General features: G+C 59.4%; 99 protein-coding genes and 1 tRNA gene (2 of these 100 running past the window's edge). 64 read left to right on the plus strand and 36 right to left on the minus strand.

Annotated elements, in window-relative coordinates; translation table 11 throughout:
* The 4 genes from bioC to Q0Y02_RS14010 all read left to right on the plus strand — a co-directional run.
* A protein-coding gene (gene bioC, locus Q0Y02_RS13995) for a malonyl-ACP O-methyltransferase BioC (RefSeq protein WP_297769729.1) crosses the window boundary here: on the plus strand, positions 1–482 show its 3' portion. It extends 340 nt beyond the left edge of the window; 482 of the gene's 822 nt are visible here — the last part of the coding sequence; the start codon falls outside the window, past its left edge; its stop codon occupies positions 480–482.
* Positions 483–638: 156 nt separating this feature from the next.
* A complete protein-coding gene (gene bioD / locus Q0Y02_RS14000) occupies positions 639–1,283 on the plus strand; it encodes a dethiobiotin synthase (protein WP_297769731.1) in 645 nt (214 codons plus the stop codon).
* Positions 1,284–1,476: 193 nt separating this feature from the next.
* Positions 1,477–3,201 (plus strand): alkaline phosphatase D family protein, encoded by a 1,725-nt coding sequence (locus Q0Y02_RS14005; protein WP_297769733.1) that lies wholly within the window; start codon positions 1,477–1,479, stop codon positions 3,199–3,201.
* Positions 3,198–5,309 carry a metallophosphoesterase gene (locus Q0Y02_RS14010; protein ID WP_297769735.1) on the plus strand — a complete coding sequence of 704 codons (2,112 nt, stop codon included), beginning with the start codon at positions 3,198–3,200 and terminating at the stop codon, positions 5,307–5,309. The genes Q0Y02_RS14005 and Q0Y02_RS14010 overlap by 4 nt, the downstream gene beginning before the upstream one ends.
* 187 nt (positions 5,310–5,496) lie before the next feature.
* Here Q0Y02_RS14010 and Q0Y02_RS14015 read toward each other — a convergent pair whose 3' ends face one another.
* The 5 genes from Q0Y02_RS14015 to rsgA form a co-directional block, all read right to left on the minus strand.
* Positions 5,497–6,579, minus strand: coding sequence for a glycosyltransferase family 9 protein (locus tag Q0Y02_RS14015; protein WP_297769737.1), 1,083 nt, complete (start codon positions 6,577–6,579; stop codon positions 5,497–5,499).
* A 364-nt stretch (positions 6,580–6,943) separates the two neighbouring features.
* A complete protein-coding gene (locus tag Q0Y02_RS14020; protein ID WP_297769739.1) occupies positions 6,944–8,089 on the minus strand; it encodes an alpha/beta fold hydrolase in 1,146 nt (381 codons plus the stop codon).
* A gap of 210 nt (positions 8,090–8,299) precedes the next feature.
* Positions 8,300–9,178, minus strand: a complete 879-nt coding sequence (asd, locus tag Q0Y02_RS14025) for an archaetidylserine decarboxylase (RefSeq protein ID WP_297769742.1) — start codon at positions 9,176–9,178, stop codon at positions 8,300–8,302.
* A 19-nt stretch (positions 9,179–9,197) separates the two neighbouring features.
* Entirely contained in the window at positions 9,198–10,013 is an 816-nt protein-coding gene (locus tag Q0Y02_RS14030; RefSeq protein ID WP_297769746.1) for a rhodanese-like domain-containing protein, read from the minus strand.
* Between the two features lie 103 nt (positions 10,014–10,116).
* Positions 10,117–11,148: a small ribosomal subunit biogenesis GTPase RsgA gene (gene rsgA / locus Q0Y02_RS14035; protein WP_297769749.1), complete on the minus strand. Its 1,032-nt coding sequence runs from the start codon at positions 11,146–11,148 to the stop codon at positions 10,117–10,119.
* A 67-nt stretch (positions 11,149–11,215) separates the two neighbouring features.
* Between rsgA and orn the strand changes: the two genes are divergently transcribed.
* Entirely contained in the window at positions 11,216–11,761 is a 546-nt protein-coding gene (gene orn, locus Q0Y02_RS14040) for an oligoribonuclease (RefSeq protein WP_297769752.1), read from the plus strand.
* 175 nt (positions 11,762–11,936) lie between these two features.
* On the opposite strand, the gene queG is transcribed toward orn, so the two are convergent.
* Positions 11,937–12,986 (minus strand): tRNA epoxyqueuosine(34) reductase QueG, encoded by a 1,050-nt coding sequence (queG, locus tag Q0Y02_RS14045; RefSeq protein ID WP_297769755.1) that lies wholly within the window; start codon positions 12,984–12,986, stop codon positions 11,937–11,939.
* Between the two features lie 45 nt (positions 12,987–13,031).
* On the opposite strand from queG, the gene Q0Y02_RS14050 reads away from it, so the two are divergent.
* The 23 genes from Q0Y02_RS14050 (at position 13,032) to tatC (ending at position 49,039) form a co-directional block, all read left to right on the plus strand.
* The gene (locus tag Q0Y02_RS14050; RefSeq protein WP_297769758.1) at positions 13,032–14,543 is read left to right on the plus strand and encodes an NAD(P)H-hydrate dehydratase; all 1,512 of its coding nucleotides are present in this window, start codon (positions 13,032–13,034) and stop codon (positions 14,541–14,543) included.
* Positions 14,544–14,554: 11 nt separating this feature from the next.
* A complete protein-coding gene (gene tsaE / locus Q0Y02_RS14055; RefSeq protein ID WP_297769761.1) occupies positions 14,555–14,989 on the plus strand; it encodes a tRNA (adenosine(37)-N6)-threonylcarbamoyltransferase complex ATPase subunit type 1 TsaE in 435 nt (144 codons plus the stop codon).
* Complete coding sequence (locus Q0Y02_RS14060; protein ID WP_297769764.1) at positions 14,976–16,328, plus strand: N-acetylmuramoyl-L-alanine amidase; 1,353 nt, start codon at positions 14,976–14,978, stop codon at positions 16,326–16,328. The genes tsaE and Q0Y02_RS14060 overlap by 14 nt, the downstream gene beginning before the upstream one ends.
* A 186-nt stretch (positions 16,329–16,514) precedes the next feature.
* Entirely contained in the window at positions 16,515–18,341 is a 1,827-nt protein-coding gene (gene mutL, locus Q0Y02_RS14065) for a DNA mismatch repair endonuclease MutL (RefSeq protein WP_297769766.1), read from the plus strand.
* Between the two features lie 42 nt (positions 18,342–18,383).
* Positions 18,384–19,358: a tRNA (adenosine(37)-N6)-dimethylallyltransferase MiaA gene (gene miaA / locus Q0Y02_RS14070; RefSeq protein ID WP_297770812.1), complete on the plus strand. Its 975-nt coding sequence runs from the start codon at positions 18,384–18,386 to the stop codon at positions 19,356–19,358.
* 252 nt (positions 19,359–19,610) lie between these two features.
* Complete coding sequence (gene hfq, locus Q0Y02_RS14075; RefSeq protein WP_035245043.1) at positions 19,611–19,901, plus strand: RNA chaperone Hfq; 291 nt, start codon at positions 19,611–19,613, stop codon at positions 19,899–19,901.
* Positions 19,902–20,054: 153 nt separating this feature from the next.
* Complete coding sequence (gene hflX / locus Q0Y02_RS14080; protein WP_277673097.1) at positions 20,055–21,428, plus strand: ribosome rescue GTPase HflX; 1,374 nt, start codon at positions 20,055–20,057, stop codon at positions 21,426–21,428.
* Between the two features lie 38 nt (positions 21,429–21,466).
* Positions 21,467–22,636 carry an FtsH protease activity modulator HflK gene (hflK, locus tag Q0Y02_RS14085; RefSeq protein WP_297769773.1) on the plus strand — a complete coding sequence of 390 codons (1,170 nt, stop codon included), beginning with the start codon at positions 21,467–21,469 and terminating at the stop codon, positions 22,634–22,636.
* A complete protein-coding gene (hflC, locus tag Q0Y02_RS14090) occupies positions 22,636–23,694 on the plus strand; it encodes a protease modulator HflC (protein WP_297769776.1) in 1,059 nt (352 codons plus the stop codon). Before hflK ends, hflC begins: the two co-directional genes overlap by 1 nt.
* Before the next feature lie 325 nt (positions 23,695–24,019).
* Complete coding sequence (locus Q0Y02_RS14095) at positions 24,020–24,490, plus strand: hypothetical protein (protein ID WP_297769779.1); 471 nt, start codon at positions 24,020–24,022, stop codon at positions 24,488–24,490.
* 163 nt (positions 24,491–24,653) lie between these two features.
* Positions 24,654–27,599 carry a hypothetical protein gene (locus Q0Y02_RS14100; RefSeq protein ID WP_297769782.1) on the plus strand — a complete coding sequence of 982 codons (2,946 nt, stop codon included), beginning with the start codon at positions 24,654–24,656 and terminating at the stop codon, positions 27,597–27,599.
* A 107-nt stretch (positions 27,600–27,706) separates the two neighbouring features.
* The gene (locus Q0Y02_RS14105) at positions 27,707–33,982 is read left to right on the plus strand and encodes a hypothetical protein (protein WP_297769784.1); all 6,276 of its coding nucleotides are present in this window, start codon (positions 27,707–27,709) and stop codon (positions 33,980–33,982) included.
* Positions 33,979–34,563 carry an OmpA family protein gene (locus tag Q0Y02_RS14110; protein ID WP_297769787.1) on the plus strand — a complete coding sequence of 195 codons (585 nt, stop codon included), beginning with the start codon at positions 33,979–33,981 and terminating at the stop codon, positions 34,561–34,563. Before Q0Y02_RS14105 ends, Q0Y02_RS14110 begins: the two co-directional genes overlap by 4 nt.
* Before the next feature lie 4 nt (positions 34,564–34,567).
* A complete protein-coding gene (locus tag Q0Y02_RS14115) occupies positions 34,568–37,435 on the plus strand; it encodes a hypothetical protein (protein ID WP_297769790.1) in 2,868 nt (955 codons plus the stop codon).
* Between the two features lie 843 nt (positions 37,436–38,278).
* A complete protein-coding gene (locus Q0Y02_RS14120) occupies positions 38,279–38,488 on the plus strand; it encodes a hypothetical protein (RefSeq protein WP_297770845.1) in 210 nt (69 codons plus the stop codon).
* Positions 38,434–42,249, plus strand: a complete 3,816-nt coding sequence (locus Q0Y02_RS14125; protein ID WP_366516932.1) for a CshA/CshB family fibrillar adhesin-related protein — start codon at positions 38,434–38,436, stop codon at positions 42,247–42,249. The genes Q0Y02_RS14120 and Q0Y02_RS14125 overlap by 55 nt, the downstream gene beginning before the upstream one ends.
* A gap of 140 nt (positions 42,250–42,389) precedes the next feature.
* Complete coding sequence (locus Q0Y02_RS14130; protein WP_035245026.1) at positions 42,390–42,581, plus strand: DUF2065 domain-containing protein; 192 nt, start codon at positions 42,390–42,392, stop codon at positions 42,579–42,581.
* A 3-nt stretch (positions 42,582–42,584) separates the two neighbouring features.
* Positions 42,585–43,760 carry an ATP phosphoribosyltransferase regulatory subunit gene (locus Q0Y02_RS14135; RefSeq protein ID WP_300468644.1) on the plus strand — a complete coding sequence of 392 codons (1,176 nt, stop codon included), beginning with the start codon at positions 42,585–42,587 and terminating at the stop codon, positions 43,758–43,760.
* 146 nt (positions 43,761–43,906) lie between these two features.
* Entirely contained in the window at positions 43,907–45,199 is a 1,293-nt protein-coding gene (locus tag Q0Y02_RS14140; RefSeq protein WP_035245022.1) for an adenylosuccinate synthase, read from the plus strand.
* A gap of 262 nt (positions 45,200–45,461) precedes the next feature.
* Positions 45,462–47,615, plus strand: coding sequence for a PhoX family phosphatase (locus Q0Y02_RS14145; RefSeq protein WP_297769796.1), 2,154 nt, complete (start codon positions 45,462–45,464; stop codon positions 47,613–47,615).
* 172 nt (positions 47,616–47,787) lie between these two features.
* Complete coding sequence (locus Q0Y02_RS14150) at positions 47,788–48,015, plus strand: Sec-independent protein translocase subunit TatA (protein ID WP_035245020.1); 228 nt, start codon at positions 47,788–47,790, stop codon at positions 48,013–48,015.
* A 5-nt stretch (positions 48,016–48,020) separates the two neighbouring features.
* The gene (gene tatB / locus Q0Y02_RS14155; RefSeq protein WP_272961569.1) at positions 48,021–48,308 is read left to right on the plus strand and encodes a Sec-independent protein translocase protein TatB; all 288 of its coding nucleotides are present in this window, start codon (positions 48,021–48,023) and stop codon (positions 48,306–48,308) included.
* The gene (tatC, locus tag Q0Y02_RS14160) at positions 48,305–49,039 is read left to right on the plus strand and encodes a twin-arginine translocase subunit TatC (protein WP_297769802.1); all 735 of its coding nucleotides are present in this window, start codon (positions 48,305–48,307) and stop codon (positions 49,037–49,039) included. Before tatB ends, tatC begins: the two co-directional genes overlap by 4 nt.
* A gap of 72 nt (positions 49,040–49,111) precedes the next feature.
* Here tatC and Q0Y02_RS14165 read toward each other — a convergent pair whose 3' ends face one another.
* Together Q0Y02_RS14165 and Q0Y02_RS14170 are read right to left on the minus strand one after the other, a co-directional pair.
* Positions 49,112–49,339 carry a hypothetical protein gene (locus Q0Y02_RS14165; protein WP_035245017.1) on the minus strand — a complete coding sequence of 76 codons (228 nt, stop codon included), beginning with the start codon at positions 49,337–49,339 and terminating at the stop codon, positions 49,112–49,114.
* Positions 49,340–49,422: 83 nt separating this feature from the next.
* A tRNA-Leu gene (locus Q0Y02_RS14170) sits at positions 49,423–49,509 on the minus strand.
* Between the two features lie 130 nt (positions 49,510–49,639).
* Here Q0Y02_RS14170 and rnr point away from each other — a divergent pair.
* Both rnr and rlmB read left to right on the plus strand, forming a co-directional pair.
* Positions 49,640–52,057 (plus strand): ribonuclease R, encoded by a 2,418-nt coding sequence (gene rnr / locus Q0Y02_RS14175; protein WP_297769806.1) that lies wholly within the window; start codon positions 49,640–49,642, stop codon positions 52,055–52,057.
* 132 nt (positions 52,058–52,189) lie between these two features.
* Positions 52,190–52,957 (plus strand): 23S rRNA (guanosine(2251)-2'-O)-methyltransferase RlmB, encoded by a 768-nt coding sequence (rlmB, locus tag Q0Y02_RS14180; protein ID WP_297769809.1) that lies wholly within the window; start codon positions 52,190–52,192, stop codon positions 52,955–52,957.
* A gap of 147 nt (positions 52,958–53,104) precedes the next feature.
* On the opposite strand, the gene Q0Y02_RS14185 is transcribed toward rlmB, so the two are convergent.
* Both Q0Y02_RS14185 and Q0Y02_RS14190 read right to left on the minus strand, forming a co-directional pair.
* On the minus strand, positions 53,105–53,698 hold the full coding sequence (locus Q0Y02_RS14185; protein WP_297769812.1) for a hypothetical protein: 594 nt from the start codon (positions 53,696–53,698) through the stop codon (positions 53,105–53,107).
* A gap of 37 nt (positions 53,699–53,735) precedes the next feature.
* Positions 53,736–54,470 carry a hypothetical protein gene (locus Q0Y02_RS14190; RefSeq protein ID WP_297769815.1) on the minus strand — a complete coding sequence of 245 codons (735 nt, stop codon included), beginning with the start codon at positions 54,468–54,470 and terminating at the stop codon, positions 53,736–53,738.
* 287 nt (positions 54,471–54,757) lie between these two features.
* Here Q0Y02_RS14190 and rpsF point away from each other — a divergent pair, with 287 nt between their 5' ends.
* The 7 genes from rpsF (at position 54,758) to radA (ending at position 60,537) form a co-directional block, all read left to right on the plus strand.
* Entirely contained in the window at positions 54,758–55,099 is a 342-nt protein-coding gene (gene rpsF, locus Q0Y02_RS14195; RefSeq protein WP_035245010.1) for a 30S ribosomal protein S6, read from the plus strand.
* Between the two features lie 2 nt (positions 55,100–55,101).
* Positions 55,102–55,416 carry a primosomal replication protein N gene (gene priB / locus Q0Y02_RS14200; protein WP_297769819.1) on the plus strand — a complete coding sequence of 105 codons (315 nt, stop codon included), beginning with the start codon at positions 55,102–55,104 and terminating at the stop codon, positions 55,414–55,416.
* 15 nt (positions 55,417–55,431) lie between these two features.
* The gene (gene rpsR / locus Q0Y02_RS14205) at positions 55,432–55,662 is read left to right on the plus strand and encodes a 30S ribosomal protein S18 (RefSeq protein ID WP_035245006.1); all 231 of its coding nucleotides are present in this window, start codon (positions 55,432–55,434) and stop codon (positions 55,660–55,662) included.
* Positions 55,663–55,677: 15 nt separating this feature from the next.
* Entirely contained in the window at positions 55,678–56,130 is a 453-nt protein-coding gene (gene rplI / locus Q0Y02_RS14210) for a 50S ribosomal protein L9 (protein WP_297769824.1), read from the plus strand.
* Positions 56,131–56,391: 261 nt separating this feature from the next.
* Entirely contained in the window at positions 56,392–57,786 is a 1,395-nt protein-coding gene (gene dnaB, locus Q0Y02_RS14215; RefSeq protein WP_035245003.1) for a replicative DNA helicase, read from the plus strand.
* A gap of 90 nt (positions 57,787–57,876) precedes the next feature.
* Positions 57,877–58,938 (plus strand): alanine racemase, encoded by a 1,062-nt coding sequence (alr, locus tag Q0Y02_RS14220; RefSeq protein WP_297769829.1) that lies wholly within the window; start codon positions 57,877–57,879, stop codon positions 58,936–58,938.
* A gap of 231 nt (positions 58,939–59,169) precedes the next feature.
* Complete coding sequence (radA, locus tag Q0Y02_RS14225) at positions 59,170–60,537, plus strand: DNA repair protein RadA (RefSeq protein ID WP_297769832.1); 1,368 nt, start codon at positions 59,170–59,172, stop codon at positions 60,535–60,537.
* A 143-nt stretch (positions 60,538–60,680) separates the two neighbouring features.
* Here the strand turns inward: radA and Q0Y02_RS14230 are convergent, their stop codons facing one another.
* From Q0Y02_RS14230 to Q0Y02_RS14245, 4 genes are all read right to left on the minus strand, one after another.
* Complete coding sequence (locus Q0Y02_RS14230) at positions 60,681–61,121, minus strand: hypothetical protein (protein WP_297769835.1); 441 nt, start codon at positions 61,119–61,121, stop codon at positions 60,681–60,683.
* A 3-nt stretch (positions 61,122–61,124) separates the two neighbouring features.
* On the minus strand, positions 61,125–61,919 hold the full coding sequence (locus Q0Y02_RS14235) for a DUF547 domain-containing protein (RefSeq protein WP_297769838.1): 795 nt from the start codon (positions 61,917–61,919) through the stop codon (positions 61,125–61,127).
* Between the two features lie 76 nt (positions 61,920–61,995).
* On the minus strand, positions 61,996–64,140 hold the full coding sequence (locus Q0Y02_RS14240) for an FAD-dependent oxidoreductase (protein ID WP_297769841.1): 2,145 nt from the start codon (positions 64,138–64,140) through the stop codon (positions 61,996–61,998).
* Positions 64,141–64,297: 157 nt separating this feature from the next.
* Complete coding sequence (locus Q0Y02_RS14245) at positions 64,298–65,341, minus strand: methyltransferase domain-containing protein (RefSeq protein ID WP_297769844.1); 1,044 nt, start codon at positions 65,339–65,341, stop codon at positions 64,298–64,300.
* Between the two features lie 176 nt (positions 65,342–65,517).
* Here Q0Y02_RS14245 and Q0Y02_RS14250 point away from each other — a divergent pair, with 176 nt between their 5' ends.
* The 5 genes from Q0Y02_RS14250 to Q0Y02_RS14270 all read left to right on the plus strand — a co-directional run bounded on the left by Q0Y02_RS14250 (position 65,518) and on the right by Q0Y02_RS14270 (position 69,280).
* Positions 65,518–66,321, plus strand: coding sequence for a phosphate ABC transporter substrate-binding protein (locus Q0Y02_RS14250; RefSeq protein WP_297769847.1), 804 nt, complete (start codon positions 65,518–65,520; stop codon positions 66,319–66,321).
* Complete coding sequence (gene pstC / locus Q0Y02_RS14255) at positions 66,290–67,150, plus strand: phosphate ABC transporter permease subunit PstC (protein WP_297769850.1); 861 nt, start codon at positions 66,290–66,292, stop codon at positions 67,148–67,150. The genes Q0Y02_RS14250 and pstC overlap by 32 nt, the downstream gene beginning before the upstream one ends.
* Positions 67,137–67,967, plus strand: coding sequence for a phosphate ABC transporter permease PstA (gene pstA / locus Q0Y02_RS14260; RefSeq protein WP_297769853.1), 831 nt, complete (start codon positions 67,137–67,139; stop codon positions 67,965–67,967). Before pstC ends, pstA begins: the two co-directional genes overlap by 14 nt.
* The gene (locus Q0Y02_RS14265) at positions 67,967–68,731 is read left to right on the plus strand and encodes a phosphate ABC transporter ATP-binding protein (RefSeq protein WP_297770818.1); all 765 of its coding nucleotides are present in this window, start codon (positions 67,967–67,969) and stop codon (positions 68,729–68,731) included. The genes pstA and Q0Y02_RS14265 overlap by 1 nt, the downstream gene beginning before the upstream one ends.
* Before the next feature lie 123 nt (positions 68,732–68,854).
* On the plus strand, positions 68,855–69,280 hold the full coding sequence (locus tag Q0Y02_RS14270) for a hypothetical protein (protein WP_297769857.1): 426 nt from the start codon (positions 68,855–68,857) through the stop codon (positions 69,278–69,280).
* Positions 69,281–69,314: 34 nt separating this feature from the next.
* Here Q0Y02_RS14270 and Q0Y02_RS14275 read toward each other — a convergent pair whose 3' ends face one another.
* From Q0Y02_RS14275 to Q0Y02_RS14295, 5 genes are all read right to left on the minus strand, one after another.
* On the minus strand, positions 69,315–69,557 hold the full coding sequence (locus Q0Y02_RS14275; RefSeq protein ID WP_297769860.1) for a zf-HC2 domain-containing protein: 243 nt from the start codon (positions 69,555–69,557) through the stop codon (positions 69,315–69,317).
* A complete protein-coding gene (locus Q0Y02_RS14280; protein ID WP_297769863.1) occupies positions 69,551–70,162 on the minus strand; it encodes a sigma-70 family RNA polymerase sigma factor in 612 nt (203 codons plus the stop codon). Before Q0Y02_RS14280 ends, Q0Y02_RS14275 begins: the two co-directional genes overlap by 7 nt.
* A 16-nt stretch (positions 70,163–70,178) precedes the next feature.
* Positions 70,179–70,532 (minus strand): PilZ domain-containing protein, encoded by a 354-nt coding sequence (locus tag Q0Y02_RS14285; protein ID WP_297769866.1) that lies wholly within the window; start codon positions 70,530–70,532, stop codon positions 70,179–70,181.
* A gap of 66 nt (positions 70,533–70,598) precedes the next feature.
* The gene (ettA, locus tag Q0Y02_RS14290; protein ID WP_035244986.1) at positions 70,599–72,266 is read right to left on the minus strand and encodes an energy-dependent translational throttle protein EttA; all 1,668 of its coding nucleotides are present in this window, start codon (positions 72,264–72,266) and stop codon (positions 70,599–70,601) included.
* A 136-nt stretch (positions 72,267–72,402) separates the two neighbouring features.
* Complete coding sequence (locus tag Q0Y02_RS14295; RefSeq protein ID WP_297769870.1) at positions 72,403–73,569, minus strand: helix-turn-helix transcriptional regulator; 1,167 nt, start codon at positions 73,567–73,569, stop codon at positions 72,403–72,405.
* Positions 73,570–73,863: 294 nt separating this feature from the next.
* Between Q0Y02_RS14295 and glyA the strand changes: the two genes are divergently transcribed.
* The 3 genes from glyA to nrdR are packed head-to-tail and all read left to right on the plus strand — an operon-like array spanning position 73,864 to position 76,065.
* Positions 73,864–75,120, plus strand: coding sequence for a serine hydroxymethyltransferase (gene glyA, locus Q0Y02_RS14300; RefSeq protein ID WP_297769873.1), 1,257 nt, complete (start codon positions 73,864–73,866; stop codon positions 75,118–75,120).
* 59 nt (positions 75,121–75,179) lie between these two features.
* Positions 75,180–75,536: a four helix bundle protein gene (locus tag Q0Y02_RS14305; RefSeq protein ID WP_297769876.1), complete on the plus strand. Its 357-nt coding sequence runs from the start codon at positions 75,180–75,182 to the stop codon at positions 75,534–75,536.
* A 58-nt stretch (positions 75,537–75,594) separates the two neighbouring features.
* Positions 75,595–76,065: a transcriptional regulator NrdR gene (gene nrdR, locus Q0Y02_RS14310; RefSeq protein WP_035244983.1), complete on the plus strand. Its 471-nt coding sequence runs from the start codon at positions 75,595–75,597 to the stop codon at positions 76,063–76,065.
* 79 nt (positions 76,066–76,144) lie between these two features.
* Here nrdR and Q0Y02_RS14315 read toward each other — a convergent pair whose 3' ends face one another.
* Together Q0Y02_RS14315 and Q0Y02_RS14320 are read right to left on the minus strand one after the other, a co-directional pair.
* Positions 76,145–77,080, minus strand: coding sequence for a sodium-dependent bicarbonate transport family permease (locus Q0Y02_RS14315; protein ID WP_297769879.1), 936 nt, complete (start codon positions 77,078–77,080; stop codon positions 76,145–76,147).
* Positions 77,070–77,276, minus strand: coding sequence for a hypothetical protein (locus Q0Y02_RS14320; protein WP_297769882.1), 207 nt, complete (start codon positions 77,274–77,276; stop codon positions 77,070–77,072). The genes Q0Y02_RS14315 and Q0Y02_RS14320 overlap by 11 nt, the downstream gene beginning before the upstream one ends.
* A 95-nt stretch (positions 77,277–77,371) precedes the next feature.
* On the opposite strand from Q0Y02_RS14320, the gene Q0Y02_RS14325 reads away from it, so the two are divergent.
* The 9 genes from Q0Y02_RS14325 to Q0Y02_RS14365 all read left to right on the plus strand — a co-directional run bounded on the left by Q0Y02_RS14325 (position 77,372) and on the right by Q0Y02_RS14365 (position 85,558).
* Positions 77,372–78,340, plus strand: a complete 969-nt coding sequence (locus Q0Y02_RS14325) for a LysR family transcriptional regulator (RefSeq protein WP_297769884.1) — start codon at positions 77,372–77,374, stop codon at positions 78,338–78,340.
* A 10-nt stretch (positions 78,341–78,350) separates the two neighbouring features.
* Complete coding sequence (ribD, locus tag Q0Y02_RS14330) at positions 78,351–79,481, plus strand: bifunctional diaminohydroxyphosphoribosylaminopyrimidine deaminase/5-amino-6-(5-phosphoribosylamino)uracil reductase RibD (RefSeq protein ID WP_297769887.1); 1,131 nt, start codon at positions 78,351–78,353, stop codon at positions 79,479–79,481.
* 65 nt (positions 79,482–79,546) lie between these two features.
* Positions 79,547–80,212 (plus strand): riboflavin synthase, encoded by a 666-nt coding sequence (locus Q0Y02_RS14335; RefSeq protein WP_297769890.1) that lies wholly within the window; start codon positions 79,547–79,549, stop codon positions 80,210–80,212.
* A gap of 215 nt (positions 80,213–80,427) precedes the next feature.
* Positions 80,428–81,537 carry a bifunctional 3,4-dihydroxy-2-butanone-4-phosphate synthase/GTP cyclohydrolase II gene (ribBA, locus tag Q0Y02_RS14340; RefSeq protein ID WP_297769893.1) on the plus strand — a complete coding sequence of 370 codons (1,110 nt, stop codon included), beginning with the start codon at positions 80,428–80,430 and terminating at the stop codon, positions 81,535–81,537.
* A 79-nt stretch (positions 81,538–81,616) separates the two neighbouring features.
* Positions 81,617–82,087 (plus strand): 6,7-dimethyl-8-ribityllumazine synthase, encoded by a 471-nt coding sequence (gene ribE / locus Q0Y02_RS14345; protein WP_290539409.1) that lies wholly within the window; start codon positions 81,617–81,619, stop codon positions 82,085–82,087.
* A gap of 60 nt (positions 82,088–82,147) precedes the next feature.
* Positions 82,148–82,600 carry a transcription antitermination factor NusB gene (gene nusB, locus Q0Y02_RS14350; protein ID WP_035244976.1) on the plus strand — a complete coding sequence of 151 codons (453 nt, stop codon included), beginning with the start codon at positions 82,148–82,150 and terminating at the stop codon, positions 82,598–82,600.
* Between the two features lie 40 nt (positions 82,601–82,640).
* Positions 82,641–83,594, plus strand: a complete 954-nt coding sequence (thiL, locus tag Q0Y02_RS14355; protein WP_297769901.1) for a thiamine-phosphate kinase — start codon at positions 82,641–82,643, stop codon at positions 83,592–83,594.
* Positions 83,595–83,664: 70 nt separating this feature from the next.
* The gene (locus tag Q0Y02_RS14360; protein WP_297769904.1) at positions 83,665–84,150 is read left to right on the plus strand and encodes a phosphatidylglycerophosphatase A; all 486 of its coding nucleotides are present in this window, start codon (positions 83,665–83,667) and stop codon (positions 84,148–84,150) included.
* A 187-nt stretch (positions 84,151–84,337) separates the two neighbouring features.
* The gene (locus Q0Y02_RS14365) at positions 84,338–85,558 is read left to right on the plus strand and encodes a diguanylate cyclase (RefSeq protein ID WP_297769907.1); all 1,221 of its coding nucleotides are present in this window, start codon (positions 84,338–84,340) and stop codon (positions 85,556–85,558) included.
* Between the two features lie 97 nt (positions 85,559–85,655).
* On the opposite strand, the gene dxs is transcribed toward Q0Y02_RS14365, so the two are convergent.
* The 8 genes from dxs to dctP form a co-directional block, all read right to left on the minus strand.
* Positions 85,656–87,572 (minus strand): 1-deoxy-D-xylulose-5-phosphate synthase, encoded by a 1,917-nt coding sequence (gene dxs, locus Q0Y02_RS14370; RefSeq protein ID WP_297769911.1) that lies wholly within the window; start codon positions 87,570–87,572, stop codon positions 85,656–85,658.
* 66 nt (positions 87,573–87,638) lie between these two features.
* On the minus strand, positions 87,639–88,535 hold the full coding sequence (locus Q0Y02_RS14375; RefSeq protein WP_297769914.1) for a polyprenyl synthetase family protein: 897 nt from the start codon (positions 88,533–88,535) through the stop codon (positions 87,639–87,641).
* The gene (locus tag Q0Y02_RS14380) at positions 88,525–88,767 is read right to left on the minus strand and encodes an exodeoxyribonuclease VII small subunit (RefSeq protein ID WP_035244971.1); all 243 of its coding nucleotides are present in this window, start codon (positions 88,765–88,767) and stop codon (positions 88,525–88,527) included. The genes Q0Y02_RS14375 and Q0Y02_RS14380 overlap by 11 nt, the downstream gene beginning before the upstream one ends.
* A 493-nt stretch (positions 88,768–89,260) precedes the next feature.
* A complete protein-coding gene (locus Q0Y02_RS14385) occupies positions 89,261–90,328 on the minus strand; it encodes a porin (RefSeq protein ID WP_297769920.1) in 1,068 nt (355 codons plus the stop codon).
* Between the two features lie 28 nt (positions 90,329–90,356).
* Positions 90,357–90,797: a universal stress protein gene (locus tag Q0Y02_RS14390; RefSeq protein ID WP_297769922.1), complete on the minus strand. Its 441-nt coding sequence runs from the start codon at positions 90,795–90,797 to the stop codon at positions 90,357–90,359.
* A 36-nt stretch (positions 90,798–90,833) separates the two neighbouring features.
* Positions 90,834–92,117 carry a TRAP transporter large permease gene (locus Q0Y02_RS14395; protein ID WP_297770821.1) on the minus strand — a complete coding sequence of 428 codons (1,284 nt, stop codon included), beginning with the start codon at positions 92,115–92,117 and terminating at the stop codon, positions 90,834–90,836.
* A 6-nt stretch (positions 92,118–92,123) separates the two neighbouring features.
* Positions 92,124–92,699 carry a TRAP transporter small permease gene (locus tag Q0Y02_RS14400; RefSeq protein WP_297769925.1) on the minus strand — a complete coding sequence of 192 codons (576 nt, stop codon included), beginning with the start codon at positions 92,697–92,699 and terminating at the stop codon, positions 92,124–92,126.
* A 181-nt stretch (positions 92,700–92,880) separates the two neighbouring features.
* Entirely contained in the window at positions 92,881–93,891 is a 1,011-nt protein-coding gene (gene dctP / locus Q0Y02_RS14405; RefSeq protein ID WP_297770824.1) for a TRAP transporter substrate-binding protein DctP, read from the minus strand.
* A gap of 325 nt (positions 93,892–94,216) precedes the next feature.
* Here dctP and Q0Y02_RS14410 point away from each other — a divergent pair, with 325 nt between their 5' ends.
* Positions 94,217–95,170 (plus strand): tRNA-dihydrouridine synthase, encoded by a 954-nt coding sequence (locus Q0Y02_RS14410; protein ID WP_366516927.1) that lies wholly within the window; start codon positions 94,217–94,219, stop codon positions 95,168–95,170.
* On the opposite strand, the gene Q0Y02_RS14415 is transcribed toward Q0Y02_RS14410, so the two are convergent.
* Positions 95,118–96,140, minus strand: coding sequence for an MBL fold metallo-hydrolase (locus Q0Y02_RS14415; protein WP_297769928.1), 1,023 nt, complete (start codon positions 96,138–96,140; stop codon positions 95,118–95,120). The genes Q0Y02_RS14410 and Q0Y02_RS14415 overlap by 53 nt on opposite strands.
* Before the next feature lie 295 nt (positions 96,141–96,435).
* Between Q0Y02_RS14415 and Q0Y02_RS14420 the strand changes: the two genes are divergently transcribed.
* The 6 genes from Q0Y02_RS14420 to Q0Y02_RS14445 all read left to right on the plus strand — a co-directional run bounded on the left by Q0Y02_RS14420 (position 96,436) and on the right by Q0Y02_RS14445 (position 105,013).
* Entirely contained in the window at positions 96,436–96,693 is a 258-nt protein-coding gene (locus Q0Y02_RS14420; protein WP_297769931.1) for a DUF4212 domain-containing protein, read from the plus strand.
* A gap of 13 nt (positions 96,694–96,706) precedes the next feature.
* The gene (locus tag Q0Y02_RS14425; RefSeq protein ID WP_297769934.1) at positions 96,707–98,503 is read left to right on the plus strand and encodes a sodium:solute symporter family protein; all 1,797 of its coding nucleotides are present in this window, start codon (positions 96,707–96,709) and stop codon (positions 98,501–98,503) included.
* 191 nt (positions 98,504–98,694) lie between these two features.
* Positions 98,695–100,506, plus strand: a complete 1,812-nt coding sequence (locus Q0Y02_RS14430; protein ID WP_297769936.1) for a DUF294 nucleotidyltransferase-like domain-containing protein — start codon at positions 98,695–98,697, stop codon at positions 100,504–100,506.
* Positions 100,507–100,536: 30 nt separating this feature from the next.
* A complete protein-coding gene (locus Q0Y02_RS14435; RefSeq protein ID WP_297769939.1) occupies positions 100,537–101,148 on the plus strand; it encodes a 3'-5' exonuclease in 612 nt (203 codons plus the stop codon).
* A gap of 144 nt (positions 101,149–101,292) precedes the next feature.
* Positions 101,293–101,508 carry a hypothetical protein gene (locus Q0Y02_RS14440; protein ID WP_297769942.1) on the plus strand — a complete coding sequence of 72 codons (216 nt, stop codon included), beginning with the start codon at positions 101,293–101,295 and terminating at the stop codon, positions 101,506–101,508.
* 37 nt (positions 101,509–101,545) lie between these two features.
* Complete coding sequence (locus tag Q0Y02_RS14445) at positions 101,546–105,013, plus strand: hybrid sensor histidine kinase/response regulator (protein ID WP_297769945.1); 3,468 nt, start codon at positions 101,546–101,548, stop codon at positions 105,011–105,013.
* 140 nt (positions 105,014–105,153) lie between these two features.
* On the opposite strand, the gene Q0Y02_RS14450 is transcribed toward Q0Y02_RS14445, so the two are convergent.
* Together Q0Y02_RS14450 and acs are read right to left on the minus strand one after the other, a co-directional pair.
* Entirely contained in the window at positions 105,154–105,810 is a 657-nt protein-coding gene (locus Q0Y02_RS14450; protein WP_297769947.1) for a response regulator transcription factor, read from the minus strand.
* Between the two features lie 184 nt (positions 105,811–105,994).
* Positions 105,995–107,944, minus strand: a complete 1,950-nt coding sequence (gene acs, locus Q0Y02_RS14455; RefSeq protein WP_297769949.1) for an acetate--CoA ligase — start codon at positions 107,942–107,944, stop codon at positions 105,995–105,997.
* Positions 107,945–108,372: 428 nt separating this feature from the next.
* Between acs and Q0Y02_RS14460 the strand changes: the two genes are divergently transcribed.
* Complete coding sequence (locus Q0Y02_RS14460) at positions 108,373–109,566, plus strand: DcaP family trimeric outer membrane transporter (RefSeq protein WP_297769952.1); 1,194 nt, start codon at positions 108,373–108,375, stop codon at positions 109,564–109,566.
* A gap of 143 nt (positions 109,567–109,709) precedes the next feature.
* Here Q0Y02_RS14460 and Q0Y02_RS14465 read toward each other — a convergent pair whose 3' ends face one another.
* The 4 genes from Q0Y02_RS14465 to Q0Y02_RS14480 all read right to left on the minus strand — a co-directional run bounded on the left by Q0Y02_RS14465 (position 109,710) and on the right by Q0Y02_RS14480 (position 112,618).
* Positions 109,710–110,105, minus strand: a complete 396-nt coding sequence (locus tag Q0Y02_RS14465; RefSeq protein ID WP_297769955.1) for an ectoine synthase — start codon at positions 110,103–110,105, stop codon at positions 109,710–109,712.
* A gap of 68 nt (positions 110,106–110,173) precedes the next feature.
* Entirely contained in the window at positions 110,174–111,478 is a 1,305-nt protein-coding gene (ectB, locus tag Q0Y02_RS14470) for a diaminobutyrate--2-oxoglutarate transaminase (RefSeq protein ID WP_297769958.1), read from the minus strand.
* Between the two features lie 50 nt (positions 111,479–111,528).
* The gene (ectA, locus tag Q0Y02_RS14475) at positions 111,529–112,071 is read right to left on the minus strand and encodes a diaminobutyrate acetyltransferase (protein WP_290510498.1); all 543 of its coding nucleotides are present in this window, start codon (positions 112,069–112,071) and stop codon (positions 111,529–111,531) included.
* A 4-nt stretch (positions 112,072–112,075) separates the two neighbouring features.
* Positions 112,076–112,618, minus strand: a complete 543-nt coding sequence (locus Q0Y02_RS14480) for a MarR family transcriptional regulator (RefSeq protein WP_297769963.1) — start codon at positions 112,616–112,618, stop codon at positions 112,076–112,078.
* Positions 112,619–113,337: 719 nt separating this feature from the next.
* Here Q0Y02_RS14480 and Q0Y02_RS14485 point away from each other — a divergent pair.
* Positions 113,338–114,231: a hypothetical protein gene (locus Q0Y02_RS14485; protein ID WP_297769966.1), complete on the plus strand. Its 894-nt coding sequence runs from the start codon at positions 113,338–113,340 to the stop codon at positions 114,229–114,231.
* A 174-nt stretch (positions 114,232–114,405) separates the two neighbouring features.
* Positions 114,406–115,343, plus strand: partial view of a GTP cyclohydrolase FolE2 gene (gene folE2 / locus Q0Y02_RS14490; protein ID WP_232221982.1) — the 5' portion only. 22 nt of this gene lie beyond the right edge of the window; only the first 938 of its 960 coding nucleotides appear in the window; it begins with the start codon at positions 114,406–114,408; its stop codon lies off the right edge, out of view.

The raw sequence follows: 115,343 nt of genomic DNA on the forward strand, positions 1-115,343 counted from the left end.
CGGAATCCCTGCCGCTGCAGGCGTCGTCCCAGGGGCTGGTGTTTTCCTGTTTTGCCTTGCAGTGGTGCCACCCGGTCAGGGTTATGGCGGAGGTGTGCCGGGTGTTGGCCCCGGGAGGGCGGTTGTTGCTGGCGGTCCCCCTGGCTGGTTCTCTGCAGGAATTGAATCAGAGCTGGCAGGGAGTCAATCATCGTCCCCATGTGAATCCCTTGCCGTCGTTGAAGGACTGGCAGGGCGCGGCTTTGCAGGCTGGGTTTGCCGATGCGCAATGCCAGCAACAGGTGATGGTGGAATACTACGATTCGGTCAAACAGATTGCTCGCCGCCTCAAGGCTACCGGCGCGGATCACGTGAATGGCGCCAGCGGCCTCACCGGCAAGAATGCCTGGCAGGCGATGGTGGCAGAATACGAAACCAGGCGTACCAGGCAGGGGCTGCCGTTGACCTGGAATGTGTTGTTCCTGGAAGCGGAAAAGCTTTGAGCTACGCTGATTGGATTAAGAAAAACTTGGACGTTCGCGGGGGTTCTGAAGTTTCTACGAAGCCGCTTGTAGGAGTTCCTCTTGAGGGACGAACCGTGCGAAGCACGGAATCGACCGAAGGGCGATCAAAGCGATAAGCTCAACCCAAGGATAGCTATGGAAAACCAAAAACCACCCCTTCCCGCCCTCAAAGGCATCTTCTTCGTCACCGGCACGGACACCGAAGTCGGTAAGACCTGGGTGAGCTGTCGTCTGCTGGAGCGTGCCCGCGAAGCCGGCTTGAGTTGCTACGGTCTCAAGCCGGTAGCTGCCGGGTGTGAGGAAACCGCAGAGGGCTGGCGCAATGATGATGCCCTGCAGTTGATGGCGGCCAGCTCGGTGACACTGCCCTACGAGTTGGTTAATCCGGTGGCGTTGAAAGCGCCGGTTGCGCCGCATATTGCTGCCCGGCAGGAGGGAAAGGCCATCACTCTGTCACGGTTGGTGGGTTATGTGCGCGGCGCCCTGAGTGCTCATAAAGCAGACCTGATTCTGATTGAAGGCGCGGGCGGCTGGCGGGTGCCTCTCAATGACCGGGAAATGCTATCCGGCCTGGCCAGTGCCCTGGAGCTACCGGTTATTCAGGTAGTGGGGATGAAACTGGGCTGTATCAATCATGCACTGTTGACCGCGGAAGCGATTGAAAAGGATGGGCTCCAGTATGCGGGCACCATGGCCAACTGCTTCGGTGAGATGGACGTGCAGGAGGAGAATCTGCTTACCCTTCGACAGCATCTGCCCGGCGCATTTGCGCTGGTGTAGCGCGTTTTTCCCGGCCATCGTCATAGATTTTTCAGCCGTTATTCATGCCTCTGTCACCTTTAACTGGGCGGTTACAGGGGGCTACATAGTACTACAGTGCAACTACCCAAGGCCCACTGTCCCGATGCAATTTCCTGCCTAATCTTGAGTCGTCAGCGCGTGAAGCGATGGCGTTCAATCAGGGGGAAATTCCATGGATCACAAACGACGTCGCCTGGTGCAGGCGCTGGGTGCGGGCAGTACGCTCGCATTAGCGGGTTGCGGGGGTGGCAGCAGTTCGCCAACGACATCGGTTAATACACCGACACCGAATCAGCCCGAGATTCCGGATCAGCCTGATGCATTGCCCTCTGCGTCTTTTCTGCATGGGGTGGCATCCGGTGACCCACTGTCCGACCGGGTTATTCTGTGGACGCGGGTAACGCCAGACCTTGGCAACGGTGAGGATGTGGCGGTGGCGGTTACCGTGGCCAGTGATCCGGCCATGCAGCAGATCGTGGCTACTTATGCGGCTACGGCCACGGCAGCAGCAGACTACTGCGTGAAGGTGGATGCCTCGGGCCTGCAGGCAGACCGCTGGTACTACTATCAGTTTGCGGTGGCGAACAAGACCTCTGCGGTGGGTCGTACCCGGACCTTTCCGGCCTCTGATCGTTTTATCGACCGCGCCCGTTTCGCGGTGGTGTCCTGTTCCAATTATCCCAATGGATTTTTCTCGGTGTACCGGGCGGTGGCCAATCACTCGGACCTGGATTTTGTCCTCCACCTTGGGGATTACATCTACGAATATGGCGCGGGAGAATATGGGGATTTTCCCGACCGTGACCCGCTGCCGGCCCATGAAATGGTGTCGCTGAGCGATTACCGCCAACGCCATGCCCAGTACAAGACCGATCAGGATCTGCAGGCGATTCATCAGCAATTCCCCATGATCGCTGTCTGGGATGATCACGAATCTACCAACGACAGCTACCGCGACGGTGCCGAGAATCACCAGCCGCTCACTGAAGGCGACTGGGAAACCCGCAAACAGATTGCCCAGCAGGCCTACTTCGAATGGCTGCCCATTCGCCCTCGCGAACCGGGTAATAACAGTGTGATCTATCGCCGTTTCCAGTTCGGCGATCTGCTGGATCTGACCATGCTGGACACGCGTCTGGAAGGCCGTGACGAGCAACTGACGATTCCCGCTGACCCGGCCCGCAACGATGAAGACCGCCACCTGATCAGTGCCGAGCAGATGGACTTTCTGCTCGACAGTCTCAGCGCCTCCACCAGTCAGTGGCGTTTCATCGGCCAGCAGGTCATGTTTGCCCAGCTCAACATTGCCGAGTTGCCGACCCTGGATGAGCGCAGCGCACAACTGCGCGGCAATCTGTCCGCCATCAACATGGATCAATGGGATGGCTATGCGGCAGACCGACTGAAAATTCTCAACCATATCGACGACAACAACATCGATAATGTGGTGATTCTCACCGGGGATATTCATACCTCCTGGGCCAGTGAAATCTATCGCAACCCGGGCTCATTACTCGGTGATCTGTTCGACAAGCCGCTGGCAGCAGAGCTGGTCACCCCGGCGGTGACCAGCCCGGGATTCCCGGACGGGGCGGCAGAAGTGGCCGGCGCGCTGATTCCAGTGGTTAACCCGCATATCCGTTATGTGGAAGCCAAATCCCGCGGTTTCATTCTGGTGGACGTGGATCGCCAGCGTACCCAGGGCGAGTTCTACTACGCGCAGAGCATCGAATCCTTCGATCAGCGTGGCCAGATCGATACCAGCAAGACCAAGGTGGTGGCGGTGAAAAGCGGTGACAGTCGCATTGTCGAAGACCTGCCCCCGTCTCGGCCGCGTTCCCTGCGCACCGCGGTTTTCCATCCTCCTGTACCGAATTCCGATGAGGTGATGTCATGACTTTTCCCTGGAAACTGTTGCCCCTGGTGGCGGCATTGACGCTGACAGCCTGTGGCGGCGGGGGCTCTTCCGGTTCCGGCCCGGCGAACAGCGATGACGCTGGCGGTAACAGCGAAACTCCCAACAACCCATCCGAGCCGGGGGATGGAGAAGGCGGTGATGAGGGCGGTGAAGGGCCGGTGGCCAGCAACCCGCCAGCGGCACTGCGTTTTATTGTGATCGGTGATTCCGGTAGTGGCTCTGCCGGTCAGTATGCGGTGGGTGAAGCCATCGCCGAAGTCTGCCAACGCAAAGATGAGTTTGTGGACGACATGGCGTTTCCGGGCTGTGACCTGGTTGTCGGCTTGGGTGACAACATCTACGAGTCCGGTGTCACCAGTGTGGACGACCCCCAATTCGCAGAAAAATTTGAGAAGCCTTTCGAGCCGGTGCAGCTGCCTTTCTATATGGTCCTGGGTAACCACGACAATACGGCCTATGTGGGCGGCGACGGCGCGGGAAATTCACGTGGTGAGTTTCAGGTAGATTACACCTACTTCGACGGCAAACTGTCCAACCGTTGGAATATGCCGGACCGTTATTTCCTGCATAGTGCTGGCACCACCCATACCAATCCCCGCTCGCTGGTGGATTTCGTGGCACTGGATTCCAACCCCATTGCCGGTGGTTTCGGTGATCCGGATATTGCCTATGCCTACCACACCTATGGCATCGACCAGCGCAACTGGACGGTGAACACTCTGGCCGGCTCCAATGCCGTGTTCAAGATCGCCATGGCCCACCATCCCTATTTGTCTAATGGTACTCATGGCAACGCCGGCAACTATGATGGTGTGCCCAGTGAGATTCTGCCGGTGCTGGCCGGGGAGCGCTGGAAGGCGTTTATGGAAGAAGCAGTCTGTGATCAGACCGACTTTTTCTTTGCTGGTCACGACCATGATCTGCAGGTTCTTGAAGCGGTGCCGGAGTGCGGCCGTACCGAGTTCGTGGTCAGTGGCGCCGCCGGCAAGACCCGGTCCATTGATGATCCGCAACGCAATGCGGCGCGTTTCCAGCAAGGCGATGTCTATGGTTTCTTCTGGATGAAGGCCACTGAAGCCGACCCGGTTACCCTGGCGCCGGCCACCCTCTGCCTGGATGCCTATGTGGTAGAGCCGGAGGCAGAAGGACTGGGCGTGATCAGCAACGGCGAGCTGACCCCGGCCTATACCCACTGTTATGACAAGCAGCCCATGACGGGGTTGGTGCCGGGCAATGATTTTTCCGGTCTGCCCCTGGGTGACGGCGCCTTGCCGCTGCCATTGCCGGACGGCTTTGATGCGGATTTTACTGGTCCGCTGAAAGAGCTGCGTGAAACCCTGGTGTCCGGTTTTACCCAGGCCGGTGCCAATTTGCCCGACGATCAGCGTCAGGTGTTCGACCAGATGATTGCCGGGACCGATATCCTGTTCAATGCCATGGATGCGGCCACCGCTGCGATCCTGCAAGGCGACAGTAGTGGAATCACCCAGTCCGTTCAGGCGGTGCTGGCGGCGTCGGAGCAATTGCAGGCCATCGATACCAGCGGTCTGCCGGCACCCTTTGATCAACTGGGCGGTGCGTTCGATGCCCTGGCCGCCGGTTTTGGTGGCGGTGGTGGTGATGCGGGTGAAGGCGGCACGGTGGAAGACATTGCCTTTATCGCCGGCCCGCTGGTGGCATTGTCCCGCAACCTGAACAATATTCTTGATGGCATTGAAGAGCAGGTGCCGAGCGACGTGCCAGTGTTTGCCGGGCTGACCTCGGTGCTCTCTACCGTTTCTCTGGGTCTGGCGAATACCCTGGAGCAACTGGTCCTGCTGGATACCAGTGCCACCGGTGAGCAACTGGTGGGCACGGTACAGCAGACCCTGGAGAATCTGGTCAACGACGTGCTCTGGCTCAACCAGATTCCCGGCGCGGAGGATTATGCGACCTTGCCGGGCGATGCGCTGTCTTCAGGGCTGCTGATCGTGGTGCGGGAAGTGACCGAACAACTGGATGAGCGACTGCTCAGCCCCCTGGCACCGCTGCTGGATCTGTTGTCGCCGATCACCGGGTTGCTGGCCGGATTGTTTGATGGCTTCTGATGGCCAATAGAAAAGACAATCTCCCCTGTCTCTAGACCGTGAGGTGGAAACACCTCGCGGTTTTTTTCAGGGTGAAAAAGGCCGTTGGAGCTTTGCTTGCAAAGCGAAGGGTCGAAAATACTCAGGAAGTCCACTGGAATATCCGCCTTGCGAGCAAGGCTACAACGGTGATTCGGGACGGGCCGTATCAGGAAATGCGCAACGTCTTCACCGGGCCCGGGTGGGCGACAGGTATCACTCCCAGTTCTTCCAGGGTATTGACCACCCGGTCCACCGTAATGCGTTGCAGGCAGGGGTAGCTGTCCAGGGCGCAACTGCTGCGTTCGCAATCCCGATGGCAATGCTGCCAGCGCAATACCTGTGCATGGGGGGAGAGTGGGTGCCAGAGGGTGTCATCGGTGGGCCCGAACAGGGCCACGGCAGGCAGTCCGCAAGCTGCGGCCAGATGCATGGGGCCGCTGTCGTTGCCGACAAAGCCGCGGCTGCGTTTCAGCAAGGCGATCAGCCCGGCGAGGCTGAGCTGATCGCACAGGTCGATAACCGGGTCGCAGAGAAAGCTCTGGATACGGGCAATCTGCTGGCGATCTTTCTGGCCAGCGCCAATCAGCAGTGGGGTAAGCCCGGCTCGGCGCAGCTGTTGGCAAAGCGCAGCAAATTGCTCTGCGTGCCAGATTTTGTATGTCTTGGTGGCGCCGGCATGAATGGCCACCAGACCATCCGTTGAGTCGATCTCTGTCAGGGTAGCGTCCACTTCTTTCATGCCATCGGCGCTGGCATTCAGGGGCAGATAACGTGCCGGTGAGTTGGCGGCAGGTTGGCTCAGGCTGGCATAGGCTTGCCAGCGATGGCCAGACCAGTCCGCTTGCGGTTGTCGGGTGTAGAACCACTGGCCATGGCGGCGACGCGGACCGATGCGCTCGGCGGCACCACTTAATCGCACCAGCGTGGCAGACTTCTGCTCCCCCTCGATATCCACCGCCACGTCCGCGTTGAAGCGACGCATGGCCATGACCAGCTGCAGGTAACGATGCACTCGCTGAAACAGCGGCGCCTGCCGAGACAGGGCCTGCTCCGGGTAATACAGCAGACGAGTCTCACCGGGCAGGCTCTGCTCCACCAGCGATTGATAGCGCTGACTCACCACCAGCAACGCGTATGGCTGTGCGGCCAGCATGGCGCGCAGATGGGGCAGGGCTATCAGCAGATTGCCCATGTGGCTGCAGGGAAACAGAATCAACAGGCGGGACATGACAGGCAGACGGTTATCCATAACATGGCATAACAGCCTAGGGGGGTTGGGTGTCGGTTACATGACAACAGGCAGCTACGAGCTACGTTCGATGGGATAGGGAAAGGTTGGACAGTTCCCGGTGTCTCTTCATTTCTACGAAGCCGCTGTAGGAGCTATGCTTGCATGGCGAACCGAGCGTAGCGAGGCGGCAGAGTTCAATCCAGCCGCCATTCTTTTCTGAAACCTGTCGAGCTCCGAGATTCCTGATCGCCCTCCGGTCGATTTCCGCGCAAGCGCGGTTCGCCATGCAAGCATAGCTCCTACAAAAAATGGGGGCACGGCACAATTCGGTTGCACGACCACGCCCGCCTAGGAGCTCGTAGCTAGCTGCTCGCAGCTGCTTTCAATCCCGCTCAATTAACCAGTCGGCGATCCTGCCCCAGCTCTGCTTCTGTGCTGCGGCGCTGCCAAGGATGCCCATGTGGCCCCCTTCAATGGTGATGAAGGTTTTGTCCTTGCTGCGGATCAGCGGCTCCATGGCCTGGCTGCATTCCGGTGTGACGATGGGGTCGCTGGCGCCGGTAACGTTGAGCACATTGGCGGTAACCTGGTTCAGGTGGCCTTCGGTGCCTTCCATGGGGAGCTGGCCGTGGGCCACCACATTGTCGGTCCACAGGTAGCGGATGATGTCCTGAATCACACCGCCCGGGTACGCCACCATGTCGTCCAGGAAAGCACCGTTGGTGGCGTGGGCTGAGACGAAATCCCGGTCGTGCAGGTTCTTCACCAGATTCCAGTAGCCCTGCAGGCTGCCCACCGGATTGGTGAGCTTGAACGCCAGGCTGTTCATCCAGCCCGGGGAGCGCAGTAGCCCTGCCGGTACATCATGGATGCGCAGGCCGGTGCTGCGGCGTATCCATTTGGCACGGCGGCTGAAGCGGCGGTACTGGGCACCCAGGGCGCCGTTGCGGTGATAGTCCGTGGGCGCGCCTACCAACACCAGGTTCTTGATATCCGGGTCCTGGCCCAGTGCGCTGTAGCACAGGCTGAACAGGCCGCCGAAGCTCCAGCCGTGCAGGCTGAGCTGCTGTTTGCCGCTGTGCCGGCGTACCTGCACCAGCAGCTTGGGCAGGTAGTCGGAAAAGTAGCTGCTCAGGTTCAGGTGGTTGTGATACTTGCCGGGCCGGCCCCAATCCACCATGTACAGTTCGAAGCCGCGGGCGCGCAGGTAGCGCACCAGGCTGCGCTGGGGGAACAGGTCATAGATCAGCATGTTCACTGCCAGCGGGGCCACCAATACCAGTGGTGTGCGCTGGGTGTCCCGGCTCACGGACATCACCGTGCCATCGGTAAGCGGGATGGCGTTTTCCTGCAGCGGTGGGTAGTAGCGCAGCTTCACCAGGCCATCGTCGAACAGGGTCTCGTAGGGGGTCTGTTCTGCCTGGCTCAGGGCGTCCGCCTGGAACAGCCGGGCGCGGCCGTTATCCAGGCGTTGTCGCCAGGGGCGGGTGGTGTTGTGGAGAGCCTGTTGCAGGGTGTCAGTGATCATGGTTCCACCGGCGATGAATTCATTGGGCGGCCATTGTAGGGAAGATGCGCCAATCTGCAGTTGCTTTGCGGACCGCTCCTGATGTCAGGCGGGACACCCGCTCAATCCGGGTCATTGAATGATCGGAGGATATGGGGTAGACGAGAAAGGAAAGAATGTTTCGGTTTCAGAGAGGGGAACGGGCCGATGGAACCGGCCCGTTGTCCGTAATCAGGCTTGGCTGCCTTCGCTGTACTGTCCCAGCTTGCCTTTCACCCGCACCAGGCTGCCGGCTTTCAGATCGGCTTCGAAATTCGCTTTGCCTTCCGGGAACAACAGCACCACGGTGGAGCCGAGCAGGAAACGGCCCAGTTCGTCGCCTTTTTCCAGAGTAATGGGGGCGGTGCGCAGGTAGTCGGTGGTCACCACCTGTTTCGGCAGGGGGGTCACCTGACCGCTGAACACGGTTTCGATGCCCGCCACAATCATGGCGCCTACCAGAATCACCGCTGCCGGGCCGCGCTCGGTGTCAAAGATGCACACCAGTCGCTCGTTACGGGCAAACAGGTTGGGCACGCCGTTGGCGGTGGCCTCGTTCACCGAAAACAGGTCGCCGGGCACGTAGCGGGTTTCGCGCAGGGTGCCGGTCACCGGCATATGCACGCGGTGATAGTCCCGGGGTGACAGATAGATAGTGGCGAACTGGCCATTGGTGAATTCGCTGGCCAGGGCGCTGTCGCCGCCGAGCAGGTCGTACAGGGAGTAGTCGTGGCCCTTGGCCTGGAACACCTGATTGGCGCGAATGGCGCCGAGCTGGCTCACCGCGCCGTCCGCCGGACAGGCGATGTCGGCGGCGTCAGACGCTTCCAGCGGGCGAGCGTCCGGCTTCAGCGCCCGGGTAAAGAAGGCGTTGAAGGTTTCGAACTGGTCCGGGTCTTCAATCTGGGCTTCGGACAGATCAATGCCAAAGCGTTTCATGAAGAGGTTGATGAAGGTGGTTTTGATCCATGGCACTTCGCTACGCGCCAGCATGCCCACCAGCCGGGATAAGGCGTGCTGGGGAATCAGGTATTGCAGGGTAACGAAGAGCTTGTCGCGCCAGTTGTTCAAGGGATGTCCTTAACGTGGGTTATTCGGATTTTTCCGCCGGGGTGTCGGGGTGGTTGCCCCATTCTGCCCAGGAGCCGGCGTAGCCACGGAGTCTGGGGTAGCCCAGGATCTTGCCCACCAGCCAGGAAAAACTGGAACGATGGTGGGTCTGGCAATGGCAGATCACTTCCTTGTCAGGCGTGATACCGCGAGCTTCCAGCTCCGCACGAATGTCGTCCAGGGGACGCAAGCGCAGGTTGTTCTGCTTGTCCATGGGGTCGGTCCACTCGTAGTGGACGGCGCCGGGAATATGGCCGGGCTTCTGGGCAAAGGCGCGCACGCCGGAATACTCTTCTTCCGAGCGGGAATCCCAGATGGCCACCGCCGGATCCTGATAATGGGCCAGCAGGTAATCCAGGTTCACCTCGGTGAGCGGATCATGTTCGCCCACTTCGTAGTCGCTGGGGGTCGGTTCCGTGGATTCGCTGCTGGTGGGATGCCCCTCTGCCAGCCAGGCATGAATGCCGCCGTTCAGATAGCTGTAGTGCTTGTGGCCAATGGCATCCAGCGTCCACAACAGCCGCCCGGCCCAGCCACCGCCTTCGTCGTCATAGGCGATCACATGGGTGTCCGGGGTCAGCCCCAACCCGGAAAACAGGTCGCCGAGGGTGTCGTCATCCGGCAGCATGCCCGGTGCCGGCTGGGCGCCAGTCTGCAGCCGCTTGAAATCCAGATGAATGGCCCCGGGCACATGGGCCTGGACATAGATGGTGGGCTTGCTCAGATCAATGATGAGCAGCTTGTCATCGCCCAGGTGCTTGGCGAGGTCGGCAGGTTCGAGCAGCAGAGGAAGCATGGGATCAGTGAACAGTTAATAGTGAATAGTGAACAGCGAAAAAAGACATATCGCTGTCAGCGTTGGGGGCATTGTCCCTTATTAGCTGTTCACTGTTAACTGTTCACTGATATCTCTCGCGCCCGTCCTCATCCAGGGTGTCGGCGATCTGGTAGAAGTTGGCCAGCCGTTCTTCGCTGATTTCGCCACTGTCTGCCGCCATGATGAGGGCGCAGCCGGGTTCGTTGCGGTGGGAGCAATTGCGGAATTTGCAGTGGCCGGCCAGGTCGGACAATTCCCGGTAACCGTGCAGCAGCTCATCTTCGCTGATATGCCAGAGGCCGAACTCGCGGATACCGGGGGAGTCGATCAGCTCGCCACCGGTGGGCAGGTGAAACAGCCGGGCGGTGACCGTGGTGTGCTGGCCCAGGCCGGAGCTGGCGGACAGGTCGCCCACTTGCAGGTCGGCCTCTGGCAGCACCGCATTGACCAAGGAGGATTTACCCACTCCGGATTGCCCCACGAACACGCTGGTCTTGCCAATCAGGGCCTCCTGTAACGGCGCCAGGCCCTGGCTGTCATGGGCGCTGACTTCCAGCACCGGATAACCGAGCCGTTGGTAAAGCGCCTTCATGTCGTCAATAAAGGGGCGCAATTCCTCATCGATCAGGTCAGCCTTGTTGAGCACCAGGGTGGCGGGAATATCAGAGAGTTCTGCCGCCACCAGATAACGGTCCAGCAGGGCGCTGGAAGGCGTCGGCAAGGGCGCAAACACCACCAGCATCTGCTCCACATTGGCGGCCACTGGCTTCAGGTTGCCGTACATGTCCGGACGTTTCAGTACCGTCTGCCGTGGTTCGATGGCCACCACCACGCCCAGGCCCTCGCTTTTGGCTGGCTGCCAGATGACCCGGTCGCCCACCACCAGTTGCTCCAGGGTGGCGCGGAAGTGACAGCGCATGGATTCGCCATCGGCGCTTTCCACGCCCACCTGCTGGCCGAAGTGGGCGGTGATGGTGCCGGTCTGCTCGTCGCCGAGGTCGTTGGCCACCAGGGTCTCCAGCTCCGCGTTGCGGCGCTGTGCCCGGTCGCGTTTTTCCGCCTGGATTTTTTCAATACGCCACTGTTGGCGTCGGTTGAGCTTGCGTTTGGCCACGAGGTATTCCGGTTGATTGGTGGCTGCATGCTACCATGTCGGCATAAAGCCATGATACGGAATGCCCATGACTGACAAGCGCAACAATCTGATCTGGATCGATCTGGAAATGACCGGCCTGAGCCCGGAGAACGACCGCATCATCGAAATCGCCACCATTGTCACCGATGCCCAGTTGAACCCGATTGCCGAAGGACCGGTGCTGGCGGTGCATCAGAGTGATGCCCTGCTGGACGGCATGGACGAGTGGAACACCGAACACCACAACAACTCCGGCCTGGTGGCGCGGGTGAAGGAAAGCCGCATCAGCGAGATGCAGGCCCAGGCTCAGACCCTGGATTTCCTCAAGGAGCATGTGGAGGCGGGCATGTCACCCATGTGCGGCAACAGCATCTGCCAGGATCGCCGTTTTCTGGCCAACTATATGCCCGAGCTGGAAGCCTTCTTTCATTACCGCAACCTGGATGTGTCGACCTTGAAAGAACTGGCGCGTCGCTGGAAGCCGGAGATCTTGCCGGGCTTCAAGAAGGACAACAAGCATCTGGCCCTGGACGACATCCGCGAATCCATCGCCGAGCTGCAGTATTACCGCGAGCATTTTATTGATTGCTGATGCTGGCACGCAAAACTGTTGGCGCCATCAGTGGTAGAGAGGGCTTCCCTGTTGCCGTAGGAGCGGCGCTTGAGCCGCGAAGAGTCCCGGGAAAGACTAACCAGGATCCTCGCTACGCTCGATTCGCGGCTCATACCCACAGGGCACAGAGAGCGCTGCTCCTACGGAGGGGATATTATGTTTGGGTGTGTCGCTCCAGCGCCCAGCGCACATGCTCTTGCACTGTCTCGTCCGGAAAGTCCCGCCTGTCTCTTAGCGCCTGCACAATCTCTTCTGACCCCGGCGCATTACCCAGCGCCACGGCAATATTTCTCAGCCACTTTCGATACCCGGCCCGGCGAATGGCGCTGCCGGCGGTGCGTTCCAGAAACTCTTCCTCGCTCCAGGAAAATAGCGTCACCAGATCGCTGTCGCCCAGCCCGTGGCGGGGATGAAAATCCCCTTCGCCGGTGTGTTGGGCAAAGCGGTTCCATGGGCACATGAGCTGGCAGTCGTCGCAGCCGAAAATGCGGTTGCCGATGCCTTCGCGCAGGTCTTCGGGGATGCTGCCTTCATGCTCGATGGTCAGGTAGGAAATACAGCGCCGGGCATCCAGCTCATAGGGGGCGACGATGGCGTCGGTGGGGCAGACGGTGATGCAGGCCCGGCACTTGCCGCAATGGTCCTCACCGGGCTGGTCCACCGGCAGCGCAATATCTGTATAGATTTCGCCTAGAAAGAACCAGCTTCCCGCTTCCCGGTTCAGCACCAGAGTGTGTTTGCCCTGCCAGCCCAGCCCGGCTTTGGCGGCCAGGGGCTTTTCCATCACCGGAGCACTGTCCACAAAGGCCCGGGCCAACTCACTGTCGGCCACTTCCTCGCGAATACGCGCGGCCAGGATGGCCAGGCGCTTGCGGATCAGTTTGTGATAGTCGCGGCCCAGGGCGTAGCGGGACACATAGGCCTTGTCTTTCTGTTGCAGTATCTTCACCGGTTGCGTATCCGGCGGCAGATAATCCATCCGCGCTGAGATCACCCGCAGGGTGCCCGGTTCCAGTTCTTCTGGCCGGTAGCGTTTGTTGCCGTGGGCGGCCATCCATTTCATCTGGCCCTGGTAGCCTTTTTCCAGCCAGGTTTTCAGGTCTGCCTCGGCGGCGCGCAGATCCGTATCGGCAATGCCTATCTGCTGGAAGCCGAGCTCGCGCCCCCAGAGCTGGATCTTTTCTTTCAGTGCCTGCAGGTCCATGGTTTGAAGGGATATAATGCCGGGAAATGAACGATGAAGGGTAACATGACGACACTGTCGAAGGCTCTCTATACCGCCGCCCAGACCCGCGAACTGGACCGACTGGCGATTGCCGCCGGCACCCCGGGTGCCGAACTGATGGCCCGTGCCGGGCAGGCGGCTTTCGATACGTTGTGTGAGCGTTGGCCCGAAGCCCGGCAGATCGCCGTGCTGTGTGGCGGTGGCAATAACGGTGGCGATGGTTATGTGGTCGCGCGGCTGGCCCATGCTGCCGGGCTGGCACCACAGATCCATTTCACCACGCCACCGGAAACGCTCAAGGGTGACGCCCTGACCATGGCCGAACGCTGCCGGGATGCCGGCATCCCCATGACGCCACTGACGCTGGATCGTCTTCCCGAGGGGATGGACCTGCTGGTCGATGGCCTGCTGGGTACCGGCCTCAGTGGTGCGCTACGTGATGAAATGGCGGCCTTGCTGACCGCCCTGAATGCCTTGCCGGTGCCGCGCCTGGCGCTGGATATTCCCTCCGGCCTGGGGGCCGATACCGGCATGCCGCTGGGGGCGGTGCTGGCGGCGGATCTGACCTGTACCTTTATTGGTATCAAGCGTGGCCTGCTGACCGGGCAGGGGCCGGTGTATAGCGGTGAACTGTGCTTTTTTGATCTGCAGGTTGACCGGGACGTGTATTCCCAAGTGCCAGCGGATTGCCGGGTGCCGGTGCCCGCCAACCTGCATGCCTTGCTGCCGCCGAGACGGATTGATGGTCACAAGGGCAACTACGGCCATGTGGTGGTCATCGGCGGAGACCATGGTTTTGCCGGTGCGCCAGTGATGAGCGCCCAGGCCGCCGCCCGCTGCGGGGCGGGCAAGGTCAGCCTGATTACCCGCCCGGAGCATGTGGCAGTGGCGCTCACACGGCAGCCGGAAATCATGGTTCGCGGAGTGGACAATGCCAGCGACGCGGCGTCCTTGCTGGCGGCGGCCAGTGTTATCGCCATTGGCCCTGGCCTGGGGCGCGATGACTGGGGGCGTGCCTTGTTGGCCCTGGCGCTGGAAAGCGGCAAGCCGTTGGTGGTGGATGCAGATGCCCTGACCCTGATGGCCGACGATGATGGCATTGGCCAGGGCGATTGGGTGCTGACCCCCCATCCGGGAGAGGCGGGTCGGCTGCTCGGCGTACCTGCAGCGGATATTCAACAGGATCGCTTTTCGGCCCTGGAAAGCCTGGCCACCCGCTACGGCGGCACGGTGTTGCTGAAAGGCCTGGGAACCTTGATTCAGGGCGAAGATGTGCAGGGTGAGAGAGGCCGCGCCCTGATCTGTGACGGCAACCCGGGAATGGCCTCCGGGGGCATGGGTGATGTGCTCACCGGCGTGATTGCCGCCTTACGCGCCCAGGGCCTGACGGGCTATGATGCGGCCCGGTTGGGGGCCATGATTCACGCCCGCGCCGCCGACGCCTGTGCGGCCCGGTGTGGTTCACGGGGCATGCTGGCCACGGACCTGTTGCCGTATTTGCGTGCCGAGCTGAATGAAAACTGTCTGGCTGAATAACGAGAGCATAGATGACTGTTGAGCATGTGGACCTGCCCGATGAAGCCGCCACCCTGGCGTTGGGAGGCCGTCTGGCCCGCCGTCTGAACGGTGGTGGCTGCGTTTATCTGGAAGGGGACCTGGGCGCCGGCAAGACCACACTGGTGCGCGGTATGCTGCGAGGCCTGGGCCACGAGGGGGCGGTAAAGAGCCCGACTTATACAATTGTGGAACCCTACGAGCTTGGCGGCGTCCATATCTATCACTTCGACCTGTATCGTCTTGGCGACCCGGAAGAACTGGAGTTGATAGGCGTACGGGATTATTTCTCCTCCGACAGCTTGTGTTTGCTGGAGTGGCCGGAGCGGGGCGCCGGGGTGGTGCCTTCACCGGATTTGACCATTACACTGGCCGTCAACGGCCGTGGACGAAAGGCGACCCTGGATTGGGCCTATGACGCATCGTGACAATAAGAAAAACCTTACCGCAGTGTTTGTGCTTCTGCTCAGTGGCGTCTGGGCCAGCCTGGGGTTTGCCCAGACGAGCATTGATTCGGTGCGTCTGCACCGGGCCCCGGATCACACTCGCATAGTGTTTGATCTGCCCTCACCGGTGGATCACAAACTCGACAAACTGGCCAACCCGGATCGCATCGTGCTGGATCTGCTGGATGCCAGCCTGGGTTTCGACGTCAACACCCTGGATTACGCCAGCAGCCCCATTGCCAATATTCGTGTGGGCAAGCATAGCGACAAGACCCGTGTGGTCTTCGACATGAAAAACGGTGTGCGCACCCGTACCAATCTGCTCAAACCGATCGAGCCCCATGGCTGGCGTCTGGTGGTGGATCTGTTTGACAGCGAATTGCAAAGTGCTGCCAAAACCAGTCCGGAACCGGTGAAGGAAAAGGAGGCACCCAGCGAGCCTCGATTGATGGTGGTGGCCATCGATGCCGGCCATGGTGGTGAAGATCCGGGGGCTCGCGGGCCTAGCGGTGTTTACGAGAAGACCCTGGTGCTGCAGATCGCCAAGAAGGTGGAAAAGCAGGTCAATGATCAGGCCGGCATGCGGGCGGTGATGGTCCGTGACGGGGATTACTATGTGCCTCTCGCCGAGCGTCGCCGCATCGCCCGTGAGGATCACGGGGCCGATGTGTTTATTTCCATCCACGCGGACGCCTTCACCGATGCCCGCGCCAACGGTGCTTCCGTGTTTGCCCTGTCCAGTAGTGGCGCCACCAGCGCCCGGGCGCGCTATCTTGCCAAGATTGCCAACGAATCCGACCGGGTGGCCGGGGTCTACGAAGAGGAAAAGGACGACAGCTCCTTGCTCAGCGTGCTGGCGGACCTGCGCATGAATGGTTCCATGGCCGGCAGCCTTTACCTGGGCCGGCAGGTGCTGGGAGAAATGGGTAAGGTGACCAAGCTGCACGGTAACCGGGACCGGGTGGAACAGGCCGGGTTTGCGGTTCTCAAGGAGCCGGAAATGGTCTCGATCCTGGTGGAGACCGGTTTTATTTCCAATCCGACGGAAGAGCGCAATCTGCGCTCCTCTGCGCACCAGAGCAAGCTGGCCCGCTCTATCGTCAACGGGGTGGATGCCTATTTCCGCAATCACCCGGCACCGCATAGCTGGTATGCAGCCCAGCGCCGTGAGCACGGCGAGCAGTATCGTATCCAGCCCGGTGATACACTCTCGGAAATTGCCCGTCAGTACAGCGTCTCCGAACAGGCGATCCGCAGCGCCAATGCGTTGAATGGAGATCGAATCGTGGTCGGCCAGGTGCTGAAAATCCCCGGTTCGTGAAGGCCTTCGGTGCGAACGATGTGTGAGAGCGATTATTGGACACGCGTTGCGAGTGACGAGTAGCGCGTGTCGAAAAGCGACGCCGCTTTGGCGTTCGTTCCTCGTTACTCGGTCTCGCCACCGGGCTGTCTGACCGCTTCGACATTACCCGTAATCTTTACCTGAATTCCATCAACAGAGACGCCCGTGACAAAGATCCAGCTGCTTGATTCCCGCCTTGCCAACCAGATCGCCGCCGGTGAGGTGGTGGAGCGCCCCGCCTCGGTATTGAAAGAGCTGCTGGAAAACGCGCTGGATGCCGGCTCGGAATCCATCAGCGTGGATGTGGAGCAGGGTGGGGTGAAGCTGGTGCGAGTGCGCGATAACGGTAGTGGGATTGGTCGCGATGACCTGCCCCTGGCCCTGTCCCGTCATGCCACCAGCAAGATCCGGGGCCTCGATGATCTGGAAGCCATCGGCACCCTGGGGTTTCGGGGCGAGGCCCTGGCCGCGATCAGCTCGGTATCGCGGCTGACCCTGGCCAGTAACGTGGAGGGCGAAGCGGAAGGCTGGCAGGTGCAGGTGGAAGGGCGCGACATGGCTCCCTCGGTCACCCCGGCGGGACACCCGCGCGGCACCACCGTGACCATGCGCGACCTGTTCTTCAATACCCCGGCCCGGCGCCGTTTCCTGCGTACCGAAAAGACCGAATTCAACCACCTGGAAGAAGTGTTCCGGCGTATCGCGCTCAGTGAGTTCAACACCGCTTTCCGTCTGACCCACAACCAGAAGGTGATCCACCAGTTGCCCGCCGGGCTGGATGACACCCTGCGCGCGGCGCGGGTGGCCAAGCTGTGTGGCAAGGGCTTCATGGAGCAGGCGATCCCGGTGGATGTGGAGCGCGATGGTATCCGTCTGCACGGCTGGATGGGGCTGCCCACGTTTTCCCGCTCCCAGGCGGACCTTCAATACTTTTATGTGAATGGCCGGGTGATTCGCGACAAGGTGGTCAGCCACGCAGTCCGTCAGGCCTATGCGGATGTGCTCTATCACGGTCGCCACCCTGCCTATGTGCTGTTCCTTGAGCTGGACCCGGCCCAGGTAGACGTGAATGTGCATCCTACCAAGCATGAGGTGCGCTTCCGCGAACAACGCATGGTGCACGGCTTCCTTTATAGCTCCTTGCACCGGGCTATCGCCGAAGTGCGCCCGGGCCAGTCACTGGCCGCCAGCGTGGTGGACGAGGGAGAGTCGGTGATGCCGGCCATGGAGCCCAGCCAGGCCAGCATGTCCCTGTCTGCCCCGGCGGGGCGTCCGTCCTATTCGCCGCCGGCCGGCAGTGGATTCAGTTATGGCCAAGGCCTGCGGCAGGCGGATGCCTACGGTGCGCTGGTCCGTTCCCAGGTGGCTGAAAACCCGGGTATGCCGCCGGCGTCCGATCAGGAAACCGTGCCGCCGCTGGGTTATGCGGTAGCGCAGTTGCACGGCATCTTTATTCTTGCTGAAAACCAGCAGGGGCTGGTGGTAGTGGACATGCATGCCGCCCACGAGCGGATTACCTACGAGCGGCTGAAACAGAGCTGGTCCGAGGACAAGGTACGCAGCCAGCCGTTGCTGGTGCCGGTGTCGCTGGCGGTATCCTCCCGGGAAGCGGATTTTGCCGAGCAGCAACCGGAGGTGTTTTCCCGGCTGGGCTTTATGGTGGAGCGTGCCGGGCCGGAGACCCTGGTGGTCCGCGAAGTGCCGGCGATGCTGCGCGATAGTGACAGCGAGGCCATGGTTCGCGATGTATTGTCTGACCTGCTGGCCCAGGGCAGCAGCGAACGGATCGAACAGAAGCTGGATGAGTTGCTCTCCAGCATGGCCTGCCACGGCAGCGTGCGGGCCAATCGCCGGCTGACCCTCCCGGAAATGAATGCCCTGCTGCGCGACATGGAGGCTACCGAGCGTTCCGGTCAGTGCAACCATGGCCGCCCCACCTGGACCCAGATGAGCCTGAAGGATCTGGACCGGTTGTTCATGCGGGGGCAGTAGGTGGACGCCGGACGCCTGAAACCTGACGCTGGGGCAGAGCGTATGCTGCCGGTGCTGCTCCTCATGGGGCCTACCTGCTCCGGCAAGACGGCGCTGGCCATTGAGGCGGCACAGGCGTTGCCCATCGACATCATCAATGTGGATTCAGCGCTGGTCTATCGCGGGCTGGATATCGGTGCGGCCCGGCCCAGTGACGAAGAGCTGGCAGCGGCACCGCACCGGCTGTTGGGTTTTCGCGACCTGGATGCCCCTTACTCGGCGGCGGATTTCCGCGCCGATGCCCTGCGCGAAATCGAACAGATCCATGCCAATGGCAAACTGCCCCTGCTGGTCGGTGGCACCATCCTCTATTTCAAGGCACTGGTGGAGGGGCTGGCGCCTCTGCCGGAAGCGGACCCGGCGGTGCGTGCCGATATTGCCGCCCTGGCCGAACATGAAGGCTGGCCGGCGGTGCATGCGGCACTGGCCCAGGTGGACCCGGTCAGCGCCGAGCGACTCAACCCCACGGATCGCCAGCGCCTGCAGCGGGCGCTGGAGGTATATCGGATAACCGGTCGGCCCCTGTCCGCTTTTCATGCGGATCATCATACAACTGTCACACAGAACCGCGATGGTCTGAGTGAGTTCAGTGACTTGCCCTGGCCGGTTTACAGTGCGGCCCTGTTGCCCCCGGATCGTGCCTGGTTACATCGCATGATCGAGCAGCGTTTCCGGCAGATGCTCGAGCAGGGGTTGGTAGAAGAGGTGCAGGCGCTGCGACAGCTGCCCGGAATCCACCGGGATCTGCCGGCCATGAAAGCGGTGGGTTATCGGCAGGTGTGGGACTATCTGGACGGTCAGTACGACTACGACAGCATGGTGGAGCGAGGCATTATCGCCACCCGGCAACTGGCCAAACGACAGTTCACCTGGCTGCGCAAATGGCCGTATCTGGACGGCTTCGACAGTAACGATGCGTCACAGCGGCAGGCGCTAGTCGAGCAGCTTGCGAAGATCTGTAAATCTGTGTTTAGTTAGCCCTGTTGTTGGACTTTTTGGTTTATAATTCGCCAATCATCGATTTTTAGCCATTTTGCGGCGACTTGAGAAGCACGGCGCAAATGTGTTGTGTCGGCACCTGGAACCAATTTGCCGGGTTGTTGACAAAAATTTGCCCGATAGCGCATCGGGCGAAGGCAGTGACCGTATGGGACGGTTTCACTGTGTTACAGCGCTGATTGCCCGAAGTGTTGGGCACTACTTTTTACTGTTATTTCAAGGAGACTTGCCATGTCAAAGGGGCACTCGCTACAAGACCCTTTTCTCAACGCGCTTCGTAAAGAGCGTATTCCGGTTTCTATCTTTCTGGTAAACGGAATAAAGCTCCAGGGGCAGATTGAGTCTTTTGACCAATATGTCGTGCTGCTGAAAAATGCAGTCAGTCAGATGGTTTACAAACACGCGATTTCCACCGTCGTGCCTGCCCGCAACCCCCGTGGCGGCGGTAACCCGGCCATGACTACCACCGGTACAGGCGGCACCGCCGTTCCTGCTGCCGATGAGGGCTTCGGCAACCAGTAACGCTGCCGCAGATCCTGCAAAGAGCCACCTTCGGGTGGCTCTTTGCGTTGTGGCCGCGTTAACGCCTCCGATCGGTACTTTTCATGCCGGTTTCCCTGTCTTCTTCCTCTGACTGGTTTAAACTGGCGGTCTCATCCCCCATATCAGGCCTCTATGGACCTATTTGACCGTACAGAGCAGACCAGAACCGGCGCCGGTGAGCGCGCTATTCTGGTGCACCTGGATTTGCCCGATGCCATGGGACGCGAAGATCTGGATGAGTTTTATCATCTGGTCACTTCCAGTGGCGTGGAGCCGGCGGCGGAGTTGACCGGCAAGCGTGATCGGCCCGATCCTGCCCTGTTTATCGGCTCCGGCAAGACAGAAGAGCTGGCAGCGCTGGTGGCGGAAATCAACGCGGATGTGGTGCTGTTCAATCATGCTCTGAGCCCGGGCCAGGAACGCAACCTGGAGCGAGTGGTGAAATGCCGGGTACTGGATCGTACCGGCCTGATTCTGGATATCTTCGCCCAGCGTGCCCGCACCCATGAAGGTCGCCTGCAAGTAGAGCTGGCTCAGTTACGGCATCTGTCTTCCCGGCTGGTCAGAGGCTGGACTCACCTGGAACGGCAGAAGGGCGGTATCGGTCTGCGCGGTCCCGGGGAAACCCAGCTGGAAACCGATCGTCGCCTGCTGCGTGATCGTATTCGTGGCATTGAGTCGCGTCTGGGGAAGGTGCGCAAGCAGCGCGCTCAGGGGCGTCGGGCTCGCCAGCGTTCCGAAACGCCGCTAATTTCCCTGGTGGGCTACACCAACGCGGGGAAATCGACTCTCTTCAATGCCATCACCACCGGTGATGTCTATGTGGCGGATCAGCTGTTTGCCACTCTGGATCCGACCCTGCGCAAGGTAAAGGTGCCGGGCGTGGGGCCGGCGATTCTGGCGGATACGGTGGGCTTTATTCGCCATTTGCCCCACCGGCTGGTGCAGGCGTTTCGCGCCACCCTGGAAGAGACCGTTAACGCCACCTTGCTGCTGCACGTGACAGACTGCAGCGCAGAAGAGCGTGACAGTAATGTGGCGGCAGTGAATGAGGTGCTGGAAGAAATCGGTGGCGACAAGCTGCCGGTTCTGCACGTTTACAACAAGGTCGACAACCTAGGCCAGTCGCCGAAAATTGACCGGGATGAGCATGGCCATCCCTGGCGGGTGTGGATTTCCGCGCAGACCGGTGATGGCTTTGATCTGCTGTTCCAGGCCATTGCCGAACGACTGGCCGCAGGTTGGGTGGATTGCTGGGTGCGTTTGCCCGCGTCCGCCGGCCGCCTGCGCGCCCGCCTGCACGAGGCCGGTGAGGTGCTGGAAGAGCAGGCAGCGCTGGATGGCAGCATGCTCCTGCGCATCAATGTGAACCGGGTACATTTTGAGCGGCTCTTGCGTGAGCAGGGGCTGACAGAGGAAGAACTGGTGGTGCCGGCTCCTGCGGTTGCAGGGGATGACGGCCCTTCCTACAATTCACAACGCTCGCACGATGCGAGCCATCAATAATCCGGTGGGCTCAGCGCCCTGACCGATTGGAGACCTACATGGCGTGGAATGAACCCGGCGGCAACAAGCCGAAGGATCCTTGGGGTGGAGGCGGTGACCAGGGGCCGCCGGATCTGGATGAAGCCCTGAAGAATCTGAAAGAAAAAATTAACAGCGTATTCGGTGGCAAGGGCGGCAAGTCCGGCGGTAGCTCCGGCAGTGGGGGCGGTTCCCCCTGGCCGGTATTGATTATCGCTGCCGTAATCGGCGTGGTGGTCTACGCCCTGGTCGGCTTTTTCCAGGTGGATCAGCGCGAACGCGCCGTGGTGCTGCGTTTTGGTGAATACAACCGCACCGTGGATCCCGGTCTTCGCTGGCGTGCGCCGATCATCGAGCAATTCCAGAAGGTCGACGTGGAGCAAAATCGCCGCTACGACATTACTGAGGCGATGCTCACCCGCGACACCAATATTGTCAGCGTGACCTTGCAGGTGCAGTACCAGGTGCTGGATCCGATTCCCTTCCTGTTGAAGGTGGCCCGTCCGGAAACCATTCTGGAGCACGCCACCAGCTCGGCCCTGCGCCATGTGGTGGGTTCCGCGACCATGGATGATGTGCTCAAGGACAACCGGGAAGCGATCCGGGTGAAGGTTCGTGAGCGTCTGGATGAGTACCTGAACCGTTACGATACCGGCCTGGTATTGAAGCAGGTGGTACTGGATCAGACCCAGGCACCGGATGCGGTGCGTGATGCCTTTGACGATGTGTCCAGGGCCAAGGAAGACGAAGATCGCTTCAAGAAGGAAGCGGAAGCCTATCGTAACTCGGTCATCCCCCAGGCCCGGGGTGAGGGCAAGCGCCTGGAAGAAGAGGCGGAAGCCTACCGGAACCGTCTGATCGACAGCGCCAAGGGTGATGCAGAGCGATTTACCGATCTGCTGAAAGAATACCGCAAGGCGCCGGAAGTGACCCGTGAGCGTCTCTACCTGGAAACCATGACCGATGTGTACAGCGCTACCAGCAAGGTGCTGGTGGATGTGGATAAGGGCAACAGCCTGATTTATCTGCCACTGGAACAGCTGGTCAAGGGTGGCGCCAGCAAGGCCAGGGCACCGCAGCAAAACGGTGCCAGCCCGAGCAGCACGTCATCGGCCGGTGCGGATGACGGCGGCAGTGGTCGCGAGGCGTCTCGCAGCCTCTACAGCACACCAAACCGGGAGTTGCGCTAATGAATAATCGTGGATGGTTGGCGCTGCTGGCGTTGGGGGTTCTGGCGCTGCTGGCGCTGGATTCCTTCTTTATTGTGAACCAGACCGAAAAGGCAGTACTCAAGCAGTTCAGCCGAATTGACAAGTCCGATATCGAACCGGGTATCTACTTCAAGTGGCCTATGGTCGAAGAAGTGGTCCGCGTGGACGGTCGTGCCCTGGTGTACGACGTGGCTACCCAGTCTTTCCTGACCGCAGAGAAGAAGCTGCTCAATGTGGATGCCTTTGTGGTCTGGCGGATCAATAATGTGCAGCGTTACATCGTCAGTGTGGGCGGTGGCTCTTCCAATGCTCAGGTAATGGAAGGCCGCGCTCGGCAGTTGCTGGACCCACGGGTCAATGAAGCCCTGCGTAACGAGTTTGCCTCACGCACGGTGTTCCAGGTGGTTGCTGGTGAAAGCAACGTGGAAAAACTGGAAGGCGACAAGGCACTGCTGCGCGACCCGGTCACCGGTGAGGTGACCGAGGTACCGAAGGATCAGCTGGACGAATCCATCATCCGGGAAGCAGAGGGCGAACCGCTGATCAGCGACGCTGCTGACGGAAAAATGGCCAGCGACCAGCGCGAAGCACTGATGGATCAGGTTCGTGCAGAAGTGAATAAATCCACCATGGAGGATCTGGGTATTGAAGTGGTCGATATCCGGGTGAAACAGGTGGATTGGCCAGACCAGGTACGTGGCCGGGTGTTCGACCGTATGCGTGCCGAGCGTCAGCGTGATGCAGCGGCTCACCGTTCCCAGGGTCGCGAGGAAGCGGAGAAAATCCGTGCTGGTGCAGACCGCAAGCGCAGTGAAATCCTGGCTGAGGCCTACCGCAAGGCCCAGGCCACCCGTGGTGAGGGTGACGCCCTGGCGGCGGCCACCTATGCCGAGGCCTATAATCAGGACAAGGAGTTCTTCCGCTTCTACCGCAGCCTCCAGGCTTACAAGGAGAGCTTCAAGGACAAGGAAGATGTGCTGATTCTGGAGCCGGATGGCGAGTTCTTCCGCTATCTGAAGGGGTCAAAAGGGCAGTAGTCGTCCTTACTCCTCCGTACCCCCATAAAAAAACCCGCTTCGGCGGGTTTTTTTATGGGGGTACGGCTTTTGTATTACTGCGGATGTCATTGTTTTTGCTTGTTTTTTCTTGATTTGGGTCAAAATGTAAGGCGATTTATATTGCCTTTTTACAAAGTTCACATGAAAACAACACAGAAAAAGTGCAAAATTCGAACCGCGTCACACTTTGCATGTTTTTTTTTACGAAAAACAACTATTGGCAATAGTAAATCCGGCAGGATGCCTGCGAGCTGGTGTTGGGACCAGAAGGAAAAGCCTGCCAAGAACCTTAGGGGATCACGAGATGAACCGCATTATTCTTGGGGCTTTGCTGTTCTGGACGACGACCTTGTGGGCAGAGAGCCCTCTGTCCAGCAAGATGGAAACCTATCTGGTTGCTGAAAAAAATGGCCAGGAGGTAATGACTGTCACCGACGAGGCCTCTCCCGGTGATGTTATCGAATATCGACTGATTTACACCAACAAAGCCGAACAACCGCTTTCCGGCCTGGAAATTACTGGGCCGATCCCCGCCAATACCGCCTATCTCAAGGATTCCGCCGCTACCGATGTGGACGCCGCATTTATGGTCAGCATCGACGATGGCAGCAGCTTTGAGGCAGAACCGGTAACCCGAACACTCACTGGCCCTGACGGCCAGACACAGAACGTCATTGTCCCTCCGAGCGATTACACCCAGCTGCGCTGGGTTCCGGAAAACGGAATCCAGCCGGGCCAGGCACTGGAATACCGGTACCGGGTAAAGGTGCAGTAGCCGGAGGAACATGATCAGGGCCCTCCCGGGCCCGGGAAGTCTTGTGCGAGCGACTTGTATGTCGCACTGGGGGAGTGGCTCACACCGTGTGTGGAGGGTCGCTCTGGCAAGGCTTTCAGATCAGAAGTAGTCCGAACTTAAACTCCAATTAAAGGAAACAGCCATGAAACTCGCCTTTCAAAGGGGCCTGTTGCCTGCGCGTGTGTCTGCCTCGGTGATGGGGTTGGGGTTGGTGCTTGCCGCCGGGCAAACACTGGCTCTGACACCTGCCGGGACCGACATTAACAACCGGGCGACGGTGACCTACGAGGACGCCAACGGCAACAGCTATTCGGCGCAGTCCAATGAATCCACCGTTACCGTGGCGGAGGTTTACGCGGCCACCCTGGAGAACGATGGCAGCAAATCCGGTGCGCCCGGTGAAACTGTCTACTTCACCCATACCCTGACCAACACCGGTAACGCGGATGACAGCTTCAGCGTTGACGGTCTGGCCGGTCTGGATGCTGCCACCGGCGCCTCTACCTACACCGTTTACCTGGATGCCAACGGCAACGGCGTGCCCGATGCCGGTGAGTCTGCGGTTACCAACATCAACCTGAACGCTGGCCAGCAGGCTGAGCTGATCGTTGCCGTACCAGTGCCAGCAGGTGCCGGTGCCGGCGATACCATCGAGTCCACCCTGTTGGTGGAATCTGTCGGTGGTGGTGCAGGTACCGTTGAGGATATCGGTGCCAACGGCGACGCCGGTACCTATGACGCTGACGGTGATAGCACCCCGGACGGTAACGACACCAACAACAATGTGGTGACGGTAACCACCGATGCGGTACTGCAGCTCAGTAAGACCGCGGTGCCGAACTTCACCGACAACACCATTACCTATACGTTGGAAGTGAAGAACAACGGTGGCCGGGCGGCGGAAGATGTGGACATCTTCGACCCGATTCCTGCCAATGCCACCTTCGCGGAAATCGTTTCCGTAAACGGTCTGCTCGCCTCCAGCAGTGACCAGTGGCTGGACAGCACCGGTGCACTGCAGTCCCTGCCCCATTCTTATGCGGGCATTGCCGATCTGGCTGACGTGACCGAACCGGCGGGTGTGGACCTGGACGGTAACGGTACCACCGGTGAAACCCTGAAAGGTATCAACTTCCGTGATGCCATCATGGGCGTTAACACCACCGTGACCGTGGTCTATAAGGTCGATTTTGATGGCACCCTGGCCTCTGGCACCCAGATCCGCAACACCTTTGCGGCAGAAGGGGATCTGGATGGCGACGGCAATGCGGATGACCCGTCCACATCCAACACCACCACCACCACTATCCAGCAGACCTATGCCGTGGACGCAACCGATACCGGCGATGCGGCCGATGCCGATGCGACGCTGAACGACGTTGCGCTGCAGGATGAAGCCAACTCCGGCGCTGTGGTGGCGTTTGCCAATATCGTTGCCAACAATGGTAACGGCAGTGACGTGTTTGACCTGACCATCAATAACAATGCCGGTGCGACTTACGGCGGCGCGGGCACAGTCCCGGCTGGTGCCCAGGCTTTCCCGGCGGGCACGCTGTTCACCTTCTGGAACGCGACCAACAATACCCAGCTGACGGACACCAACGGTAATGGTGTGCCGGATACTGGCGCCATTGCGGCGGGTGCGGATCGTCGCATCACCGTCCGTGCGCAGCTGCCTGCTGGTGTCAGCGGCACGGGGCCCTTTGTCGCGACCATGGTTGCCACCTCTTTCGGCGACAACAGCGTCAACGATGACAAGCTGGAAGTGCTGGATGAAATCGTTGCCCCGGCAGTGGATTTGGCTAACAGCCATTCTGCAGATCTGACTGATGCGGGTACCGACGCGGATCCCTTTAATGCGGCAGCCCCGACCACTACGACGGAAGTCGCTGTTGGTGGCATTGCTACCTTCCCGTTGTTTGTGGCCAACAACTCCGGTAATGCCCAATCTTTCACCTTGGGCGCGAACCTGCCTGCTGGCTGGGCGGTGACCTTCCGTGAGGTGGGCGTGGATACCAACGCTGACGGTACCGCTGACAACACCAGCAATGCCGGTAACGTGGTAACCGCTACTCCGAACCTGCCTGCAGGGGCGGTGTACCAGTACCAAGCCGAAGTGCAGGTGTCATCCATCGTGGCTCAGGCTGCGGCAGATTTCACTGGCGCAGGTGCTGTGGATACCAACGATGGTGACGGCGATTACCCGATTCGCTTCACTGTGGTGTCAGCCTCTGACGGCACTATCAGCGACCAGAAACTGGATGCGGTGGATGTGATTGCCAACCGCAACATCACCGTGTCTCCGGATGGCGCCAACCAGGTGCAGCCAGGCGGTAACGTGGATTACACCCATGTGATTGCCAACGGCGGTAACACCACCGAAGCGGTGGAAATCTCCGGGGCGAACTCCCTGGCCGCAGATGGCTGGAACAACAACACTCAGCTGTTCATTGATACCACCGGTAATGGTACCCCGGATTCCTGGGTGCAGTTGGATAACCTGCCCACCGCCAACGATTTGGCAGTGCGTACCCCCAACGGCAACACCATTCTTGTGGATATCGACAATGCCGGTGCCAATCCGTTGATCACTCTGGAGCCGGGCCAGCGTCTGGATGTTCGCGTCACAGTATTCGCGCCGTCCAATGCGCCTGCCGGCACCGTGGACAGCTACACCCTGACCGCCAGTAACGCCAATGTGTCCGATACCGCCACCGACACCACAGAAGTGGTGGTGGGCCAGGTGCGTCTGGACAAGCAGGCAGCCGTCGATACCGCCTGTGATTGTGCCGGTGGAACCTGGCCTGCTGGTGGCTTTGAGCCCGTGCAATCCACCCAGGTTGAACCTGGCCAGTGTGTCGTGTGGCAGCTGACCGCCACCAACGAAGGTGCAACCACTGCAGAAAATGTGGTGATCACTGATGAGACCACCGAGTTCACCACCTTCCAGGCGGCGGACGATGCGGTGCGTGCCTCTGACAGCGCCACCACCGCCAATACCGGCACCCTGCCGGTGGTGGAGTGGGAAATTGGCCAGCTGGTGTCGGGTGACAGTGCCCGTACCCAGTTCTGTGTCGAAGTGAACTAACGCTCCCCCAGGCATTGCCCTCCCCTTAGGGGGAGGGCTTTTCCAGGGCCGGTGCGCCGGGTCTGGAAAAGCCCCTGAGGCATATAACAACGGGTACTGAACGCTTAATGAAACTGCTTGCCGTCCTTCGCATTGCTGTTGTCAGCATGCTGGTCTTGACCAGCGTGCTGCTGCATGCTGCCACGGCGCCAGGCACAGCCTTGTTGAATCAGGCAGAAATGCGCTATTTCGATCCGCTGACAGGGCGGGTAGTGGTGGTGCGCTCCAATATTTCCCGGGTCATGGTCGGGGAAAGTCCCGCCTTTGAGCTGGATGAGGACAAGACTCGCCAGGCCTCTGCGGGCCAATCCGTCAGTATCGAACATACGCTCACCAATACCGGAAATGTGACCGACAGCTACACCCTGAACCTGGCTAATCTGGGGGGCGACGCGGGTGATCTGCAGGGGCTGTCGGTCTACCGCGACATCAATGGCAACGGGGTTGCCGATCCGGGCGAACCGGCGATCACCGGGATTGCTTCCTTGCCGGCGGGACAGACCGTTAACCTGGTGATCAGTGGCACGGTGCCGGCATCCTTGCAGACCGGTGATGAAATCCGCTTGTCATTACAGGGTCAGTCGCAGCTGGATGGTACGTTGGTTGATACGGCGCTGGACCGGATCGTGATCGGTGATGGCGCAGCCCTCGTGCTCAGCAAGTCTTCCAGCCAGAGCTGTGATGTGCCGCAGCAGGAAGGCGCGATACTGGATTATCAGGTGTCGGTCACCAATGTGGGCAACACCGCGCCGGTAGAAAGAATGCTGCAGGTGTCGGGCCAACAGGAGCAGGGTGTACTGATCGAAGACTCGCTGCCGGGTAACGTCAGCCTGATGCCTGCGGCGATCAGCAATATCGCCCCACTTCAGGCACAAGCTCTGGTGCACTTTGCCGGTGATGGGCCGGATGTCTGGCAGCGCTATGCCGACTGGGATGGCAATGGCACGGTTGACCGCCTGGGTCTGCTTATCCCGGCGGATCAGATTCGTAATAACCAGAGTGGCGGCTTCGCCTTTCAGGTGCAGATCAACAGCGGGCTGACCCAGGGCACCATGCTGTTCAACCGCGCCTTTGTGGATCTGCAGGGCGACGGTCTGGCTGATGTGGAAAGTAACCGGGTCTGCCATCGCATTGCCGCCACCCTGTCGCCGGGCATTACTTTCCAGCGCCCTTCGAATGCGGTCTTCCAGCAGAACCGTGCACCTGTCCACAGTGAGGACAGTGATTTTGTTGATGCGGCCATTTATCCCCTGTTGCCGGAGGAAAGCCAGCGCATTCTGCTTGATGGCGTCTACCTGCGGCTCACCGCTTCCCAGCTGAACCAGGTATTGGCCGACCAGGATTTTGTGCAGACCACACCGGGTGGGGCGCGGCTGCTGGAAGTCTCGCTAACGTCCCGGTTGACGGGGGATACCTTGCTCATGGCGGTCAAGGAGACCGGGGTTAATACCGGGGTATTCCGCAGTGTGTACCCGTTCTCTCTCAACGAGACGCGCTCCGGGGGCGGTGGTCTGTGCCCGGCAACGGCCAATGCGAATAATCTGGATCAATACTCTGGCAGCACGACTCTCAATGAGGTGTTGGGTCTGGGGTGTGTACTGCAGACCGGCCCGGAAGATCGTATTACCGCTACATTCACTGTGCCGACCTTCGGTCCGGATGGCAGTGTCGTGAATGTGCAGACGGTTACCGCCCTGGCCGCGGTGGACCCGGCCGGGACGGTCTTCGACTCCAGTAATGGACGCCCGCTCCCTGAGGCGGTCGTCACCCTTTTTCAGTCCCGTCAGCCTTTGGCTGGCACGGGGGCCGCCAGCTGTGCTGCCTTGTCGGAAAGTGCCTACGAGCGTGCGCTGCATCCTTTCACCGGTGACGTATTGCCCAGGGAAAACACCAACACCGCCGCTGCAGATAATACCCAGCAGCCTGGACGGTATCAGTTCCCGCTGGCCACGCCGGGGCACTGCTATTATCTGGATGTGGTTCCCCCCGAGGGTTACACCTTTCCCTCCACTGTTTCACTGGATGCGGCAAAAACCTTTTTCGCCAATATCTCGGAAAGTTCCTACGGTCTGGGTGGCTATGACGCAGCCGCAGCGCCGGTGGGTCGGGCGGCTGCACGCATGGCCAGCGTGAATAACCAGGGCGCGTTTCTGCTGGGGCTGGCCGATGTGTTTGTGGATATCCCGCTGGACCCGTCCGCTGCGACTACTGCGGGGGTTCTGGTGCTGGACAAACAGGTAGAAGTGGAGCGTGCAGCGGTGGGAGATGTGCTGGCCTACCGTATTGATCTCACCAGTAACCATGATGCGGAGCTGTTTGCTGGCCGTATTGTTGACCGGCTTCCCTATGGGTTCCGTTATATCGAAGACAGTGCCTGGCTGGAAATCAACGATCAGCGCATCGAGATTCCCGCGCCTGCCAACAACGGCGGTAACCAGCTGACCTTCCTGATCCAGCAACAGACCGCCAGCGGGCCTCAGCCGTTGCCCTTGCAGCCGGGCAGTACCGTCACGCTGCACTACGGGTTGCGCCTGTCGGCCGGCGCCGTGGACAGTGACGGCATCAACCGTGCTACGGCTCAGGCCAACACCGCTTCCGGGTTCACTTACTTCTCCAATCAGGGCGAAGCGAAAGTCCAGGTGCGTAACGAAGGTGTGCTCTCGGACCGGGCCATGGTATTCGGCAAGGTCTACGTGGATAACGATTGTAATAATCTGCAGAACGACGGCGAGTTCCCGGTGGGTGGTGTGAAGCTGTATCTGTCCGATGGCTCCTGGGTGATCACCGATGAAAATGGGCAATACAGTCTTTATGGTCTGCGCCCGGGGCTGCACACCATCAAGGTAGATCCGCTGACGTTGCCGCAAGGGCTGAAGCTCAAGCCCATTGATAACCGCCACGCCGCCGATCCGCAAAGCCGCTTCCTGGATCTGCGCCCGGGGGAATACCACCGGGCGGACTTCGCAGCCATGTGCCCGCCAGTGGATCAGCGTGATGCCATCGTCGAAAACCTGAAGGCCCGCAATGCATCGCTCTCCGGTGACTGGATGCTGGATGAGGCAGCCCGCTTTGATCCGTTGCGCCAGAGCAATGTGAATAACCGCTTACGCCAGGCCGATGGCGGCGGCGATCTGGGCAGCGGTGTGTACACTCAGACCGGTGATGCGAACCTGGCGGAAGTCTGGGATCAGGTCAGCCGCAGTCAGCCGGCAACCGGCCTGGAGAAAAATATGGCGGTGGAGGCTGACGCCCGGATGGGCGACACCAAGGACATGGCGGCACAAGTGACGCGCGAGCAGGGCGTCGCCGGTACCTGGCTATGGCCGCAGGACGGTATCAGCCGGGATGGTCGTTTGCAGGTAGTGGTGCGCGCCGGTGTGGAGCCGGAGCTGTATGTGAATGGCAAGAAGGTACCGCGCAGCCAGTTGGGCGAGCAGGTGCTTAACCGCCGTGAAAAGGTTCAGGTGCTGAGTTGGTACGGTGTGGAAATGGAAGAGGGGGACAACCAGGTTGAAGTAAAAGCCCTGGATCCTTTTGGCAACAAGCGAGTGCTTGCCAGCACCGAGATTCTGCGCCCGGAAGCCCCACGTAGCCTGGAGCTGGAACCAGCGGAAAATACCCTGGCGGCAGATGGCGGTCGTTCCACTCTGCCGATCAAGGTGCGTATGCTCGATGCCCGTGGTAATCCGGCGCGGGGCACCTATTTTGTCACCCTGGAGCATGACAAGGGCGATTGGCTGGAAGAGGATCTGCAGCCGGATAACCCGGGTCACCAGATGCGAGTCAGCGATGGCGAAGGCATGATCCACCTGCGCAGTACTGAATACACCGGACCGATCCGGTTGCGAGCCCTGGTGGAAGACTTTGTCGCCACGGCGCGAGTCGAGCAGGTAGCGCCCATGCGGCCTCTGGTTGCCACCGGTTATGTGCAGTTGCGTCAGGGCTTTGGTGGCAATCTGCGTGATAACGGTAATGCGCCCACGGAGATTGGCGATTCACTGCCCGAAGAAGAACTGGATGCCAACGGTGCCGTTTTCCTCAAAGGGGCGGTGCGCGGTGGTGCTCACCTGACGCTGGCCTACGATACGGATAATGATCTGGATGATGATGAAGAGATCCGCCGCGACCTGAACCCGTCAGATTCCTATCCCATTGCCGGTGATGCTTCGGTGCGTGGTTATGATGCGCGCAGCCGCAGCAAGCTGTACGCCAAGCTGGAAAAAGATCGCAGCAGTCTGCTATGGGGCGACTACCTGACCGACCCTAATTACGACTTCCAGGATCTTGGTCGGGTGCAGCGTACCCTCACCGGCCTTAACGCCATTTACGAAAATGACCGGGCCCGCTTCCAGGTGTTCGGCGCCCGGCCGGAATATGAACAAGTCAGCGAGGAAATTCCCGGTAACGGTACCGCCTTGCTGTTCACCCTGGCCAATCGTCCGGCTCGCGACAGCGAAACCCTGGAGTTGATTGTCCGCGATCGAGGCAATCCGGGGCTGGTGATTTCCACTCAGCCACTGACCCGTTACGTGGATTACTCGGTGAATTACTTCACTGGCGATATCCGTTTTCATGACGTCATTCCCACCGTGGATGAAAACCTGAATCCGGTATTCATCCGTGCCAGCTATAACGTGGAAGCCTCTGATGCCGAGGAGTACAACGTACTGGGCGCCCGCTTCCGCTACCAACTCAGTGACAAACTGACTGTCAGCGCCAGCCGCACCCGCGACGAGCATGAAAGCGAAGGCTTCGACCTGAGTAGCGTGGCCGCGGAGTACGCCCTCACCGATCAGAACAGTATTTATGCGTCGTCAGCCACCATGGAAAACAATGATGACGATAGCGAAGGTGGGGCGATCAGCCTGGGCAGCCAATGGCGCTGGCAGGATGGCTCCAGCACCGATCTTCGCTGGGCCCGGGCGGAAGAGGGTTTCCGTAATCCGGCGGCTGGCATTGCTGAATCCCGCGAAGAAATGCGTCTGGATCATGAGCAGGTGCTGTCGCGCAGTCTGTCCGCCCAGGTGGAAGCGGTGCATTCCCAGTCCCTGGAAAACGACGACGCGCAAAGTAGCCTGGGTCTGATCGGCAAGAAACAGATCGGTGCCACCCAGTTACGTGCCGGGGCCCGGGGCATCGAGCAGAAAGATGACCAAGGGGAAGACCGCTTCGCAACCTGGGTTCTGGGTGCCAGCCAGGGGACGCGCCTGTTCGGCAAGCCGTTGACCGTGGGCTCGGAATACGAGCAGGCCTTCAATGACCGTGATCGTCGCCGTATTGCCGCCGATGCGGATCTGGGGATTACCGACAAGACCAGCCTCTACAGCCGCTATGAGCTGATCAACAGTCTCAGTGGAGTCAACCTGCTGAACAACGACGTGGAGACCCGCCAGTTTACCTTCGGCGTACGCTCCGCGCTCAGTCGTAGCACCGATGTATTTTCCGAGTACCGCCTGCGCGGTGCGCAGGACGGTCGTGATGTTGCAGCAGCCAACGGGGTACGTTCGCACTTCGAAATCGAACCGGGCCTGACTTTCAGCCCGTCGGCGGAATGGATTGAAACCCTGGAAGGTAATACCAGTCAGGATTCCACTGCCCTGTCGCTGGCGGCAGAAGACAAACGTAACCCTAATCGCCGCACTCTGGGCCGGGTGGAAACCCGCTTCGGCGATGAGCGCACCTACTACGGCTTCAGTGCTGCCAACATCTGGCGCGTCAATCTGGACTGGTCTGCCGTAGTGCGTGACGACCTGCGGCTACAATACTTCGATGGCCAGCCCAAGCAGGGCGACAATATTGTCACCCTGGGCATGGCTCGCCGCCCGCGTCTGGATAATCGCCACCACATGCTGTTCATGTACAAATGGAAAACCCAGTGGGGCGGCGAAGCCGCCAGTGATCGGCGCGTACACATTGTCTCCAACCACCATAATTTCCAGCCCCATGACGACTGGATTTTCTCCGGCCGGATTGGTGCAAAGTGGCAGCAGACCGAGCTGGGCAATCTGGATGTGGATACCGATGCCTATGTGGCCGATGGTCGTATTATCTGGGACATTTCCCGCCGTTTTGATCTGGATCTGCATGGCGGCGCGTTGACCACTGAAGGAGTCAGCGAACGCCGCTACAGCTTTGGCGTTGGCGTCAATGCCCTGGTGCGCCGCAATCTGCGTATGGGCGTTGGCTACAATTTTTCCGGTTTCCGCGATGATGACCTGGATCCGGAAGGCTATAACGTGGAAGGCCTGTATATCGGCCTGGAATACAAGTTTGATGAAGATGATCTGGGTTGGCTGGGCAGCAAGGCTGCCGGGCAGCGCAGTTATATGGGAGACGCGCGATGAACCGTTTGGTCATGGCGGCATACATGATGCTGGCGGCAGGTTTGTCTGGCTGTGTCAGTACCGAGGCACTGTATGCCGAGTACGAAGAAGTGTGTCCGGTAAAAGCCACCGTGACTGACACCGGCATGGTGATGGTCACGGCGCTGGCGTCCCAATCGAAAGGTCAGCTCTGGGAGCCGGCGGTGTATTTCGGTTTTGATGAGTACGGTTTGATTGAGGATGAAGTGACGCGTCTCGACCGCAATCTTGTCATTTTAAAGCAGTATCCGGCGTTGCAAATCAGCATCCAGGCCTTTACCGATCAGCTGGGCGGCAAGGCCTATAACCGCGCACTGGCCGAGAAGCGTATGGATCAGGTCAGCGATTACCTGCAGGAAAATGGCCTGGATTCCTCGCGGATCAAAAAGGCACCGCTAGGTAAGGAACTGCCGATCCTGCCCAGCGACAGCGAGCAGGATCGCATCGTCAATCGGCGGGTCGAGTTGATGCCACTGGATGCGCAAGGTCGTCCGCTGGTATTGCGGGTTGATTTCCAGGGCAGCGGCGGCGACAGCTTCGTGGCACCCGAGCCGGTGAGGTAACGGGATGAAAGTGACGCGCAAGTCTCTGGGTATAGTATTGCTGCTGTTGACTGCCGTGGCAGTCAAGGCGGCGGCACCGACGGCGGGAACGGTCATCAAGAATCAGGCATCGGCCAGTTACCGGGCCTGTCTGGATGATGACTGTTCTGTGCTGGCCGAGACCCAGCGTGTCACCTCCAACCTGGTGGAAACCCTGATACAGGCTGTGCCCGGCATCGAACTGGTCAGCGCGCAAAGCAAGCCGTCGCTGCCGGGGGGCGTGGTGTATTTCCCTCACACCCTGACCAATACCGGTAATGGCCGGGATCGCTACCAGCTCTGCCTGGACAGCATTGATGCGGATGTCGCTGCCTGGTCTGTATTCCCGGATGCCAATGGCGATGGTCAAGCGGACAGCGGCGCCCCCCTGTTTACCCATACTGATCCCGATGGCTGCTGGGATTCCCCGACCCCGGACTTGTTGGCCGGTGACAGCTTTGCGCTGGTCATCGAAGCCGAGGTGAGCGGCGTGGCCATTAGCGGGCAGTCCCTGTCGCTGGACGTCACCGCTACCAGCAACACCAATGCCGCCCTGACGGCAGCCAATACCGACACCATCAACCTGATCGAGGGGCCGGTGCTGGAAGTGGTCAAATCCCTCAGTGTTCGCCAGGGTCGCTCGCCCTCAGGGCCGGTTACGGTGACCTTGGCCTATCGCAATCCGTCCGATCAGGTTGCCACCCAGGTGGAAATCGAAGATCTGCTGCCGCAGATTTCCGTGGACGGTGTAAATGCGGGAATGACCTATGTGCCGGGTTCGGCACGCTGGACTGTTAGCGGCGCCACCGTGCTGACCGATGACGGTGACGATGGCAGCCAGGGTAGTGCCCCGGACCTGATCGATTACTGTGCCTACGATACCGGTGCGGCAAACAGCGACTGCCATGACCGGGTTCGTGCTGTCATTGCCCAGCTGCCACCGGGAGCGGTGGGTTCCCTGGCCTTTGACGTCAATATTGATGCAGGGCTGGCCGCCGGCGACCGGGTGCGTAACCTGGCAACGCTGAATTATCAGAATGGCGACGGCAGCAATTCCTTTGGGCCCTTTGATAGCAACACCGTGGATTACCGGATTATCGAGCGAGCTCTGCTGCCCGCCGTGGTGGCCAACAACAGCGAATCCGATAGCCTGACCGGCGAGGATGATAGTAGCAACACCGGTAACCGGGTGGAGTTGGCCAGCCTGGGGCAGGGTGGAGTGGCATCGTTCAGCAACGTGATCTGGAACCGGGGCGATGGCGAAGACACTTTCGATGTTCTGGTGGACCCGGCGGAGGATCGACTTGGCGCGCCTCTGGCTGCCCCTTTCCCGACGGGAACCGTGTTCCAGTTGTACAAAAGCGACGGTGGTACGCCATTGGTGGATACCGATGGCAATGGTGTCGCTGATACCGGGCCGATCCCGCTGCCGGATGCCGGCGGCCAGTGCCCGCCCCGCTTCGTGACCGACAGCATTAACTTGGCCTGTGGGGTACGCGTGGTAATGCAGGCCACCCTGCCTCCGGATGCCCTGGGCGGTCCCTTTGAAGTCACCAAAATAGCGCGTTCTGTCACCGACCCTCAGGTCACTAACGCGGTCAGCGATATCCTCCTCAGCATTCTCGCCAACAGCGTGGATCTGACCAATGATGTGCCGGTGAATGGCAGTGCCCCCGGTGAAGGAGCGGGCCCGGAGGCGGCGCCGGTTCAGACAGTTAATGTGGCCCCGGGGGAACAGGCCATTCTGCAGCTGGTGGTTAATAACACCGGCGCGCGGCAGGACTCTTATGTCCTGGCGGTCAGCGACATGGATTTTGCCCCCGGGCAGTTACCCGCAGGTTGGCAGGTGAGTTTTTATCGCGACGGTGGCAACGGCGATTGCAGCTCACTGGGCGCGGTGCTTAACAACACCGGGCTGATCCCTGCCAGCGACAATCGTCGGATCTGTGCCCGGGTAACCGCACCGGCAAACGCACAGGGCGGCGATACCCTAAATCTGTATTTCCGTGCCTTGTCGCCGACCAGCGGCGCCAGCGATATCAAGCTGGATGCGGTGGCAGTGGTGGCTGGCCCCGCCCTGGCCCTGACCCCGGATCAGGTGGGGCAGGTAGAGCCGGGTAGCTCGGTGGTCTATACCCATCAACTGGCCAACACCGGCAATGTGCCGCTCAGCAATGTGCTGCTTTCGGCCGCTCCGGATGCGGCGTCCGACAATGGCTGGTCCGTGGTGCTCTATGAAGACTCTAATGGCGATGGGGTCTGGGGCCCGACAGATACGGTAATCGGAGATGGCGTGGCACTGCAGACGGCTGGCGCCGATGGCGTTCTGGATGTGGGTGAAAGCCTGGCTATTTTTTCCAAGGTGTTTGCTCCGGCCTCCGTGGCCTTCGGCATCACCAATGTGAAAACGCTCACCGCTAACGCTGAGGGCGCCAGCCAGAGTGTTAGCGATTCCGCAACGGATACCACTACAACCAACAACACCGACGTGGCCATCACCAAGGAGCAAGCCCTGGATGCGGATTGCGATGGTATTCCCGATGGCCCGGGCGCATGCAGCGGCGACAACTGTTTTGTCTTCACTCGCTTCGAAGTGACTCCCGGCGAGCAGTGCGTCATTTATCGTCTGACCGCCACCAACACCGGCGCGGAGCCTATGTATCAGGTCATCATCAACGATCGTACCCAGCCATTCACCAGCATGTTGGCAGCAGCAACCAGCTGTGAAGCCCCGGCGGGTGTTTGCAGCGTGGTGGAACCAGCGGATGCAGCCACTGGCGATGTGTCTGCCGAGATTGGGTTGCTGGGTCCCGGCGAAGCCGCCATGCTGATTTTCGGCTTACGGGTGGAATGAAAATGGCTCACAGAAACCCTTCTTACAACAATCCTTTTTTAGCGGGTATGCCGTGCGGGGTGTTTTTTGTCCTGTTGATATCGCTTTTTTTAAGTCAACAGGCATGGGGCGTCAGTGTTCCTCTGAGTGGAACGAGAAGTGTTACATCTGGCCAGGATTGTGGAGTGGCCAGCTACCGGTTTGGTACCAATACCACGTATGAAGGGCAGCCCCTGGATCTGCTTGTCGACGTCTTGAGCGAAGATAATGAGCATTCGCCAGGAGGGGGGCGACCAAGTTGCGTCGGTGTCGGCAATCAAGTTCTGGAAGTGTATATCAACGATCAGGATGTTGCAGACAATGCGGCCCATGTAGATATGCGCTTAACACTGGTGCGGGCAGGAACCTCAACCCCTGTAGAAGTTGATCGCTTGATCGTCACCGGGTTCGATCTGGATTCATCTTCAGGCACTTCCACAGATGACCTGTACTTCAATACCGGTCCTGCTACTCAATCCTACGTATCAGAAAATTCGCAGACATCTGTTCTTTCCGGCTCGTATTTTGGCGGCAACTACAATACTCGCATTCAAGGAAGAACTTCTGGTAACTGTACGGATGATAGCAATTCGGTCGACCCGGAATGCCGCGCCAGTGTGGTTTTTGTAGGAACATCAACAGCCGACATTCGTATTCAAAACGATAACGCCTATGGCAACAATTCAGGTCTGGGGTCGTATAGAGGGTACTTTATTTCCTTCAGGGTCGATGATTTTGAGGATCTTATCGAAAGCAATACGGATTATGGTGATACCCCGGCTGCGTATCCATCATCGCGCCAATCAATTTCCAGCCGGTTAGGGCTTGGCAGAGGCCTGGTGCCAGACAGCGATGGTGCGCAGCAACAAAGCGCTGATGCGCGGGGTGATGACACTGATGGTGCTGGTGGGGCGGTTGTCAATTTTGATGATGAAGATGGCATTTCCGTTGCTGGCAATGTTCTGGATGGTCGGGTTTTTGTGCCTGATGAAGATGTTGATATTGACGTTTCCACTTACGGAAGTGGCTATTTAAATGCCTGGTTCGACTGGAATCGTGATGGTGACTTCTCCGATCCCGGGGAGCGGGCAGTAAGCAATGTTTATATTGAAAATAATGGTGAGACGATCAGCGGTGCAGGCTCCAGTAACTTTGTTACGGAAACGGCTATTCCGGTATCGGTTCCGTCGGCTATTTCGGATGGAAACAGTTATGCCAGGTTCAAGTTCACACAATCGCCGGATCCAGGGGTTGGTAACAGCCCAGATGATGGTGAGGTAGAAGATTACGCGATAACGTTGAGCTCTCTGTTCTGTGATCTTCCTGTGTCTACCAGTATGCAGTTAAGTGGCTCTGCAACCAGGGATAATGGCACGGGGGAAATCACGTTAACGCAAGATTTGGGCAATCAGGCGGGCTCGGCGTGGTCTAATGAACGCATCAGTTTGCTTTCAGCGTTTACTGTTGAGTTTTCCGTCTATCTGGGTACCAAGAATGCTGCAGGGGCTGATGGTATAGCGTTTGCGTTTCAGAATGATCCTGCGGGGAATAGTGCTACGGGTGTGTTTGGTGGCGCGTTGGGCGTGGGCGGGCTCAATCCTGCTGTTGCCGTTGAGTTTGATACCTATGATAACGGCAGCGGTTACGGCGATATTGCTAACGATCATACTGCTATTTATAACCCCGAAAATTATGCGAATTCATCCGGTGGTGGTGCTGCCAGTCTTTATAGTTCCGTGGAAGATCTTGGGAATATAGAGGACGGTAACTGGCATACCGTTCAGTTGAACTGGGATCCGGCTAGTGATCAGCTGCAGTATTTTTTTGATGGCAATCTGACGTCCACGGTGAATGTGGACTTTGTTAACACGGTTTTTTCCGGTGATCCCAACGTATATTTTGGATTCACCGCATCCACGGGTGGCTCTTCAAACTTGCAGAAAATCTGTGTCACCAGTGCGCCGCCACAGGTGCTGGTAGATTATGGTGATGCCCCAATCAGTTTTGGTGAGCCATCACATATCCTCGGCTCAAATCTGCAACTGGGTGATGAGGTGTCACCGGATGCCCTGAGCTATGACGATGAGGATGCTGCCGCTGACAGTTTCGATGATGGTGTGATCTTTCCTGGAGCGCTGCCCAATCTGACTCCCATCGAAGTCTCGGTTTCCGGTGATGATGGTTACCTGCAGGCCTGGGTTGACTGGAATGGCGACGGTGTTTTCGACGACCCACAAGAGCGTATCGCCACTGACCTCCAGGATGAGGATGGCGACGGCATTATCCTGGTGACAGCGGCACCCAGTGGCACCGTCGTAGAGGGTGACACCTATGCCCGCTTCCGTTGGTCGTCCGTGCAGGAGCTGGATGCAACGGAAGGTGCACCGGATGGTGAGGTTGAGGACTATTTGATTACCTCTCGCTCTGTTTCCCTCTGTGAGGCGGGCTCGTCCGCTTCCGGTGGAGGGATCGCTTCTGGTGGCAATGGCCCTTTCCGGGACGCAATCTACTGGCTGGACTGGAACTGTCTGGGGAAAAGCGTTTTCCAGACCTCGGATGTGATCCTGAAAAGCTGGGTGTACGGTCCCGTTGAAATTCGCGCCACCGTATCGGATATCACGTCGCCGATTGAGCCTTATGTGACGGGTAGCTGGACGGGTGATCTCCTTGATGACCTTTATGTAGGGGTGAATCCCATCGGGTTGGGGAATGTTGACAATACCAATCCTTCATTCCGGATCGATTGGGAGGTTTTTCTTCAAGGTGATCCGATATCCGCTGAGATTATCATCGCTGATGCGGAAGATACGGATAATGGTGAATCCATTATCTCGGAAACCAATGGCGGTCCATGGGAGCTATTTGCCGTCGCCCCGGGGACCAACGATCTGCAAATGCGTTTTGAAAATGGTGGCGAGAGGATGCTGTTGTCCAGTTTGCCTGGCAATGGCGTGGGCAGCTTCCTGGCAATGACCCAGGGCGTTATGACCACCCGGCATACCATCAATACCGGTGGCGGCCAGGCATTGGCGTTCGGCGTCTTTATTCAGAAAGATCACGGTGATATTGCTGGTGGCTATCCGGAAAGTGGTGGCCATTTCGCCTCTCGGGTAGCTCAGGGCGGCGGCAAGCCGACAGCGGATACCGATATCAATAATATTTCTCTGGCAACCCTGGCCGCTCCTGAACCTTATCTGGGCGTGATTCCGCCAGGCCCGGAAGAGGCGGATCAGAATTCAGCCAACGCCGATGCGGACGGTGCGGAAGAAGAGGGGGTTGTCTTCTCCTCATTAGTGCCGGGTAGTAATGCGACTCTGGACATTATCGTTACCGAGACCTCAGCGGGGCAGGGTTACCTGCAAGGCTGGATCGACTGGAACCGGGACAGCGATCTGAATGATGCTGGTGAGCAGGTGGCACTGAACGTGCGGGATAATGGCCCGGAAGATACCAACCCGGCGGCGGGTGAGATCCGGCTGAATGTGTTTGTCCCTCCGGGAGCCTTTGTAGGCGATACCTATGCCCGCTTCCGTTTCGCCAATGCCCCGGACGTGCCTGCGGGTGGCTTGCTGGTCATGGGCGGTGAAGTGGAGGACTACAAGGTGACGGTGGCCCCGGCGGCTACCGCCGGGCCATTGTCCGGCTGGGTATTTGAAGACAACGGCGTTGGGGCAACGGCCCACGATGGCCAGAAAGGGCCGGATGAGCCGGGGTTGGCGAATGTGCCGGTAACCCTGTACCACGACGTGGACAATAATGGGCAATGTTCTGCCAGCGACCCGGTGCTGGCGGAAGCCACCACGGATGGGGATGGTGCCTGGCAGCTGGTAGCGGCTCTGGCGGATGTGGGCAAGAGCGCCTGTCTGGTGGTGGCTACTCCAAATGGTTTGCTGTCGGTCTCCGAGAATAGCGGCAGCGCCGGTGCCGGTATCAATACCGGTGCCGCCAATGACGATGTGATGAGCCTGACGGTACCTGCTACCGGCACTGTCTGGGATGGCATCCTGTTTGGTGATGCCGGCCTGCCGATACTGGAGCCGGATCAGCAGGGCGTGGTAGCGCCGGGCGGCAGCCGTTTCTATAGCCACCGCTTTACCGCCCGTAGTGCCGGCAATGTGGACTTTGTACTGGAAGCCCCCACCACCAGCCCGGCGGCACCCGCCTGGAACGATGCGCTGTATCGTGATGACAATTGTAACGGCGAGCTGGACGGCGCGGATGCCTCCTTGCCTCTCGTCGGTGTCAATGTGACGGCGGGTGACCGGCTGTGCCTGCTGGCCAAAGTGTTTGCACCTGCGGATGCACCGGTGGAGGCGCTCCACAGCCGCCCGCTTTCCGCTACCCAGACCTATACCGGTACCGCGTTCCAGGCCACTGCGCAGGTGACGGATACGACCCGGCTGGCTGCCGGCCAGCTACAGCTGGAAAAGCAGGTGCGCAATATTGGTCCGGATGGCATCGCCAACACCGGCGATGATGTGGACGCGACTGACACCACAGCCAACCAGGCGGCGCCGGGGGATGTGTTGCGCTACCGGCTGATATTCCGTAATCAGGGAAGCAATCCTCTGACCGAGGTTATCGTCACAGACAGCACCCCGGCCTACAGCGCCCTCAATGCGGCGGCGACTTGCCCTGCTGCATTGCCGGCAGCGCTCAGCGCCTGTGCCCTGTCTGCCCCGGATGGCAGCAATGGCAGTGGCTATCAGGGTGGCCTGCAATGGCAGTTTACCGGCGAGCTGCAACCCGGCGGGCAGGGGGCTGTCAGCTATGACGTAAGGGTTAGCCAGGACTAGCCCGAAGGCCCGTTTCTGGCGCCCTGTCGGCCTGTCGATGATGGGTCGTCCGGAACCTATCTGCCGCCGGGCGACCGTGGTAGAATGCTGCAACCGGGGGCCAAGGCTCCCGGTTTTTTTGTGGCTGTCTGGCAGGAACAATGGATTTAGGCTTATTGATCAAGGCCCTGTGCCTGGTACTGGTCATAGAGGGCATTCCGCTGTTTCTGGCGCCTAATCGTGCGCGTGAGGCAGCGCTGCAGGTTGCCCGGATGCCCGGGCGAACACTGAGAATTCTGGGGCTGGTGCTGATGATACTGGGTGCCGGCCTGTTACTACTGATGCGGTCGTAAATGATGAACCAGGAAGAACAGTGGCTACTGCCCGACGGGGTAGAAGAGGTTCTCCCGGGACGAGCCCGGGCCATTGAGCAATTACGCCGGCAGACGCTGGATCTTTACCAGCGCTGGGGCTATGAGCTGGTATTCCCGCCACTGATCGAATTCCTTGAATCCCTGCTCAACGGCGCCGGTCGTGATCTGGAACGGGAAACCTTCAAGATTACCGATCAACTGACTGGCCGTCTGATGGGCGTGCGCGCGGATATCACCCCCCAGGTGGCGCGGATGGACGCCCACAGCCTGCGCCGTTCGGCCCCCTCCCGCCTTTGCTACTGCTCCAGCGCATTGCGCACTCGCCCGGCGGTGGCTGGTGCCACCCGTCTGCCTTACCAGCTTGGTGTCGAGCTGTTTGGTCATGCCGGCAGCGACAGCGATCTGGAAGTGATGAGCCTGCTGCTGGATACCCTGGCGCTGGCCGGTGTGGCCGACCAGGTGGTGCTGGATCTTGGCCATGTGGGCTTGTTCCGCGGATTGCTGGACGCCTGCGAGTTGAGCGATGCAGAACAGAACCAACTGGAAGACATTTACGTGCGCAAGGCGCGAGTGGAGCTGGATGCCTTCCTGGCAGAACGCGATCTGCCGGCGCCTGCTGCCCACGCCCTGGCGGCTCTGCCCTGGTTGGCAGGAGGCGTGGAAGTGATTGATCAGGCTCGCGCCCTGCTGGGTGATTTCCCCGGTGCTGTGGCGGCGCTGGATGAACTGGCGGTGCTGGCCGGAGTGCTGGATGCCCGGGGTGTAAAACTGCACCTGGATCTGGGCGAATTGCGTGGCTATCACTACCACACCGGCTGTGTGTTCGCCGCCTACCTACCCGGTGAGAGCGAGCCGGTGGCCAAGGGCGGCCGTTATGACCATATCGGTGAAGTGTTCGGGCGCGCCCGGCCGGCGACCGGGTTCAGCGCCGACCTGAAAATGCTCGCGGCGCGCACTGACGCTGCTGCACTGAGTGGCATTCTGGCGGAGGGCTCCTTGCAGGATGCCGCTTTTGTTGCCCGGGTGAATGAGCTGCGAGGCACCGGTGAGCGGGTGGTCCTGGCTCTGACCGGAGCAGACAATGACCCGCAGGAACTGGGCTGTCAGCGCAAGCTGGTGTCAGAAGGCAGCGACTGGGTCATCAAGGATATCGACTGAACCCGTAGGAGCTATGCTTGCATGGCGAACCTGCTTGCGATGGCGTTTGTCATGCGAGCACGGCTCCTGCGATAAAGATCGTGCGTGCCCCGTGAAGCGGGTCGCGTGCAAGCGTTTGTTATAACTCAACACGGCAGCTAGCAATCATGGGTAAGAACGTAGTCATTCTCGGCACCCAGTGGGGTGATGAAGGCAAGGGCAAGATCGTCGATCTGCTTACCGATCAGGCCTCTCTGGTGGCCCGTTTTCAGGGTGGTCACAATGCCGGCCATACCCTGGTGATCGATGGCAAGAAAACCGTCCTGCATCTGATTCCTTCCGGCATTTTGCGCGATGACGTTCAGTGCCTGATCGGCAATGGTGTGGTGCTGGCCCTGGATGCCCTGCTCAAGGAAATCGGCGGCCTGGAAGACAATGGCGTGCCGGTGCGTGAGCGTCTGCGCCTTTCTGCCTCCTGCCCGCTGATCCTGCCGGTGCACGTGGCACTGGATCAGGCCCGGGAAGCGGCCCGTGGCAACAAGAAGATCGGGACTACCGGTCGTGGTATCGGCCCGGCCTATGAAGACAAGGTGGCCCGTCGTGGCCTGCGCCTGGGGGATGTCTATTCCCGCGAGCGCTTTGCGGCCAAGCTCGGCGAAGTGATGGACTACCACAATTTTGTGCTGCGCAGTTACTACAATGCCGAGCCGGTGGACTTCCAGAAAACCCTGGATGAAACCCTGGCCATGGGTGAGGACGTACGCAGCATGGTCACCGACGTGACCACCGTGCTCCACGGCGCCCGTGAGCGCAACGAGAACATCATGTTCGAAGGCGCCCAGGGCACCCTGCTGGATATCGATCACGGCACCTATCCCTATGTGACCAGCTCCAACACCACCGCTGGTGGCGCCGCCACCGGCACCGGTTTCGGCCCGCTTTATCTGGACTATGTGCTGGGCATCACCAAGGCCTACACCACCCGGGTAGGCAGCGGTCCTTTCCCCACCGAGTTGTTCGATGAGAATGGCCGTTACCTGGCAGAGAAAGGTCACGAGTTCGGTTCCACCACCGGGCGTGCCCGCCGTTGCGGCTGGTTCGATGCGGTGGCTCTGAAGCGCTCCATCCAGATCAACTCCATTACCGGCCTGTGTCTGACCAAGCTGGACGTGCTCGACGGTCTGGAAGAAGTGAATATCTGTATCGGCTATCAGGATGCGGAAGGCAACTCCCTCACCTGCGCCTGGGATGCGGATAGCTACGAAGAAGTGAAACCGGTTTACGAAAGCCTGCCCGGCTGGACCGAGTCCACCCTGGGTGCCAAATCCGTGGATGACCTGCCTGCCAATGCGGTGGCCTACCTCAAGCGAATCGAAGAAGTGACCGGTGCGCCCATCGATATTATTTCCACCGGCCCGGACCGTGTGGAAACCATCATAAAGCGGCACCCGTTCTCCTGACGGCTCCTTCCGTCACGTCACCGATGCCCGCCGGGCATCTGGTGACCTGACGGTTCGCGCTATTTGCGCCTTCCTGTTCCGCCCTGATTATCCCCCGCGCTGACTGTCTTTTGATAGACACATCCATGCATTGAAAATGACATGGTCTGTACCCCTTTTTGTCATTCGTTCTGCCTAACCTCGTTTGCGTACTTTCACCGATTCAGTGGCCGGTACGTCCGGCTGCAGGCAGGCAACGAAAACAGACACAGGGAGAACAGAGATGGGCCACCATCCCGTAGAAGACAGCAACCGTTCCGATAACACCACCATCAACACTGTGCTGGAGCAGCACCTTTCCCGTCGCCAGATCCTGCGCGGCGGCGCTACCGCTGCCACCATGGTGGCAGGTGCCAGCCTGGTGGCCTGTGGTGGCGACAGCAACAATCGTAATGGCGGTGATGCGGGTAGTGAGACGCCTGCTGAGTTGGGTTTTGCGGCGGTGCCGCGGTCACTGGAGGATCGGGTGGTGCTGCCTGATGGCTACCAGGCCAGTGTGCTGATCGCCAAAGGTGATGCGCTGTTTTCCGATATCGCGGATTATCAGAACGATGGTAGCGGTGAGGACTTCGACAAGCGTTCCGGCGATGAGCACGACGGCATGGAGTTCTTCGGCCTGGGGGCTGCGGGTGTCTGGGAGCCGAATGCGTCTGAGCGTGGCGTGTTGTGCATGAATCACGAGAATCTGGAAGATGGCACCCTGCATGAGAATGGGGTGACCGATGCCGCCGATAACGGCGGTGCCCGTCCGCAGGTGGAGATTGACCGGGAAATCCTCGCCCATGGTGTGGCGTGTCTGGAAGTGATCAAAGAGGATGGCCAGTGGCGTTACGTCAAGGATTCCGCATTCAACCGTCGTGTTACCGGCGCCACTGAAGCGGTGATTTCAGGCCCCTGCGCAGGCCATGACGCCTTGAAAACCAAACTGAGCCCTGCCGGCGACAAGGGCTTTGGCACCCTCAATAACTGCGCCAGCGGCCGCACTCCCTGGGGCACCTACCTGACCTGTGAAGAAAACTGGTTTTCGTATTTCAATCGCAACGACGCGTCTGATGCGCGCAGTGCGGTCGAGAATGACCTGTTCGCGCGCTACGGCATGGGGCTGGTGAGCAAAGGGTTTTCATATCGGGAATGGGACACCGTTGCCGGCGACATGTACCAGCGGTTCAATATCAGTGTCATCGGTGCCACGGCCACGGATGATTTCCGCAATGAGCCGAACACCTTTGGCTATATTGTGGAGGTGGATCCTTTCGATACCGCCAGCAAACCGGTCAAGCGTACCGCCATGGGCCGCTTTGCCCATGAAGGCGCCATCTTTGCTCCCGCCGAAGCCGGCAAGCCGCTGGTGTATTACATGGGCGATGATTCCCGCAACGAATATCTCTACAAGTTTGTCAGTGCTGCCAGCTGGGATCCCGCTGACGTGGGTATGGGAACCACTGCGGGCAACAAATATCTGGATGACGGCAAGCTGTATGTGGCGATCTTCAACAATGACGGCACCGGCGAGTGGAAAGAGCTGAGCTTCGGAGTGAACGGGCTGGATGCAGCGAATCCCCTTTACCCCTTCTCCAGTCAGGGTGATGTAATCCTGGCGACCCGTCTTGCCGCAGACCATGTTGGTGCGACCAAGATGGATCGTCCGGAGTGGGCGGCGGTCAACCCGATGAATGGTGAGTGCTACCTGACCCTGACCAACAACAGCGGCAGAAACCGTACCCCGGATACCGTTGATGGCGTCAATCCGCGCACCTATGGCGGCTCGGGGGGTAACCCCAATGGTCACATTATCCGCTGGCGCGAAGAGGGTGGCGATCATGCCGCCACCAGCTTCGATTGGGATGTGTTCCTGTTCGGCGCCCCTGCCGACAAGGATGCTCAAAGCATCAATCTGTCCGGCCTGACCGCCGACAATGATTTCTCCAGCCCGGATGGTTTGTACTTCGATCAACGTGGTCTGTTGTGGATTCAGACCGATGATGGCGCCTATCGCGATACGGTGAATAACCAGATGCTGGTGGCTATACCGGGCGAGGTCGGTGACGGTGGCATGCTTACCTTTACCAATGATTTTGGTGCTGAGGAAAATACCACCTTCGTTGGCAAGGATGCATCGGCGGTGGACCTTCGCCGTTTCCTGGTCGGCCCGAAAGGCTGTGAAATTACCGGTATCACCATGACGCCGGATGCCCGCAGCCTGTTCATCAACGTGCAGCACCCCGGCGAGGGTGGCTCTGCCGCCAACTTCAACACGGATGTAAGCACATGGCCAAACCCGAATGGTGATGCCTTGTCATTGGGCAATGGTGTCAGCCGTCCCCGTTCTGCCACTATCGTGATCACCCGTGAAGATGGTGGTGAAATCGCACTGTAAGTCGGCAATCTAACGGAAAAGGCCGCCCACATTGTGGGCGGCTTTTTTCGTTCCGGATTGTGTTTTTTTAAAGTCAAAGCGTCACTGAGATAGCGCGTTGCTGTCATCGCGGAGTCATGCAGGGGCGGGACAATGTTCGTCATATCCCATCAGACAAACGCAGGTGAAAAACATGCTTTCCGGTATCAGCCTCTGGCAACTTCTTATTGTTCTGGTCATCGTCATCATGCTGTTTGGTACCAAACGAATCCGTAGTCTTGGTTCTGATCTGGGAGGCGCTTTCAAGGGCTTCCGGGATGCGGTCAAGGATGGCGAGAAAAGCCTGCAAGCGGAGCAGGAGGATTCGGCGTCATTGGTGTCCAGTGATCTGGACTCGCAGAAAGACACCCTGCGGAGCTAAGAGTCATGCTCGATTTCGGGTTCATGGAAGTGCTGCTGGTCTGTGTGATCGCGCTGGTGGTGCTGGGGCCGGAAAAGCTACCCAGGCTGGTGCGCACTCTGGGGCAGTGGCTGGGTAAAGGCCGCGCGATGATGAAGCAGGTGCAGCAACAGCTGGAAAGCGAAGCGCGCAATCTGGATATGAAAGAACGCCGTGACAAGATCCAGCGAGAGTTGGCGTTATTGCAACAAGAGCCTGTGGATAAGCCCCCCATGGAGGAAAATGGGTCGGCGAAGAAAATGGAGTCATCATGAATTCCATGCCGCTGACCCGGCATTTGCTGGAACTGCGCCAGCGACTGTTGCGCTCAGTCGTTGCTGTTTTGTTGATTTTCATCCCCTTGTTCATGTTTGCCGGGGACATTTATACCCTGCTGGCGCAGCCGTTGATGCAGGCGCTGCCCGAAGGCGGCAGCATGATCGCCACTGATGTAACCGGGCCTTTTCTGGTGCCCTTCAAGTTGGCGTTGTACCTGAGCATGTTATTGGCCATGCCGTTTTTACTGCACCAATGCTGGAGCTTTGTGTCACCAGGGCTTTATCGGCGTGAGAAGCGTTTTGCGCGCCCGCTGTTGTTTGCCAGCGTGCTGTTGTTCTATTTCGGTGCCGTGTTCGCCTGGTTTGTGGTCATGCCGCTGTTGTTTGCGTTCTTTATCTCGGTGGCCCCGCAAGGGGTGGCGGTGATGACGGATATCGGTGCCTGGCTGGGGTTCACCATGACATTCGTGATGGCTTTTGGCATGGCCTTTGAGTTGCCCGTGGCTGTGGTGCTGCTGGTAGCGTCGGGAATTGTCACGCCGACAGTTTTGGCCGGTGGGCGGGCTTATGTGGTGGTGGGGTGTTTCGTGGCGGGCATGTTGCTGACGCCGCCGGACATTATCTCCCAGAGCCTGCTGGCGATCCCCATGTGGGTGCTCTTTGAGGTGGGGCTGCTGTGTTCGCGCTGGGTGGAGCCGATGGCGGATGACAGTGAGGCGCTGTCCTGACGGGGCGCAGGCAGGGTGTGGGGTCTAGATCACGCGGAGCCTGTCGGCAGGGGCGCTGCCAGGGCCAGCTGGTTACTTCCTGCGGCGGGTAATGATGATCAGTGCCACGGTGATGCCGATGACTGCCGCCGGAAACACTAGCAGGTAGCGTTTGCGATTGGCTTCTTTCTCGCGCTGGGCATCAGCTTGCTGAATAGCGGGGTGTTTGGCGCTGCCATCGTCGGCATAGGTGGCAACCGGCGCCAGGAACAGACTGGTGGCCAATACGAAGGCTGCGATCATGGAACGTAGGATATTCATGGCTTTCTGCACCTTGGCTCTGGGACGGCTGGCGGTGTTTGGCCTGAAACAAAAAAGGGCCCCCGTTTGGGAGCCCTTTGAATTGGTGCCGAGGAGAGGACTTGAACCTCCACGGGGTTGCCCCCACTAGCACCTGAAGCTAGCGTGTCTACCAATTTCACCACCTCGGCGTTTCGTGCTGTACCGAACCCTTCAATATAAGGTAAAGTTGCTTACCGTTTCCGGTCGGTTCATCGCGAAAGCGCGTGCATTCTAGTATATGATGGCCGGATGTCAAACCCTCTTTCCGAAAAAAATTTAATGCCCCCTAAAAAACGTTACCGTGACCCCCATGCCGATCGTGAGGCCGAAAACTACGAAAACCCTGTTCCCAGCCGGGAACTGATCCTTGAGGTGCTCAACGACCATGGCAAGCCCATGGAGTTCGAGCAAATCGCCTCCCTGCTGGAGGTGGACGAGGATGGTGAAGTCGGCCTCGAACGTCGTCTCAAAGCCATGCTGCGTGATGCCCAACTGGTACAGAACCGCAATGGCAAGCTGGGCGTGGTGTCCCGTATGGACCTGATCGCCGGCCGAGTTCAGGCTCACAAGGACGGCTTTGGCTTCCTGATTCCCGATGACAAAACCCAGAGTGACCTGTTTCTGGGGCCTCGCCAGATGGAAAAAGTCCTGGATGGGGATCGGGTGCTGGTCAGCGATGCCGGCTATAACCGCTTTGGCAAAAAAGAAGCCCGCATCGTAGAGATCACCGAACGGGTTGCCACCGAAATGGTCGGCCGCTACTCCCGCGAGGCCGGCATCAGCTTCTTGCAGCCGGAAAACCGGCGTATTACCCGTGAAGTGCTGGTTGAGGACAAGAATGGCCTCAAACCCAACCCGGGTGACCACGTACGCGCCACGATTACCCAGTACCCCAGCCGTGACCACCATGTGCTGGTGCGTCTGGAAGAGATTATTGCCACTCCGGATCAGGCTGGCATGGAAATCGAGGTGGCCCTGCGCCGTTTCGAGATTCCTCATGTCTGGCCGGACGGTGTGGAAGCCGACGCCGAGCGTTTTGGCACCGGTGTGCCCCACAAGGCGAAAGCCCATCGGGTGGACCTGCGTGATCTGCCGCTGGTCACCATTGATGACGAAACCGCCCGGGATTTTGATGACGCGGTCTATGTGGAGCGTCGCCCCCGTGGTGGCTGGCGCCTGATCGTCGCCATTGCTGATGTCAGCCACTATGTGGCGCCGGGTTCTGCCCTGGATCGGGAGGCCGCTACCCGTGGCAATTCGGTGTACTTCCCCAACCGGGTGGTGCCGATGCTGCCGGAGGCCCTGTCCAACGGGCTGTGCTCGCTCAATCCCCATGTGGATCGGCTGTGCCTGTATTGCGACATGAGAATTTCCGCCAACGGTCGTCTGACCGGGTTTGTCTTCCGTGAAGGGGTGATGCGCTCGCGGCACCGCCTGACCTACAACAAGGTCGGCGCGATCATCGAAGAACCGGATTCCCAGTTGGCCCAGGACACCGTGGCCAGTCTGGACGACGAGTCCCTGGACATGATCTGGTCGTTCCATGAAATGTTCCTGGCACTGCGCAAGCGCCGTGCGGAACGGGGCGCCATCGATTTCGACAGCGATGACACCCGCATCATCTACGATGAAAACCAGAAGATTCAGGCCATTGTGCCGGTGACCCGCAATGTGGCGCATATCATGATCGAGGAGGCCATGCTGGCCGCCAACATCTGTTCCGCCAAACTGCTGGAAAAATCAGGTCTGCCGGCCCTGTTCCGTAACCACGAGCCCCCCAAGGAAGAGCGTCTCAGCAAGCTGCAGCAATTCCTGGGTGGCCTGGGGCTGAGCCTGGGCTGGTCGGAAGGCGCGCCCAAGCCGCACGTCTATCAGGATTTGCGTGAGCAGATTCTGGATCGACCGGATCGCAACGTGATTCAGACCATGATGCTGCGCTCCATGACCCAGGCCAAATACGAGGCGGAGAACAAAGGGCACTTCGGGCTGGCCTACAAGGCCTATACCCACTTCACCTCGCCGATTCGCCGTTATCCGGATTTGCTGGTACACCGGGCCATCCGCTTCCTCATTCGTAGCGAAGGTGAGCCCAATCACGTGGACAATCCCGGCAAACTGCCGAAGATTCCCGCTGAGAAGCTGATTCCCTACAGTCAGGCAGACATGGTGGCCATCGGTGAGCAGTGCTCCATGACCGAGCGCCGGGCTGACGACGCCACCCGCGATGTGGTGTCCTGGCTCAAATGCCAGTTCATGGAATCGCATATCGGTGACGTCTTCGAGGGTGTCATCAGCGGTGTGGCCAACTTCGGTCTCTTTATCCAGCTCAATGAGCTGCATATTGATGGCCTGGTGCACGTGGCCAACCTGGATAGTGACTACTACCACTTCGACGAGGTCAATCTGACCCTCACCGGGGAAAGCAGTGGCCGCAAATTCGGGCTCGGCGATGGCGTCACCGTGCGAGTGGCGGCAGTCCATACCGAAGACCGCAAGATCGATCTGCAGCTGGAATCCTCCACCCCGTCCGGCAAGGGGCGTCCCAAGGGCGGCAGCAAGAAAGGCGGTGGCGGTAATCGCAGAGGCGGCAACAGCGAGCGGGAAAAGCTGGCCAAGGGCGATATCCCCAAAGCCAAGCCCAAACGCAAGGGGCCGCCGCGCGGTAAAAAAGCGGCCCGGCGTAGCAGCAAAAGCTAGGCCCTTCTCTGCAGGAGCGAGCCTGCCTGCAAGTGACCCCCGGTCCCGGTGGCGTCGTTTGTGGTCAGGCTCCCCTGATCCCCTATTTGCCCGGGCGCGCCGCGTGCGGGTGTGATGCGTGCAGGCGTTATCATGAGCAAACCCCAGAAACCCCAGATGTATTCCGGCTTCCACGCGGTGGAAGCCCTGTTGCGGCATCGTCCTGAGGCGGTGCTGGAGCTGTTTGTACAAGACAGCCGTGCCGAGCGGGAGGAGCCTCGGCTGGCCGCCATGATCCAGTCTGCCAGGGACTTCGGCATTGCGGTACAGCGGGCGCGTCGGGAGGTGCTGGAAAAACACGCCGGTCCCCAGCATCAGGGCATCGTGGCCCGGGCGCGGCCGCGCAAGCCCGGCGATGAGAGTGGCCTGCTGAAGTGGCTGGATGGCAAACCCGAACGCCCCTGGCTGTTGATTCTGGAAAATGTCACCGATCCCCATAACCTGGGGGCTTGCCTGCGCAGTGCCGATGCGGCCGGAGTCGATGCGGTGATCGTACCGCGCCGCAACGCCGCCGGGCTCACTCCGGTGTCCTGTCGCACGGCGGTGGGGGCAGCGGAAAGCCTGTCCTATTACGAGGTGGGCAACCTGGCCAGTTTGCTGGATCAGCTGCGCGAAAGGGGCGTCTGGGTGGTGGGCACTGCACTTGAAGAGCGCAGTGAATCCTTGTTTGCGTTCCAGCCCCCGAATGCCCTGGCAGTCGTGATGGGCGCGGAAGGTGCCGGCCTGAAGCGCCTGACCCGGGACAAGTGCGACCAGCTACTGGAAATCCCCATGGCCGGCGAGGTGCAGAGCCTGAATGTGTCCGTGGCCACGGGGGTGATGCTGTTTCATGTGCGCGCACAGAGGGAAAGCAGTGAATAGTTAACAGTGAATAGTTGCGCGAGCAACGGTGTCCGGTTTTCTGAATATATGAGGCCGCGATCAGATTCTGGTCGCGGCCTCATGCGTTGGGAAGGCTACAAGCCTGAATCGCGAGGCTGTTAACTATTCATTGTTCACTATTAACTGCTACCGCAGTTCTGCCTGGTTGACGACGGTCTGACGCTCCAGCGTGGGTAGCGGCAGCGGGGTGCGGCTGACGGACAGTTCCCGCTGGATGCGCACGTTGTCCTCCAGCAGTATTTCCGGAATGTCATCGTCAAGGTTATTGGGCAGAGCGCCGGGGACACTGAGAGCCTTGTCGGCCAGCTTCTGGCCGGGCAGTGGCGCCAGCGGAAAGCTGATATGGGTGGTGCGGTTATAGCGAATCGGTTCCCGGTATTGCGGCTGCACATAGCCATCGGCATTGCGCACGGCGGTGTCCAGATCCTCCGGGCCGGTGACATGGTGCCAGTCATTGGGGCTGCTGGGTCGGGGTGGGGCGATGGATTCGCCGCGGGCCAGTCTGGCGGTCAGGCGGCTCTTGCGCTGTTGCCAGGCCAGCAGATCGGTGACGAACTGGTCCTGGCGATTGTACTCATGAATGTCCGGTCGAGGCCCCAGTGCCTGCTTCAGGGCCTGTTGCTGGGGTTGGCTCAGTCCGCTGCTGCCGGCGGCCGCTGCCATCGTCGGCAGCAGAGGCCCCAGCAGGGTCAGCAGGATGATTAAGCGGATCAGGGACATGGCGTGCTCCGGGGCCTCTTTCACATCTGCGCGCGGGTCAGGGCGAATTCTCGCAGCCGCTGCTCAGGCAGCTTTCCACTTCAATGAGGCCGGTGGTCAGCACTGACTCATTGTTCACATCCAGGTAGAGCATCAGATTGCCGTTGCTGGATATCTCGACGATGGCATTGGGGTTGCCGGCCATCAGGGTGGCCAGGTCTGCCTTGCGCTCTTCGCCAAACAGGTTTCGGTAAAGCTGTTCGGTGAGCAGGTTCCAGGCTTCGCCGCCATCGTTCAGCCCGTTTAGCTGCATGCCGACGATGGTCATCGGCAGCACCAGCGGGGTGTCTGACCCGGCGTTGCCGAGAAGGGTGCGGATATGCTCTCCGGACAGGGAGTTACCGGGCAGGGCCGGCAGGCCAAAACTCTGTGACGTGGAGCGGTTATACCAGGTGCGATTGCGCTGGTAATCAATCGGGCTCAGGCGCTCGGTGCGGGCCAGGGCGCTGTCCAGGGTTTCCGGTTGGTCGATGACAGTGGGGTCGCTGCTGGCCACCGGGTCGGGCTCATAATCCTGCGGGCAGGCTGCCTGATGGTTGGCTTGCTGACGATTGGCCTGCTTGTACTGCATCACCTGCAGCAGGAAGTCCGAGTAATCCGGGTAATCCTCAAGAGCCGGTTTGTCCGGCACGGCCACCGGGCTGCCACAGGGTGGCGGGGCCGATTCCTGGGCGGACAGGGGACTCAGCAGGCATAGGCTGCACAGGCCGAAGGCCAGAGCGCTAAATTTCATGGTCGTATCCCGTTCTTGTTGTTTTCCCTTTTATTTCAGGGATTTAGGGTTAACGACGCTTCTTGTAAGCGTTTGTAGCGTTTTGTTTCTACTGAGCATACGTCCGTCTTTACCGGATGGCAACGGATATGCCTTGAGGAAAGGGCGTGCAATGGGATAGAATCGCGCGCTTCCTGCGTCCTATAGGCTTTAGCCTGTCGAGCAGGTCTCCTTGCTTCACCGTCCAGCATCTGGCGGATGGGAAGCTGAATTGATGCCGTGAGGTATCGCAACCGTAAGGAGCTAACATGCGTCATTACGAAGTTGTGTTCCTGGTTCACCCGGACCAGAGCGAACAGGTGCCGGCCATGATCGAGCGTTATAGCGCGATCGTGACCGATGGTAAGGGCACCATCCACCGTCTTGAAGATTGGGGCCGTCGTCAGCTGGCTTACCCGATCAACAAGATCCACAAAGCCCACTACGTGATGCTGAACATCGAATGTGACGGCGAGACCCTGGGCGAGCTGGAAAACACTTTCCGCTTTAACGATGCCGTAATCCGTCACCTTGTGATTCGTTGCGACAAGGCGGCCTCCGAGCCGTCCCCGCTAGCCAAGAATGACGAGAAGGAGGGGGCTGCCAGCTGATTTTGGAAAGCAATCGCTGTGAACTCACTGGTGTGATTGTCACTTTGGAAAAAGTGATAGTGACGCCGGCAGGGGTACCGCGCCAACGCCTGTGGCTGGAGCATCGCTCCCGGCAACTGGAAGATGGCCATCCCCGCGAAGTCCAGGCCCGCATTGCCGTGATACTGGCAGGTGGGATGACCCGACAGGCGCAGAGCCTGAAAGAGGGTCAGCGCATTAAAGTTACCGGTTGCCTGAGTCGCGCCGGTTACAAAGGTGACGCCCGGGACCGTTTGCAATTGATTGCCCAAACGCTGGACACCCTCAACCAGGATTAAAGAGGAGATTATCCAATGGCCCGTTTTTATCGCCGCCGCAAGTTCTGCCGCTTTACCGCGGAAGGTGTTGAGTACATCGATTACAAAGATCTCGACACCCTGAAAGCTTACATCACTGAAACCGGCAAGATCGTGCCTAGCCGTATTACCGGCACCAAGGCACGCTACCAGCGTCAGCTGGCCTCTGCGATCAAGCAGGCCCGCTTCCTGGCGCTGCTGCCGTACACTGACAGCCACGACAATTAAGCCGAGGGGACCATCATGCAAGTGATCCTGCTGCAAACGATCAAGAACCTGGGTGACCTGGGTGCTGTGGTGGATGTGCGTTCCGGTTACGGTCGTAACTTCCTGATTCCGCAAGGTAAAGCGTTGCCGGCTACCAAAGGCAACCTGGCCGAAGTGGAACAGCGTCGCGCCGAGCTGGAGAAGCAAGCTGCCGAGCAGCTGGCCGCCGCCCAGGAACGTGGTGAAAAACTGAACGAAGCCAGCGTGACCGTGACCTCCAAGGCCGGTGACGAAGGCAAGCTGTTCGGTTCCGTGGGTACCCGCGACATCGCCGACGCCATTACTGCTGCCACTGGTGTGGAAGTGGAAAAGGCCGAAGTGAAGCTGCCCCACGGTGCTCTGCGTAACACTGGTGAGTACGACATCGACGTGGTTCTGCACGCCGACGTGACCGTGACCATCAAGCTGGCTGTGGTTCCTGCCGAGTAATCGACAGTTGACCGACAACCGGTTTGCCCCTTGCGGGGCGCGGTGACAGAATTAGGGCATTGTCCGCAAGGGCAGTGCCCTTTTTCGTTTAGTGACAAGTTGAAAGTTCAAAGTGGAAACGCGAGCCAATCCGGTGACAATTTCAGGGTTGCTGGCCGCGTTCAGGGCGTTGGCGCGGAGAGACGTTTAGAATGGCGCTTTCGCCCCCTGTCGCGTTGCAACTTTTAACTTTCAACTTTCTCCTCTTATGTTGGTTGCCCCATGAATGATGCCCTGTCGCTGGATAAACACCTGCCGGAAAACCTCCGGGTCCCCCCCAATTCCCTGGAGGCGGAACAGGCCATTCTGGGTGGCTTGTTGCTGAATAACAGCGCCTGGGATGATGTCGCCGAGCGGATCAGCACGGAAGATTTCTATCGCAAGGAGCATCGCCAGATATTTTCCGTCATCGGGCAACTGGTGGAAGAGGAAAAACCCTGTGACCTGGTAACCGTGTCCCAGGCGCTGACCCATCTGGACCAGCTGGACGATGTGGGCGGCATGAACTATCTGTCAGAGCTGGCCCGCAATACGCCCAGTGCGGCCAATATCAACGCCTACGCAGATATCGTGCGTGAGCGCAGCATCCTGCGGCAGTTGATCCATGTGTCCCAGGATGTCACCAAGAACGCGTTCACCCCCCAGGGCCGCAAATCCCTGGAGATTCTTGATGAGGCGGAATCGGCGATTTTCCGCATTGCCGAACAGCAGAAGAAAGGGGCAGGCCCGCTGGACATCAAAACCGTGCTAAAAAAGGCGGTGGACCGCATTGATGAGCTCTACAAGCACAAGGGGTCGCTGACCGGTCTGACCACCGGTTTCGAGGAGCTGGACAAGATCACCTCCGGCCTGCAGCCCTCCGACATGGTGGTGATTGCTGCACGTCCTTCCATGGGTAAAACCACCTTTGCCATGAACTTGTGCGAGAACGTGGCGATCAAGAACGGCAAGCCGGTGCTGGTGTTCTCCATGGAAATGCCCGCCGATGCCATCGTCATGCGGATGCTCTCGTCCCTGGGCAGAATCAATCAGAGTTCGATTCGCTCCGGTAACCTGGACAAGGATGATTGGCCGCGCATTACCTCTGCCATTCATATGCTCAGTGAGCAGAAGATTTTCATCGATGACACTGCGGCCCTGAGCCCGCTGGAAATGCGTGCCCGGGCGCGCCGGGTTGCCCGGGAATGCGGTGGTGAGCTGGGCCTGATCATGGTCGATTACCTGCAGCTCATGCAGGTGCCCGGCGTAGAAAACCGGGTCAACGAAATTTCCGAGATTTCCCGTAACCTCAAAGGGCTGGCCAAGGAAATGAACTGCCCGGTACTGGCCCTTTCCCAGCTCAACCGTTCCCTGGAGCAGCGTCCCAACAAACGCCCGGTAATGTCCGACCTGCGGGAATCCGGGGCGATTGAACAGGATGCGGATCTGATCGTGTTCCTCTATCGCGATGAGGTCTACAACAAGGAAACCAACGAAAAAGGCGTGGCGGAAATCATCCTCGGCAAGCACCGGAACGGTCCCATCGGCACCGTGCGCCTGGCGTTCCGGGGTGAATTCCTGCGCTTCGATGACCTGGCACCGGAATACTATGCGCAGCTATCAGCCATGGATGAATAAGACGCTGGACGCTGGACGCCGGGTACCGGACGCGACGTTCCATTCTTTCGGCGTCGGGCGTCCGGCGTCCAGCGTCAGGCGGTATTGTCCATGAGAGGAACCCGTATCGAAATCCGCCCCGGGGCGCTCAGGCACAATGCGCGGCGGGCCAGGACCCTGGCAGACGGTGGCGAGGTGTTTGCCATGATCAAGGCCGACGGATACGGCCATGGTCTGACACTGGCAGCAGATGCCCTGGCTGGAGAGGTGGACGGCTTCGGGGTGGCGGTGCTGGAGGAGGCCCGTGCCCTGCGTGAGCATGGCATCAGTGAACCGATTCTGGTGGCGGAAGGTTTTTTTGATCGCGCAGAACTGGAACAGGCCAGGGCCTTGTCTCTGGAGATGGTCGTGCATTCCCCCTGGCAGGTGGCGCTGTTGCGAGATGACCCCGGCCCCCTGCGCCTGTGGCTGAAGCTGAATACTGGCATGAACCGCTTGGGACTACGTCCTGATAGTGCTTTGCAGGCCGCCGAACAATTGGCCGCTGCCGGCATGAACCCGGTGGGGGTGATGAGTCACTTTGCCTGCGCCGACGAAGCCGACGATGGTCGCACTGATACGCAGATGGCACTGGCCGCTGAAGTTGCAAATAGCCTCGGCGTGCCTCTCTCAGCGGCGAATTCGGCGGCCCTGATCCGTTACCCCCATACCCGTGCCCAGCGGGTGCGGCCGGGCATCATGCTGTATGGGTCGTCACCCTTCGACTGGCAGAGCGCCGCGCAGCTGAATCTGGCGGTAAGCCACCGTTTCAGTGCCCGGCTGATCGCCATCAATGAGATTCAGCCGGGTGACACGGTGGGTTATGGTGCCACCTGGACCGCAGCCCGGCCCGGCCGGATCGGCGTGGTAGCCGCCGGTTACGGTGACGGTTACCCGCGTCATGCACCCAGCGGCACTCCTGCCGCCGTCAATGGCCAGCCTACGGCGTTGGTGGGTCGTGTCTCCATGGATATGCTGACCATCGACCTGCATGGCATTGAGGCTGATATCGGTGACGAGGTTGAGCTGTGGGGAGATCTCGTGGATGTGGATCAGGTTGCCCGCGCCTGCGGCACCATCAGCTATGAATTGTTCTGTCAGATTACCGGCCGGCCGGAACGAATCATCGCCTGATTCGCGCAGTCGGTATCATGCGAAGCCGCTGTAGGAGCCCCGCTTGAGGCGCGAAAACCAAGTGCGATTTCACCACAGAGAACACAGAGCTTTCAGAGAAAACCGGCTTATCCTCAGTTATCTCGGTGTCCTCTGTGGTAAAAGATTCTTCCCTTCAGGCCTGGATTCGCGCCTCAAGCGGGGCTCCCACAGCGGCTATCGTAGAGAGTAATACATAAGAAGGACTTGTTTGTGGCCAAGAAAAAAACTGCCTTTGTGTGCACCGATTGTGGCGCTGATTTCCCCAAGTGGCAGGGGCAATGCCCCGCCTGTGGCACCTGGAATACCCTGCAGGAATTCGTCCATGACCCGGCTACCCCCATGTCGAAAGGTGCCGGTAGCCGTGGCGGTTTTTCCGGGCAATTGTCCGAGGTGCAGAATCTGGGTGAGATCGTGCTGGCGGAAACGCCACGCATCAGTTCCAGCATGGGCGAGCTGGACCGGGTGCTGGGCGGTGGTCTGGTGCCGGGCTCGGCGATCCTGATTGGCGGGCACCCCGGTGCCGGCAAATCTACCCTGTTGCTGCAAACCTTGTGCAAGCTGGCGACTGTCCAGAAGTGCCTTTATATCACCGGGGAAGAGTCCCTTTCCCAGGTGGCCATGCGCGCTGACCGGCTCAAGCTGCCCAAGGAACAGCTGCGGCTGGCGGCGGAAACCGATGTGGAACAGATCCTGGATCTGGCTCGCAAGGAACAGCCCCGGGTGCTGGTGGTCGATTCCATTCAGGTCATGTTCCTCGCCGCCTTGCAGTCCGCCCCGGGCAGCGTGGCCCAGGTGCGTGAGTGTGCGGCGGCGTTGACCCGTTTTGCCAAACAGACCGGCACCGTGCTGCTGCTGGTGGGCCATGTCACCAAGGATGGCACCCTGGCTGGTCCCAAGGTGCTCGAGCATATGATCGACTGCTCGCTGATGCTGGAAGGCTCCACGGATTCACGGTTCCGCACCTTGCGTGGGCTGAAAAACCGTTTCGGTGCAGTCAACGAGCTGGGCGTGTTTGCCATGACCGGCGAGGGGCTGAAAGAGGTGAAAAACCCCTCTGCTATCTTCCTTAACCGGGCCGATGAGATCGCCTCCGGTTCCCTGGTGACGGTGGTCTGGGAGGGCACTCGTCCCTTGCTGGTGGAGCTGCAGGCGCTGGTGGATGCCTCCCACTTCGGCAACCCGCGCCGGGTTTGTGTGGGCCTGGAGGCAAATCGTCTGGCCATGTTGCTGGCGGTGCTGCATCGCCATGGTGGCATCCAGGTGGGGGATCAGGATGTGTTCATGAATGTGGTGGGTGGCGTCAAGGTCACCGAAACCGCCGCCGACCTGGCCCAGGTGCTGGCCATCGTCTCCAGCTTCCGCGATCGGGCCCTGGGGCGTGAGCTAGTGGTGTTCGGCGAAGTGGGCCTGTCCGGCGAAATCCGCCCGGTGCCCCAGGGCCAGGAGCGTCTTTACGAAGCGGTCAAACACGGCTTCAAGAAAGCCATTGTTCCCAAGGCAAACTTGCCGCGCCAGCTGCCGGAAGGGGTGGAGGTGATCGGGGTGAGTACGGTGGCGGAGGCGCTGGAATACTTGTGAGGCAGTGAACAGTTAATAGTGAACAGTTAACAGTTGCGCGGCCAAGGGTTCCATTATTTTTAACGCATGAGGCCGCGACCAAAATTTGGTCGCGGCCTCATGCGTTAGATAAGTCACAAGACAAAATCGCGAGCTGTTAACTGTTAACTATGGTCCGGGTGGAGCGTCACCCGATCCCCTTGCGCCCAGCACCAGGCATCGACGATGTCGAAGAACAGGCTCACCGCGTTGACCATCACTACGGCCACGGTGAAGGCCCATTGGCTTGGGGTCAGGAAGTCGTCGCCCCAGACGCCGGCGAGTTGGCCGAGCAGGCCTAGTTCCAGCGGTATCCAGGCGAGCAGATGAACCAGGGACATGTCCTTGTTCATGCCGCCGTGGTGCCACATGAGTGACAGATTTACCGCCAATACCAGCAGCAGAGCGAGGGCGGTGGCCTGGCCGCTGAAGCTCTCCAGCAGCAACAGGCTGGCGCCGTTCAGGGGTATCAGGACCAGCAGTACCCAGCCCTGTAGCCACAGGGGCAGGTTGCGAAAGGAATGCCAGATGCCCAGCAGGCGATGTGAGGTGGAGTTGCCTTCCATGACTTAGCTCCCGTTGGTTTCACTGTTCAGTGACCAGTCATAATCCAGAAATTGGATCTTCAGCCGTTCTGCGTCCAGTGACTTTCGGTGGTTGGCGGGTATCTCCAGCGTATCCGCATACTGCAGAAAGTAATGGGAGAGGCTGCCGGCGGCATCGATAAAGTCGTCTTCATACCAGTCGAAGATCTTTGAGACTGCGAGATGTGGCGGTTTTTCGTTGAAGCGATTGCGCTGCCGATCGGTCAGAAAGCGACGGGTGCTGTCGGCCAGTTGCTGTTCCAGCTCCTTGGCCCGATAGGCTTCCGGGCGCAGGGCGGGGCAGCCCACGGAGGCGCAGTTCACAGCAAAATGAATGCGCGGATCCATCAGTGCGGGGTTGCCGCGAATCATCTTGTGCTCAACGTCGTCCAGGGTGCGTGCTTCACCCAGCAGGGTAAAGAAGCGCTGATCCCAGGGGCCGGAGAAGAAGGAACCGATATCACGGATAGAGTCGGGCAGGGTGTCCTGGCGCAGGATCAGGTCGATGGTGAAGGCATTGTAGGCATTGATCAGAAAGGCCAGCTTTTCATCCCGAGGCCAGCTTTCGAAGTCATCTTTTGATACCTGCGAGAGAGCGCCCAGATACTCGTCCAGTGCTGCCCGATCCTTGCGCAAGCCTGGGTAATCAACGCTGGTGGTGACACCGCCCCGTTGCCATTGCACATGGTTGTCCAGCAACGCATCCCAACGTTGGTGATCAAAGGCCAGCAGTGGGCTGGCAAGAATCAACAGTAGTGGTAGCAGTAACCGAGCAGCCATGAGGGGTCTCCGCAAAATCGATGTAAAAGTCGTTTGGCGCTCGCTCTGCAAGACCAGAGCGCCTGATGAAAACACGCTATCGTCGCCAGTTATGAATACGCTCCACCCACCGCAGCACGCCTTCCGGCTTGCGGGCTTTTTTCCACTCGCCGGCGGCGAATTTGTTGGCTTCCGCCATGGTGGGGTAGATGTGGATGGTGCCAAGGATCTTGTTCAGACCCAGACCGTGTTTCATGGCCAGTACATACTCGGCGATCAGCTCGCCGGCATGCTGGCCGACAATGGTGACACCGAGAATCCGGTCGCTACCTTTGGCGGTGATCACTTTCACGTAGCCTTCGTCAGCACTGTCGGCAATGGCTCGGTCCAGATCGTCAATGCCATAACGGGTAACCTCGTAGTCGATACCCTGCTCATCCGCTTCCTGTTCGTTGACCCCCACCCGGGCCACCTCCGGGGAGGTAAAGGTGCACCAGGGGATGACCCGGTAGTCCACCTTGAAGGATTTCAGGAAGCCAAACAGGGCGTTCACCGCGGCGTACCAAGCCTGGTGGGCGGCGGTGTGGGTAAACTGATAGGGGCCGGCCACATCGCCGCAGGCGTAGATATTCGGGTAGCGGCTTTGCAGCAGCTCATTGGTCTGGATGGTGCCGTCCGGGTCGGTGGGTAACGCAAGCGTCTCCAGCCCGAGATGGTCTGTATTGGCCTGCCGGCCCACGGCCACCAGCACGGCATCGAAGGGCAGCGCTTTTTCTTCACCTTCATGCTCCACATGCAGGTATTTCTCCCCGGCCTCGTTACTGAAACGAATGGCATTGTGCCCGGTGAGCACCTGTACGCCGCTGTCCTCCAGGGATTGCTTCACCAGCTGACAGGCCTCTGGATCTTCTCGCACCATCAGACGGGGCTGTCTTTGCACCTGGGTGACCTGGCTGCCCAGCCGGGCAAAGGTCTGCGCCAGCTCGCAGCCAATGGGGCCGCCCCCCAGTACCAGCAGCCGTTCGGGTTGTTCATCCAGCTCCCAGAGGTTGTCGGAGGTGAGAATGTCCATCTCCTCAATGCCGGGAATGGGCGGCACAAAGGGACGGGCGCCGGAGGCAATAATGATGCTGCGTGCGGTGAGAGTTTCCACCTGGTCACCGTTACGGATTTCCACTTCCCAGGGTGACAGGAAACGGGCTTCTCCCTGGCGGCAGTCCACGCCCAGGTCGGTGTATCGTTCCACGGAGTCATGGGGTTCGATTTTTGCGATGGCCCTGTGCACCCGTGCCATCAGTTTGCTGAAACGGAACTGGCTGCTGATGGTATCGAAACCGTATTTTTCCGCCTGTTTGTCATGGAAGGCCACGCTGGCGCTCTTGATCAAGGCCTTGGACGGTACGCAGCCGGTGTTGAGGCAATCACCGCCCATCTTGTGTTTTTCAATCAGGGTGACTTTGGCTTTCACCATGGCAGCAATATAAGCGCTCACCAGGCCGGCGGAACCGGCGCCGATAACGATCAGGTTGCGGTCAAAGTGTTTGGGTTTTTTCCAGCCCTGGTAGACCTTGCGGGCCTGCAGGCGGGCCATGATGCCTTTGGCAATCCACGGGAAGATGCCCAGCAATACAAAGGCGCCGATCAGTTCCGGTGACAGCAATCCGCTGGCGCTCTCTATCTGCCCCAGTTGAGTGCCAGCCAGCACATAGACGGCGGTGCCCGCCAGCATGCCGACCTGGCTGACCCAGTAAAAAGTGCGGACCTTGATGGGGGTCAGGCCCATGACCAGGTTAATGACAAAAAACGGAAAAGCAGGAACCAGGCGCAGGGTGAAAAGATAGAAAGCGCCATCTTTCCTGACACCTTCGTTGAGCTTTTTCAGGCGATCGCCAAAGCGTTGCTGCACCGTGTCGTGGAACAGAAACCGGGAAGCGATAAAGGCCAGGGTGGCGCCCATGGATGAGGCAAAAGACACCAACAGCAAAGCGACCCAAAACCCAAACAGGGCGCCGGCGGCCAGTGTCATGATGGCGGCACCGGGCAGGCTCAGGGCGGTAACCAGCACATACATGAGAAAGAAACCGCCAAGAATCAGTGCCGGGTTTTCCTGATACAGAGCATCAAAAGAGGCTTGTTGGTTCTTGATGTAGTCCAGGCTCAGGTACTGGCCAAGATCGAAGAAAAAGTAGCTGGCGATCAGGATGGCAAAGACCGCCAGCAGGATGAGTTTGCGAACATTCATGGGTATGTCCTTGCCGGATTAACCCTGGAAAATCCAGGGTTGGTCGATCAGGGTCCAGGGCGAGGGCAACGCCTGCTCGCCGGGTGTAAAACTAGGATGCGTGGAGTGAACCGCTGTTACACCGCACGGCGATAACAGCGGGCGTTACGTGGCCCTGTCAGCAGCAGGGAGCTCCACCGTTGCCGGCATCATTATCTTCAAAGGGTACGTTCAATCCGCACCCTTCAAAGATGCCGTAATGGGTATCGAAGTTCCCGATAAAAGTGAAATGCTCGGCGAAGCGGCTTTTCTCCAGCATCAGCCAGGTATTGCCGCACACCGGAAACACCTTGCCGGTTTCGATGACATGGTGATCGTCCAGCATGAACGCATGGGGATGCTGTTCTACGGTGCCTTGATAGATCACCGCCTGACCGTAGTCTTCGCAGGCCGGTTCCAGCCCTTCGATATTGAACAAACGGTAGGTGGCGGAATAAAAACGTTGTTGGCCGAGGCGCGCTTCGATGTCCGGGTTTTCGATGGTCAGCCGGCGGGATTCCACCAGGCGGGGGTCGGCAAAGCCGTTCTGTTTAGCCAGATTGATAAAATCATTCCAGTACAGGGCGCCGGCCAGGCATTCGCCGTACAGCACCGGGTCATTGAGCAGCGGTTGCGGCACGCGGCGGTCTGCATACACATCGGAGAAAAAGAACTCGCCACCGGGTTTGAGCAGCCGCTTCACGTCACGTATGACCTTGGGCTTGTCGGTGCTGAGATTGATCACGCAGTTGGAAATAACAATGTCGAAGTAGCCCTCTTGCAGATCCAGCTGATCCAGCTCTTCGATATACCCTTTGAGAAAGCGCACATTGCTTTTCGCATAGCCGAAAACGTCCCGGTGGTAGTCCTGATGACGTCTGGCTACCTCCAGCTGCTCGTCGGTCATGTCCACGCCCACCACTTCACCGTGCTCGCCCACCAAGGCAGAAAGGAGATAGACGTCGCGCCCGGAGCCGGAGCCCAGGTCGAGAATACGCATACCCTTCAATTGCTGTGGAGCTACCAGGCCGCAGCCGTAGTAGCGCATGACCACTTCATCATGGAGCTGCGCAAGGAGGGGTTTCAGATAGGCCGGCGGCTCCTGATCACAGCAGGCATTGGTCTGCAGGTCGTCACTGGAATGCAGCTGTTGGCCGTAGTAGTTCTGTACCTCTTCACGCATTGTTGATCCTCTGGTGGTGGCTTCGGTGTAACGTGGTTTCACTGCCTACGGTGTAGTGCAATGAAGTAAAGATGCCATCTTTGTGTTCAGGTTACACCGGCGAGAGACGATGACTGTAATTATTGCGTCAAGATGGCATCCAAGACGACAGTAAAAAGTGAATACAAGGACAAGCGATGCAGCAGAAAATGTGGGGCGCGCTGTTGTGCGTGTTGGCAATGATGGGCTGCCAGCCGGCAACGGACAAGTTGGTGATTACCGGTTCCAGCACCATCGCGCCGCTGATGGCGGAACTGGCTGAACGATTTGAGGCGCAGACCGGGGTGCAAGTGGATGTGCAGAGCGGTGGTTCCGGGCGCGGCATCAGCGATGTGCGCCAGGGGCTGGCGGATCTGGGCATGGTCAGCCGTGCGTTGAAACAGGACGAGCAGGACCTTGCCGGCCATGTTATCGCCCGCGATGGCATCGCGCTGATTGTGCACGCAGAGAATCCGGTGGCCCCGCTTACCCGGGATCAGATTATCGCTATTTATACCGGAAAGCTCGACAGCTGGTCGCTGCTGGGTGGCGCAGATCGGCCCATCACCGTAGTGCACAAGGCCGACGGGCGATCGACGCAGGAGCTTTTTCTTGAACATTTTGGCCTGGATAACGACCAGGTCCGGGCGGACCTGGTGATTGGTGAAAACCAGCAGGGGATCAAGGCGGTGGCCGGCGACCCGTATGCCATTGGCTATGTCTCTATTGGCACGGCGGTTTATGAGGCAGACCATGACGTGCCGCTGCGCTTGTTGCCGCTGCAGGGCGTGCCGGCCAGCCTGGCGGCGCTGGAGCAGGGCGATTACCCGTTAAGCCGTGAATTGAACCTGGTCAGCCGGGGCGAGCTGAAGAGACAGGCAAAGGCGCTGCTGGATTTCCTTGCTGATCCGGCCCAGGCCGAGATATACCATGCTTACTACTTCCTCCCCGCCACGCGCTGACCGGCTGCTGAGCTGGGGGCTAAGGCTGGCCGGCGCTGCAGCCGTGCTGGTGCTGGGCGGTATCGTGCTGGTACTGCTGATGCAGTCCGCGCCGTTTCTGTTGGATCATGGCAGTGACCTGTGGCGCAACGACTGGCAACCCGGCCAGGCCCGTTATGGCATGGCGGCCATGGTGGCCGGTTCTATTGTGGTGAGCGTGCTGGCGCTGCTGCTGGCCGGGCCGCTGGCGGTATTGCTGGCTGCCTGGTTGCGTTATTTCGCCCCTGCACTGCGCCGGCCTATGCTGGCGCTGGTGGAGTTGATGGCCGGCATCCCCTCAGTGGTGTATGGCCTGTGGGGGATGCTGGTACTGGTGCCCTGGATCAACCAGTGGGCACCGCCGGGGGCCTCGTGGCTGGCGGCATCGCTGGTATTGGCCCTGATGATTTTACCGCTGGCATTGCTGGTCACCGATACGGCCCTGGGCCAGTTGCCCGTTCGCTACCTGCAGGCCGGCCAGGCGTTATCCCTGTCCCGGGTGGGCATGCTCCGCCGGGTCCTGCTGCCCCAGGCGGGGGCCTCCATTGTCAGTGGGCTAGTGCTGCAATTCGGTCGTGCACTCGGGGAAACCATGGCGGTATTGATGGTGGCTGGCAATGTGGTGCAGTGGCCTGGCTCCCTGTTCGACCCGGTGCGGACGTTGACTGCCAATATCGCTCTGGAAATGGCCTATGCCACTGGCGATCACCGAGTGGCGTTGTTTGCCAGCGGACTATTGCTGTTGCTGGTGACCGCGCTGTTGTTGTTGCTCAGTTGGCGGTTGCGGGGAGAGAAGCATGCGCTGGCCTGATCGTCTTGCGGCAGTGAGCGGGGCATTGCTGCTGCTGGCGGTGCTGGTGCCCATGGGGTTGATGCTGTGGTCGCTGTTGGTACAAGGCAGCGGAGTGTTATCCGTGGACTTTCTTCTGGAGGATCCGAGCCAGGCTGGCCGTGCCGGTGGTATCGCGGCGTTGTTGATCAGCACCGGCTGGATTCTGGCGGTGTGTCTGCTGGTGGCCGTGCCGCTGGGGCTTGGCTGCGCGCTTTATCTGAGCGAACAGGTGCCGGCGGGCACCCGCCGTGCGCAATGGCTGGGTGGCGTGCTGGATATGCTGGCGGCGGTACCCTCCATCGTTTACGGCCTGTTCGGCTACCAGTTTTTTGCCATCAGCCTGGGGCTGGGATTTTCCATTCTCAGTGGTGGCCTGGCATTGGCGCTGATGGTGCTGCCGTTGATGATCCGCAGTGCCGAGCAGGCGCTGCGGGCGGTGCCGTTTTCCTATCGGCAGGCGGGTGAGGCGCTCTCGATCAGCCGCTGGGGCTGGGTAAAACGCATCCTGATACCGCAGGCCGCGCCGGGGATTGCGGTGGGGATTATTCTCAGCATCGGCCGGGCATTGGCGGAAACCGCCGTCTTGTTATTCACCGCCGGCTATGTGCTGCGACGACCGGATTCGGTGATGGATTCCGGTCGCGCTCTGAGCGTGCATATCTATGACCTGGCCATGAACGTGCCCGGTGGTATGGCCCGCGCAGCGGCCACCGGCCTGGTGCTGGTGGCCATTCTGGTGATACTGAATCTGCTGGTGCGGCGCTGGCTGCGCCCGGCTCAAGGAGTGCTGTATTGATGATGCCCCCTTCGTTGGAACTGCAAGGCGTGTGTGTGCACTACGGCAATCAGGCGGCCATTGAACAGGCCAGCCTGACCGTGGGCGGTGGTGAGCTGATGGCGCTGGTCGGGCCCAGTGGCTGTGGCAAAAGCAGCCTGCTGGGCAGCATCAACCGCATGACCGACAGCATTCCCGGGTGTCGGGTCAGTGGTCGCGTGTTACTGGGGGGTGAGGTCGTTTCTGCCCGCCACGATTCGGCAACGCTGCGCCGTCAGATCGGTATGGTGTTTCAGCAGCCCAATCCCTTCCCGTTGTCGATTATCGATAATCTGCGCTTTCCCCTCTCTGAACACGGTGTGCCTCGCCGCGAGCGCGATGGCCGTGCTGAGCAGGCCCTGCGCGCAGTGGGGCTGTGGGAGGAAGTGAAGGGGCGATTGCATCAGTCGGCCCTGGGGCTGTCCGGTGGTCAGCAGCAGCGCCTGTGTATTGCCCGGGCGTTGGTGCTGCAGCCCCGGGTGCTGTTATTGGACGAGCCCTGCTCGGCGCTGGATCCGGTGTCCTCGAAAGTGGTGGAGGAGTTGATCGTCTCCTTGAAGGGCCGCTATACCCTGCTGATGGTGACCCATAATCTGGCGCAAGCCAGGCGTATCGCTGACAGCGTGACGGTCTGTTGGGTGGAAGCAGGGTGCGGTTGCGTGGTGGAATCCAATGGTTGCCGCCAGGTGTTCGAACACCCCAGTCACCCTATTACCGCCGCCTATTGTGCGGGAGAAGCGGGCTAGCACCATGGCTGCCAGAGGGCGGTCGGGTTAACCGCTAGTGCCAGGGCTCCAGGCATTGCCGTTGTAAAAAACCTGGATTCAGGAAGTCACTCGTGGAAACCAGAAACCTCACTGGAAAATAGTATGGATCGAATGAATGATATCTGGCGTTCGTTGCGTAGCTTGCCGCTGTGGGTGCAAATCTGGGTGGTCGCTATTCTTGTGCCGGTGAATGTGTTGCCATTTTTTGTGCTGGATACCCCAGTAGGGCAGGCTGGGGCGGTGGCAGCGTTAGTGGTGCTGGTGACTAACGGCCCCTTGCTGTGGATGTATCGGGGCATGAACAAGATATTGTCGATCCCGCATCTGATTGCCTGGGCACCATTGGAGATCTATCTGTTGATGCTACTGACCGATAGCGGGTTCCGAGCCGAAGCAGGCGATGTGGAGCTGGGCTTGGCCGTGCTGCTGTTGATCATCAATGGCATCAGTCTGGTGTTCGACGTGATAGACAGTGCCAAATGGATGGCCGGGGACCGGGCCACACCCGGCATCGCAGGCGGCAGTTAACGGCTCTTGCTCAGATATTCCCGGGAAGGGGCGGTTACCCGGACGGGTGGTCTCTTGATGCGTCCAGCTTTTTCAGAATGGCCTCTGTGCGGGCATCGTCCAGCGGTTTCTCCTCGCGGGGCAGAAAACCCAGCAGAGCACGCAGCTGCCTGACATAACGCCGGCAATGCTGGCACATCAGCAGATGCAGGCGCAGCGCAAAACGCTCGCGACGGCTGATCGGGGAGCCATCAACCAGGGCGTCCGCCTTTTCAACGAGGTGTTGGCATTTCAGCATTCGCCGGTCTCCTGGAAGTGATCCACCATTTCGAATAAACGGGCCCTTGCTCGGTGAAGCAATACCCGAACATTCGATGCACTGATTTCCAGCATGTTACAGACATCGTCTGCAGGCAGGCCTTGCAGATCTCGTAGCTCCAGCACCAGGCGCTGGCTGTCAGGCATGAAATGCAGGTGTTTTTCCATACAGCGGCGCAGTTCTTCGCGGGTCAGCAGGTTTTCAGGGCTGGATAGCTCCCAGTGCTGTGGAGGATGCTGCCAGTGGCCATCACCGTGAAAGCGATGCGCCAGAGCGTCAGGATCGTTAGTGGGATCAAACTGAATTTCCCGACCCCGCTTCCTTAGCATCATTTTCGCCTGGTTGATCACGATGCGCGTCAGCCAGGTGCGCAACAGGCTGCGCCCCTCGAATTTAGCGATCGCTCTATGTGCGGCAATCCAGGCATCCTGCACGGCCTCTTCGGCATCTGCCGGGCTGAGCATGGTGCGTGCAGTGGCCAGCAACATGTTGTGATGGCCTTTGACCAGTTGGCCAAAGGCTGCCGGGTCTCCCTGGCGAAGCTTTGCAATAAAGTGGGGATCTTCCAGCTGGATATCGGCCATAGGCGGTTCCGGTTGGCTAGCGCGGCAGCATGTTGCTGGGGTCGTCTTCTCCATCGTCCCCCTGGTGCAGCATGACCAGGCGGCGCAGGTGCTGCATGTCGTCCACGGAAGGACGGCTGAACATGATGCCGATTTCCAGGCCCTGCTGACGTTTCACGGTGCCGGGCAGGGTCAGATGAATGTCAGAATCTTCCAGGGTAATGGCCAGGGTGATCGGCGATGCATCGGGCAGGGCCAGCGGCTGGCTGCTGTGTACCTGGGCGCCCATGACGGACAGGTCCGCCAGTTCTACCGCAAAGGTATCTTGCTGAAAGATCAGTGTGGCTTCGCCATCAAAGGCAACGCGGTTCGCCCGGCGCCGTTCATTCATGTTGTTATTCCTTGTGATCCCCGCACCCCGGCTGCGTTCCTGCTGCCGGGGTGGCCTTCTCTCGCCTTACACCTCGATACGCTTGTACTTCATGCGCTTGGGTTGGAGGGCGTCATCACCCAGTTGCTTGCGCTTGAACTCCTCGTATTCGGTATAGGAGCCTTCAAACCATTCTACCCGTGCGTCCCCCTCAAAGGAGAGAATATGCGTCGCGACCCGATCCAGGAACCAGCGATCGTGAGAAATCACGATGGCACAGCCGGGGAAGGCCAGCAGGGCTTCTTCCAGGGCCCGCAGGGTTTCCACATCCAGATCGTTGGTGGGCTCATCGAGCAGTAGCACGTTGGCACCCTGCTTGAGGAGTTTGGCAAGGTGCAGACGATTTCGTTCCCCGCCGGACAGATCGCCGACCCGTTTCTGCTGATCGCCACCCTTGAAGTTGAAGCGACCCAGGTAGGCGCGGCTGGGGACCTCGTAGTTGCCGATCTTGAGGATATCGTTGCCCTCGGACACTTCTTCCCAGACGGTTTTCTTGCTGTCCAGGTCTTCGCGGCTCTGGTCCACGTAGGCCATTTGTACGGTGTCGCCGGTAACGATTTCACCGCTATCCGGGGTTTCCTGGCCCGCCAGCATGCGGAACAGGGTGGTTTTACCGGCACCGTTGGGGCCGATAATGCCGACGATGGCACCACGGGGAATCTGGAAACTCAGGTCTTCGTAGAGCAGTTTGTGGTCGAACTGCTTGCCCACACCGTGTAACTCGAACACCTGCTCGCCGAGACGATCACCCGGTGGGATATAGAGCTCCTGGGTTTCGTTGCGTTTCTGGAATTCCTGGCTGGCCAGTTCCTCGAATGCGCTCACCCGGGCCTTGTTCTTGCTGCGCCGACCTTTGGGGTTCTGGCGTACCCACTCCAGTTCCTTCTCCACGGTCTTGCGGTGAGCGGACTCGGATTTGGCTTCCTGCTCCAAGCGTTTTTCTTTCTGTTCCAGCCAGGAGGAGTAGTTGCCTTTCCAGGGGATGCCTTCACCGCGGTCCAGTTCCAGAATCCATTCGCAGGAGTTGTCCAGGAAGTAACGGTCGTGAGTCACCGCCACCACGGTACCGGGAAACTCGTGCAGGAAGCGCTCCAGCCAGGCCACGGATTCTGCGTCCAGGTGGTTGGTGGGCTCATCCAGCAGCAGCATGTCCGGGGCGCTCATGATCAGGCGGCACAGGGCCACCCGGCGGCGCTCACCACCGGACAGGTGCTCGACGCTGGCATCCCAGGGCGGCAGACGCAGGGCGTCGGCGGCGATTTCCAGCTTGCGCTCCAGGTTATGGGCATCGCTGGTTTCGATGATGGCTTCCAGCTTGGCCTGCTCGGCGGCCAGCTTGTCGAAATCCGCATCCTCTTCCGCGTAGGCGGCATAGACTTCGTCCAGCCGCTGCTGGGCACTGAGGATCTCGGACAGGGCTTCTTCCACGATCTCGCGGACATTCTTGCTCGGGTCCAGCTCCGGCTCCTGGGGCAGGTAGCCGATATTGGTGCCCGGCTGCGGCCGTGCTTCACCCAGATAATCCTTGTCCACCCCGGCCATGATGCGCAGCAGGGTGGATTTACCCGAGCCGTTCAGGCCCAGCACGCCGATCTTGGCGCCGGGGAAGAAGGACAGGGAGATATCTTTGAGAATGTGCTTTTTCGGCGGGACAACCTTGCCCACCTTGTCCATGGTGAAGATGTACTGGCTCATAAACTCCGACCGCAGTGTCATTGAGTGTACGGGGCCCAGCGGACCCCGTCGGAATGGCGCCTAAGCTAACGGAAAGCGGCGCCGAGTGAAAGGCTGTGGGCCGCGGAGGATCAGGAGATGAGCAGTTGCAGGCTCCCTAGTGCGGCGAGTTGCCAATGCCGCTGCCGAGCAGGATTCGGATGATATCCTGCTGCTTGTTGACCCCGAGCTTGTGGAAGATGCCTTTCAGCTGGGTCCGTACGGTGGCCAGGCTGACGCCTTTCTGGTTGCTGATTTCCTTGAGATCCAGACCGTTGGTGAGAGCAATGGCGATGCCGGCTTCTTTGCGGGTCAGGCCAAACGTCTGGATCAGTTGCTCCTCGGAGGCATTAAAGGAAGCACCGGGGTCTGACAGGTATAACACCACCAGCCCGGGTTCCGCTGGGCCAAACTGTGAGTGCGGCGCCTCGTGGCAGGGCACACCAATCACGGTAAGAGGATGGCTGCGCTCCGGGTGGCGCAAACCAATCGCCTGATCCTGTGGCCAGGGGTCGTGGCCTGGGTTTTCGCGCAGGCGTAGCAGCATTTCCTGAAGCTTTAGGTCGTCTTCCGGGTAATGCGCCTTGAATCCCTGCGGCGTCTGCACCAGGGCGGGATGGGTGTCCAGCAGAAGGGTGGCCAGGTCATTGCAGTAGCGGATGCGGCTGTCCCTGTCGATGATGACAGTGCCCAGCATGACTTTGGACAGGGCGTACTGGAGTGTTTGTGCCCGGCTTTCCTGAAGGTGCAACTGACGCTGGATCAGCAAGGCCCGCTGGAAATGGGGGGCCAGCTGATCGAGCAGCTGCAGTTCCCGTTTCCCGAAGGGCTCCGCCTTGAAGGAGCGGTGAACGCCAATACCTACATGCCAGTGGTCATCGTTGAAAAAGCTGATGGCGGCCACGTAGCCCAGATCGTTGGGTTTGGCGATCAGCCGGTAGTAGAGCGGGTGGGCCAGGCGGGCCTCATCATGTCGGCAGACCAGGCCGGCCCTGCCGATGGGGCGAAGGCTCTGGATCTGATAGATGGGATCATATTTGGCCATGCCCAGCCGGTAGGATAACTCGGCCACTTTGGGCAGCCCGTAACAGGCCATCATGTAGCGGGTATTCTGGTGGTGGTCCTCCACGTGGATGCCGCCGGACTTGGCATTCAGGCGTCGGCACAGCTCGGTAATGACCACTTTCCAGTGCTCGTGGTGGTATGAGGCTTCATAAATGTCCCCGATAAACTCAAGAAGCTCTTCCGCGGTGCCCTCTGCAGCATTGTTTATGGCTCGTTCCATGGCGCTCCCCGCAGCACGTTTCGCGGCATTATCCGGGGTGAAACAGGTGCCCGGCATTCACCCGATGCTGCGTTCCCTTAGAATTATTATGGGTATTGCCCGTGGTCAACAGTGTAGGCAGCCTGCTCCGCTGTTGGCAATAAGTGTGATACAGGTCTCAACCAGGGGGCGATGAACGGGCCGGAGCAATGAAAGTTGGTCATGGAGAAATGAAAGGCCTTCATGTGCCAAGCCGCTGGCTTTTGGGTAGAATACGCGCCCCAACCCATCTCTTTGCATGCTGACAGGTAGCCCATGTTCCCGAAATCCATGTCCATCGCCGAGTTCGATCCGGAAATCCAGGCGGCCATTGAGGCCGAGGAAGTTCGCCAGGAAGAGCATATCGAGCTGATTGCCTCTGAAAACTACGCGTCTCCACGGGTCATGGAAGCCCAGGGGTCCGTGCTGACCAACAAATACGCGGAAGGCTACCCGGGCAAGCGCTATTACGGCGGTTGCGAGAATGTGGACGTGGTCGAGCAGCTGGCCATCGACCGTGCCTGCGAACTGTTTGGCGCCGATTGGGCCAACGTGCAGCCGCATTCCGGTTCCCAGGCCAACGGTGCGGTCTACATGGCCATGCTGCAGCCCGGCGACACCGTATTGGGCATGAGCCTGGACGCCGGTGGCCACCTGACCCACGGCGCCAAGCCGAACTTCTCCGGCAAGACCTACAACGCGGTGCAGTACGGCCTGGACAACGACACCGGTCTGATCGACTACGACCAGGTGGAAGCCCTAGCCCGTGAGCACAAGCCGAAGATGATCGTGGCCGGCTTCTCCGCCTACTCCCAAGTGGTGGATTGGCAGCGTTTCCGTGACATCGCCGACGAAGTGGGTGCCATCCTGCTGGTGGACATGGCCCACGTGGCCGGCCTGGTTGCTGCGGGTGTCTACCCGAGCCCGGTTGGCATCGCCGATATCACCACCACCACTACCCACAAGACGCTGGGTGGTCCCCGTGGTGGCCTGATCATGGGCAAGACCAACGAAGCCATTCAGAAGAAGATCAACTCTGCGGTATTCCCCGGTGGTCAGGGTGGCCCTCTGGAGCACGTGATTGCCGCCAAGGCGATCTGCTTCAAGGAAGCCATGCAGGCCGATTTCAAAGGCTACCAGCAGCAGGTAGTGAAGAACGCCCAGGCCATGGCCGGCGTGTTCATCGAGCGTGGCTTTGATGTGGTTTCCAACGGCACCGAAAACCACCTGTTCCTGCTCAGCCTGATCAAGCAGGACATCACTGGTAAAGATGCGGATGCCGCCCTGGGCAGCGCCAACATCACCGTGAACAAGAACGCTGTCCCCAACGACCCGCGTTCCCCGTTCGTCACCTCCGGCCTGCGCATCGGCTCCCCCTCCATCACCCGCCGCGGCTTTAACGAAGCCGATGCCAAAGAATTGGCCGGCTGGATCTGCGACATCCTCGACAACATGGGCGATGAGTCCGTGATCGAGACCGTGAAGGGGAAAGTGAAAGAGATTTGTGCGCGGTTGCCGGTGTATGAGCGCTAGAAGATGAGTTGACAGTGGATAGTTGACAGCGAAAAGCGAACAAATACGTAGGGTCACGGATGACGACGAGGTATGCAGCGCGGGAGAAATCCCGCGCTTTTGCTTTGCGGATGATAAAGGTTTATCAGTATCTACAAGAGCAGAAGCGAGAATTCATATTAAGTAAGCAATTGCTGCGCAGTGGAACAGCAATTGGAGCCTTGGTCAGGGAAGCTGAGCAGGCTGAGAGTCGTGCAGACTTCGTGCATAAGCTGTCTATCGCTCTCAAAGAGGCTAATGAAACGGAATATTGGCTGGAGTTATTGACGGAGTCCGGCTATTTGGAGCCTTCGTCTGGTCAGTCAGTTATGGCTGACGCCAAAGAGCTACTAAAGATATTGACGGCAATTATCAAAACCACCAAAACGCGCCGATAAACGGGTTTCAAGGTTTTAGCTGTCAATTGTCAACTATCAACTGTCAACTGGGGTTTCCATGTATTGCCCGTTTTGTTCGGCCCAAGACACCAAAGTGATCGACTCCCGTCTGGTCGCGGATGGCGGGCAGGTGCGTCGTCGGCGTGAGTGTCTTAGCTGCAACGAACGCTTTACCACCTTTGAAACGGCGGAGCTGGTGATGCCGCGGCTGGTGAAGTCCGATGGGACGCGTCAGCCGTTTGATGAAGCCAAGTTGCGGGCCGGCATGTTGCGGGCGCTGGAGAAGCGGCCGGTAAGCATGGAAGATCTGGAGGCCGCGATCAGTCGTGTCTGCCACCGCTTGCGGGCCACCGGGGAGCGTGAGTTGCCGGCCCGGGAGCTGGGTGAGTTCGTGATGGAAGAGCTGCAGCAACTGGATGATGTGGCCTATGTGCGTTTCGCGTCCGTGTATCGCAGCTTTCAGGATATTTCCGAGTTTTCCGCAGAAGTGGATCGCCTGCGCGGGAGAAGTGACAAGAAAGACGACTAGTCTTTCAGTTGAACATTGGAAAGCCACCGGTCACCGGACGTGACCGGTGGCTTTTTTCGTTGTGCTGCAAGAAGGATGCTCAGCTGCCGTGCAGCCATTGGGCAAGCAGCAGATACAGCGGGATACCTGCCAGCACATTGAACGGAAAGGTAATGCCCAGTGACGCGGCCATGGACAGGGTGGCGTTGGCCTGGGGCAGGGCGACGCGCATGGCTGCTGGCACCGCGATGTAGGATGCGCTGGCTCCCAGAACGGCCAGCAGGGTGATGCCGCCCACCGACAGGCCCAGCCCCTGGCCCAGCAGGGCGCCTAATCCGCCTGCTAGTAGCGGCATGAAGATGCCGAAGGCGGTCAGGAACGGGCCATCCTGCTTGAGAGCGCCCAGCTGTTCCGTAGTGATCAGCCCCATTTTCAGTAGGAACAGCGCCAGAGCCCCCTGGAACAGGTCCATGAAGAAGGGGGAGATCTTGCTCAGGCTATCGCCGGCGAAGGCACCGATCAGCAGGCCGCCCACCATCAACACGATCCCCGGGCTGAGCAGGGTTTCATGGGCCAGCTTGCGGCTGGCCAGGCCGGCGGACAAACCTTTTGCGAGCACCAGGCCGACAATGATGGCGGGAATCTCCAGCAACACCACAAACAGCGGAAAGTAGGGCTCGTAGGCCACGCCAGCGGCATCCAGCACTGCCACGGCGACAGCATAGGTGGCCACACTGACGCTGCCATAGTGGGCGGCAATGGCGGCTGAATTGACCCGGTTCAGGCCGCCCACATAGCGTAGCAGCGGGAAGGCCATTAACGGCAGAACCACACCGAAGCCCACCACCAGTAACGATTCCCGGACAATCCGCAGGCTGGCGTGCTCCGCCAGGGCGGCGCCACCCTTCAGGCCGATGGCCAGTAGCAGGAACAGGGTCAGGGTCTGATAAAGCCCGCCGGGAAAGGGAAGGCGAACCTTCAATATCCCGGCAGCCAGCCCCAGCACGAAGAAAAGCACTACCGCATCAAGCTGCATAGCTATCCCCGCCTCGCTGGGTGTCAGTGGCGGCGGCCGGGTTGCGCCCTGCCAGCCATGCCAGGGGCAGCAAGGCGATGCCGATGACTCCCAGTGGCAGGCCGGCGTGCCCGTTGGCGATCAGGGCCGTGGCCAGTCCAAGGTTGAGCAGGGCAACGAAGAGAATGAAAAAACGCTGTCGAGAGTGTTGTGGCATGGGACCTCCGGGTGAAATCGGAGGCCATTATCAGAGAGAGAAAGATTAGATAAAAATAGATACTATCTAGGTTTTATATAGATAAAGGTCTAATCATGAGCCGGTTACATGCCCGCGTGGGTACCCTGAGGCAACTGGAGATCCTGCTGGCAGTGCATGAGGCGGGCACCGTAACCGGGGCGGCGGAAATGCTGCATCTGACGCAGCCCACGGTATCCATGCAGCTGCGCAAACTGGTGGATGCCATGGGCATGCCGCTCTACCAGCAACAGGGCCGCAAATTACGTTTTACCGATGCCGGCCTGGCGGCGGTGGCCAGCGCCCGCCGGGTGCTGGAGGAGTTCGAGCATCTGGATATGACCCTGGCGGATTTGCGCGGACTCAAGGCCGGCACCCTGCGCCTGGCGGTGGTCACCACGGCCAAGTACTTCGTGCCCCATCTGCTGGGGCCTTTCTGTGCCCTGTATCCCGGCGTGGAGGTGTCCTTCCATGTGGGCAACCGTGAGCAGATCATCGAGCGGCTGGAGCAGGGGCTGGATGATTTCTGCGTCTTCAGTCATGTTCCCGGCGGCCGCCCGCTGATCTCCAGTGCCTTTCTGGATAATCCGCTGGTGGCCATTGCCGCGGAAAATCACCCGCTGGCCCGCCGTGACCATCTGACCCTGGATGACATCGCCGGCGAGCCCTTTCTGATGCGCGAACCCGGCTCCGGCACCCGTCACGCCATCGAGCACTACCTGCAGCAACAGGGCAAGCAGCTGAATGTGAAGATGACGGTGGAAAGCAATGAGGCCATCCGCCATTCGGTGATGGCCGGGCTGGGTATTTCCATTCTCTCCGCCCATACCCTCAATCTGGGTGGCTGGGTGGGGTTGGCGCCGCTGAAGGTAGTGGGCCTGCCAATTGTCACCCAGTGGTACCTGGTGCGGCCTTCCGGGAAAAAACTGTCGATTGTGGCGCAGGCGTTCCAGCAGTTCATGGCTAACGAGGGCAGAGCGGTGCTGGCGGATTTTGTGGAAGATGCGGATCGCTTTGTTGCGGCACCGGGCGCCGGCATCCAGTAGAATGCCTGCCATGTTTACGCGTCTGGATTATCAATATATGGCCCGTGCCCTGCAGTTGGCAGAGCAGGGCCTCTACACCACCGACCCCAACCCGCGGGTGGGGTGTGTGTTGGTGCGTGATGGTGAGATTGTCGGGGAAGGGTTTCATGCCCGTGCCGGCGAGCCCCATGCCGAACGTCATGCCCTGGCAGCAGCGGGTGATCGGGCCCGCGGGGCCACTGCCTATGTGACCCTGGAGCCCTGTTCCCACACCGGTCGTACCGGGCCCTGCGCGGATGCGCTGGTGGCTGCCGGGGTGGCCAGGGTGGTGGCTGCCATGGAAGACCCGAATCCCCAGGTGGCCGGTAATGGCATGCAAACGCTGGCGGCAGCGGGTATTGAAACCGCCTCTGGTCTGCTGGAAGCCGACGCGCGGGCGCTGAATCCGGGCTTTATCTCGCGCATGACACGCCAGCGGCCCTACCTGCGCATCAAGATTGCCGCCAGTGTGGATGGCCGCACGGCAATGGCCAGTGGCGAATCCCAGTGGATTACCGGCCCTGCGGCCCGCGAGGATGTGCAGCGCCTGCGCGCCCGCAGCTCTGCGGTGATTACCGGTGTCGGCACCGTACTGGCGGACCGGCCTTCCTACACGGTTCGCCCGCAGCAGTGGGCCCTGACCGACTATCAGGAACACTCGGGGGGCAGTGACCGCGTGCGTCAGCCCCTGCGGGTGATCCTGGATCGTACCCTGCAGACTCCGCCGGATGTGCCGGTGGTCAGTGCCCCGGGCCATTGCCTGCTGGTGGCAGGCGAACAGCATCCCGGGCGGCAGAATGCCCTGGAATCCGCCGGTGCCGAGGTGATGCTTTTGCCCGCCTCCGGGTCCGGGATCGACCTGCAACAGTTACTGATCGAACTGAACCGGCGCGAATGCAATGAAGTACTGGTAGAATGTGGCGCCACGCTGGCCGGGGCCTTCGTTCGCGAGGGGCTTTTCGACGAGCTGATCGTCTATATGGCGCCGGCCCTGCTGGGCTCATCGTCCCGTCCTCTGCTGGGGTTGCCGCAGCTTGCCAGCATGAGCGAGAAGGTATCGCTGAAGTGGCAGGATGTGCGCCAGGTCGGTGATGACCTGCGCCTGACGCTGGTTCCGGCGTGATTCAGACACCGCTGTAGGAGCCATGCAAGCATGGCTCCTACAGTGTGACATCAAGAGGCATTTCCATGTTTACCGGCATTATTGAAGCCATGGGCCAGGTCGCGGCCATGACCCCGAAGGGGGGCGACGTGACGTTGCTGATCAAGAGCGATGCGCTGGATTTTTCCGATGTGCAGCTGGGGGATTCCATTGCCGTTAACGGCGTCTGCCTGACCGCCACGGCTCTGCCCGGCGGAGCTTTTGAGGCGGATGTGTCCGGGGAGACCCTGTCGCTGACCTCCCTCAAGCAGATCGCTGTAGGCAGCCAGGTGAACCTGGAAAAAGCCCTGACACCGACCACCCGGCTGGGCGGTCATCTGGTCAGCGGCCACGTGGATGGCCTGGGCAAGATCGTGCAGATGAAGCAGGATGCCCGCTCGGTGCGCATCGATATCGAAGCCCCGGCGGAGCTGGCCCGCTACATTGCCCACAAGGGCTCGATTACCGTGGATGGCATCAGCCTGACGGTGAACAGTGTGGACGGCGCGGTGTTTTCCCTGAACATCATCCCCCATACCCAGGATGTCACCACTATTGGTCAATGGCAGGTGGGGACGCCAGTGAACCTGGAAGTTGATATAATCGCCCGCTATCTGGAGCGCCTGTTGCTGGGCGACAAGGCCGCCGAGCCGAATGCGGAAGGTATCTCCATGGCATTTCTGGCCGAAAACGGGTTTTTGAAAGGCGGCTGACGCCGCCAGAAACAAGCTGCAAGCGACAAGCTTCAACGCGATAAAAGCGAGTTGCCATCAATTGCAGGCTTGAGTGCGCGAATATCGCGTACCGGAAAGACAGGGTTTGCACTGGTTTTCCTTGTAGCTTGCGGCTTGTAGCTTGCAGCTCATCACCGGTGAAAAATGCAGAGGAAGTGCAGTTTGCTTCCACGCTTGATAGGTCGAGTACCACTATGCAGCTCAATAGTATTGAAGAACTGATCGAAGACATCCGCCAGGGCAAGATGGTTGTCCTGATGGATGATGAAGACCGGGAAAACGAGGGCGATCTGGTGATGGCCGCCGAGCATGTCACCGCCGAGGCCATCAATTTCATGGCCCGCTACGGCCGTGGTCTGATCTGTATGCCCATGTCCCGGGAACGCTGTGAGCTGCTGGAACTGCCGTTGATGGTACAGAGCAACGGCAGTGGTTTCGGTACCAAGTTCACTGTGTCCATTGAGGCCCGTGAAGGGGTCACCACCGGGATTTCCGCTGCCGATCGTGCCCGCACCGTGCAGGCCGCCGTTGCCCGTAATGCCCGCGCCTATGACATCGTCCAGCCTGGCCACATTTTCCCGTTGATGGCTGAGCCGGGTGGCGTGCTGCGTCGCGCTGGTCATACCGAAGCGTCATGCGACCTGGCCATGCTGGCCGGTTGCGAGTCTGCCGGGGTGATCTGTGAGGTGATGAACGACGATGGCTCCATGGCCCGTCGTGAAGACCTGGAAGTGTTTGCCAAGGAGCACGACCTGAAGATTGGCACCATTGCCGACCTGATCCAGTATCGCGCGCTCAACGAGAAAACCATCGAGTTGATGTCCGATAACACGCTGGATACCTGGTACGGTGATTTCCGTCTGGTCGCCTTCCGCGACACCGTGGATGGTCTGACTCATGTGGCCCTGGTCAAAGGTGAGATCAGCGAAGATAAGGAAGTGACCGTTCGGGTGCATCAGGTGGATCCCCTGCGAGATCTGATGAGCGCCAAGATGAACGGCCGCACCGGTTGGAACATGCATCGCGTTCTGGAGTCTGTCTCCCAGGCGGATGCCGGCGTGGTGATTATTCTGGGTCAGGATTATGAATCCCAGGATACCGTGGAGCGGCTGGAAGCCTTCTTCGGCGGCACGGCCAGCAAACCGAAAGGGGAATCCCGGGCCTACCGCAACATCGGTACCGGCTCCCAGATTCTCAAGGCCCTGGGAGTGCGCAAGATGCGCCTGCTCAGCTCGCCAATGAAGTTTAATGCGCTCAGTGGTTTCGATCTGGAAATCACCGAGTATGTGGAAGCAGACAGTTAAATTAACGCTTGCACGCAACATGCTCCACGCTTGCACGCGTGAGGCTTGCTAGCGTGGAGCGTGTTAGCGAGGAATAAACATGCAAAACATCAAAACCCTGGAAGGCACTCTGAATAATGTGGGCGGCCGTTACGGCATCGTCGTGGCCCGCTTCAACAGCTTTGTGGTGGAAGCCCTGCTGGAAGGCGCGGTGGATGCGCTGGTTCGTCACGGCGTCAGCCCCGATGACATCGAGATCATCCGTGTGCCTGGTGCCTGGGAAATGCCGGTGGCAGTGAAGAAGATCATCGAAAAGCGTGACTACGACGCAGTGATCACCCTGGGTGCGGTGATTCGCGGTGGCACCGCCCACTTCGAATATGTGGCCGGCGAAGCGGCCAAGGGTATTGCCTCTGTGCAGAACGCCACGGGTGTGCCGGTGGTCTTCGGTGTACTGACCGTGGATACCATCGAGCAGGCTATCGAGCGTTCCGGCACCAAGGCCGGCAACAAGGGTGCCGAAGCGGCCATGAGCGCGCTGGAAATGGTCTCCCTGTTTAAGGCACTGTAATTATTCGGGACGCGGCGCGGGGCGCAGGCGTCCCGCACCACTTCCTGACGTTGAGGCAGCATGAACAATCCTTCCACACCCAGTGCCCGCCGCAAGGCGCGCCGATTCACCATGCAGGCCCTGTATCAATGGCAGCTGGCCGGTGCCGCCGTAAGCGACATCGAAGCCCAGTTCCTGGCTAACCAGGATTTTGCCAAGGCAGATCGCGAGTACTTCCATGACCTGCTGCACGGGGTGCCGGCCCAGGTGAAAGAGCTCGACGAGCTGCTGACGCCCTATCTGGATCGTCGGGTAGAGGAGCTGTCCCAGATCGAGAAAGCGATCCTGCGACTCGGCGCCTACGAGCTGAAAGAGCGCCTGGATGTACCCTATCGGGTGGTGATCAACGAAGGTATCGAACTGGCCAAGGTGTTCGGCGCCGACGATTCCTTCAAGTACGTCAACGGCGTACTCGACAAGCTGGCGCGCAAGCTGCGCTACCAGGAAGCGTCAGAACGTCCTTTCCGCGATTGAGCGGATGCGCGCAGGGCTCCCTGCGCGCTATGCTTCTCCCATGACAGACACCCCAAAGCCGCAGAGCCTGGATGAGTTTTCCCTGATCCGGCGCTACTTTCATCGCCATGGTCACCACGGCCCTGATACCGGCGTGGTGCTCGGCCCCGGTGATGATGCGGCCATCCTGACTCCCCCTGCCGGTCAGCAACTGGTGATGACCCAGGACACCAGCCTGGCCGGTCGCCATTTCCCTGACGACATGGATGCCGCCGATGTGGGCTATCGCTGCCTGGCGGTGAATCTGTCCGACCTGGCGGCGATGGGCGCCGATCCCCTCTGGTTTCTGCTTTCGCTGACGCTACCCGACGTGGATGAAGGCTGGCTGGCCGGCTTTGCCGATGGCATGTTTACCCTGGCGGACCAGGCCGTCATCTCCCTGGTGGGGGGCGACGTGACCCGGGGCCCGCTGTCTGTTTCCATTCAGGCCACCGGGGCGGTGCCGCCGGGGCAGGCCCTGCGGCGTGATGGCGCGCAGCCAGGCGATCGCATCTGTGTGGGCGGTGTCACTGGGGCAGGCCTGCTGGGTTTGCAGCAATGGCAACAGGGGATGCGCAGCGGTGCCGCCATCGATCATTTCCGGCGTCCGTCTCCGCAACTCAGTCTGGGGCTGGCGCTGCGTGGTCGCGCTACGGCCTGCATTGATATCTCCGACGGGGTGCTGGCGGACCTGGGCCATATTCTGGCCGCGTCCGGTAGTCTGGGGGCCTGTTTGCAGGAAGATGCCCTGCCGCTGGGCAGTGCGGTGCTGGCCGGTTGCAGCGAGGCAGAACAACGTCGCCTGCAGCTCCAGGGTGGCGATGATTACCTGCTGCTTTTTACCCTGCCAGCGCAGGAAAGCCTGCCGCCGGGCTGCTATTGTCTGGGCACGGTGGAGCAGCAGGAGGGCCTGCGACTGGCAGGCCGGGACGGAACAATAACGACGTTGCACGCCACTGGCTGGCAGCATTTTTGAGTAACGCACACGGGCTTGTCGGCATGTGGGGTGACGCATGTTGCGTGTTGCGTACAAGCGAGAGATGTCGATGGAACTGAAACGCCCGAAGATGACAAACCCGGTCCACTTTCTTGCCTTCGGCTTTGGCTCGGGCCTGGCGCCCATTGCGCCGGGGACCTTCGGCACGGTGGCTGCCATGCCGATCTGGTGGCTATGTGCCCAGCTGCCGCTGTGGGGCTATCTGCTGGTGACGGCGCTGGTGATCGCAGTAGGCCCGTTCCTGTGTGGGAAAACCTCCCATGACATGCACGTACACGATCACCCGGGTATTGTCTGGGATGAAATCGCTGGCCTGCTGATCACCATGATTGCGGTGCCGGTGACCTGGTGGGGGGCGCTGGCGGGGTTCGTGGCTTTCCGGGTGTTCGACATTATCAAGCCCTGGCCCATCGGCTGGCTGGACCGTCGCGTGGAAGGCGGGCTGGGGATCATGGTGGACGACCTGCTGGCCGGGGTGTATGCGGCGGTGGTGGTACAGCTGCTGATTGTTTTCCTGCCGCAGTGGTTTACCTGAGCAATCGCAGGAAACGTCGCCAGGGTGGGCAGAGGTTGCAGGTCGCCGGTATGTGTCTTGTTGCACTGGTTTGAATTGCCCTAATATCGTTTTGTCACTACCGCTGGCACGAAAAGGATAGCGCCACACCGGGTTAGCTTTTAGCCTGAATGGATAATAACTGACCAACCGCAGGCAGGGATTTGCCATGTCGGATACCGATCCCCGTACCAGACGGGTGGTGGTGCCGGGGGTGCGCTGGCTACGCTTTCCCCGGCGCCTGGAAACGGAATATCGTGAATATCAGTGCCGGGAAGCCGTGGAAGGTTTCCGGGTTAATGCCTTTTATATTCTTCTGCTTTATCTCCTTCTGATCTCCGGTATCTATGCGTTGGCGCCGGAAGCGGTACGTGGCCGCTGGCTGGCGACCTATATCTGGGTAGGGGTCATCGTGCTGGTGGCTGGCGGTCTTGCCCAGGTGTCGGCCCTGAATCGTTATTTTCCCTGGTATGCGGGGCTGGGAAGTTTTCTGGCGGTGGCGGTGTCCATGGCCATCCCTGGTTTCATTGATGGATCGGTCTCCGTCCAGCTGGCCCATGTGTCGGTGATCTATGCGTTGGTGATTGTTTACGCGATGGTGGGCCTGCGCTTCCCGGTGGCGGTAGCGGCGTGTTGGGGAGGGGGGCTGCTGGGTTGGTGGCTGTCTGAGCGCTTCGGCCACGGAGTGGACTGGCAGGTGACCCACCGTACCTATACCGGGGTGAGCCTGCTGGGGATGTTCCTGTGCTATACCTCCGAAGTGCGAGATCGCCTGCTGTTTTTCAATCAGCGGCAATTGCTGCGCCAGCAACAACGCACCCAGGCGCTGGCCGAACGGCTCCATCGGCTCAGTCGGGAAGACAGCCTGACCGGGCTTGCCAATAGGCGTTCCTTTGATGAGGCCCTGGATCGGGAATGGCGCCGCTGCCAGCGTGAGCAGCAACCGCTGACGATCATGCTGGTGGATGTGGACTGCTTCAAAGCCTACAACGACCATTACGGACACCTGCAGGGAGACCGCTGTCTTCAGCAGCTGTCCAATGAACTGCGGCGTTACGGGCGACGGGGTGGCGACGTGGTGGCACGCTTCGGTGGTGAGGAATTCGTGTTGCTCTATCCCGGCATTGCTGACACCGAGGCACAACAACTGGCCTCACGGGTATGCCGCTCGATACGCGCTCTGGCAATGCCTCATGCCTGTAATCCCGGCACCGGCGAAGTCACTGTCAGCGTGGGCGTGGCCGTATTGACCCCCAGCCCGAAACAGACCGCAAGGGCCCTGCTGGATGCGGCGGACCGCGCCCTGTATCAGGCAAAACAAAGCGGCCGGGACACCTGGCGACTGTATGAACCGCCACCCAGGGTGCGGCTGGTCAAGGATGACAGGTGAATCGCCTGATGCTCGACGCCAGACGCCGAACGCAAAGAATCAAAAACCGGTTGATGCGAAAGCGGCGCCCTTGCGCTGACTAGCGTCGGAGGCCTCTTCAGCGTGCTTCGCGCAGGCGTTGCTGTTCGCTCAGGCGGGTGCGTATTTGCGTCTCGATACCCTGGGCATCCAGTCCGGCCTCGGCCAGTAGCACATCCCGCTTGCCGTGGTGGATGAAGTGATCCGGCAGGGCCAGGTTGAGCACATCCACCAGCAGACCTTCCTCGTGAAGCAGCTCGTTCACTGCCGAGCCGGCCCCGCCCATACGCTGGTGGTCTTCCACGGTCACCAGCAGGGTGTGGCTGGCGGCGGCCTTGAGGATGCCGTCACGATCCAGAGGCTTCACCCAGCGCATATCCAGCACCGTGGCATTGATCGCCTTTCCCGCTTCCTGCGCTGCCGGGGTGAGGGCGCCGAAGGCCAGGATCGCCACCTGCTGGCCGTCGCGCAGGGTACGCGCCTGGCCGATGGGCAGGGCTTCCATGGTCTCTTCAATCTCTACGCCGGGCCCGGTGCCGCGGGGGTAGCGCACTGCCGCCGGGCCTTCGTGCTGGTAGGCGCTATACAGTAATTGCCGGCACTCGTTCTCGTCGGAGGGGGCGGCGATGATCATGTTGGGCACGGTGCGCAGGTAGGCCAGGTCAAACACGCCGCCATGGGTAGCGCCGTCTTCGCCGACCAGGCCGGCCCGGTCCAGGCCGAAGGTTACATCCAGATCCTGCAGGGCCACGTCATGGATCAGCTGGTCGTAGCCGCGCTGCAGGAAGGTGGAGTAGATCGCCACCACCGGTTTCTGCTTTTCGCAGGCCAGGCCGCCGGCCAGGGTTACCGCGTGCTGTTCGCAGATCGCCACGTCATGAAAGCGGTCCGGAAAGCGCTGGCTGAATTCCACCATGCCGGAGCCTTCGCACATGGCCGGGGTAATGCCCACCAGGCGTTTGTCTTGTTCGGCCATGTCGCACAGCCACTGGCCAAAGATGTCCTGGTACTTGGGTTTCTTCGGCTGGCTGGGGACGGCCACCTGTACCTTCGGTTTGGGCTCGATCTTGTTGATGGCGTGGTAGCCCACCGGGTCCGCTTCGGCGGGGGCGAAGCCCTTGCCCTTGGTGGTGTAGATATGCAGTAACTGCGGCCCTTCCAGGGCGCGCATGTTGCCCAGGGTGCGCACCAGTTCGTCCACATTATGGCCGTCGATGGGACCGATGTAGTTGAAGCCGATGGCCTCGAACAGCATGTCCGGGCTCACCATGTTCTTCATGCTTTCTTCGGTACGGCGGATAAAATCCCAGGCCGCCGGCATGGTGGAGAGCACCTTCTTGCCGCCTTCGCGCAGGGCGATATAGCTCTTGCTGGCCCAGATGCGGGCGAAGTAGTTGGACAGGCCTCCCACATTGTGGGAAATCGACATGTTGTTGTCGTTGAGGATCACCAGCAGGTTGGAGCGGGTGTGGGCGGCGTGGCTCATGGCCTCGAAGGCCTGGCCGGCGGTCATGGCGCCGTCACCGATGATGGCCACGGCACGACGGTCGCTGCCCGCCATTTCCGCGCCCAACGCCATGCCCAGGGCCGCGCTGATGGAGGTGGAGGAGTGGCCCACACCAAAGGTGTCGTACTCGGATTCGCTACGCTTGGGAAAACCGGACAGGCCATCCTGCTGGCGGATACTGGTAATGCCTTCGCGGCGGCCGGTGAGAATCTTGTGAGGGTAGCACTGGTGGCCCACATCCCATACCAGCCGGTCGTCGGGGGTGTTGTACAGGTAGTGGAGGGCGACGGTCAGCTCCACCACGCCCAGGCCGGCGCCGAAGTGTCCACCACACTGGCCCACCGCATAAAGCAGGTATTCACGCAGTTCGTCCACCACCTGCTCCAGCCGGGTGGCTGGCAGCCGTCGCAACTCGGCGGGGCTGGTCAGAGTGTCCAGCAGCGGAGTGGCCGGGCGAGTCAGCGGGATTTGCGTAAATGTCTTGGGCATAGAGGTATGCAGCCTGAAATGCACGGCGAAATGAGTGCCTAGTATACCTTCACCGGGCGTCAGGCGTCAGTGATCGCGGGAGATGATGTATTGTGCCAATTGTTGCAATGGTTGGGCGCGTTCTCCATAGCCGGCCAGGGTCTGCTGGGCTTGTTGGCACAGTTCCCGCGCCCGCTGCTGGCTCTGTTCCAGACCAAGCAGGGAGGGAAAGGTGCTTTTCTGCAGTTTCTGGTCGGAGCCGGAGGGTTTGCCCAGCTGCTCGGTGCCGGCGGTGATATCGAGAATATCGTCCTGTATCTGGAAGGCCAGGCCGATGGCATCGCCAAACCGGTTCAGGTCATCGAGCAGGGCAGGGGCGTCCACTTCCGCGGCGAAATAGCCCAGTTGCAGGCTGGCAGTGATAAGCCGACCGGTCTTCAGATAATGCATTTCTTCCAGTGCCGCGACAGTCTGCTGCTGGCCCTGGGCGAGCATGTCCTGCATCTGGCCGGCGGCCATGCCGTCCACGCCGGCGGCCAGACACAGGTGCTGGATCATGGCGATGCGGGTTTCTGCGCGGTAATGGCCGCTGTTGGCGAGCAATTCGAAAGCACGGGTATGCAGGGTGTCGCCGGCGAGGATGGCGGTGGCCTCGTCGAAAGCCTTGTGACAGGTGGGCTGGCCCCGACGCAGATCGTCGTCGTCCATGGCTGGCAGGTCGTCGTGGACCAGCGAATAGGCATGGATCAATTCTACCGCGGCGGCGGGCACATCGGCTTTGCCAGATTTGGCCCCGGCCAGCTGGGCGGCGCCGTAGACCAGTAGCGGGCGAATTCGCTTACCGCCGCTGAGTGCGGCATAGCGCATGGCCTGGCTCAGCCGCGGTGCGGCGCTGGCGGCAGGCACGAAGGTATCCAGTGCCTGCTCCAGGCGGGCCCGGCTGATTTCACCAAGCTGGTCCAGGGCGGGGAAGCTACTGGCCATTATCTTCACCGGCAAAAGGAGCCGGCTCGGCGTCAGTGTTCTGCTCCAGCAGAATACGTACCTTCTGCTCGGCCTGCTGCAGGGCCTGTTGGCATTCCCGGGACAGGCGAACCCCTTCTTCAAAGGCTTTCAGGGATTCTTCCAGGGTCAGGTCACCGGATTCCATCCGTTCCACCAGGGATTCCAGATTGTCCAGTGAGGTTTCCAGCGCGGGGGCTGCCTGCTTTGCCATGGGTATCTCCTAGCCTGAGTGTGTCACCAAAACGCGCTGAGCTATTCACAGGTGCGATGATAGCAGTCAGAAAGGCAGTTTGGGCGGTCTGGGTCAGTGCATCCGGCGGGAACAGTAATGCACAGGCGGTAGTGAATCAATTGCTATCTACCGATCTGCGGGGGCCCGATGGTCCATTGTTCGATTTTTTTGATGGGTTGCAAGTGGCTGATAATGAAAGGGTAAACACGGGATTTCAGAAGCAGGAGGGGATTGATTCCAAATGGTTCTAAACAGGGGGTTCCGGTGCTGGCGGCGGCTTGCTTATAGTGAAATGCCCGCCGGAGGCCGCAGGCAGCTTCTTCCTCTGATCTCCTAAGCTATGGCGTTTAGTCTGCGTCACCGGCGGGGATCCTCTCAAAGCGGCAACAGCGTAACCCCCAAGCATAAACAACGTAACAGGCCGCGCCCTGGCTGGGCGCGGCCTGTTACGTTTTAAGCCGTGCCGTCGCGTTCAGAAATCGTAGCGCAGCCCCACCGTGAAGACCTGTCCGTCGCTTTGTACCTGGTAGCCAGCCAACGGATTGAAGCTGTCCGAGTTGGGGGTGTAGATGGCGTAGCCCAGCTCTTCATAGAAGTATTCGGCGAAGAACTTGAGCGCCTCGGTATGCTGGTAGTCCATGCCCACATGGACGGAATCACCCTGGAAAAAGGCTTCCCCTTCTCCGTCGGACTCTTCCCCTTGAGCGTACATGGCCTTGAAGGTGTACTTGTTCCAGCTGTAGGAGCCGTACAGGTTGTAGGTGACGGGATCGTCATCGACGGTGACGCTGCTGTGGGACAGCAGTTGTTCCACCTTGGCCGCAAAACGCCAGGGCCCGGTGGTGTACGTGGCTGACGCGCCGACCTGATCCGGGCGGTCACCTGAGTCCTGTTCGGTGTCCTGATAGGCAGCTGCCAGTGTCAGGTTATCCACTGACCAGGACAGGGCATATTGCATGGTATCCAGGTAGCTGGTGCCGGCTTCGTCTGTCATGTCCACCCCGGAGACCGTGGCGGTGATTCCGGCCATGCTCGGCGAGGTATAGGTCAGGGCGTCGCGGCGAAAGGCGGCCTGGGTGGCATAACCGGAATAGAACGAACTGAAGAAATCCACCGGGTAGGCCACGTTGTTGTAGTAGGCCAGCCACTGGGTGCCCACCGTCACGCTGCCGTATTGATCATGGGCCGCAGAAATCGTCGCCACCCGCGGCATGCTGTTGTTGTCTTCTTTATAGAGTTCATGAAAGAAGGTGGGGTCCTCGGCACGCAGACGGGCAGAGTTGATCGGAAATTCCAGCGTGGCAGTGATATCCACGTTGTCGAAGTCGTTGTAGATAGCGCTGACGCCGAGCCGCGAATAGGCGTCTCGCAGGCCGGTATAGGAGTCGTCCTCTCCGGGCTGGGCTTCATCCACGGAAACCGCTTCCGCCTGGATGCGCAATGAACCGTAGGGGGTCACCGTCAGTTCCGCATTGGCGGGCAGGGTGGCCATGCCGGTGAGCAGCGCCGCGCTGAGCGGCAGAGTGTATGGGTATTTCATCCTTGAGCTCCCTTCTTTTGTTTTAAATTCAGACAATCAGTACCGGGCAGTGCGACAGGCTGGCGACCCGCTGGGAAACACTGCCCAGAAAGTAGCCGTCCACATCGCCACTGGTGCCCCGTGAACCCATCACGATCAGGTCCACATTGTTGTCCTTGGCAAAACGGATAATGGCCCGGGAGGGCCTGCCTCCCTTGACGAAGGCCCTCACCTGTTTGGCACCGGCGTCGGAGGCCAGCTGTTTTGCCTGGTCTGCAACGGAAGAGGCATATTCCTTCAGCGCATCATCCGGCAGCTGCACATCGTTGGGGCGAACCATTGAAAGGGACGCCTCGAACAGACTGTGGTGTTTGAAGACGCAGAGCAGATACAGCTCGGCATCGTTGTCCTGCTGCAGCTTGGCGGCATGGTCCAGCGCCTTGAGCGAGCCCTGGGAGCCATCCACGGGAACCAGAATCCTTTGGTACATAACTGCCTCCTTGCGGGGAGTTATTCCTCGCTCCAGTTAGTTGAAGACCAGATCTCGCAGGGATAAGGCGATCTGTGGAAACACGATAACCAGCAGCGTGGCTGCCAGAAGCATGATGACGAAAGGTGGAGTGCCTCGTATCACTTCCCAGTACGGGCGTTTGAAAATGGCGATGGCCGTAAAGATGTCACAGCCAAAGGGCGGCGTAGCCGAGCCGACCGCCACCATCATGGTGATCAGTATCCCCACATGTACCGGGTCGAGACCGGCAGAGGCCACTGCCGGCGCGAAAATGGGGGTGAGGACCAGGATCACCACGATGGGATCCACAAACATGCAGGCAATAAAGAAGGCCACGGCAATGGCCATCAATACGCCGAAAGGGCCGGCTTCATTGATACCCACGGCTCCGAGCAAGGTCTGCGGGATCTGGGCAAAGGAGATAATCCAGGAGAAGCCGTTGCCGACTGCCACCAGAATAAACACCACTGCGGTGATCAGGCCGGTGGACTTGGCAATGGCATAGATATCCATGGCCTTGAGTGATCGGAAAATCACGAACTCCAGAATGACCGCATACAGCACACAAGCCGCGGCCGCTTCCGTGGGGCTGAAAATGCCGCCGTAGATACCCCCGACAATGATGACGGGAAAACCTAGAGGCCAGAGCGCTTTTCGCACCGAGGAAAAGCGTTCATTCCAGCTGGCCTTGGGTTCGGTGGGTACTTTCTGGATATGGGCGTAGACCACACAGTAGGCGGAGAACATCAGCAGGATGAGCAGGCCGGGGCCAATGCCGGCGATAAACAGTTCGGCGATGGAGGTGCCGGTAATCACCCCGTAAATAATCATGCCGATGCTGGGCGGAATCAGAAAAGCGATATCGCTGGCGTTAATGATCAGCGCCAGAGTAAAGGAATCCTTGTAACCCGATTCCAGCATGCGCGGTCGCAGCGGTGAGCCAACGGCAACCACAGTGGCCTGGGTAGAGCCAGACACCGCCCCGAACAGGGTGCAGGAGGCGGCGGTGCTGACCGCCAGGCCTCCTTTTATGTGGCCGATAAAGGCCATCACCATGTTAACCAGCCGATTGGCAGACTGGCCGCGGGTCATGATGTCGGCGGCAAGGATGAACATGGGCACCGCTATCAGGGCCGTCGGGCGAATGCCAGCGAGCATTTGCTGGATAAAGAAATCCATGCGATCGAAACCGTCGAACATCATCACGAAGCCGACCACGGCGCCGACGATCAGCGGTACCATCATCGGAAACCCGAACAGCAACAGCACCAGCATGACGAGAAACATGATCCAGGCCATCATCAGTCAGATCTCCGTTTCTTGTTCGTCGTAACCATCCAGCACCGTGGTGGACAGGTACACGTCCCGGGAGAAAATATTCTTTATCCCGGCCATGAAGTACTGAATGCCTGTGACAGTGAGACCCACCGGTACCCACAGATAAATCAGATAAATGGGAAAGCCCAGAGTGGGTAGCACCCGGCCGCTGCTATACACCGAGTAGATGTAGCTGACCGAATACCAGCAAAGGAAAAACATGATCGCGGAGGTGACGAAACTGATCAGAATCATCATCCACCGGCGGACCGTAGTCGGGAACACATCATAGATGGCGGACATGCGAATATGACGACCATGTCGGGCTGCATAACCCAGTCCGGCAAAGGTGATCATGACGATCAGGATGCGGTTCAGCTCTTCGGAAAAGTGCAGGCTTTCGCCAAGAACGAAACGGCCTACGACGTTTGCCACCGTGTTGATGGCCATGAGCAGAACGCCGGTAGCGAGAATAACGGCTTCGACTTTGGCGATGCCGTTGTCGAGGGTGCCGAGAAAGCCTGGCAGGGTGGACTTCTGCGGTGATGGTGCCCCATCGTTCATGATTGCGTCCTTCTGCAATTACCGGTTGAGCGGATCATCCTGATCCGCGCCCCCGGCTTGTGGTGATTCTGGTGTTGCCGGGGAACCCCGTGGAATCCTGTACTGCTATTCAGAGTTCCGGAATTGATCGGTCGCCGGGAGCCGACCGCAGAGCTGTTCGGCCCCGGCGTGGTATTGCCTGTTATTCTTTTTCAATAGCTTCAAGGTCAGCCTTGAACTGCTCAAGCAGTTCGGCGCCGCTCTCACCGGTCATTTCCACGAACCGGTTTTCCACCTGCGGAGCCCGTTCCCGGAATGCCTGACGCTGTTCTTTGCTCAGACGGGTGACGGTAACCTCGTCACTGTCCTCAAGAATCTTGTCGAGCATTTTTTCGCCAAGACCGGGCACGTAGTCTGCAATATGTTCAAAGGCATGATCGGTGGCATTGCGAACCAGTTCTTTATCTTCCTCAGACAAGCCGTTGAAGAATTCCTGGTTGGCCATCATGGCCGTGGTGAACTGGTTATGGCCGGTGAAAATCAGGTTTGGCGACACTTCATAGAGCCCGCCGGACTGGATCCAGAAAATCGGATTCTCCTGCCCCTGAATGATATTGGTCTGCAGTGCACCGTACACTTCGCCCCAGGGCAGGGGAGTCGGGGTGGCACCGAAAGCCTGGTAGGTTTCGGAAAGCAGAGGATTGGTCATGGTACGAATATTCTTGCCCTGGAAACCTTCCGGCGACGTCACTGGCTCATCCGCTGTGATGACCACTTCCCCTTCCGGGTACATGGTCAGCAGTTCCAGGCCCTGTTCGGCGTAGAGCTTGGGAAACATCTCGTTGATGGCTTTGCTTTCCTCAAAGAAGGTAACCACTTTTTCGGATTCCACCGGCAGCAGGTAAGGAATGAAGAAAATCTGTGCCTCGGGGATCAGGGAGCCGGTAAAGCCCGGTGACTGGTTGACGAATTGCAGGACGCCGGCCTGGGTCAGTTCCATGATGTCGTCGGATTCACCCAACTCACCAAAGCGATGAATCTGTAACGTATGTGCCGAGTTTTCTTCGATGTATTCCTTGAACTTGTGTGCGAAAACATCCTGCACATCACCTTCGTATTCTTCGTGGGCATAGCGCCAGTTCTGTCCCTGTGCTTCGGCGCTGGCGGCGGGCTCTTCAGCGTTATCGCTACATGCTGCCAGTGACGCCATCATCACCGTGGCTGCGACGGCGCCTGCTAGTGATCGAATGGTCATTGTGTACCCTCATGTCTGGTTGGCGGTGAAACAATGCCCGCAAAATCTTCCATTTTTCACGAACATTGAGGTTCACCTTGGCAAAGGAAAACCGGAAGTGCAAGAAACCGGGTCCCGTTTATGTCAGGAGTATCACGGGTTTTGTGGACCGATACCGGTTGTCTCGAAGTGCGTCTTTTTGCTGTTTTTCGGGTAGTCGGATTGCCGGGAAGTGGTGGTGCTCTGCTGATTTCAGCGGAAAACAGCAGGGGAGCTGGCGACGCTTTCTGTTAGAATTCGCGCCATGAAACTGATCCTTGCCCCCATGGAAGGCCTGGCTGACTTCTGGGTTCGCCAGGCTCTCACCGACGTGGGCCGTTATGACTGGTGTGTCAGCGAGTTTGTCCGTTTCAGCGGCCAGCTGCTGCCGCCGCGTGTCTTCTATCGCTGGTGTCCGGAGCTGAAACAGGGCTCCCGTACCCGGGCGGGAATTCCTGTGCATGTTCAACTGCTGGGCTCGGACCCTGCCTGTATGGCGGAGAATGCGGCCCGGGCGGTGGAGCTGGGCGCGCCGGCCATCGATCTGAATTTCGGTTGCCCGGCAAAAACCGTCAATCGCCATCGTGGTGGGGCTGTGCTGCTTGATGAGCCGGACGTGGTGCATGCCGTCACGGCGGCAGTGCGCCGGGCGGTGCCGTCATCCATTACCGTGTCGGTGAAGATGCGCCTGGGTAATGAGGAGGATGCGCTGGCACTGGATAATGCCCGGGCGGTGGAGGCGGCGGGGGCTGCCTGGCTGACGGTTCATGGTCGCACCAAGCGTCAGGGTTATCGACCGCCGGCCTACTGGGACCGGATCAGCCATATCCGTGAGGCCATATCGCTGCCGGTGATTGCCAACGGGGAGATCTGGACTCCGCAAGACGCCCGCCGCTGTCAGCATGAAAGTGGTTGTCAGGATTTGATGTTGGGTCGCGGCGCAGTGGCTGATCCCTGGCTGGTCAATGCGCTACGGGATGAAAGCCGCGCTACTCGCTGGGAGGATATCCCGCCGGTGTTGAGCCGGTTCCTGGCCGATGTTATCGGCACAGGCACTGATGCCCAGGTGGCAGGACGGGTCAAACAGTGGCTCAGCTATTTGCGTCGTCAGTGGCCCCAGGCTGGCGTGCTGCTGGAGCAGATCAAGCGGGAATCCGACCCTCTGGCTATGGCGCCGTTTCTGCCGGCACCGGAGAACTCTGTGCCGATGCCGAAGTAGGCGGCGTCAGGGTAAAGCGTTGGAACGGCGGCAACACAAAGAAATCACCATCATGACGGTCGGCCATGGCATGGAATGAGGCATCCAGATTGTCCAGTGCCCATGGTAATGGCGCCACGTCGTCACGAAGTTCTGCGAAAAAATCATCCCAGTGCACCGGTATCACCGTGTGCGCCCCCACCGCCTGGGCGGTTTCCTCCATGAATGCCTGCTGGTAGGCCTCGCTTTGCTTGCCAAGGCTGGCGCTGGCCAGCAGCGCATAATCCGCCTGGTAACGGTCCAGTTCGCCGGGTTGCATGCCGGCGCTACCCTGAATAAGCAGGCTGCCGGCCGGGTGGCTGATCACCAGCCCGTAGCTGGTGCCTTCTTCCCAGGCGCCCAGTGGCGCCGGTGGCGTTACCGGTTCGGTAATCTCGCCCTTGCCGGTCCAGTTTTCGATGGCTGCCGGCAATGGCACGTGACCGGCGGGTACAAAGTAGAGCGTGAAATCGCCGAACCGGTAAGGGTGGTGGGTCTGTACCGTGGTGATGCGTGCTTCCGGCAAGCCGCCACCGCGGCCCACCATGGCGGTGGACGCAGATCCCAGCAGCTGAGCACCGGTACGCTGCGCCACCATGGGTGAATCCATGGCATGGTCGAAATGGGAATGCAGAACCGGGATGGCATCCAGCTCGCTGATGTTCGCCTGTTTCAGGGCGCTATCGATACGTTGCTGATTGGGTTCGATCATGCCAAAAAGCTGGGGGGTGCTGACCCGGGAAAAGTAGCCGTCGGTGAGCAAGTGGGTGGTGCCGTCGCTGACCAGCACGGTGCTGGTGCCGAGAAAGGTAAGGGTAACCTCGCCGGGCCGAGCCTGAGACTGAACCTGGGCAACGGGCCAGTGATCCCGTGAGGGGGATAGCTGGAGTGACACGGTGATAGCAACAGCCGCTACCAAAAGGGCGCCGATCATCCATCGCGCAATTTTCATGGGACATCCAATGTTGTTCTGTGGGCAGGCCGTTCCGGGCCTGGGGGCGCATTTTAACGGAAAACCTGCATTCTGACAGGGACTCTACCGCAATAGACGGTGCTTTTTCGCAAAGTCGGCACGATGCTGACGGATTCTTCTGTCAGCCATATCGTCGCCCCATCCCGTCTGCCCGATCTGTCTGGGCTTCGACTAAAGTCATACTGTGCCGCCGGTGCCCTTTGGCTAGTCTTGATAGCGAGCCTATCCCGATTTGTGGATAGCCCGCTACAACGAGGACGCAGAGGGACGAGTAATGAAAGAAGAAAATGCCCGCGCCTATTGGGCTGCCAACCTGCGATTGATTCTGACCTACCTGGCTATCTGGTTCGCCGTTTCCTATGGCTGCGGAATCCTGCTGGTGGATGAACTCAATCACATTCAATTTTTCGGATTCAAGCTGGGTTTCTGGTTTGCGCAGCAAGGGGCCATCTATGTGTTCCTGGTGCTGATCGTCATGTATGCGCGGTCTATGAACAAGCTGGATCGTAAATTCGACGTCCACGAAGACTGAGAGGGGTAAGATTATGGATGTTCAAACACTCACCTATCTCTTTGTGGGCGGTTCCTTTGCGCTCTACATCGGGATTGCGATCTGGTCACGAGCCGGGTCGACCAAAGACTTTTACGTGGCTGGTGGCGGTGTGTCTCCCATTGCCAACGGCGCGGCGACGGCGGCGGACTGGATGTCCGCAGCCTCTTTTATTTCCATGGCGGGGATCATTGCTTACTCCGGTTACGACGCTTCGGTCTATCTGATGGGGTGGACGGGGGGCTATGTGTTGCTGGCCATGTTGCTGGCACCTTATCTTCGCAAGTTCGGCAAGTTTACGGTGCCCGATTTTATCGGTGACCGTTACTACTCGAATGTGGCGCGTACCGTGGCCGTGATCTGCGTGATTTTTGTGTCCTTTACCTACGTGGCCGGGCAGATGCGTGGCACCGGTATTGTGTTTGCCCGTTTTCTGGAAGTGAACGTGAATACCGGTGTGGTTATCGGTATGGGCATCGTTTTCTTCTATGCGGTACTCGGCGGCATGAAAGGGATTACCTATACCCAGGTGGCTCAGTATTGCGTGCTTATCTTTGCCTTCCTGGTGCCGGCAGTCTTCCTGTCCATCATGATGACCGGTCATGTGCTGCCGCAGACCGGTTTTGGTGCCACCGTGCTGGACGCGGCGGGTAATGATTCCGGTGTCTATCTGCTCAATAAACTGGATCAGGTGGTGACGGACCTGGGCTTTACTGAATATACCGATGGCTCCAAGTCCACCATTGATGTGTTTTTCATCGCCGCTGCGCTGATGTGTGGTACTGCCGGTCTGCCCCACGTGATCGTTCGTTTCTTCACCGTGCCGCGCGTGAAGGATGCTCGCATCAGTGCTGGCTGGGCGCTGTTCTTTATTGCCCTGCTGTACACCTCTGCCCCTGCAGTGGGCGCCTTTGCCCGCCTCAACCTGATTGATACGGTTCACCAGACCCAGTATGAAAAACTGCCTGACTGGTTCTATAACTGGGAAAACTCCGGCCTGATCGGTTGGGTGGACAAGAATGGTGATGGTGCGGTGCAAATGAGTGCCGGCGCCCCCTTCGAAGGCAAGCCTACATTTGCGGGCACCCGTGCCGAAGTCCAGGGCAGCTATGGCGAGCGGGTTCTGACCAATACGCCCACCGACAACGATGCCGAGGTATATATCGACCGCGACATCATCGTGCTGGCCAACCCGGAAATCGGCAACCTGCCGGCCTGGGTGATTGCGCTGGTCGCGGCCGGTGGGGTCGCGGCAGCATTGTCCACAGCGGCAGGGCTGTTGCTGGTGATTTCCAGTGCCATTTCCCATGACCTGCTGAAGAAGACCCTGAAGCCTGATATCACCGAGAAACAGGAGCTGCTGGCTGCCCGTGGGGCGGCGGTGGTGGCGATCTGTATCGCCGGCTACTTCGGTATCAATCCGCCGGGCTTTGTGGCCCAGGTGGTGGCATTCGCCTTCGGGCTGGCAGCGGCGAGCTTCTTCCCGGTCATCCTCATGGGCATCTTCTACAAGCGCATGAACAAGGAAGGCGCCATCGCGGGCATGCTCACCGGGTTGGTCTTTACCTTCTGCTACATCGTCTTCTTCAAGTTCGTGTCTCCGGAGCTGAACAGCGCCGAGCACTGGCTGATGGGCGTGTCTCCGGAAGGTATCGGTACCGTTGGCATGCTGCTCAACTTTGCCGTGGCCTTTACCGTATCCCGGTTCACCGCCCCACCGCCGGAGCATATCCAGCATATCGTGGAAGACATCCGTGTTCCGCGGGGTGCCGGGGAAGCTGTGGCGCACTAAAGAAAGGCGTTGAGCAAACCGGTGTGGAAGTAGTCAATCCGCACCGGTTTTGCGCTTTATGAAACAAGAGAGGAGAGTTAAAAGTTGAAAGTTTAAAGTTGCAACGCGGGCACGGCATTTCTGCTCCTGGCGCGCCATCTCCGCGCTTTTACACTTTGAACTTTCAACTTTTAACTAACCGGTCCGTGGCCATGATTGAAAAGGAACTCGACCAGTATCCGTTCAGCCTGCTGGGAACAGCAGGCCGGCATCGCTTGAACCAGGGCACTGATCTGGCCTATTACGAGCCCGGCGATATTATTCTGGAGGCGGCCAGCCCCAGTGATTACGTCTACGTGGTTCACAAGGGCAGCGTGGCGGAGCTGGACGTGAATGCCCCGGATGGGCGCAGCCAGGTGGGAGTATATGCCGCCGGGGATCTTTTCGGGGCTATCAGTGTACTCAACGGAAAAAGCCGTTACCGCTTCCGTGCCGAGCAACAGACCCTGTGCCACCTGATTCCCGCCGCCCTGTTTCTGGAGCTGTGCGACAGCGAGCCGGAATTTGGCCGCTTCTTCCGCCAGACGCTGGCGGAAAAAAGTCAGCGTCTGGCGGAGCGTCGAGAAGGAGGCGTCACTCTGGCCGGCTTTATGCTGGCACGGGTGGATCAGTGCATGCGCGAGCCCCTGGTTATGGCGCCAAAGGCTACCCTGCGTGATGCAGTGACGGCGCTCAAGCAGCACGGTGTCGACAGCGTGCTGATCCACGGTGATGAGGGCTTTGCCATTGTCACCAAGACCGATCTGCTGACCGCCCTGGTACTCAATGAACAAACTGCCGACACGCCGTTGGAAGCGGCGGCAGAGCGGCAGCTGGTGACCACCCGCCCGGACGACTATCTGTTTACCGCGCTGACCCGCATGACCCGCCACAAAGTTGCCCGTGTAGTGGTGATGGCCGGCGAGCAGGCGGTGGGTGTGGTGGAGCTCACCGATGTGCTCAGCTTCTTCTCCAGCCGTTCCTATGTGGTGGGTCTGGAAATCGAGAAGGCAGAATCCCTGGATGAGTTACGGCAGGCCAGTGAACGTTTGCCGGAGCTGGTGGAAGCACTGATGGCCCAGGGCGTAAAGATGCGCTTTGCCATGGATCTGCTGGCCGCGCTGAATGGGCGCATCATGGCCAAAGCCTTCGGCATGGTGGTGCCGGCAGAGCAGCAGCAAGCCTGTCTGATCATCATGGGCAGCGAGGGGCGCGGGGAGCAGATACTGAAAACCGATCAGGATAATGGCCTGATCCTGGCGGACGGTCAGCACTGGCCCCGCTGTGAAACCGACGCCCGTCGTTTTACCGAAACACTACTGACCCTGGGCTACCCGCCTTGCCCCGGCAAGGTCATGGTGTCCAACCCGGAATGGGTGGGCAGTCTGAGCCAGTGGCAGCAGCGCATTCATGACTGGGCGGGGGATGTCGGAGGCGAAGGCTTGATACGCATCACGACCCTGATGGATGCCCACTGTGTAGCAGGGGATAACCGGTTGCTGGAAACCGTTCGTTCGGCCTTGTTCGATCGCTGTAGTAATGACGATCTGTTCATGGCCCATTTTGCCCGTCCTGTTCTGCAGTTTGCCACGCCACTGAATCTGTTCGGCTCCCTGAAAAAACCGCAGCATGGCATCGATATCAAGAAGGGCGCCCTGTTTCCTGTGGTCCATGGCGTGCGCGCTCTGGCGTTGCAGCAGCGGATTCGTGAAACCTCAACACTGTCGCGGCTGGAAAAGCTGGTGGCAGCGAAGGTGCTGGAGCCTGGCATTGCGGAAGACCTGGGCGAAGCCATGGAGCTGTTCAGTGAGCTGCGTCTGAATCATCAACTGGAGCACCTTCATGGCGATGCCATGAATATTCCCGACAACCATATTGTGGTGCAGCGGCTGTCATCCCTGGAGCGGGATCTGCTCCGTGATGCCCTGCATCTGGTCAGTGAGTTCAAGCAGCGCCTGTCCCGTCGTTTCCATCTGGAATACTGAGGGCGGCCCGTGGGTGCGAGGATACAAGCCATGCTGAGACAACTGCGACGTATTAGTGACCGACACCGTCATGGGCATGGGCCTTTCGCGCATCTTTTCATGCCCTATGAAGGCAGCGATGTCATCGCCATCGATTGTGAAACCACCGGCCTGGATAGCCGCCATGCAGAACTGGTATCCATTGCCGCGGTGCCCGTGAAGCAGGGGCGGGTGCTGACCAGTCAGGCGCTGGATATCAAACTGGCAGCCCCGGATAGCCTGGAAGGCAGTTCCATCCGAATTCACCGTTTGCGGCCGGTGGACCTGGATGAGGGGGAGTCCGTGGTTGCCACGCTGGAGCAGCTGCTGGACTTTATCGGCAATCGGCCCCTCGTGGGCTGGTGCGTGGATTTCGATGTGGCCATGGTCAACCGCTACCTGCGCCCTCTGATGGGGTTTGATCTGCCCAACCCCACCATCGAGCTGTCGTCCCTGTATCAGAAAAAAATGCGCCACTGGAAGCCAGAGCTGGAACCGGATCTGCACTTCGATGCCATGGCCGCTGCCCTGCAGGTTCCCGTCATTGAGCGTCACACCGCCCGTGGCGATGCGGTAACCGCGGCGTTGATGTATCTGCAGCTGCAGAAGCCGGTGCTCAACTAAGGAACGTATGAATAACTCTCAATATTCCAGATATTCCCTGATAAAGAGCACTTGAGACGACAGACAAAGAAAAACGGACCGCGCATGACGAGGCAGGCGAATGCCCTGACCGATGCTCAACCGGATTGCTCGAGGAGACGACACATGTTGTACGCAGAAAAAATAACCCTGATCGCCGGTCTGTGTGTGGTGCTCTATGCCTACCTGCGTTACTGGCAGCGCACCCGTGATACCCGTGGCCTGCTGACCTTCTGGCGGCGGGAAATGACCCTGACGGTATCCGAGTTCAAATGGCAGCGAGCGGGCATCGCCCTGTTGCTGGTGGCGGTGGCGCTACGCTTCACCCAATCCTTGTTATAAGCTCAAAGAAAATAACGGCAACCAACCGGGAGCGGCGGTGTTTTCATTGTGGCAGCTGAGTGGCCTGGCACTGGGGTATGTGCTGGTGCTGTTCGTGATCGCCTGGTGGGGCGACCGGGCGGCACGCCAGGATCGCAAAACCTTTCAGAATGCCTGGGTCTACAGCCTGGGTCTGGGTGTCTATTGCACCTCCTGGACCTTCTACGGGGCGGTGGGAGAAGCCGCCCAGAACGGCTGGAACTACCTGCCCATCTACCTTGGTCCGATTCTCACCGTGCTGCTGGGGGGAGCCCTGATCTACAAGATGGTCACGGTGGCCCAGCAGCATCATATTACCTCCATCGCCGATTTCCTTGCTGCCCGTTACGGCAAGTCCCGCCGGCTGGCGGTGCTGGTCACCCTGGTGGCGATCATCGGTGTGCTCCCCTATATCGCCCTGCAGCTGAAAGCCGTCACCCTGTCGTTTGATTATGTCCTCAAGGATTCTGCCCAGTACGGGGTCGATACGGCTTTGATAGTGGCGGCGCTGATGGCGGTCTTTACCCTGCTGTTCGGCACTCGCCACATCGATACCACCGAGCACCAGTCCGGCCTGATGTTGGCGGTCAGTTTCGAATCCTTTATCAAGGTGGTGGCCTTTGTGTTGCTCGGGCTCTACTGCCTGTATGCCATTTTCGATGGCCCCATGGATATGTGGCAGCAACTGGCGTTGCAAGGTGACGTGCTGCAGATTTTCGAGCCCACCCTGTTTTCCCAGAGTTTTGTCACCGCCCTGTTGCTATCCATGGTCGCGATCCTTTGTCTGCCCCGTCAGTTCCATGCGGGGGTGGTGGAAAATAATGACCTGCGACACCTGCGCACTACCCGTTGGCTGTTTCCGCTGTATCTTCTGATGTTTGCCATCTTTGTGTTGCCGATCGTGGTGGCCGGGGTCATCACCCAGCCTTATCTGATCGGTCAGGCAGACACCTATATGTTGTCGTTGCCCATGGCGCAGGACAATTCCGCCATGCTGATGGTGTCTTTTATCGGCGGCATCGCGGCGGCAACCGGCATGGTGATTGTGTCCACCATCTCGCTGGCCATCATGCTCACCAACGAGGTGCTGTTGCCCCTGTGGTTGCAGTCCCGGCTCCATGAGAAGGATCAACTGGCCGGCTTGAGCCGACAGCTGCGATTCCTGCGCCGGGCCAGCATTCTGGTATTGCTGGGCCTGGCCTTTGCCTTCCATACGCTGATAGATCGTTTCGATGGGCTGGCCAGTATCGGCCTGCTGTCCTTTGCAGCGGTAGCCCAGTTTGCGCCAGCGCTGGTGGGGGCGCTGTACTGGCGCACCGGCCACAAGCAGGGCGCCTTTGCGGGTCTCGGTGTCGGCTTTCTGCTGTGGTTTTTCTGTTTGTTGGTGCCGGTGATATTGCCCATGGAATGGGTGCAGGTGATGAACGACCGGGGCCTGCTGGGGCTGGGCTTGTTGCGCCCCCATGCGCTGTTTGGCATCGAGGGGCTGGAGCCGCTCACCCATGGCGTGTTCTGGTCTCTGTTGGGGAACCTGGCCGCGTTTATCTATTTTTCCCGGCGTGCGACCCACGATGCCCTGGACGAGGCTCAGGCGGCCCGGTTTGTGGACATGCCCATGGACTGGTGGCGCGAAGGCATTGGCCACCCCTCCATTACTACCGCAGAGCTGCTGGAAGTGTGTAAACGCGGGCTGGGCCATCCCCGAGCCGAGCCGTTGTTCTTCGATTACATGCGTCGGCGCAGTGTGTCTGAGGAGCTGGAATTGCCGGCGCCTTTGCATCTGGTGCGCTATGTGGAGCGGTTGTTGGCGGGCACCATGGGGGCCTCTACCGCGCGGATCGTGATGAGCACGCTGCTGCGCAAGCAGAATAGTCGCCATGACGATGTGGTGCGGATGATGGATGAGGCCTCCGAGCTCATCCAGTTCAATCACCAGTTGCTGCGCACCACCATCGAAACCATCAGCCAGGGTATCTGCGTGGTAGATCGAGAGATGCAGGTGGTGGCCTGGAATCAGGCCTATGTGAAGCTGTTCGATTACCCGGAGGGGCTGATCCGTCTGGGGCGTCCCATTGAGGATGTGTATCGCTATAACGCGGAGCGCGGTTACTACGAGGGTGAAAACCTGGAAGAAGATGTGAGCAAGCGGGTGCAGTTGCTGCGTGAAGGCCACTCCCACCAGTTCGAGCGGGCACTGCCCAACGGTATTGTTGTGGAAGTGCGCGGCACGCCCATGATCGGGGGTGGCTTTGTCAGTACCTACATGGATATCACCGAACGCAAACGCGACGAACAGGCCCTGCTTCAGATCAATGAAAATCTGGAGAACATGGTCTCCGAGCGCACCCGCAAACTCACCGAAGTGAATGAAAAACTGGCCCGCGCCAACGAGGGCAAGACCCGTTTCCTGGCTGCCGCTGGCCATGACCTGATGCAGCCACTCAATGCTGCCCAGCTGTTTACCTCTTCACTGCGCCAGCAGTTGATCAAGCGTGATGGTAGTAGCTTTGTTCATGAGGTGGATGTACTCGGGCATGTAGACACCTCCCTGCAGGCTGCCGAGCAGATCATTAGCGCACTGATGGAAATCAGCAAACTGGATACCGGCACCATGCCGGCCCACGTGCACCCGCTGCGCCTGGGGAGTCTGATGGAACCGTTAAGCCAGGAGTTTTCTGCGCTGGCCGCCGCCAATGACCTCAGCCTGCGAGCGGTCATCTGTCACGCCGTGGTGGAAACGGATGAAGGCCTGTTGCGCCGTGTGCTGCAGAATCTGCTTTCCAATGCCATTCGCTATACCGAGCAGGGGCGCATCCTGTTTGGCTGTCGTCGCCAACACAATGCCATCCGCATTGACGTGTGGGACACAGGCCCGGGGATTCCCGATGATCAGCACGAGGCGATCTTCCGGGAATTCCAGCGGCTGCCGCAACAAAGCCGTAAAGCGATAAAGGGCCTGGGGCTGGGCCTGGCCATTGCCGATCGCATCTGTCGTCTGCTGGGGCACCGCTTAACGGTCCGCTCCTGGCCGGGCAAGGGCACCGTGTTCAGTGTCACCGTGCCGCTGGCCAAGGGTGAGGTGCCGCCGGTGCTGCAAGAAACAGTAACCGTTAGCCAGGGCATTCAGGGCATGCGGGTTTTCTGCGTGGATAACGACCCGGCTCTGCTCGCCAGCCTGGTGGCTGCCCTGGAGATGCTCGACTGTGAGGTGATCGCCGCCAGCGGTCTTGAGGACGCCCTGAAAAAAGCCGCCACCAGCCCGGTTCCGGATGTGCTGCTGGTGGATTACCAGCTGGATGACGAAGACGGCTTTACCGTTATCGACGGCCTGGACAGCGGCTGGGACGATGTGGTCCCCGCCATCCTCATGACCGCCGACCGCAACCCGGCAGTACGCGAACATGCGGAAGAACAGGGTATTGGGTTTCTACAGAAGCCGTTGACGGAGGGGATGCTTAGGAGAGCGTTGGAGGCAGTGAATAGTTAATAGTGAACAGTTAATAGTGCGCGGCGAGCGCATGTGTTTTTAATACGCACGAGGCCGTGACCAAACCATGGTCGCGGCCTCGTGTCTTGAAGAAACCATAAACCCAAAACCGCGAGCTGTTAACTGTTCACTATTAACTGTTAACTACCTTCCACCCCCTGCGGTTCAATCGCCAAATCCTTCAACGCCAGTACCGCCTGGGTGCGGTTGCGTACGCCCAGTTTGCGGAAGATGGCGGTCATGTGGGCCTTGATGGTGGCTTCTGACACATCCAGTTCGTAGGCGATGACCTTGTTCTGCATGCCTTCCATGAGCATTCCCATCACCCGAAATTGCTGGGGTGTGAGGCTGGCGATGCGCTCGCTCATGGCGGAATGGTCGGGCAGGGTGGGGGGCATGGCCCGGCGGGCATGCTCCGGAAGCCAGCGCTCACCCTCCATGATCTTGCGCATGGCATCGGTCATGGTATCGATGGAGGCCGATTTGGGAATAAAACCATCGGCACCAAAGTGAATGGCGCGCTGAATGACATCGACGCTTTCCGTGGCGGAAATCACCACCAGCGGCACCTTGCGATATTGCTCGCGCAGATAGACCAGGCCGGAAAAGCCATGGGTACCCGGCATGTGCAAGTCGAGCAGAATTACATCAAAAGGAATGGCCTGCTGGCCCAGGGTTTCCAGGGTGGCAAGAGAGTCTGCTTCGTGGATGGTGGCATCGACAAAGCTGGCCTCCACCGCCTGTTTCAGGGCAGCGCGGAAAAGGGGGTGGTCATCGGCTATCAGTATTGTTGTCATGACCTTGATTTAAGCATGAAAGAAAAAAAGATGCTGCCCTGGCGGGCAGCATGGAAGGTGGAATAAAACAACAGACTCCCTTCAGCGTAAATTCTCTGGCACTTTCTGTATGGCGCCCTTAGCTCCGGATGGTTCGCAGCCGAGGCCGCGGGCGGCTCTTCGTGCGCCCTGTGCTGATCTGAAATCACCGGTTCACCCGGGTTTCCACCAGGCTGGCCACCACGGCCGGGTCCGCCAGTGTGGAAATATCCCCCAGGCTGTCGTGCTCGTTGGAAGCAACCTTCCTGAGGATGCGGCGCATGATTTTGCCGGAACGGGTTTTCGGTAGCCCGGCAGTGAAATGGATCAAATCCGGGGTGGCGATGGGGCCGATTTCCCGGCGTACCCACTGGCGCAGTTCCTGGAGAAGAGCATCGCTGGCAGCTTCGCCGTCATTGAGCGTCACATAGACATAGATGCCCTGGCCCTTGATGTCGTGGGGGTAGCCGACCACGGCGGCTTCGCACACCTTGGGGTGGGCGACCAGCGCGCTTTCCACTTCTGCGGTACCCATGCGGTGGCCGGACACGTTGAGCACATCATCCACGCGCCCGGTGATCCAGTAGTAACCGTCTTCGTCGCGGCGGGCGCCGTCCCCGGTGGTGTAGTAGCCGGGGAAGCTGCTGAAGTAAGTCTGCACAAAACGCTCATGGTCACCCCACAGGGTGCGGGCCTGCCCTGGCCAGCTATCGGCGATCACCAGGTTGCCTTCGGCGGGGCCATCCAGCAGGTTGCCATCGTTATCGACCAGGGCCGGTTGCACGCCGAAGAAGGGCAGGGTGGCGGCACCGGGTTTGGCTTCTATGGCAGCCGGTAACGGACAGATCATGATGCCGCCGGTCTCCGTCTGCCACCAGGTATCCACCACGGCAGCCTGGCCGTTACCGACCACATCGTGGAACCACTGCCAGGCCGCCGGATTGATCGGCTCGCCGGCGGTGGCCAGCACGCGCAGTTTGTCACGGCGGCTGCTCTCGCAGCAGTGGTTGCCACCTGCCATCAGGGCGCGAATGGCGGTGGGGGCGGTATAGAGAATTTCCACCTCGTAGCGATCGATGATATCGCCCACCCGCTGGTCGTTGGGATAGTTGGGCACCCCTTCAAACATGACGCAAGTGGCACCGTTGGCCAGCGGGCCGTAGACCAGATAGGTGTGGCCGGTGATCCAGCCCACATCGGCCGTGCACCAGTACACCTGGCCGGGCTGGTAATCGAAGGCGAGCTGATGGGTCAATGAGGCGTAGACCATATAGCCGCCGGTGGTATGCAGCACCCCCTTGGGCTTACCGGTGGAGCCGGAGGTATAAAGGATGAACAGCGGGTCTTCCGCGTTCATGGCTTGCGCCGGGCAGTGGCTGTCGCTTTGAGCCTGCTCTTCTGCGTAGTCCAGGTCGCGGCCGGGTTGCCAGTGAATGTCATTGCCCACGTGGCGAACGACCAGCACGTTTTCCACCACATCGGTGCCGTCCTGGAGCAGGGCCTCATCCACATTGGCCTTGAGTGGAACCGGCTTGCCGCCACGGCGACCGGCATCGGCGGTGATCACCATCCTGGCGCCGCAATCGGCAATACGACCGGCCAGGGCATCCGGGGAAAAACCGGCAAACACCACAGAATGAATAGCGCCAATGCGGGCGCAGGCAAGCATGGCGAAAACGGCCTCCGGGATCATCGGCATATAGATCATCACCCGGTCGCCTTTGCCGACACCTTGTCGCTTGAGCGTATTGGCAAGCTGGCAGACATGCAGGTGCAGGGCCTGGTAGGTGATCTCCCGGCTCGGTTGGCCGGGTTCATCCGCTTCCCAATACAGAGCGACCGCATCGCCATTGCCGGCCAGGTGACGGTCGATGCAGTTGCTGCTGGCGTTCAGCTCGCCGTCATGAAACCAGCGAATATGGACATCATCCGGGTGGAAGCGGGTGTCGCGAATGTGTTGCGGTTCGCGTAGCCAGTCGATTCGCTGAGCCTGGCTGCGCCAGAAACCGACACTGTCCTGCAGACTTTGCTGGTAGAGAGACTGGTAGTCGTTGGCGTCGATCCAGCAATGGGATTTCAGTGTGGCTTTTACCGGCACGCGTTTACCCGTTTCCATGGGACTTCCTCACTGAAGTGATGAAATTATTTTTAGCAGTCTTGGCAGTGTGCGAAAGCAAGGCTCTGGCCTGAATTAGACCTTGGTCGTAATGACGCAACAGGCGGCACGCTTCAGGTAGCAGGTAAAACCAGCAAGGCGCCGCTCCGGCGTTATCCATCTTGTCCTGGGAAGCGATGCTTGCATCGCGAAGAAGTTGGCAGGGCGTGGGGTATTCACGATGCAAGCATCGTTTCCCTCGGGGTGTTGGGAACATGGCAAGGAATCACCTGGCCGCTTTCATGTGATTTCGTCTTCGCCGGGCGTCCAGCATCAGCCGTATGGCATTTTCACTGCGTTCGACCTATGGCTAATAGTTGAGCGCACAGGGTCCGAGCAAGCTGTTCGTGGAGTGACTTACGTGTTGATGAAAACAAGAGGACAGGGCCATGACAGCAATAAAACCCACGTACCTGTGTGCCGCCGTGTTGTTTGCCCATGCGGGTATCGCAGGTGCTGCAACGCTGGAGGAGCGCGTTGCCGATCTGGAAAACAAACTGCAGCACAGCGGTGGTAACAGTCAGATCACCTTCGGCGGTTTTATCAAAGCCGATACCATCTTCAGCAAATATAGTGATGGGGAAGACGCATCATCCGCCATCGGGGAGGACTTTATGGTGCCCTCTACCATCCCCGTCGCTGGTGAAGAGGGTTCCGGCAAGCTGCACATGATCGCCAAACAAAGCCGCTTCTGGCTAAAGAGCGTGACGCATACTCCGGTGGGGGATGTGAAGGGCCATATCGAGATTGATTTTCAGACCAATGGCCTGGGCAATGAACGTATTACCAACAGCTATGCACCGCGGATTCGTCACGCCTACCTGAGCTGGGATAAATGGTTGTTCGGGCAAACCTGGTCGACCTTCTTCAATGTCAGCGCGCTACCGGAAACCCTGGATTTTGTCGGCGCTGCCGGCACCGTGTTCCAGCGGCAAGCGCAGATCCGCTACACCCGTGGCCCAATCATGCTGGCCCTGGAAAACCCGTCTACCACCCTCTACGGCGGTGCGGAAAACCCCTACGACGATAACGGAGTACCCGATGTGGTGCTGCGCTACAACCTGGCCGGCGACTGGGGCAATGTCAGCCTTTCCGGCATGGGTCGTGAGCTGGCCTATCAGGATAATATCGGTGGCCAGGACCGTGACGAAAGCGAATACGGGTATGGTCTGGCTGTGGCGGGCAAGATGATGCTGGGTGAGAGTGACGACGTGCGTTTCCAGCTCAATTACGGCAACGCCATTGGCCGTTACCATACGCTGAATGCGTTCCGCTCCGGGCAGATTGAAGCGGATGGCGATATCGAACTGATTGATCAGTGGAGCGCGGTTCTGGCCCTGCGTCACCACTGGAATGATACCTGGCGGTCCAATGTTGCGGTATCCATGAGCGAAGCGGACAACCCGGATACCGTGGCCGGCACCAGTAATGAAAGCGTGCAGAGCGCCCACGCCAACCTGATTTGGCAGGTGGCCAAACCGCTGTCTCTGGGGGGCGAGTTGATCTATGGCGAGCGGGAAACCGAGGCCGGCGATGACGGTAACCTGAAGCGCGTACAGCTCACTGCCAAGTACGCATTCTGAGAAACGAGGCTTTATTGATTTAACCGTTGTCCCGAAATGACAGCGACGGTAAATCGAGAAAGGGGAAAAAAAACGGGGCGCATTAAGCGCCCCGTTTTTTTGCATGCAAGCCTTCTGCATGCCGCGTGTAGCGGCTGGTGATCTTAGTCCAGATCCGCCGGGTACACGCCGTGCTCGTCGTGCACTTCCTTGCCGCTCAGGGGCGGGGTGAAGGCACAGGCCACCACCATGTCTTCGTCACCACCATAAAGCCAGTGCTCGTCGTGTTCGTCGAGCAGGTAGATGGTGCCCGGCAGCAGGTCGTAGATCTTGCCGTCGGCGATGGTTTCGATCTTGCCGTTGCCGGAAATCACATACACGGATTCCCAGTGGTTCTTGTAATGGATGTGGGTCTTGGTGCCCTTGAAGATGGTGGTGATGTTGAAGGAATGACCCATCTTGTCATCTTTCAGGGACAGGCGCACAGACTGCCAGTTGCCGTTTTCGGCTTTGACACAACGCTCTGATTTTTCGGCTTCAGCCAGAGTACGAACGATCATGAATATGACTCCTGAGCAAAAAAGGGAGGGAGGAAAGGCTCCCCCGGGGAGGGGGAGCGGGCAGCCTGTCAGGCAGAGATGCTGGCAACAGAGTGCGCTTCACCGCGTTTGATGCGGTCAGTCATCACTTCGGCAACGCTTTCCTTGACGATATCCAGAGCCCGGGTCAGGTCTTCTTCATCAATGGTCAGCGGGCACAGGGTCTTGATCACCTGATCATCGGCACCGGAGGTCTCGATCACCAGCTGGCGCTTGAAGCAGGCCTTGGTGATTTCTCCGGCCACTTCGCCATCGCGAGCTACCAGTCCCTGCATCATGCCGCGACCATTCAGGTAGAACCAGTGGTCGTCATAGGTGTTGGCGATCTCGCGGAAGCGGTCGGTGATGATGTCCGCCTTGCGCTGTACTTCCTTGGCGAACTTGTCGTCGCGCCAGTAGTGGTTGAGTGCAGCAGCAGCAGTCACGAACGCCAGGTTGTGGCCACGGAAAGTCCCGTTGTGCTCACCGGGTTTCCACATGTCCAGTTCCGGCTTCAGCAGCACCATGGCAAACGGCAGACCGTAGCCACTCAGGGACTTGGACAGTGTGATGATGTCCGGGGTGATGCCAATATCATCGAAGCTGAAGAAGGTGCCGGTACGGCCACAGCCAGCCTGGATGTCATCGAGAATCAGCAGCATGTCGTGCTTGCGGCACACTTTTTCCAGGTTACGCAGCCAGTCAAAGCTTGCAGCGTTGATGCCGCCTTCGCCCTGCACGGTTTCTACAATCACTGCAGCCGGGTGATCCACGCCGCTGGAAGAGTCGCCCAGCACCTTGTCCAGGTACTCGGTGGTGTCGAAGGCATCGCCCAGATAGCCGTCGTACGGCATCGGTGTAACGCCGCCCATGGTGACCCCTGCAACGCCACGGTGGTGGCTGTTACCGGTGGTGGCCAGGGCACCCAGGCTCACGCCATGGAAGCCGTTGGTAAAGCTGATGATGTTCTCGCGACCCTTGATGTTACGGGCAACTTTCAGCGCCGCTTCCACCGCATTGGTACCGGTGGGGCCGGTGAACTGCATGACATAGTCCATATCGCGGGGCTTCAGGATCACTTCATAGAAAGCATCCATGAACTCACGCTTGGCGGTGGTGTGCATGTCCAGGCCATGAACAATGCCGTCACGCTGAATGTACTCAAGCAGCTTCTCTTTCAGAACCGGGTTGTTGTGGCCGTAGTTGAGGGTGCCCGCGCCGGCCAGGAAATCGATGTATTCCTTGCCGTTTTCGTCATACAGGTAGCTGCCCTTGGCCTGGTTGAAGACCACCGGGAAGCTGCGCGCATAGCTCATTACTTCCGATTCGTGACTGTCAAAAATGTCGGTATCCATGATTCCTGTTCCTCGCGTGAATTCGGTACTTGTTCGTTCTGGTCTGGGTTTCAGGCTTCGTCTCTATTGAACGGCCCGATACGCAGCAGGTATTCGTCATTGTGTTCGCCGGCAAAATGAATGCGCGAATCGAACAGAATAAATTCTTCCGTGGGCATGCTGCGCTGGTAGGCGAAGCTGCGGAACATTCCCCAGGACGCTTCATTGTCCGGGGTAATGGTGGTCTCGATGAACTGAACGTCGGCGCTTTCTTCGCGCTCTATCAGCTCGGCCAGCATGCGCTTGGCCAGACCCTTGCCGCGGGCTTTCTCATGCACGGCCACCTGCCAGACAAACAACGTGTTTTGCTGCTTGGGCGGAATGTAGCCGGAGATGAAGCCCACCAGGTCGCCATCCATTTCTGCGGCGACGGAGGTGTCTGCAAAGTGCGTGCATTGCAGCAAATTGCAGTAGACGGAGTTCTCGTCCAGCGGCTTGCACTCACTGATCAGCTTGTGCACCCGGCTGCCGTCCTGGCTTTCCGGTTTACGGAAAGTAATGTCATCCTGATTGTCGGTGGATGAGTCCGTTTTCTTTGCACTGTCTGCAACCATGGTTTCACTTTTGGTCCGTTTTAGAGAAAGAGTTGGCTTCGCGTTCGCGGCGGCTACTCATGTCCACCGCTGGTTGGGCGCGGTCAATAGCGCCCAGGTCCAGTACTGGAGACGCATCGATGTCTCCGGCATTCATCATGGCGGCCACCCGTTGCAGGGAGCTCAGTATCAAGGACTGCTCCCAATCTTCCAGGCGGTCAAAACGCTCGATGAATTCGTCCTGAAGCGGGGTAGGGGCCTTGTCGATAATTTCATCGCCGGCCCGGGTAAGGTGGGCATACACCCGGCGTTTGTCCTGCTCGCCGCGCTTGCGCTCGACCAGCTCCCGCTTTTCCAGGCGATCCAGAATCGTGGTAATGGTGGCCTGGCTGAGGGAAACCTCATTGGCCAGATCACCCATGGTGATTTCACCGTGGGCAGAGATCGCCTGCATGATAAGCAGTTGCGGCGATGTCAGGCCGGAGACCTTGCTCAATTTCCGTGAGTACAGGTCGGTGGCGCGGATAATCTGTCGTAAAGCGATCAGCACGTCTTCGTGTCTGGCCATTGCCGTGAGTTCTCTTGATAACAAAGTAATGTGACCGTTATTAGACATAGGATGTCTGCAATCACCTTTGAGATGTAAGGATTTAAGGAGCCTCTGAGTAACTCCTTGCGTACTAAGCGTGGCCTGAAGGGTGCAGCTGTTGTGTTTTGTTGCGACGGTCAGGGTGGTTCCCTTTCCTAGCGACAAAGCGCAGCAGATGTGCCCTTCAGGCCGCGCCCTCCGGGTCTTCCAGGCTGGCCCGCACTCTTTGTTGCAATGTCTCGATGGGTGGACACACACCTTCAACATTGCGCCTAGATTGCGAACCAGCCTGAAAGACTGAGCATGCAAGGAGTTATTCAGAGGCTCCTTGACCTCGCACCGTTCAGGGCAACGCCAAGTAATTCCTTGCTAAAAGTGATAAGCTATTTTAGAGATAAAACATTTAGAAGTCAAAGTAACTGCCGGCGGGAACCCGCCGAAACCGCGCGACTCTACGCCCTCTCTGGCCTGCGCGGGATTTGCCGCAAGCCCTGTAATAGGCCGAACCCCCTCCTCTTGCTGAATCAATATTGCTTGCTTGGTTGAGCTGCTGTCCGTGCCCGGTTGTCCTGGCCAATGTGCCCACAGTGGTGGCGCATGGCAGGGCTTAATGCGACCATACCCTGGGCCTGAAGTTACTGCTTCGGGGCCGTTTTTTGAACGTAAGTCGACAGATTGAGGATAGAGTCTTGCAGACAATGCGACTTGCGCGCCTGGCTTTGCTGGGGGTGTTGTTTATGGGCCTGGTGCCCACGGTATTGGCGGAAACCCACGAGGCTCCCCGCCAGGAAGCTGAAAGCGAAATCGAGAAGGGGCCGGTGATTTCCCAGTTTCGGGAAAACTGGATCCTTGGCGAGCTGCGTAACCTCCGTCAGGACATGATGGAGTACCGTAACCAGATGAACCTGCTGGTCACCGACCGGGAGCTGGAAGTGGCCGACAAGGCCATGGGCTACGCCACCAATACGGTGACCTATTTCTTCTACCTGATTGCTGGCGCCGCCTCCATTCTGGCCCTGGTGGGCTGGTCCACCATCCGTGACCTGAAGGACAACGTGCGGGTCTACGCGGAAAAGGAAATGGCCCGCCTCACCAGTGAGTACGAGGCTCGCCTGGCGGACCTGGAACGGGAGCTGCGCAAGAAGTCCCTGACCATCGCCGAAAACCAGGAAGAGATCGAGCGTACCAACGAGATCCACAGCCTTTGGCTGAAGGCCACCAAAGAGCCCAGTGCCCAGGCCAAGATCGAGCTCTACGACCGGATTCTGGAACTGCGCCCGGACGACCCGGAAGCCCTGGCCTGGAAGGCGGATGCGGCCCTGGAGCTGGGGGAGCAGCGCTGGGCCCTGAGCCTGTGCGACCGGGTACTGGAAGTGGATGAAGAGAACTCCCATGCCCTATACCAGCGCGCCTGCGCCTGGGCCGGGCTGGGCGAAATCGATAATGCCTTTACCGATCTGGAGGCTGCCATCCAGACCTCGGAAACCCTGCGTCGCCACGCCCGTAGCGAAGAAATGTTCCGGCCGCTGCACGAGTTGGCCCGCTTTCAGGAACTGGTTGGAGTTACTGACGATAGCGGCCTGGCTGACTGATAGCCCACTTCTGTCAATCCCATAGACAAAGCCGCGCCCGCAAATGGTCAATTTGCGGGATACTTTCTGCTAGACTTGCCCCCCTTGTCAGTCAGGGCGATGACGACCGGGTTACCGTTTTGTTCACCCGGAGAGTCCTACCATGGCCTCTTGCACGCCCCTATGGAGAATCCCATGACACGTGAAACGGGTGCCGGTGGCACCAAACAGATGCCGGACGTTGCGTCCAATTCCATGGTGGATCACATCCATAGCACCCTGGATTGGGTCGGCATGAGCGAAATCCATCTGCCTGCCCGGGTTAGTGACACCCTGGCCGGCGAGCGCCCGGTAAGCACGTCCATTCAGGCCTATGTGAACCTGGCCAATCCGGACGCCAAGGGCATTCATATGTCCCGGCTATTCCTGATGCTCGAAGAGACCTTCGGCGACCATTCGGTCAGTGCCGCGTCTATCGAGCAGCTGCTGCGTAATTTCCTGCAGACCCACGAAGGGCTCAGTACGCGTGGCTTTGTACAGCTGGACTTTGAATACTCCATGCGTCGCCCGGCACTGAAGAGCAGCTACTCCGGCTGGAAGAGCTATCCGGTGAGCATCAAGGGCACCCTGTGTGAAGAAGGCATGCGTATCGAGATGTACGTGGAAGTGCCGTACTCTTCTACCTGCCCCTGTTCTGCGGCGCTGTCCCGCCAGCTGATTCAGGAACAGTTCCGCCGTGACTTTGCCGAAGGCAAAGTGGATGCGGATGCGGTGTTCGAATGGCTCGGCACAGAAGAGGGCATCCTGGCGACTCCGCACAGCCAGCGTTCGGTGGCCCAGGTGAGAGTGTTGCTGGACCACACCGAAGGGGATGCTTTCCCGATCACCGCGTTGATCGACTCCATCGAGGGTTCCCTGAAAACCCCGGTGCAGACCGCCGTGAAACGGGTGGACGAGCAGGAGTTTGCCCTGCTGAATGGTCAGAACCTGATGTTCTGCGAAGATGCGGCGCGCCGTCTCAAGCAGGCCTTGAACCCGCAGGGTTGCTACAAGGATTTCTGGCTGCGTGTGAACCACCTGGAAAGCCTGCATGCCCACAACGCAGTGGCGATCGTCACCAAAGAAGTGGACGG

This window comes from uncultured Alcanivorax sp. (assembly GCF_947258575.1).
Taxonomy (GTDB): domain Bacteria; phylum Pseudomonadota; class Gammaproteobacteria; order Pseudomonadales; family Alcanivoracaceae; genus Alcanivorax.

Bases quoted from the DNA above. Each gene is read 5' to 3' on its own strand.
- bioD (WP_297769731.1), top strand. From the start codon at position 639: ATGGAAAACCAAAAACCACCCCTTCCCGCCCTCAAAGGCATCTTCTTC.
- Q0Y02_RS14005 (WP_297769733.1), top strand. From the start codon at position 1,477: ATGGATCACAAACGACGTCGCCTGGTGCAGGCGCTGGGTGCGGGCAGT.
- Q0Y02_RS14010 (WP_297769735.1), top strand. From the start codon at position 3,198: ATGACTTTTCCCTGGAAACTGTTGCCCCTGGTGGCGGCATTGACGCTG.
- Q0Y02_RS14015 (WP_297769737.1), bottom strand. From the start codon at position 6,579: ATGGATAACCGTCTGCCTGTCATGTCCCGCCTGTTGATTCTGTTTCCC.
- Q0Y02_RS14020 (WP_297769739.1), bottom strand. From the start codon at position 8,089: ATGATCACTGACACCCTGCAACAGGCTCTCCACAACACCACCCGCCCC.
- Q0Y02_RS14030 (WP_297769746.1), bottom strand. From the start codon at position 10,013: ATGCTTCCTCTGCTGCTCGAACCTGCCGACCTCGCCAAGCACCTGGGC.
- orn (WP_297769752.1), top strand. From the start codon at position 11,216: ATGACTGACAAGCGCAACAATCTGATCTGGATCGATCTGGAAATGACC.
- queG (WP_297769755.1), bottom strand. From the start codon at position 12,986: ATGGACCTGCAGGCACTGAAAGAAAAGATCCAGCTCTGGGGGCGCGAG.
- Q0Y02_RS14050 (WP_297769758.1), top strand. From the start codon at position 13,032: ATGACGACACTGTCGAAGGCTCTCTATACCGCCGCCCAGACCCGCGAA.
- tsaE (WP_297769761.1), top strand. From the start codon at position 14,555: ATGACTGTTGAGCATGTGGACCTGCCCGATGAAGCCGCCACCCTGGCG.
- Q0Y02_RS14060 (WP_297769764.1), top strand. From the start codon at position 14,976: ATGACGCATCGTGACAATAAGAAAAACCTTACCGCAGTGTTTGTGCTT.
- miaA (WP_297770812.1), top strand. From the start codon at position 18,384: ATGCTGCCGGTGCTGCTCCTCATGGGGCCTACCTGCTCCGGCAAGACG.
- hfq (WP_035245043.1), top strand. From the start codon at position 19,611: ATGTCAAAGGGGCACTCGCTACAAGACCCTTTTCTCAACGCGCTTCGT.
- hflX (WP_277673097.1), top strand. From the start codon at position 20,055: ATGGACCTATTTGACCGTACAGAGCAGACCAGAACCGGCGCCGGTGAG.
- hflK (WP_297769773.1), top strand. From the start codon at position 21,467: ATGGCGTGGAATGAACCCGGCGGCAACAAGCCGAAGGATCCTTGGGGT.
- hflC (WP_297769776.1), top strand. From the start codon at position 22,636: ATGAATAATCGTGGATGGTTGGCGCTGCTGGCGTTGGGGGTTCTGGCG.
- Q0Y02_RS14095 (WP_297769779.1), top strand. From the start codon at position 24,020: ATGAACCGCATTATTCTTGGGGCTTTGCTGTTCTGGACGACGACCTTG.
- Q0Y02_RS14100 (WP_297769782.1), top strand. From the start codon at position 24,654: ATGAAACTCGCCTTTCAAAGGGGCCTGTTGCCTGCGCGTGTGTCTGCC.
- Q0Y02_RS14105 (WP_297769784.1), top strand. From the start codon at position 27,707: ATGAAACTGCTTGCCGTCCTTCGCATTGCTGTTGTCAGCATGCTGGTC.
- Q0Y02_RS14110 (WP_297769787.1), top strand. From the start codon at position 33,979: ATGAACCGTTTGGTCATGGCGGCATACATGATGCTGGCGGCAGGTTTG.
- Q0Y02_RS14115 (WP_297769790.1), top strand. From the start codon at position 34,568: ATGAAAGTGACGCGCAAGTCTCTGGGTATAGTATTGCTGCTGTTGACT.
- Q0Y02_RS14130 (WP_035245026.1), top strand. From the start codon at position 42,390: ATGGATTTAGGCTTATTGATCAAGGCCCTGTGCCTGGTACTGGTCATA.
- Q0Y02_RS14135 (WP_300468644.1), top strand. From the start codon at position 42,585: ATGAACCAGGAAGAACAGTGGCTACTGCCCGACGGGGTAGAAGAGGTT.
- Q0Y02_RS14140 (WP_035245022.1), top strand. From the start codon at position 43,907: ATGGGTAAGAACGTAGTCATTCTCGGCACCCAGTGGGGTGATGAAGGC.
- Q0Y02_RS14145 (WP_297769796.1), top strand. From the start codon at position 45,462: ATGGGCCACCATCCCGTAGAAGACAGCAACCGTTCCGATAACACCACC.
- Q0Y02_RS14150 (WP_035245020.1), top strand. From the start codon at position 47,788: ATGCTTTCCGGTATCAGCCTCTGGCAACTTCTTATTGTTCTGGTCATC.
- tatB (WP_272961569.1), top strand. From the start codon at position 48,021: ATGCTCGATTTCGGGTTCATGGAAGTGCTGCTGGTCTGTGTGATCGCG.
- tatC (WP_297769802.1), top strand. From the start codon at position 48,305: ATGAATTCCATGCCGCTGACCCGGCATTTGCTGGAACTGCGCCAGCGA.
- Q0Y02_RS14165 (WP_035245017.1), bottom strand. From the start codon at position 49,339: ATGAATATCCTACGTTCCATGATCGCAGCCTTCGTATTGGCCACCAGT.
- rnr (WP_297769806.1), top strand. From the start codon at position 49,640: ATGCCCCCTAAAAAACGTTACCGTGACCCCCATGCCGATCGTGAGGCC.
- rlmB (WP_297769809.1), top strand. From the start codon at position 52,190: ATGAGCAAACCCCAGAAACCCCAGATGTATTCCGGCTTCCACGCGGTG.
- Q0Y02_RS14185 (WP_297769812.1), bottom strand. From the start codon at position 53,698: ATGTCCCTGATCCGCTTAATCATCCTGCTGACCCTGCTGGGGCCTCTG.
- Q0Y02_RS14190 (WP_297769815.1), bottom strand. From the start codon at position 54,470: ATGAAATTTAGCGCTCTGGCCTTCGGCCTGTGCAGCCTATGCCTGCTG.
- rpsF (WP_035245010.1), top strand. From the start codon at position 54,758: ATGCGTCATTACGAAGTTGTGTTCCTGGTTCACCCGGACCAGAGCGAA.
- rpsR (WP_035245006.1), top strand. From the start codon at position 55,432: ATGGCCCGTTTTTATCGCCGCCGCAAGTTCTGCCGCTTTACCGCGGAA.
- rplI (WP_297769824.1), top strand. From the start codon at position 55,678: ATGCAAGTGATCCTGCTGCAAACGATCAAGAACCTGGGTGACCTGGGT.
- dnaB (WP_035245003.1), top strand. From the start codon at position 56,392: ATGAATGATGCCCTGTCGCTGGATAAACACCTGCCGGAAAACCTCCGG.
- alr (WP_297769829.1), top strand. From the start codon at position 57,877: ATGAGAGGAACCCGTATCGAAATCCGCCCCGGGGCGCTCAGGCACAAT.
- Q0Y02_RS14230 (WP_297769835.1), bottom strand. From the start codon at position 61,121: ATGGAAGGCAACTCCACCTCACATCGCCTGCTGGGCATCTGGCATTCC.
- Q0Y02_RS14235 (WP_297769838.1), bottom strand. From the start codon at position 61,919: ATGGCTGCTCGGTTACTGCTACCACTACTGTTGATTCTTGCCAGCCCA.
- Q0Y02_RS14240 (WP_297769841.1), bottom strand. From the start codon at position 64,140: ATGAATGTTCGCAAACTCATCCTGCTGGCGGTCTTTGCCATCCTGATC.
- Q0Y02_RS14245 (WP_297769844.1), bottom strand. From the start codon at position 65,341: ATGCGTGAAGAGGTACAGAACTACTACGGCCAACAGCTGCATTCCAGT.
- Q0Y02_RS14250 (WP_297769847.1), top strand. From the start codon at position 65,518: ATGCAGCAGAAAATGTGGGGCGCGCTGTTGTGCGTGTTGGCAATGATG.
- pstC (WP_297769850.1), top strand. From the start codon at position 66,290: ATGCTTACTACTTCCTCCCCGCCACGCGCTGACCGGCTGCTGAGCTGG.
- pstA (WP_297769853.1), top strand. From the start codon at position 67,137: ATGCGCTGGCCTGATCGTCTTGCGGCAGTGAGCGGGGCATTGCTGCTG.
- Q0Y02_RS14265 (WP_297770818.1), top strand. From the start codon at position 67,967: ATGATGCCCCCTTCGTTGGAACTGCAAGGCGTGTGTGTGCACTACGGC.
- Q0Y02_RS14270 (WP_297769857.1), top strand. From the start codon at position 68,855: ATGGATCGAATGAATGATATCTGGCGTTCGTTGCGTAGCTTGCCGCTG.
- Q0Y02_RS14275 (WP_297769860.1), bottom strand. From the start codon at position 69,557: ATGCTGAAATGCCAACACCTCGTTGAAAAGGCGGACGCCCTGGTTGAT.
- Q0Y02_RS14280 (WP_297769863.1), bottom strand. From the start codon at position 70,162: ATGGCCGATATCCAGCTGGAAGATCCCCACTTTATTGCAAAGCTTCGC.
- Q0Y02_RS14285 (WP_297769866.1), bottom strand. From the start codon at position 70,532: ATGAATGAACGGCGCCGGGCGAACCGCGTTGCCTTTGATGGCGAAGCC.
- ettA (WP_035244986.1), bottom strand. From the start codon at position 72,266: ATGAGCCAGTACATCTTCACCATGGACAAGGTGGGCAAGGTTGTCCCG.
- Q0Y02_RS14295 (WP_297769870.1), bottom strand. From the start codon at position 73,569: ATGGAACGAGCCATAAACAATGCTGCAGAGGGCACCGCGGAAGAGCTT.
- glyA (WP_297769873.1), top strand. From the start codon at position 73,864: ATGTTCCCGAAATCCATGTCCATCGCCGAGTTCGATCCGGAAATCCAG.
- Q0Y02_RS14305 (WP_297769876.1), top strand. From the start codon at position 75,180: ATGACGACGAGGTATGCAGCGCGGGAGAAATCCCGCGCTTTTGCTTTG.
- nrdR (WP_035244983.1), top strand. From the start codon at position 75,595: ATGTATTGCCCGTTTTGTTCGGCCCAAGACACCAAAGTGATCGACTCC.
- Q0Y02_RS14315 (WP_297769879.1), bottom strand. From the start codon at position 77,080: ATGCAGCTTGATGCGGTAGTGCTTTTCTTCGTGCTGGGGCTGGCTGCC.
- Q0Y02_RS14320 (WP_297769882.1), bottom strand. From the start codon at position 77,276: ATGCCACAACACTCTCGACAGCGTTTTTTCATTCTCTTCGTTGCCCTG.
- Q0Y02_RS14325 (WP_297769884.1), top strand. From the start codon at position 77,372: ATGAGCCGGTTACATGCCCGCGTGGGTACCCTGAGGCAACTGGAGATC.
- ribD (WP_297769887.1), top strand. From the start codon at position 78,351: ATGTTTACGCGTCTGGATTATCAATATATGGCCCGTGCCCTGCAGTTG.
- Q0Y02_RS14335 (WP_297769890.1), top strand. From the start codon at position 79,547: ATGTTTACCGGCATTATTGAAGCCATGGGCCAGGTCGCGGCCATGACC.
- ribBA (WP_297769893.1), top strand. From the start codon at position 80,428: ATGCAGCTCAATAGTATTGAAGAACTGATCGAAGACATCCGCCAGGGC.
- ribE (WP_290539409.1), top strand. From the start codon at position 81,617: ATGCAAAACATCAAAACCCTGGAAGGCACTCTGAATAATGTGGGCGGC.
- nusB (WP_035244976.1), top strand. From the start codon at position 82,148: ATGAACAATCCTTCCACACCCAGTGCCCGCCGCAAGGCGCGCCGATTC.
- thiL (WP_297769901.1), top strand. From the start codon at position 82,641: ATGACAGACACCCCAAAGCCGCAGAGCCTGGATGAGTTTTCCCTGATC.
- Q0Y02_RS14360 (WP_297769904.1), top strand. From the start codon at position 83,665: ATGGAACTGAAACGCCCGAAGATGACAAACCCGGTCCACTTTCTTGCC.
- Q0Y02_RS14365 (WP_297769907.1), top strand. From the start codon at position 84,338: ATGTCGGATACCGATCCCCGTACCAGACGGGTGGTGGTGCCGGGGGTG.
- dxs (WP_297769911.1), bottom strand. From the start codon at position 87,572: ATGCCCAAGACATTTACGCAAATCCCGCTGACTCGCCCGGCCACTCCG.
- Q0Y02_RS14375 (WP_297769914.1), bottom strand. From the start codon at position 88,535: ATGGCCAGTAGCTTCCCCGCCCTGGACCAGCTTGGTGAAATCAGCCGG.
- Q0Y02_RS14380 (WP_035244971.1), bottom strand. From the start codon at position 88,767: ATGGCAAAGCAGGCAGCCCCCGCGCTGGAAACCTCACTGGACAATCTG.
- Q0Y02_RS14385 (WP_297769920.1), bottom strand. From the start codon at position 90,328: ATGAAATACCCATACACTCTGCCGCTCAGCGCGGCGCTGCTCACCGGC.
- Q0Y02_RS14390 (WP_297769922.1), bottom strand. From the start codon at position 90,797: ATGTACCAAAGGATTCTGGTTCCCGTGGATGGCTCCCAGGGCTCGCTC.
- Q0Y02_RS14395 (WP_297770821.1), bottom strand. From the start codon at position 92,117: ATGGCCTGGATCATGTTTCTCGTCATGCTGGTGCTGTTGCTGTTCGGG.
- Q0Y02_RS14400 (WP_297769925.1), bottom strand. From the start codon at position 92,699: ATGAACGATGGGGCACCATCACCGCAGAAGTCCACCCTGCCAGGCTTT.
- dctP (WP_297770824.1), bottom strand. From the start codon at position 93,891: ATGATGGCGTCACTGGCAGCATGTAGCGATAACGCTGAAGAGCCCGCC.
- Q0Y02_RS14410 (WP_366516927.1), top strand. From the start codon at position 94,217: ATGAAACTGATCCTTGCCCCCATGGAAGGCCTGGCTGACTTCTGGGTT.
- Q0Y02_RS14415 (WP_297769928.1), bottom strand. From the start codon at position 96,140: ATGAAAATTGCGCGATGGATGATCGGCGCCCTTTTGGTAGCGGCTGTT.
- Q0Y02_RS14420 (WP_297769931.1), top strand. From the start codon at position 96,436: ATGAAAGAAGAAAATGCCCGCGCCTATTGGGCTGCCAACCTGCGATTG.
- Q0Y02_RS14425 (WP_297769934.1), top strand. From the start codon at position 96,707: ATGGATGTTCAAACACTCACCTATCTCTTTGTGGGCGGTTCCTTTGCG.
- Q0Y02_RS14430 (WP_297769936.1), top strand. From the start codon at position 98,695: ATGATTGAAAAGGAACTCGACCAGTATCCGTTCAGCCTGCTGGGAACA.
- Q0Y02_RS14435 (WP_297769939.1), top strand. From the start codon at position 100,537: ATGCTGAGACAACTGCGACGTATTAGTGACCGACACCGTCATGGGCAT.
- Q0Y02_RS14440 (WP_297769942.1), top strand. From the start codon at position 101,293: ATGTTGTACGCAGAAAAAATAACCCTGATCGCCGGTCTGTGTGTGGTG.
- Q0Y02_RS14450 (WP_297769947.1), bottom strand. From the start codon at position 105,810: ATGACAACAATACTGATAGCCGATGACCACCCCCTTTTCCGCGCTGCC.
- acs (WP_297769949.1), bottom strand. From the start codon at position 107,944: ATGGAAACGGGTAAACGCGTGCCGGTAAAAGCCACACTGAAATCCCAT.
- Q0Y02_RS14460 (WP_297769952.1), top strand. From the start codon at position 108,373: ATGACAGCAATAAAACCCACGTACCTGTGTGCCGCCGTGTTGTTTGCC.
- Q0Y02_RS14465 (WP_297769955.1), bottom strand. From the start codon at position 110,105: ATGATCGTTCGTACTCTGGCTGAAGCCGAAAAATCAGAGCGTTGTGTC.
- ectB (WP_297769958.1), bottom strand. From the start codon at position 111,478: ATGGATACCGACATTTTTGACAGTCACGAATCGGAAGTAATGAGCTAT.
- ectA (WP_290510498.1), bottom strand. From the start codon at position 112,071: ATGGTTGCAGACAGTGCAAAGAAAACGGACTCATCCACCGACAATCAG.
- Q0Y02_RS14480 (WP_297769963.1), bottom strand. From the start codon at position 112,618: ATGGCCAGACACGAAGACGTGCTGATCGCTTTACGACAGATTATCCGC.
- Q0Y02_RS14485 (WP_297769966.1), top strand. From the start codon at position 113,338: ATGCGACTTGCGCGCCTGGCTTTGCTGGGGGTGTTGTTTATGGGCCTG.